Origin of the sequence: Curtobacterium flaccumfaciens, assembly GCF_004361695.1 — a bacterium.
GTDB lineage: Bacteria > Actinomycetota > Actinomycetes > Actinomycetales > Microbacteriaceae > Curtobacterium > Curtobacterium flaccumfaciens_B.
In genome coordinates this window covers 113,744-229,086 of sequence record NZ_SNVW01000004.1, presented here as the reverse complement: position 1 = coordinate 229,086, position 115,343 = coordinate 113,744, and the positions used below count along the sequence as shown (strand labels likewise).

At 71.4% G+C, this 115,343-nt stretch carries 98 protein-coding genes, 1 tRNA gene and 1 pseudogene (1 of these 100 cut by a window edge); 90 read left to right on the top strand and 10 right to left on the bottom strand.

The window, feature by feature from the left end:
* The 6 genes from EDF64_RS07915 to EDF64_RS18145 all read left to right on the top strand — a co-directional run.
* Positions 1–565, top strand: partial view of an Ig-like domain-containing protein gene (locus EDF64_RS07915; protein WP_133519475.1) — the 3' end only. It extends 5,252 nt beyond the left edge of the window; only the last 565 of its 5,817 coding nucleotides appear in the window; its start codon lies beyond the left edge, outside the window; it ends in the stop codon at positions 563–565.
* A 29-nt stretch (positions 566–594) separates the two neighbouring features.
* On the top strand, positions 595–1,566 hold the full coding sequence (locus tag EDF64_RS07910) for an AAA family ATPase (RefSeq protein WP_133519474.1): 972 nt from the start codon (positions 595–597) through the stop codon (positions 1,564–1,566).
* On the top strand, positions 1,563–2,978 hold the full coding sequence (locus EDF64_RS07905) for a DUF58 domain-containing protein (RefSeq protein WP_133519473.1): 1,416 nt from the start codon (positions 1,563–1,565) through the stop codon (positions 2,976–2,978). The genes EDF64_RS07910 and EDF64_RS07905 overlap by 4 nt, the downstream gene beginning before the upstream one ends.
* Complete coding sequence (locus EDF64_RS07900) at positions 2,975–5,473, top strand: DUF3488 domain-containing protein (RefSeq protein ID WP_133519472.1); 2,499 nt, start codon at positions 2,975–2,977, stop codon at positions 5,471–5,473. Before EDF64_RS07905 ends, EDF64_RS07900 begins: the two co-directional genes overlap by 4 nt.
* A complete protein-coding gene (locus tag EDF64_RS07895) occupies positions 5,470–7,431 on the top strand; it encodes a zinc-ribbon domain-containing protein (RefSeq protein WP_133519471.1) in 1,962 nt (653 codons plus the stop codon). Before EDF64_RS07900 ends, EDF64_RS07895 begins: the two co-directional genes overlap by 4 nt.
* A gap of 145 nt (positions 7,432–7,576) precedes the next feature.
* Positions 7,577–8,536 carry a hypothetical protein gene (locus EDF64_RS18145; RefSeq protein WP_166645646.1) on the top strand — a complete coding sequence of 320 codons (960 nt, stop codon included), beginning with the start codon at positions 7,577–7,579 and terminating at the stop codon, positions 8,534–8,536.
* On the opposite strand, the gene EDF64_RS07885 is transcribed toward EDF64_RS18145, so the two are convergent.
* The gene (locus EDF64_RS07885) at positions 8,457–9,449 is read right to left on the bottom strand and encodes an asparaginase (RefSeq protein WP_133519470.1); all 993 of its coding nucleotides are present in this window, start codon (positions 9,447–9,449) and stop codon (positions 8,457–8,459) included. The genes EDF64_RS18145 and EDF64_RS07885 overlap by 80 nt on opposite strands.
* 64 nt (positions 9,450–9,513) lie before the next feature.
* On the opposite strand from EDF64_RS07885, the gene EDF64_RS07880 reads away from it, so the two are divergent.
* The 12 genes from EDF64_RS07880 to rbfA all read left to right on the top strand — a co-directional run bounded on the left by EDF64_RS07880 (position 9,514) and on the right by rbfA (position 23,712).
* Positions 9,514–9,990: an OsmC family protein gene (locus tag EDF64_RS07880; protein WP_133519469.1), complete on the top strand. Its 477-nt coding sequence runs from the start codon at positions 9,514–9,516 to the stop codon at positions 9,988–9,990.
* Between the two features lie 6 nt (positions 9,991–9,996).
* The gene (locus tag EDF64_RS07875; protein WP_133519468.1) at positions 9,997–10,968 is read left to right on the top strand and encodes an FKBP-type peptidyl-prolyl cis-trans isomerase; all 972 of its coding nucleotides are present in this window, start codon (positions 9,997–9,999) and stop codon (positions 10,966–10,968) included.
* 2 nt (positions 10,969–10,970) lie between these two features.
* Positions 10,971–12,053 (top strand): 1-deoxy-D-xylulose-5-phosphate reductoisomerase, encoded by a 1,083-nt coding sequence (dxr, locus tag EDF64_RS07870; RefSeq protein WP_133519467.1) that lies wholly within the window; start codon positions 10,971–10,973, stop codon positions 12,051–12,053.
* 130 nt (positions 12,054–12,183) lie between these two features.
* Entirely contained in the window at positions 12,184–13,518 is a 1,335-nt protein-coding gene (locus EDF64_RS07865; protein ID WP_208108859.1) for a M50 family metallopeptidase, read from the top strand.
* A 24-nt stretch (positions 13,519–13,542) separates the two neighbouring features.
* On the top strand, positions 13,543–14,997 hold the full coding sequence (locus EDF64_RS07860) for a purine-cytosine permease family protein (RefSeq protein ID WP_133519465.1): 1,455 nt from the start codon (positions 13,543–13,545) through the stop codon (positions 14,995–14,997).
* Positions 14,994–15,587, top strand: a complete 594-nt coding sequence (locus tag EDF64_RS07855; protein ID WP_133519464.1) for a cysteine hydrolase family protein — start codon at positions 14,994–14,996, stop codon at positions 15,585–15,587. Before EDF64_RS07860 ends, EDF64_RS07855 begins: the two co-directional genes overlap by 4 nt.
* A 31-nt stretch (positions 15,588–15,618) precedes the next feature.
* Positions 15,619–16,752 carry a flavodoxin-dependent (E)-4-hydroxy-3-methylbut-2-enyl-diphosphate synthase gene (gene ispG / locus EDF64_RS07850; RefSeq protein WP_133519608.1) on the top strand — a complete coding sequence of 378 codons (1,134 nt, stop codon included), beginning with the start codon at positions 15,619–15,621 and terminating at the stop codon, positions 16,750–16,752.
* Positions 16,753–16,877: 125 nt separating this feature from the next.
* On the top strand, positions 16,878–18,629 hold the full coding sequence (locus tag EDF64_RS07845) for a proline--tRNA ligase (protein WP_133519463.1): 1,752 nt from the start codon (positions 16,878–16,880) through the stop codon (positions 18,627–18,629).
* Between the two features lie 157 nt (positions 18,630–18,786).
* Positions 18,787–19,782, top strand: a complete 996-nt coding sequence (nusA, locus tag EDF64_RS07840) for a transcription termination factor NusA (RefSeq protein ID WP_133519462.1) — start codon at positions 18,787–18,789, stop codon at positions 19,780–19,782.
* Between the two features lie 97 nt (positions 19,783–19,879).
* Complete coding sequence (locus EDF64_RS07835) at positions 19,880–20,194, top strand: YlxR family protein (protein WP_133519461.1); 315 nt, start codon at positions 19,880–19,882, stop codon at positions 20,192–20,194.
* Between the two features lie 74 nt (positions 20,195–20,268).
* Positions 20,269–23,160, top strand: a complete 2,892-nt coding sequence (gene infB / locus EDF64_RS07830; RefSeq protein ID WP_133519460.1) for a translation initiation factor IF-2 — start codon at positions 20,269–20,271, stop codon at positions 23,158–23,160.
* 93 nt (positions 23,161–23,253) lie between these two features.
* Positions 23,254–23,712 carry a 30S ribosome-binding factor RbfA gene (gene rbfA / locus EDF64_RS07825; protein WP_071291767.1) on the top strand — a complete coding sequence of 153 codons (459 nt, stop codon included), beginning with the start codon at positions 23,254–23,256 and terminating at the stop codon, positions 23,710–23,712.
* A gap of 3 nt (positions 23,713–23,715) precedes the next feature.
* Here the strand turns inward: rbfA and EDF64_RS07820 are convergent, their stop codons facing one another.
* Positions 23,716–24,582, bottom strand: a complete 867-nt coding sequence (locus EDF64_RS07820; protein ID WP_133519607.1) for an A/G-specific adenine glycosylase — start codon at positions 24,580–24,582, stop codon at positions 23,716–23,718.
* A 103-nt stretch (positions 24,583–24,685) separates the two neighbouring features.
* Here EDF64_RS07820 and EDF64_RS07815 point away from each other — a divergent pair, with 103 nt between their 5' ends.
* The 5 genes from EDF64_RS07815 to EDF64_RS07795 are packed head-to-tail and all read left to right on the top strand — an operon-like array spanning position 24,686 to position 27,931.
* Positions 24,686–25,132 (top strand): hypothetical protein, encoded by a 447-nt coding sequence (locus EDF64_RS07815; RefSeq protein ID WP_133519459.1) that lies wholly within the window; start codon positions 24,686–24,688, stop codon positions 25,130–25,132.
* A 28-nt stretch (positions 25,133–25,160) separates the two neighbouring features.
* Positions 25,161–26,111, top strand: coding sequence for a tRNA pseudouridine(55) synthase TruB (truB, locus tag EDF64_RS07810; protein WP_133519458.1), 951 nt, complete (start codon positions 25,161–25,163; stop codon positions 26,109–26,111).
* Positions 26,108–26,473 carry a hypothetical protein gene (locus EDF64_RS07805; RefSeq protein WP_133519457.1) on the top strand — a complete coding sequence of 122 codons (366 nt, stop codon included), beginning with the start codon at positions 26,108–26,110 and terminating at the stop codon, positions 26,471–26,473. Before truB ends, EDF64_RS07805 begins: the two co-directional genes overlap by 4 nt.
* Positions 26,474–26,518: 45 nt before the next feature.
* Entirely contained in the window at positions 26,519–26,959 is a 441-nt protein-coding gene (locus EDF64_RS07800; protein ID WP_133519456.1) for a hypothetical protein, read from the top strand.
* A gap of 9 nt (positions 26,960–26,968) precedes the next feature.
* A complete protein-coding gene (locus EDF64_RS07795) occupies positions 26,969–27,931 on the top strand; it encodes a bifunctional riboflavin kinase/FAD synthetase (protein WP_133519455.1) in 963 nt (320 codons plus the stop codon).
* A 99-nt stretch (positions 27,932–28,030) separates the two neighbouring features.
* Here EDF64_RS07795 and EDF64_RS07790 read toward each other — a convergent pair whose 3' ends face one another.
* Positions 28,031–29,263: a DUF349 domain-containing protein gene (locus EDF64_RS07790; RefSeq protein WP_208108858.1), complete on the bottom strand. Its 1,233-nt coding sequence runs from the start codon at positions 29,261–29,263 to the stop codon at positions 28,031–28,033.
* A gap of 113 nt (positions 29,264–29,376) precedes the next feature.
* The gene (locus EDF64_RS07785; RefSeq protein WP_166645644.1) at positions 29,377–30,195 is read right to left on the bottom strand and encodes a peptidylprolyl isomerase; all 819 of its coding nucleotides are present in this window, start codon (positions 30,193–30,195) and stop codon (positions 29,377–29,379) included.
* A 107-nt stretch (positions 30,196–30,302) separates the two neighbouring features.
* Between EDF64_RS07785 and EDF64_RS07780 the strand changes: the two genes are divergently transcribed.
* From EDF64_RS07780 to aroB, 9 genes are all read left to right on the top strand, one after another.
* Positions 30,303–31,697 carry a replication-associated recombination protein A gene (locus tag EDF64_RS07780; protein WP_432207021.1) on the top strand — a complete coding sequence of 465 codons (1,395 nt, stop codon included), beginning with the start codon at positions 30,303–30,305 and terminating at the stop codon, positions 31,695–31,697.
* Positions 31,698–31,934: 237 nt separating this feature from the next.
* Positions 31,935–32,564 carry a 30S ribosomal protein S4 gene (rpsD, locus tag EDF64_RS07775; RefSeq protein ID WP_133519453.1) on the top strand — a complete coding sequence of 210 codons (630 nt, stop codon included), beginning with the start codon at positions 31,935–31,937 and terminating at the stop codon, positions 32,562–32,564.
* Between the two features lie 129 nt (positions 32,565–32,693).
* A complete protein-coding gene (locus tag EDF64_RS07770) occupies positions 32,694–32,876 on the top strand; it encodes a hypothetical protein (RefSeq protein WP_133519452.1) in 183 nt (60 codons plus the stop codon).
* Between the two features lie 91 nt (positions 32,877–32,967).
* On the top strand, positions 32,968–35,625 hold the full coding sequence (alaS, locus tag EDF64_RS07765) for an alanine--tRNA ligase (RefSeq protein ID WP_133519451.1): 2,658 nt from the start codon (positions 32,968–32,970) through the stop codon (positions 35,623–35,625).
* Positions 35,626–35,633: 8 nt separating this feature from the next.
* A complete protein-coding gene (gene ruvX, locus EDF64_RS07760; RefSeq protein WP_166645658.1) occupies positions 35,634–36,077 on the top strand; it encodes a Holliday junction resolvase RuvX in 444 nt (147 codons plus the stop codon).
* Between the two features lie 70 nt (positions 36,078–36,147).
* A complete protein-coding gene (gene mltG / locus EDF64_RS18430; protein ID WP_243736291.1) occupies positions 36,148–37,818 on the top strand; it encodes an endolytic transglycosylase MltG in 1,671 nt (556 codons plus the stop codon).
* Between the two features lie 45 nt (positions 37,819–37,863).
* Positions 37,864–39,084 (top strand): chorismate synthase, encoded by a 1,221-nt coding sequence (gene aroC / locus EDF64_RS07750; RefSeq protein ID WP_133519449.1) that lies wholly within the window; start codon positions 37,864–37,866, stop codon positions 39,082–39,084.
* The gene (locus tag EDF64_RS07745; RefSeq protein ID WP_432207023.1) at positions 39,078–39,650 is read left to right on the top strand and encodes a shikimate kinase; all 573 of its coding nucleotides are present in this window, start codon (positions 39,078–39,080) and stop codon (positions 39,648–39,650) included. The genes aroC and EDF64_RS07745 overlap by 7 nt, the downstream gene beginning before the upstream one ends.
* Complete coding sequence (gene aroB / locus EDF64_RS07740; protein WP_432207020.1) at positions 39,647–40,753, top strand: 3-dehydroquinate synthase; 1,107 nt, start codon at positions 39,647–39,649, stop codon at positions 40,751–40,753. Before EDF64_RS07745 ends, aroB begins: the two co-directional genes overlap by 4 nt.
* A gap of 31 nt (positions 40,754–40,784) precedes the next feature.
* Here aroB and EDF64_RS07735 read toward each other — a convergent pair whose 3' ends face one another.
* Both EDF64_RS07735 and EDF64_RS07730 read right to left on the bottom strand, forming a co-directional pair.
* Positions 40,785–40,964 (bottom strand): hypothetical protein, encoded by a 180-nt coding sequence (locus tag EDF64_RS07735; protein WP_133519448.1) that lies wholly within the window; start codon positions 40,962–40,964, stop codon positions 40,785–40,787.
* On the bottom strand, positions 40,964–41,266 hold the full coding sequence (locus EDF64_RS07730) for a hypothetical protein (RefSeq protein ID WP_133519447.1): 303 nt from the start codon (positions 41,264–41,266) through the stop codon (positions 40,964–40,966). Before EDF64_RS07730 ends, EDF64_RS07735 begins: the two co-directional genes overlap by 1 nt.
* Positions 41,267–41,388: 122 nt before the next feature.
* On the opposite strand from EDF64_RS07730, the gene EDF64_RS07725 reads away from it, so the two are divergent.
* The 34 genes and pseudogenes from EDF64_RS07725 to EDF64_RS07560 all read left to right on the top strand — a co-directional run bounded on the left by EDF64_RS07725 (position 41,389) and on the right by EDF64_RS07560 (position 82,023).
* Positions 41,389–43,080, top strand: a complete 1,692-nt coding sequence (locus EDF64_RS07725) for an ABC1 kinase family protein (protein WP_133519446.1) — start codon at positions 41,389–41,391, stop codon at positions 43,078–43,080.
* A gap of 129 nt (positions 43,081–43,209) precedes the next feature.
* The gene (gene efp / locus EDF64_RS07720; protein ID WP_071291753.1) at positions 43,210–43,773 is read left to right on the top strand and encodes an elongation factor P; all 564 of its coding nucleotides are present in this window, start codon (positions 43,210–43,212) and stop codon (positions 43,771–43,773) included.
* 11 nt (positions 43,774–43,784) lie between these two features.
* Positions 43,785–44,270: a transcription antitermination factor NusB gene (gene nusB, locus EDF64_RS07715; RefSeq protein ID WP_133519445.1), complete on the top strand. Its 486-nt coding sequence runs from the start codon at positions 43,785–43,787 to the stop codon at positions 44,268–44,270.
* A 57-nt stretch (positions 44,271–44,327) separates the two neighbouring features.
* Positions 44,328–44,924 (top strand): bifunctional pyr operon transcriptional regulator/uracil phosphoribosyltransferase PyrR, encoded by a 597-nt coding sequence (gene pyrR, locus EDF64_RS07710; protein WP_133519444.1) that lies wholly within the window; start codon positions 44,328–44,330, stop codon positions 44,922–44,924.
* Positions 44,921–45,940 (top strand): aspartate carbamoyltransferase catalytic subunit, encoded by a 1,020-nt coding sequence (locus tag EDF64_RS07705; protein WP_133519443.1) that lies wholly within the window; start codon positions 44,921–44,923, stop codon positions 45,938–45,940. Before pyrR ends, EDF64_RS07705 begins: the two co-directional genes overlap by 4 nt.
* Positions 45,937–47,295 carry a dihydroorotase gene (locus EDF64_RS07700; protein ID WP_133519442.1) on the top strand — a complete coding sequence of 453 codons (1,359 nt, stop codon included), beginning with the start codon at positions 45,937–45,939 and terminating at the stop codon, positions 47,293–47,295. The genes EDF64_RS07705 and EDF64_RS07700 overlap by 4 nt, the downstream gene beginning before the upstream one ends.
* Entirely contained in the window at positions 47,292–47,834 is a 543-nt protein-coding gene (locus EDF64_RS07695) for a hypothetical protein (RefSeq protein ID WP_133519441.1), read from the top strand. The genes EDF64_RS07700 and EDF64_RS07695 overlap by 4 nt, the downstream gene beginning before the upstream one ends.
* Complete coding sequence (gene carA, locus EDF64_RS07690; protein WP_133519440.1) at positions 47,834–49,033, top strand: glutamine-hydrolyzing carbamoyl-phosphate synthase small subunit; 1,200 nt, start codon at positions 47,834–47,836, stop codon at positions 49,031–49,033. The genes EDF64_RS07695 and carA overlap by 1 nt, the downstream gene beginning before the upstream one ends.
* Positions 49,033–52,311, top strand: coding sequence for a carbamoyl-phosphate synthase large subunit (carB, locus tag EDF64_RS07685; RefSeq protein ID WP_133519439.1), 3,279 nt, complete (start codon positions 49,033–49,035; stop codon positions 52,309–52,311). The genes carA and carB overlap by 1 nt, the downstream gene beginning before the upstream one ends.
* An 11-nt stretch (positions 52,312–52,322) precedes the next feature.
* Positions 52,323–53,207, top strand: a complete 885-nt coding sequence (pyrF, locus tag EDF64_RS07680) for an orotidine-5'-phosphate decarboxylase (RefSeq protein ID WP_243736290.1) — start codon at positions 52,323–52,325, stop codon at positions 53,205–53,207.
* Positions 53,204–54,118: a guanylate kinase gene (gene gmk / locus EDF64_RS07675; protein WP_133519437.1), complete on the top strand. Its 915-nt coding sequence runs from the start codon at positions 53,204–53,206 to the stop codon at positions 54,116–54,118. The genes pyrF and gmk overlap by 4 nt, the downstream gene beginning before the upstream one ends.
* Positions 54,119–54,155: 37 nt before the next feature.
* Entirely contained in the window at positions 54,156–54,419 is a 264-nt protein-coding gene (rpoZ, locus tag EDF64_RS07670; protein WP_071249552.1) for a DNA-directed RNA polymerase subunit omega, read from the top strand.
* A 5-nt stretch (positions 54,420–54,424) separates the two neighbouring features.
* Positions 54,425–55,639, top strand: a complete 1,215-nt coding sequence (gene metK, locus EDF64_RS07665) for a methionine adenosyltransferase (protein ID WP_133519436.1) — start codon at positions 54,425–54,427, stop codon at positions 55,637–55,639.
* A gap of 8 nt (positions 55,640–55,647) precedes the next feature.
* Entirely contained in the window at positions 55,648–57,630 is a 1,983-nt protein-coding gene (locus EDF64_RS07660) for a primosomal protein N' (protein ID WP_133519435.1), read from the top strand.
* Positions 57,631–58,127: 497 nt separating this feature from the next.
* On the top strand, positions 58,128–59,183 hold the full coding sequence (gene tdh, locus EDF64_RS07655) for an L-threonine 3-dehydrogenase (RefSeq protein WP_133519601.1): 1,056 nt from the start codon (positions 58,128–58,130) through the stop codon (positions 59,181–59,183).
* Positions 59,183–60,370: a glycine C-acetyltransferase gene (locus EDF64_RS07650; RefSeq protein WP_133519434.1), complete on the top strand. Its 1,188-nt coding sequence runs from the start codon at positions 59,183–59,185 to the stop codon at positions 60,368–60,370. The genes tdh and EDF64_RS07650 overlap by 1 nt, the downstream gene beginning before the upstream one ends.
* 106 nt (positions 60,371–60,476) lie before the next feature.
* Positions 60,477–61,412, top strand: coding sequence for a methionyl-tRNA formyltransferase (gene fmt / locus EDF64_RS07645; RefSeq protein ID WP_133519433.1), 936 nt, complete (start codon positions 60,477–60,479; stop codon positions 61,410–61,412).
* Positions 61,409–62,977, top strand: coding sequence for an RsmB/NOP family class I SAM-dependent RNA methyltransferase (locus EDF64_RS07640; RefSeq protein WP_133519432.1), 1,569 nt, complete (start codon positions 61,409–61,411; stop codon positions 62,975–62,977). Before fmt ends, EDF64_RS07640 begins: the two co-directional genes overlap by 4 nt.
* Positions 62,978–63,014: 37 nt before the next feature.
* Positions 63,015–63,680: a ribulose-phosphate 3-epimerase gene (gene rpe, locus EDF64_RS07635; RefSeq protein ID WP_133519431.1), complete on the top strand. Its 666-nt coding sequence runs from the start codon at positions 63,015–63,017 to the stop codon at positions 63,678–63,680.
* 101 nt (positions 63,681–63,781) lie between these two features.
* A complete protein-coding gene (locus tag EDF64_RS07630; protein WP_079238914.1) occupies positions 63,782–64,045 on the top strand; it encodes a phosphoribosyl-ATP diphosphatase in 264 nt (87 codons plus the stop codon).
* Positions 64,046–64,108: 63 nt separating this feature from the next.
* Positions 64,109–64,948, top strand: coding sequence for an ATP phosphoribosyltransferase (gene hisG, locus EDF64_RS07625; protein ID WP_133519430.1), 840 nt, complete (start codon positions 64,109–64,111; stop codon positions 64,946–64,948).
* Positions 64,945–65,709, top strand: a complete 765-nt coding sequence (gene hisF, locus EDF64_RS07620; protein WP_133519429.1) for an imidazole glycerol phosphate synthase subunit HisF — start codon at positions 64,945–64,947, stop codon at positions 65,707–65,709. The genes hisG and hisF overlap by 4 nt, the downstream gene beginning before the upstream one ends.
* A 7-nt stretch (positions 65,710–65,716) precedes the next feature.
* Positions 65,717–66,088 (top strand): annotated as a pseudogene (hisI, locus tag EDF64_RS07615) (phosphoribosyl-AMP cyclohydrolase); the annotation flags it as partial.
* A 101-nt stretch (positions 66,089–66,189) separates the two neighbouring features.
* Complete coding sequence (locus EDF64_RS07610) at positions 66,190–67,734, top strand: anthranilate synthase component I (protein WP_133519427.1); 1,545 nt, start codon at positions 66,190–66,192, stop codon at positions 67,732–67,734.
* Positions 67,731–68,444, top strand: a complete 714-nt coding sequence (locus tag EDF64_RS07605) for a Trp biosynthesis-associated membrane protein (protein WP_133519426.1) — start codon at positions 67,731–67,733, stop codon at positions 68,442–68,444. Before EDF64_RS07610 ends, EDF64_RS07605 begins: the two co-directional genes overlap by 4 nt.
* Positions 68,441–68,680 carry an HGxxPAAW family protein gene (locus EDF64_RS07600; protein WP_133519425.1) on the top strand — a complete coding sequence of 80 codons (240 nt, stop codon included), beginning with the start codon at positions 68,441–68,443 and terminating at the stop codon, positions 68,678–68,680. The genes EDF64_RS07605 and EDF64_RS07600 overlap by 4 nt, the downstream gene beginning before the upstream one ends.
* A 17-nt stretch (positions 68,681–68,697) precedes the next feature.
* Positions 68,698–69,483: an indole-3-glycerol phosphate synthase TrpC gene (gene trpC, locus EDF64_RS07595; protein WP_133519600.1), complete on the top strand. Its 786-nt coding sequence runs from the start codon at positions 68,698–68,700 to the stop codon at positions 69,481–69,483.
* A gap of 102 nt (positions 69,484–69,585) precedes the next feature.
* Entirely contained in the window at positions 69,586–70,800 is a 1,215-nt protein-coding gene (gene trpB / locus EDF64_RS07590; protein ID WP_133519424.1) for a tryptophan synthase subunit beta, read from the top strand.
* Positions 70,797–71,621: a tryptophan synthase subunit alpha gene (gene trpA / locus EDF64_RS07585; RefSeq protein ID WP_133519423.1), complete on the top strand. Its 825-nt coding sequence runs from the start codon at positions 70,797–70,799 to the stop codon at positions 71,619–71,621. The genes trpB and trpA overlap by 4 nt, the downstream gene beginning before the upstream one ends.
* A gap of 287 nt (positions 71,622–71,908) precedes the next feature.
* Positions 71,909–72,907, top strand: coding sequence for a prolipoprotein diacylglyceryl transferase (lgt, locus tag EDF64_RS07580; RefSeq protein ID WP_133519422.1), 999 nt, complete (start codon positions 71,909–71,911; stop codon positions 72,905–72,907).
* A 208-nt stretch (positions 72,908–73,115) separates the two neighbouring features.
* On the top strand, positions 73,116–77,711 hold the full coding sequence (gene gltB / locus EDF64_RS07575; protein WP_432207019.1) for a glutamate synthase large subunit: 4,596 nt from the start codon (positions 73,116–73,118) through the stop codon (positions 77,709–77,711).
* Positions 77,704–79,161: a glutamate synthase subunit beta gene (locus EDF64_RS07570; RefSeq protein WP_133519421.1), complete on the top strand. Its 1,458-nt coding sequence runs from the start codon at positions 77,704–77,706 to the stop codon at positions 79,159–79,161. The genes gltB and EDF64_RS07570 overlap by 8 nt, the downstream gene beginning before the upstream one ends.
* A gap of 143 nt (positions 79,162–79,304) precedes the next feature.
* Positions 79,305–80,750 (top strand): pyruvate kinase, encoded by a 1,446-nt coding sequence (gene pyk / locus EDF64_RS07565; RefSeq protein WP_133519420.1) that lies wholly within the window; start codon positions 79,305–79,307, stop codon positions 80,748–80,750.
* A gap of 193 nt (positions 80,751–80,943) precedes the next feature.
* A complete protein-coding gene (locus EDF64_RS07560; RefSeq protein ID WP_133519419.1) occupies positions 80,944–82,023 on the top strand; it encodes a VIT1/CCC1 transporter family protein in 1,080 nt (359 codons plus the stop codon).
* 5 nt (positions 82,024–82,028) lie between these two features.
* On the opposite strand, the gene EDF64_RS07555 is transcribed toward EDF64_RS07560, so the two are convergent.
* Positions 82,029–82,568, bottom strand: a complete 540-nt coding sequence (locus EDF64_RS07555) for an HdeD family acid-resistance protein (RefSeq protein WP_166645643.1) — start codon at positions 82,566–82,568, stop codon at positions 82,029–82,031.
* A 127-nt stretch (positions 82,569–82,695) separates the two neighbouring features.
* On the opposite strand from EDF64_RS07555, the gene exaC reads away from it, so the two are divergent.
* From exaC to EDF64_RS07525, 6 genes are all read left to right on the top strand, one after another.
* A complete protein-coding gene (gene exaC, locus EDF64_RS07550) occupies positions 82,696–84,237 on the top strand; it encodes an acetaldehyde dehydrogenase ExaC (protein ID WP_133519417.1) in 1,542 nt (513 codons plus the stop codon).
* On the top strand, positions 84,237–84,632 hold the full coding sequence (locus EDF64_RS07545; protein WP_133519416.1) for a DUF779 domain-containing protein: 396 nt from the start codon (positions 84,237–84,239) through the stop codon (positions 84,630–84,632). Before exaC ends, EDF64_RS07545 begins: the two co-directional genes overlap by 1 nt.
* A gap of 77 nt (positions 84,633–84,709) precedes the next feature.
* Positions 84,710–85,891, top strand: a complete 1,182-nt coding sequence (locus EDF64_RS07540) for a helix-turn-helix domain-containing protein (protein WP_133519415.1) — start codon at positions 84,710–84,712, stop codon at positions 85,889–85,891.
* 54 nt (positions 85,892–85,945) lie between these two features.
* Positions 85,946–86,027, top strand: a tRNA-Leu gene (locus EDF64_RS07535).
* Between the two features lie 99 nt (positions 86,028–86,126).
* Positions 86,127–86,732, top strand: a complete 606-nt coding sequence (locus EDF64_RS07530) for an ANTAR domain-containing response regulator (protein WP_071291723.1) — start codon at positions 86,127–86,129, stop codon at positions 86,730–86,732.
* A gap of 115 nt (positions 86,733–86,847) precedes the next feature.
* Positions 86,848–87,318 (top strand): GNAT family N-acetyltransferase, encoded by a 471-nt coding sequence (locus EDF64_RS07525; protein WP_133519414.1) that lies wholly within the window; start codon positions 86,848–86,850, stop codon positions 87,316–87,318.
* 12 nt (positions 87,319–87,330) lie between these two features.
* Here EDF64_RS07525 and EDF64_RS07520 read toward each other — a convergent pair whose 3' ends face one another.
* Together EDF64_RS07520 and EDF64_RS07515 are read right to left on the bottom strand one after the other, a co-directional pair.
* Positions 87,331–87,714 carry a VOC family protein gene (locus EDF64_RS07520; RefSeq protein WP_133519413.1) on the bottom strand — a complete coding sequence of 128 codons (384 nt, stop codon included), beginning with the start codon at positions 87,712–87,714 and terminating at the stop codon, positions 87,331–87,333.
* Between the two features lie 58 nt (positions 87,715–87,772).
* A complete protein-coding gene (locus tag EDF64_RS07515) occupies positions 87,773–88,141 on the bottom strand; it encodes a hotdog fold thioesterase (RefSeq protein ID WP_111114758.1) in 369 nt (122 codons plus the stop codon).
* Between the two features lie 121 nt (positions 88,142–88,262).
* On the opposite strand from EDF64_RS07515, the gene polA reads away from it, so the two are divergent.
* From polA to EDF64_RS07480, 7 genes are all read left to right on the top strand, one after another.
* The gene (polA, locus tag EDF64_RS07510) at positions 88,263–90,935 is read left to right on the top strand and encodes a DNA polymerase I (RefSeq protein WP_133519412.1); all 2,673 of its coding nucleotides are present in this window, start codon (positions 88,263–88,265) and stop codon (positions 90,933–90,935) included.
* 77 nt (positions 90,936–91,012) lie between these two features.
* Entirely contained in the window at positions 91,013–92,692 is a 1,680-nt protein-coding gene (locus EDF64_RS07505; RefSeq protein ID WP_133519411.1) for a DUF885 domain-containing protein, read from the top strand.
* 184 nt (positions 92,693–92,876) lie between these two features.
* Positions 92,877–94,340, top strand: coding sequence for a 30S ribosomal protein S1 (rpsA, locus tag EDF64_RS07500; protein WP_133519410.1), 1,464 nt, complete (start codon positions 92,877–92,879; stop codon positions 94,338–94,340).
* A gap of 95 nt (positions 94,341–94,435) precedes the next feature.
* On the top strand, positions 94,436–95,038 hold the full coding sequence (coaE, locus tag EDF64_RS07495; protein ID WP_133519409.1) for a dephospho-CoA kinase: 603 nt from the start codon (positions 94,436–94,438) through the stop codon (positions 95,036–95,038).
* Entirely contained in the window at positions 95,035–96,099 is a 1,065-nt protein-coding gene (locus tag EDF64_RS07490; protein WP_133519408.1) for a BPSS1187 family protein, read from the top strand. The genes coaE and EDF64_RS07490 overlap by 4 nt, the downstream gene beginning before the upstream one ends.
* 44 nt (positions 96,100–96,143) lie before the next feature.
* The gene (locus EDF64_RS07485; RefSeq protein ID WP_133519407.1) at positions 96,144–97,652 is read left to right on the top strand and encodes a class I adenylate-forming enzyme family protein; all 1,509 of its coding nucleotides are present in this window, start codon (positions 96,144–96,146) and stop codon (positions 97,650–97,652) included.
* A complete protein-coding gene (locus EDF64_RS07480; RefSeq protein WP_133519406.1) occupies positions 97,649–98,944 on the top strand; it encodes an acyltransferase in 1,296 nt (431 codons plus the stop codon). The genes EDF64_RS07485 and EDF64_RS07480 overlap by 4 nt, the downstream gene beginning before the upstream one ends.
* Positions 98,945–99,223: 279 nt before the next feature.
* On the opposite strand, the gene EDF64_RS07475 is transcribed toward EDF64_RS07480, so the two are convergent.
* Entirely contained in the window at positions 99,224–100,552 is a 1,329-nt protein-coding gene (locus EDF64_RS07475; RefSeq protein ID WP_133519405.1) for an MFS transporter, read from the bottom strand.
* A gap of 168 nt (positions 100,553–100,720) precedes the next feature.
* Between EDF64_RS07475 and uvrB the strand changes: the two genes are divergently transcribed.
* From uvrB to EDF64_RS07420, 11 genes are all read left to right on the top strand, one after another.
* Positions 100,721–102,793 (top strand): excinuclease ABC subunit UvrB, encoded by a 2,073-nt coding sequence (uvrB, locus tag EDF64_RS07470; protein WP_071291842.1) that lies wholly within the window; start codon positions 100,721–100,723, stop codon positions 102,791–102,793.
* Between the two features lie 4 nt (positions 102,794–102,797).
* Complete coding sequence (locus EDF64_RS07465; protein ID WP_208108856.1) at positions 102,798–103,733, top strand: SDR family NAD(P)-dependent oxidoreductase; 936 nt, start codon at positions 102,798–102,800, stop codon at positions 103,731–103,733.
* 48 nt (positions 103,734–103,781) lie between these two features.
* Positions 103,782–106,826 carry an excinuclease ABC subunit UvrA gene (gene uvrA, locus EDF64_RS07460; RefSeq protein ID WP_133519403.1) on the top strand — a complete coding sequence of 1,015 codons (3,045 nt, stop codon included), beginning with the start codon at positions 103,782–103,784 and terminating at the stop codon, positions 106,824–106,826.
* Positions 106,827–108,962: an excinuclease ABC subunit UvrC gene (gene uvrC / locus EDF64_RS07455; RefSeq protein WP_133519402.1), complete on the top strand. Its 2,136-nt coding sequence runs from the start codon at positions 106,827–106,829 to the stop codon at positions 108,960–108,962. It begins immediately after the preceding gene.
* Positions 108,963–109,188: 226 nt separating this feature from the next.
* Entirely contained in the window at positions 109,189–110,091 is a 903-nt protein-coding gene (rapZ, locus tag EDF64_RS07450; RefSeq protein ID WP_133519401.1) for an RNase adapter RapZ, read from the top strand.
* A 75-nt stretch (positions 110,092–110,166) separates the two neighbouring features.
* Complete coding sequence (whiA, locus tag EDF64_RS07445) at positions 110,167–111,147, top strand: DNA-binding protein WhiA (RefSeq protein ID WP_133519400.1); 981 nt, start codon at positions 110,167–110,169, stop codon at positions 111,145–111,147.
* A 267-nt stretch (positions 111,148–111,414) separates the two neighbouring features.
* Positions 111,415–112,419 (top strand): type I glyceraldehyde-3-phosphate dehydrogenase, encoded by a 1,005-nt coding sequence (gene gap, locus EDF64_RS07440; protein ID WP_027465689.1) that lies wholly within the window; start codon positions 111,415–111,417, stop codon positions 112,417–112,419.
* A gap of 3 nt (positions 112,420–112,422) precedes the next feature.
* Positions 112,423–113,640 (top strand): phosphoglycerate kinase, encoded by a 1,218-nt coding sequence (locus EDF64_RS07435; protein WP_133519399.1) that lies wholly within the window; start codon positions 112,423–112,425, stop codon positions 113,638–113,640.
* A complete protein-coding gene (gene tpiA, locus EDF64_RS07430) occupies positions 113,637–114,416 on the top strand; it encodes a triose-phosphate isomerase (RefSeq protein WP_133519398.1) in 780 nt (259 codons plus the stop codon). Before EDF64_RS07435 ends, tpiA begins: the two co-directional genes overlap by 4 nt.
* Before the next feature lie 119 nt (positions 114,417–114,535).
* A complete protein-coding gene (gene secG / locus EDF64_RS07425) occupies positions 114,536–114,787 on the top strand; it encodes a preprotein translocase subunit SecG (protein ID WP_058727797.1) in 252 nt (83 codons plus the stop codon).
* A 3-nt stretch (positions 114,788–114,790) separates the two neighbouring features.
* Positions 114,791–115,153, top strand: coding sequence for an RNA polymerase-binding protein RbpA (locus tag EDF64_RS07420; RefSeq protein ID WP_092096288.1), 363 nt, complete (start codon positions 114,791–114,793; stop codon positions 115,151–115,153).
* Positions 115,154–115,343 lie beyond the last annotated feature (190 nt).

Genomic DNA, 115,343 nt, shown 5'->3' with positions numbered 1-115,343 from the left:
GGCGAGTGTCGATGGATACCAGACACCGGACGCACCAACTGGGACCGTCAGCGTCGACGTAGACCCGGGAAACCGATCGGACTTCGTGGTGAACCTCAACGCGAGCGGTTCGACGCGTTACCTGTACTACTCCGTGAACAACGGCACGCCGGTGCGTTTCGGCGGATCCGCATCGATCGGTGCAGGTGCTGGGTTCGGCATCGAAACCAGGGTGGTGTTCTCCTCGTGCGCTGTCGACGGCGACTACTGCGCATCGAGCGGTGAGTTCAAGGGGACCGCGTACACGACGCGGGCGAGCATCAGGAGCGCTGTGGTCGGCCAGGCGCCGATCATCAACGCGCCGGACAACAACGGTGCGTTCCAGCCGACTGCGTACAAGATCACCTATTGCACGGACGGTCTGTTCGGTTCGTGCACGGAGACGAACCCGACGACGTCCAACCCGTGGACGACGAGCGACCCGGTACCCGCCGGGTACGACACCATGAAGGTGCAGGCGACAGTGAATGGGCGCGAGGATCCCGACGGCGCAACGAGTCCCATCGATTCAGCCGACGGCAACTGACCATCCCCGAGAACGAGGAACGACACCGCATGAGCATGACCCCGGAGCAAGCCACCTGGTTCGCCGACGTCGCTGGCCGCATCGTGACCAACGTCGAGCAGGTGCTCCTCGGGAAGACGTTCGTGATCCGCCTCGCGGTCACGGCGATGCTCAGCGAGGGACACCTCCTGCTCGAGGACGTCCCCGGTACGGGCAAGACGAGCCTCGCGCGGGCGATGGCGCAGAGCGTGCAGGGCTCGACGAACCGCATCCAGTTCACCCCTGACCTGCTGCCCGGCGACATCACCGGCATCAGCGTCTACGACCAGAAGACGCAGGAGTTCGACTTCCACCGCGGCCCGGTCTTCTCGAACATCGTCCTCGCCGACGAGATCAACCGTGCGAGCCCGAAGACCCAGTCGGCGCTCCTCGAGGCGATGGAGGAGTCCGCCGTCACGGTCGACGGCGTGAACCACAAGCTCGCGGCGCCGTTCATGGTCATCGCGACCCAGAACCCGATCGAGCAGGCCGGCACGTACCGTCTGCCCGAAGCGCAGCTCGACCGCTTCCTCATGAAGGCCTCGATCGGCTACCCGGACCACGCGGCGACGGTGAAGATCCTCGAGACGGCGTCCGCGCCGTCGAGCTCGGTGCCGCTGGCGAGCGTCGTCCCGGCGGCGACGATCACCGAGATGGCGGCGATCGCGCGGACGGTGCACGTCGACCCGGTCATCGCGGACTACGTCGCGCGGCTCGTGGACGGCACGCGGTCGGCGAGCGAGGTCCGCCTCGGCGTCAGCGTCCGTGGCGCGATGGGCCTGATGCGCGCCTCGCGGGTGTTCGCTGCCCTGAACAACCGTCACTACGTCACGCCCGACGACGTGAAGGCCCTCGCGGTCCCGGTGCTCGCCCACCGCCTGGTGCTCGACGCCGAGGCCGAGTTCGACGGCGTCAGCGCCCCGAGCGTGATCGCCCAGCTGCTCGTCGAGACCCCGCCGCCCGCGGACCGGTCCGCCTCGTGACCGATCGCCGGCCCGTCTCCACGCGGTCGCGCCGCCCGTCCTCGACGCGGTCGCGTCGCGGGACGTCGGCGTACGAGCGCACGGGGACGGTCGCCGGCCTGACCAACGTCCGCACGCGCCTGGTCGGTGACCGTGAGGGCGTGGCAGCAGAGGCCGTCGTCGGTCTCGCCAGGGCCTGGGCGACGGCCTGGAGGCTCGTCAAGCGCGGGTGGGCCGAGGTCTCGTCCGTGGTCACCGGCCTGGGATGGACGGTCGCCGCGCTCACGCTCGTCGCGTTCGTGCTCGGGTACCGCTTCGGGCTGCGGGAGGTCATCGTGGTCGGCTTCGCGGGGGCGGTCCTCGTGGTCGTCGCCGCGATCGCCCTCATCGGCCGCTCGCGCCTGGTCATCCGGATGCGGCTGCCGCAGCACCGCGTCGCGGTCGGCGATGCCGCCGGCGTGGTGGTCACGGCGGAGAACCCTGCCCGGTTGCCGTCCGTCCCCACGACCGTGGAGGTCCCGGTGGGGTCCGGCCTGGTCGACGTGGCGATCCCGTCGATCGGCCCGCGGGGCACGTTCGAGCGCGAGGTCCCGGTACCGACGGTGCGACGCGGCGTGCTCGACGTGGGTCCCGTGACGGGCGTCCGTGCCGACCCCGTCGGTCTGGTCCGCCGGGAGGTCGTCTGGACCGCCCGCGAGCAGGTCATCGTGCACCCGCGGACGATCGCGATCCCGTCGACGAGCACCGGTCTCGTGCGCGACCTCGAGGGGCAGGCGACGACCGACCTGTCCCCGTCGGACATCGCCTTCCACGCCATCCGCGAGTACATGCCGGGCGACGACCCGCGCACGATCCACTGGAAGTCGACGGCGAAGTCCGGTGCCCTGATGGTCCGGCAGTTCGAGGACACCCGCCGGTCGCACCTCGTGATCGCGCTCGGGATCTCGCGCACCGAGTTCGCGGACGACGAGGAGTTCGAGCTCGCCGTCAGCGCCGCGGCCTCCCTCGGGGCCCGGGCGATCCGTGACGGGCGCGAGGTCACGGTCGTGGTGTCGGAGCGGACGCCGGAGTTCGCCAAGCGCGCCGTGTACGCCGTGCACCCGCTGCCGACGGTCACCCCGACGCGGCTGCTCGACGACTTCGCGTCGGTCGGCCTGGCGGACGCCTGCCTGCCGATCGCCGAGGTCTCCCGCATCGTCGGGAACGACACCGCGGGCATCTCGGTCGCCTTCCTCGTGGTCGGGTCCACCGTCGAACTGCCCGCACTCCGGCTCGCGGCGACACGCTTCCCCGTCGGGGTCGAGGTCGTCGCGGTGATCTGCGAGCCCGAGGCCCAGCCGCGGTTCCTCCGCGTCGCGGGCCTGACGGTGATGACGATCGGCTACCTCGACGACCTCCGCCACGCCCTGCACCGATCGGCGACGGCAGCGTGAGCGCCGCAGCGGAACCGGGCGCCCGCGCCCGCAAGACCGTGCGGAAGGACGCCCGACGCGAGGCCCGCCGGCTCACCCCGACACGGCTCGTCGGTGGCACGCTCGCGGTGTGGCTCCTGTTGGCGGTCGCCAGCACGGCGTGGTGGCCGGTGTACCGCGACGACGCGATGATCGTCGCCGCCGTGACCGCCGTGGTGTTCGGCACGCTCGTCGCCCTGATCGGGACGGTCTTCCGCCTGCCGACCGCCGTCGTCGCGGTCGCCACGGTCGCGGCGTTCGCACTGACGGGCGTGCCCGCGGCCGTGCCTGGTCAGGCGAGCGGGCTCCTGCCGACGGGCCAGGGGCTCATCGACCTGTTCGCTGGCGTCGCTCTCGGGTGGAAGCGCCTGGTGACCATCAGCCTGCCGGTCGGCTCCTACGAGTCGCTGCTCGTGCCGTACTTCGTGACGCTCCTGATCGCGACGGTGACGGCCGTGAGCGTGGCGACCCGCGCCTCCAGGCAGGAACTGGCCAGCATCCCGGCGCTCGTGCTCTTCGCGGCCGGTGTCGTGATCGGGCCGAGCCGGCTGGACACGTCGATCGTGACCGCCGTCGCGCTCACCGGGATCGCGCTCGTCTGGGCGCTCACGGTGCGCCATGCGCGACGGGCCGTCGCGGTGGCGACCACCATCGGATCCCGCGTGCCGATCGCCCGGTCGGTCCTGCGGCCGGCGCTCGTGGGCACCGGAACGATCGTGGCGGCCGCGGTCGTCGCGACCGGACTCGGGCTCGTGGCCCCGCCGTCGGTGGGGCGCACCGTGGCCCGGACCGACGTCGTGAAGCCGTTCGATCCTCGCGACTACGTCAGCCCGCTGAGTGGCTTCCGCGCGTACGAGGAGCAGACCGAGGCCGACACCACGCAGCTGCGCGTCACCGGTCTGCCCGCGAACGGCTTCGTGCGGATCGCGACCCTCGACACGTACGACGGCGTCGTCTACCGCGTCGGGGGAGCGGACGGGGCGACGGCGTCCGGCACCTTCGAGCGGGTCCCGACGTCGGTCGACGTGCGGGGTGTCCGCGGCACCACGGTGCGCGTCGGCGTGCGTGTGCAGGGGTACCGCGGCGTCTGGCTCCCGACGGTCGGCGACCTCGAGCGCGTCGAGTTCACCGGCACGGACGCGGAGCAGGAGCGCGGTGCGTTCTTCTACAACGGCTCGACCGGCACCGGTGCCGTCGTGGGCGGGATCGCGGACGGCACCCGCTACGACCTGACGGCCGTGCTCCCCGACCAGCCGACCGACGACGAGTTGGCGTCCGCACGTCCGGGGAACGCCTCGGTCCCGACTCCGCGCTCCGTCCCCGACGCCGTCCGGGACACCGTCGACGCGTACACCGGGAACGCCGAGACCGACGGCGCGAAGCTCGTCGCGATGGTCCAGGAGCTCAAGCGCAACGGCTACGTCAGCCACGGCGTGGGCGACGACCGGGCGAGCCGGTCCGGACACGGTGCCGACCGCATCCAGGAACTCCTCACGTCGCCGATCATGATCGGCGACCAGGAGCAGTACGCGGCGGCCGCAGCGCTGATGGCGGACCAGCTCGGGTTCCCGGCACGCGTGGTGATGGGCTTCGCGGCCGGCGGCGACGCCGGGGGCGGCGCCGGCACGGGCTCGACCACCGACGGCGCGACGACCTTCCGGGGGTCCGACGTCACCGCTCGTGTCGAGGTCGACACGGCGCAGTGGGGCTGGGTCATGATCGACCCGAACCCCGCGGTGCGCGAGATCCCCGACGAGCAGCAGCAGACCCCGCAGCCGGTCACCCGGCCGGAGACCGTCGTGCCGCCGCCCCCGGCCGAGCAGCAGGACCAGTCCCAGCAAGCGCCGCCGCAGAGCGACCGGAACACCCCGCCCGTGCAGCCCCTGTGGTTGCAGATCCTCCTCGCGGCGCTGCCGTGGGTGCTCGCCACGCTGGGCTTCGTCGCCCTCGTGCTCCTGCCGTTCGGCGTCATCGTGCTGCTCAAGCGGATCCGTCGGCGCCGTCGACGTCGGGCACCGACCCCCCGGGGCCGCATCGTGGGAGCGTGGGACGAGTACCGTGACGCGCTGGTGGACCGCGGACACGACGTGGAGCGCTCGGCGACCCGGCGGGAAGCCGTCGTCGGCGCGCCGGGCGACGGGGGCAGTGGCCTCGCCGCGCTCGCGGACCGGTCGGTGTTCGGCCCGAACGACGCCGACGTCACCACCGCCGACCGGATGTGGTCCGCGGCGGACGACGCGATCTCGAGCCTCCGCACGGGGCGCACCCGCAAGGAGCGCATCCGCGCCGCGGTCTCCCTCCGGTCGCTGCGGATCGCCGACGGCGCGCAGTCCGCCGGTTCCTCGATCGCCGCGGCCGTCGGTGGGCGCGGCCGTCGCTCCTCCCGTGGCCAGGGTCCGGCCGGGGCTCGTGACTACGATGGCCTGCAGGCCGGCGAGCGTCGTGGACGGCCGAGTGAGGACAGAGGACACCCGTGATCAGATGCGAACACTGCGGATCGATGCTCCCGGACGGAGCGATCTTCTGCGGTGAGTGCGGGCGAGCGGTGACCGCTGCGGCGAACCGTCGACCGGTCGCGCCGACGCCCGTCGAACAAGCACCCCCGCCGCCCCTGCAGCAGCCCGACGTGCACGGCCGCCGGCTCGACCCGGCCGCCGACGCCTGGCTGCCCGAGGCGACGCTCGACCCTGCCACCCGGGCCTGGCTCACCGGAGCGGACCGTCGTGACGAGCAGCCGCCGGCGCCCGTGCCCGTGCAGCGCCCCGACGACCACGCTCCTCGATCCGCACCGACGCACGTGCACGGTGCCGGTTCCGGTCTGGGCGACTGGACCGCGCAGCAGCCCTCCGCGCAGCAGTCCTCCGCGCAGCAGTCCTCCGCGCAGCCCGACGCCGTGCCGGCGGAGCCACCGCTCGACCCGAACGCGTACCCGTCCGAGGCCGAGGACCCGGAGGTCACCCGGCTCGCGGAGCGTTCGGCCGGCCCCGACACCGCCGCCGATCGACGCCAGCCGGACGCAGCTCCGTCCGCCGCCGAGCCGGTCGCACCGGTCTGGAGTCCGCCGCAGGACCAGGCGCCCGCCGCACCGCCCGCCGGGCCGTCGTGGTGGGTGGGTCGCTCGAACGCCTCCACTGCGGATGCTTCGACCACGGACGCCTCCGCCACGGGCACCTCCGCCACAGACCTCTCCAGCACGGACGCCTCCAGCACGGACACCTCCGCATCGGGCACTGACGCGGCGACTCGGGACGGATCCGCTACCGATGCGTCGACCTCGGCGCATGATGCTCCGGCCGCTGGCGAACCCGCCAGCGCCACGGGTGCTGCGCGTGCCGTGGTCTCCCCGCCGCAGCCGGGGGACACCGCCGTGGTCGAACCGGTCGTCGATCGTCGTCCGCCGCGCCCGGCTCCGCTCGTGACCCCGGGATCGCAGGCGACGACGTGCCACGTGTGCGGCCACCAACTCGAGCCGGACGACATCTTCTGCGGCGAGTGCGGCGCGGTGCGACCCGCCGTGACCGCGGCGTTCACGGGGCAGATCGTGCCCCTGCCGATGGACCGACCCGACTGGGCCGCCGACGACTCCGTGCAGGCCGTCGTCGACGAGGTGGTCGACGCCGACACCGACACCGACTCCGACGCCGCCACCGACTCCGACGACGCCGACGTGCCGGCACGAGCGACGGACGACGCCGGCCGCCCCGCTGCCGACGTCGACACCGCGGCTGACGGCGAAGTCGGCACGTCGACGAACGGCGACGCCGGCGCGACCGGAGCGCCCGCGCCCGATGACGGCACCGTGGAGGACGACACCCCGCGCGCACCGCTGCGTCCCCGTGGCGTCCACGCCGCGCCCGTGACCGAGGAGCCGTCGGCCGCGGAGCCCCGTGCTCCGCACGCTCCGACCTCCGTGACCCATCCGTCCTCGGCACCCGTCGCCGAGGACACCGCGGCGGTCTCGGTGCCCACGGCCGCACCGCTGCCACCGCTGCCAGGTGTCACCGGGCCCGTGCTGCCCCTGCCGACGGCGGACAGCTCGCCGACCAGCGCCGACGGCGACCTCGACGACGACGTCGAGGAGACCCGGATCGTCTCGAAGACCCCGACCCACGCGCCGTTCGTGCTGCACTTCAGCACCGGCGAACGGTTCGGTGTGCACGGGACCGGGCTCGTCGGCCGTCTGCCGCGCCCGCAGCCGGGCGAACGGTTCGACGACCTGCTCACCGTGCACGATCCGGGCAAGTCGGTGTCGAAGACGCACCTCGAGCTCGGGCGTGACGGGAACGACCTCTGGGTCTCGGACCGGTTCTCCGGCAACGGCACGGTCGTCCGGCACATCGACGGGTCGATCCGTCGCTGCGAGCCCGGTCGCCGCTACCGGGTCGAGCGGGGTGCTCGGGTCGACATCGGGGAGCAGTTCTTCCTGGTCCAGTGACCACGGCGGACGACGAGCGCCGTCGTCCGGTCCGCACCAGCCCGCGATGCGCCGGTTCCTCAACAGGAGCCGGCGCATCGCCGTTCGTCCACAGGACGAACGACCTGGCCGGCCGATCCGGACGACCCGTGGTGCGCTGTCCGGTATGCAGCCGTTCGTCGCCCGATGCTTCCTGGTCGGCGCGTCGGTCGTGCTCGTCGCCGTCGGGGCCCTCGTTCCACTGAGCGGGGCGGCACGCGCGGTCGTCCTGGTGGCGGCCGGGTGCTGTGCCGTGCTCGACGTCCTGCTCGTGCGTGGAGGCCGCGCGATGGATGCCTCGACGGCGACGGCCGTCCTCGGCCCGCCGCCGACCCCGACCCCGCCGCAGACGCAGACCCCGACGCAGACGCAGGCTCCGACCCCGACGCAGGCACCGACTGCGACGCCGACCCCGCCGCCGGTCTCGTCGCAGACCCGGCGCTCGCGAACGGTCACGCTCGGCACGGGACCGGACGGTCACGCCGTCGAGCTGGTCGTCGACGGGGCCCGAGCGCACATCGTCGTCGTCGGCACCGGAGCGCTCGCCCACGCGGTGTTCCGAGCCCTCGCGATCCAGGTGCGCGCGGTCGTCGACCAGGACTCGGCCGTCGTCCGATCCGCGGCGGCACCGGACCTCGTCGACATCGACATCGACGTCGACGTCGACAACGACGCCCGCAAAGACGTCGACGTCGTCCACGGCGTCCAAGGCACCCGCCACCACTCCGCCGCAGCGGCACCGCAGACGAGCGTGTGGGCGCCGGAGTCATCCACGACGCCGCCCCGCCCGCGGCTGCCCGCCGGCACGGCCGTCCTCGCCGTGGACCCGCACGGCCCCACCCCGACGACCCTGGTGCTGGTCCCCGGCCTCGGCCAGCTCCCTCGCCGGTTCGACCTGGTGGTCGAGGTCACCCGCTACGGGTGCACGGCGCGAGGACACGACAAGTCCCGCGGCGTGCCGATCGCTCCGGCCCTGCCGCAGATCGTCCCGCCTGGGTCGGACGCGGTCAGCGCAGTCCCGCGCCGACCCGCACCGCGCCCACCGGGACGCCGCCGCCGAGCACCTGCTCGCCCGTCGCCGCCATGACGTCCGCCACGCCGGCCGCGTCGACCAGGCCGTTCCGCTCGAGCAGGGTCAGCGCCGCGAGGGTCCCCGCCCGCTGCGCACCGTCGAGCGTCTTCACGGCGACCGCCGCCCCGCCCGGCAGCCCCATCACCATGACGCCCTCGGCGCCGAGCTTCGCGAGCACGCGCAGCCGTTCGATCGTGACCGTGTTCGCTCGGCCGATGCCGTCGAGCGCCCACGGGTGGTCGAGCACCGCGTCGGTCAGCGCCGCCGTGTCGGACTCCGCACGGGCGACGACGCCCGCGAAGCCGCGCGCGAGCCCGACCAGGGTCAGCGGGAACACCGGGGCACCGCACCCGTCGGTGCCCACGACGTCGACGGTCTCGTGGGTGAACTCCTCGACGGTCGACCGGACGCGCTGCTGCAGCGGGTGCGTGATGTCGAGGTAGGTGGCTTCGTCCCAGCCGTTCACCCGGCAGGCGGCGAGCATGCCGGCGTGCTTGCCGGAGCAGTTCATCGCGAGACGACGCGGACCGTCCATCGTGCGTGCGGTGGCGCGGTCGAAGGGCAGGTCCGGCGGGCAGCCGAGATCGGCCTCGACGTGGTCGAAGGACTCGAGCATGTGCAGGGCGATGGCCTGGTGCGCGGCGGTGCCGGCGTGGCTCGCGGTGGTGAGCACGAGTTCCTCGTCGGAGAACACCGCTCCGGCACGGCGGATCGCGAGTGCCTGGAACGGCTTCATCGTCGAGCGCGGGTAGACGCTGGCCTGCACGTCGCCGACGGCGTCGAGGACGGTGCCGTCGGGGGAGACGAGCACGCCGGCGCCGACGTGCCGGCTCTCGTCGAAGCCGTTGCGGTCGAGGACCGCCAGCTCGACCGACCCGTCGGCGGTGAGAGGATGGCGATCAGTGCGGACATCGGGGCTCACCGTCATGCCGCAACCCTACCGACGCCGCCGACCGCACCCGCGACGGCCACTCCGAACGAAGGACCCGACCGTGACCGACCACTCCTACGAGGTCTCCGTCCGCTGGACCGGCGACCGCGGTTCCGGCACGAGCGGCTACCGCGACTACGGCCGCGAGCACGACGTCACGGCCACCGGCAAGCACGACATCGCGGGCTCGGCCGACCCGACCTTCCGCGGCGACCGCGACCGGTGGAACCCGGAGGAGATGGTCGTGGCCTCGCTCGCGCAGTGCCACATGCTGAGCTACCTGCACGTCGCGGTGACGCAGGGCTTCACCGTCGTGGAGTACGAGGACCGGGCGACCGCGAGCCTCAACCTCAACCGCGACGGCTCCGGCGAGCTCACCGAGGCGACGCTGCACCCCGTCGTCACGATCCTCGAGGCGGACCGCGTGGCCGACGCCGAGGCCGCGCACGTCACGGCGAACAGCCTCTGCTTCATCGCCCGCTCGGTGGCCTTTCCTGTGCACCACGCCCCGCACACCAAGGTCCGTGCGGCACACTAGGTCCTCGTGAAGCGTCTGCGTCTCCTCCCGATCGCCCTCGTCCCCGCCGTCGTGCTGGGCCTCGCCGCATGCTCCGGCTCCGGATCGGGCGGCGCGTCGGCCAGCCCGACGCCGTCCGGCAGCGCGACCGCCTCGGCGATCACGTCCTGCCCGAAGCCGGGCGCCTCGTCGAAGGCGATCACGGTCAGCGGCGCGTTCGGCGGGACGACCGCGCCGACCGTGAAGTTCGACAAGGGCCTCTCGGCGAAGAAGCCACAGGCCAGCACCGTCACGCAGGGCAAGGGTGCCGCCCTCAAGGACGGCGAGTACGCGCAGGTCTCCTACAGCGTCTACCAGGCGTCCGACGCCAAGAAGCTCGGCACGGTCGGCTTCGACCAGGGCAACCCGCAGGTCCTCTCGGTCGGCGGTACCGGTTTCGGCGCGCTCCTGGCCTGCGCGAACGTGGGTGACCGCGTCGCCGCGGTCGGCCAGTCGTCGGCGCTCGGCTTCAACACCGGCGGTGAGATCGTCGTGGTCGCCGACGTCGTGGCCCAGACGCCGACGAAGGCGACCGGCGCCCCGCAGACGCAGGACCCGAAGCTCCCCTCGGTGAAGGACAAGGCCGACGGCGAGCCCGAGATCACGATCCCCTCAGGCGTCGCCGCACCGTCGAAGACCGAGGTCGAGGTCCTGAAGCAGGGGACCGGCGCCGCGATCGCCGACGGTGACACCGCCCTCGTGCAGTACAAGGGCGTCCTGTACGACGGCGGCAAGGAGTTCGACTCCTCGTGGTCGAAGGGCGCCCCGACGACGTTCACGATCTCCGAGGGCTCGCTCATCAAGGGCTTCGTGACCGGGCTCGTCGGCCAGAAGGTCGGCTCGCAGGTCCTCATCGTGGCGACGCCGGAGGACGCGTACGGCGCGACGCCGCGCGAGGGCTCGGGCATCCCGAAGAACGCCACCCTCGTCTTCGTCGTCGACATCCTCGCCAAGGGCTGACCGTGGCCAGGCGCCGCGTCGTCATCCTCGGCAGCACCGGCTCGATCGGCACGCAGGCGCTCGACGTCGTCGACCGCAACCCGGACCGCTTCGAGGTCGTCGGCCTCACCGCCGGCCGGAACCGCGAGCTCGTCGCCGAGCAGGCGGCCCGGTTCGGCGTCCGTGACACCGCGTTCGGCGCCGAGGACTCCGAGCGACTCGTCCGGAGCGTCCAGGCCGACGTGGTCCTCAACGGCATCACCGGGTCGGTCGGGCTCGGTCCGACCCTGGCGGTGCTCGAGTCCGGTGCGACCCTGGCACTGGCGAACAAGGAGAGCCTCATCGTCGGCGGCCCGCTGGTGCAGGCCGCCGCGGCGCCGGGGCAGATCGTGCCCGTCGACAGCGAGCACTCCGCGATCGCGCAGGCGCTGCGGTCCGGCACCACCGACGAGGTCCGTCGGCTGGTCCTCACCGCCAGCGGCGGTCCGTTCCGCGGCCGCTCGCGCGAGGAACTGCGCGACGTGACGCCGGCGCAGGCGCTGGCCCACCCGACGTGGGACATGGGCCTCGTGGTGACGACGAACTCCGCGACGCTCGTCAACAAGGGCCTCGAGGTGATCGAGGCGCACCTGCTCTTCGACGTCCCCTACGACCGCATCGACGTCACCGTGCACGCGCAGTCGATCGTGCACTCGATGGTCGAGTTCACCGATGGCTCGACGATCGCCCAGGCGTCGCCGCCCGACATGCGCCTGCCGATCGCGCTCGGCCTCGCCTGGCCGGAGCGTGTGCCGGCGGTCGGGGTGCCGCTGGACTGGACGACCGCGAGCACCTGGACGTTCGAGCCCCTCGACGACGCCGCGTTCGGTGCGGTCGCCCTCGCGAAGCGCGTCGGGCAGCTCGGGGCGACGTTCCCGGCCGTCTTCAACGCGGCGAACGAGCAGGCCGTCGCCGCGTTCCACGCCGGCGCGATCGGCTTCCTCGACATCGTCGAGACGGTCGAGCGCGTCGTCGACGAGCACACCGCGGGGGAGCCCTCCCTCGAGGGCGTGCTGGCAGCGGAGCGCTGGGCGCGCACCGCGGCGGACCGCACGCTGTCCCGCTGACGCGGGTCGCGCCTCCAGGCGGGGGAGCAGGCGGCAGACCGCGGGTGGTGACGGTCCGGGCCTGGAGGCGCGGATCACCTCCCAGACGGCGCTCGGCTCCGTCATGGGAACCGTCCCGTACCCTTTCCCGGTGACCGTCGAATCCGTCCTGCTCTTCGTCCTCGGCGTGGTCGTCTTCATCATCGGCCTGCTGGTCTCGATCGGACTCCACGAGCTGGGGCACCTGTCCTTCGCGAAGCTGTTCAACGTCAAGGTGACGCAGTACTCGCTGGGCTTCGGCAAGGCGATGTGGTCCTTCACGCGGGGTGAGACCGAGTACGGCATCCGTCCGATCCTGCTCGGCGGGTACATCTCGATGGTCGGCATGCTCAAGCCCCGAGCGTCGGGCCGGGCGAACGCGATCACGAACACCGGCATGTACGGCGCGTTCGTGCAGGACGCCCGGCAGGCGAGCGCCGAGCAGATCGCCGACTCGGGCGGGGACGACTCGCGGGCGTTCTACCGGTTGACGCCGTGGAAGCGGATCATCGTGATGGTCGCCGGGCCCGCCATGAACCTCGTGATCGGCGTCTTCCTGTTCGGGGTGCTCCTCGTCGGCTTCGGTGCACCCACCACCACGTTCACCTCGAGCGTCGACTGCGTGCTGCCGACCAGCCAGGCGACGACGTGCACCTCGGGTGACGCCGAGTCCCCGGCGAAGCAGGCGGGCATCCGCTCCGGCGACGTCGTGCTGTCGGTCGCGGGCAAGCAGGACCCGACGATCGCCGAGGTGTCCGAGGTCTTCCAGAAGTCGGCGGGCGACGACGTCACCGTCGTCGTCGAGCGTGACGGTGCCCAGAAGACGCTGCACATCACGCCCACCACGGCCACCCGCGACGTCTCCACCGCGGACGGCACCGTCGCGAAGAACGACGACGGCACGACGAAGACCCAGCAGGTCGGCGTGGTCGGCGTCAGCATCGGCCAGTCGCTCGTCCGGCAGTCGCCCGCCGCCGTCCTGCCCGCGACCGGCGCGCAGATCTCGGCGTCGGCGCACCTCATCATCGACCTGCCGCAGCGGCTCGTCGCCGTGTGGAACGCCGCGTTCGGCGCGCAGGAGCGGTCCCAGGACAGCCCGGTGTCGGTCGTCGGCGTGGGGCGTGCCATCGGCGAGGTCTCGTCGATGAGCGGCGTCCCCGTCATCGACAAGGCGTACACGATCCTCGGACTGCTGGCGTCGCTCAACATCGGGCTGTTCGTCCTGAACATGGTGCCGCTCCTGCCGCTCGACGGTGGGCACATCGCCGGCGCCCTGTGGGAGGCCGTGAAGCGCCGCGCGTTCCGGCTCGTCGGCAAGGCCGACCCGGGGCCGATCGACCTGGCGAAGACGATGCCGCTGACGATGGTCGTCGTGGTCCTGCTCGCGGGCATGAGCGCGCTGCTCATCTACGCCGACATCGTGCGACCCGTCAACCTGTTCGGGTAGTCGCGCCGGCGCTACGCTCAGCGGATGAGCACAGCGCCCACGAACCCGTCCGAGGTTCGCACCGTCGAGCGCCAGGGCCTCGACGTCATCGCCGAGTCCGACCGGAAGGGCACGCCCCGGGGCTTGTTCTGGCCGTGGTTCGCGGCGAACATCTCGGTCCTCGGCATCGCCTACGGTTCGTTCGTCGTCGGGTTCGGCATCTCGTTCTGGCAGGCCACGGTCGTCTCGGTGATCGGTGTGGCGTTCTCGTTCCTGCTCTGCGGCGTCGTCGCGATCGCGGGCAAGCGCGGATCGGCCCCGACGATGGTGCTGAGCCGCGCGGCGTTCGGCGTGCGGGGCAACCGCGTGCCCTCGTTCCTCAGCTGGATCCTCACCGTCGGGTGGGAGACGGCCCTCGCCGCGCTGGCCGTCCTGGCGACGTCGACGGTGTTCGAGGAACTCGGCTGGGACGGCGGGGTCCTGACGAAGGTCGTCGCCCTCGTGGTGGTCGCCGCGCTCGTGGTCGGAGCCGGCGTGGCGGGCTTCGACGTGATCATGCGCCTGCAGACGTGGATCACGGTGATCACCGGCGTGCTCACGGTCGTCTACGTGGTGCTCGCGGCACCGTCGATCGACTTCGGGGCGATCGCCGCGATGCCCTCCGGCAGCGCCCAGCAGGTCATCGGGGCGCTCGTGCTCGTGATGACCGGCTTCGGCCTCGGCTGGGTCAACGCCGCCGCCGACTACTCGCGCTACCTGCCGCGGTCCGCCTCGACGGGCGGCGTGGTCTGGTGGACGACGTTCGGCGGAGCGCTGGCACCGGCCGTCCTGGTGGTCTTCGGCGTCCTGCTCGCCGGCTCGTCACCGGACCTCAGCGCCGCGATCGGCGCCGACCCGATCGGCGCCCTCACGACGATCCTGCCGGTCTGGTTCCTCATCCCGTTCGCCCTCGTCGCCATCCTCGGCCTGGTCGGCGGTGCGGTGCTCGACATCTACTCGTCCGGGTTGGCGCTCCTCAGCGTCGGCGTGAAGATCCCGCGGCCGGTCGCCGCCGGGGTCGACGGGGTGTTCATGGTCGCCGGAGCCGTCTACATCGCGTTCTTCGCGAAGGACTTCATCGGGCCGTTCCAGGCGTTCCTCATCACCCTCGGTGTCCCTATCGCCGCCTGGGCCGGCGTCTTCGTGGCCGACGTGGTGCTCCGCCGCTCGGCGTACGCCGAGGGCGAGCTCGACGATCGTCGCGGTCGCTACGGCGACGTCCGCTGGGGAGCCATCGCGCTCGTCGCCCTCGGTACCGCGCTCGGCTGGGGACTGGTGACGCTGGCGTCGCCCGCCTGGTTGTCCTGGCAGGGGTATCTGCTCGAGCCGTTCGGTCTCGGCGGTCGCGACGGGGCGTGGGCGTACGCGAACCTCGGCGTCCTCGTGGCGCTCGTCGTCGGGTTCCTTGGCACCCTGCTGACCGCTCGCGGATCCGTCCGTCGGCAGGAGGCTCAGCGGTGACCGGGGCCGTCCCCGACGACGCCTGGCTCGTCGTGATCGACATGCAGCAGGTCTTCACGGGGGAGAGCCCCTGGGCCACGCCACGCTTCGACCACGCCACCGCCGGCATCGAACGGCTGCTGCCGCGCTTCACCGGCCGCACGGTCTTCACGCGCTTCGTCGCCCCCGAACGGCCGCAGGGCGCGTGGGTGCCGTACTACCGCGACTGGCCCTTCGCCCTCCGACCCGAGGGCGACCCCCTCTGGGACCTGACCGAACCCTTCGCGTCGGCCGCGGCGGACCGACGCGACCCCGTCGTCACGGCGACGACCTTCGGCAAGTGGGGGACGGGCCTCCAGGCAGTCGTCGGCGACCACCCGCACCTGGTCCTCACGGGGGTCTCGACGGACTGCTGCGTCCTGTCGACGGCGCTGGCTGCGGCGGACGCCGGGGCCACCGTGACCGTCGTCGCCGAGGCGTGCGCCGGCGCGAGCGAAGACGACCACGAGCGTGCCCTGGCGGCCATGCGCCTGTACGCCCCGCTCATCACGGTCGTCGACTCGGCGGCGGACCTGTCAGCGCGCACCGAGCCGGTCATCCCGAGCGCGTAGAGTGCACCACGTGCCAGCAGTGAACCTCGGTCTGCCGAAAGTCCCCGAAACCCTCGCCCCGCGCCGCAAGTCCCGGCAGATCCGGGTCGGCAAGGTCCTCGTGGGCGGCGATGCGCCGGTGTCCGTCCAGTCGATGACCACGACGCAGACGACGAACATCAACGCCACGCTCCAGCAGATCGCCGAGCTCACCGCCTCGGGCTGCGACATCGTGCGTGTGGCCGTGCCCACGCAGGACGACGCCGACGCGCTGCCGATCATCGCGAAGAAGTCGCAGATCCCCGTGATCGCCGACATCCACTTCCAGCCGAAGTACGTGTTCCAGGCGATCGACGCCGGATGTGCCGCGGTCCGCGTGAACCCGGGCAACATCCGCAAGTTCGACGACCAGGTCGGCGCCATCGCGAAGGCCGCGAAGGACGCCGGCGTCTCGCTCCGCATCGGCGTGAACGCGGGGTCGCTCGAGCCGAGCCTGCTGCAGAAGTACGGCAAGGCCACGCCGGAGGCCCTGGTCGAGTCCGCCGTCTGGGAAGCCTCGCTGTTCGAGGAGCACGACTTCCACGACTTCAAGATCTCGGTCAAGCACAACGACCCCATCGTGATGGTGAAGGCCTACCGGCAGCTCGCCGCGGCCGGTGACTGGCCCCTGCACCTCGGCGTGACCGAGGCCGGCCCGGAGTTCCAGGGCACGATCAAGAGCGCCACGGCGTTCGGCATCCTGCTCGCCGAGGGCATCGGCGACACCATCCGCGTGTCCCTCTCCGCGCCGCCCGCGCAAGAGGTGAAGGTCGGCCTGCAGATCCTGCAGTCGCTCAACCTCCGCGAGCGCAAGCTCGAGATCGTCTCCTGCCCGAGCTGCGGCCGCGCCCAGGTCGACGTCTACCAGCTGGCCAACGACGTGACGAAGGGGCTCGAGGGCATGACCGTCCCGCTCCGCGTCGCCGTGATGGGCTGCGTCGTGAACGGTCCGGGCGAGGCGCGCGAGGCCGACCTCGGTGTCGCCTCCGGCAACGGCAAGGGGCAGATCTTCGTGAAGGGCACCGTCGTGAAGACCGTGCCCGAGGCCGAGATCGTCCAGACGCTCATCGCCGAGGCGAACCGCATCGCCGACGAGATGGGCCCGGCGGCGGCGACCGGCAAGCCCGAGGTCGTCACGACCGTCTAGGCACGACGCGGTTCGCGCGCGCGCCGCGGTTCGCGCGCGCCACGGTTCGCGCGCGCGCGGCGGTTCGCGCGCACGGTGCGAGGGGCCGCACGCGCCGGGCCCGGCACCGCCGCTAGGCTTGCCCCGTGGTCACACGGCTTTCGCATCTGTTCCTCCGTACGCTCCGCGACGACCCCTCCGACGCCGAGGTGACGAGCGCGAAGCTGCTCGTCCGCGCCGGCTACGTCCGTCGCCAGGCCCCGGGCGTCTTCGCCTGGCTGCCGCTCGGGCTCCGGGTCCGCTCCCGCATCGAGGGGATCATCCGTGACGAGATGGTGGCCGCCGGTGCGCAGGAGGTCCTGCTCCCGGCCCTCCTGCCGCGCGAGCCGTACGAGGCGACGAACCGCTGGACCGAGTACGGCGACGGCATGTTCCGCCTGCAGGACCGCAAGGGCGCCGACTACCTCCTCGCGCCCACGCACGAGGAGATGTTCGCGCTCCTCGTGAAGGACCTGTACTCGTCGTACAAGGACCTGCCGGTCACGCTGTTCCAGATCCAGGACAAGTACCGCGACGAGGCACGGCCCCGCGCCGGACTCCTGCGCGGCCGCGAGTTCACCATGAAGGACGCGTACTCGTTCGACCTCACCGACGAGGGCCTCGAGCGCAGCTACCAGGTCATGCGCGACGCGTACGAGAAGATCTTCGCCCGCCTCGGCCTCGAGTACGTCATCGTCAAGGCCGACGCCGGCGCGATGGGCGGCTCGAAGTCCGAGGAGTTCCTGCACCCGATCGGCGTCGGCGAGGACACCTTCGTCCGCAGCGCCGGCGGCTACGCGGCCAACGTCGAGGCGTACGTCACGCCGGTCCCCGAGTCGCTGCCGATCGACGGCCAGCCCGAGCCGGTGCTGCTGCCGTCGTCCGACACGCCCACGATCGACACGCTCGTCGCCCACGCGAACGAGGTCGCCCCGCGCGACGGCGCGCCGTGGACCGCCGCCGACACGCTGAAGAACGTCGTGCTCGCCCTCACCCACCTGGACGGCACGCGCGAGGTCGTGGTCGTCGGGCTCCCCGGTGACCGCGACGTCGACCTCAAGCGCGCCGAGGTGGCCTTCGCCCCGGCCGAGGTCGACGCCGCTGGCGACGACGACTTCCGGAAGCACAAGGGCCTCGTGAAGGGCTACATCGGCCCGCAGGTGCTCGGTGCCGACAGCGCCACCGGCATCCGCTACTTCGTCGACCCCCGCGTGGTCGACGGCACGACCTGGATCACCGGGGCGAACGAGCGCGGCGTGCACGTGTCCGGCCTCGTCGCCGGTCGTGACTTCGTCGCGGACGGCGTCGCCGAGGTGTCCGACGTCCGTGCCGGCGACCCGGCACCGGACGGCTCGGGCCCGCTCGAGACCGCTCGCGGCATGGAGATCGGGCACGTGTTCCAGCTCGGCCGCAAGTACGCCGAGGCCCTGGGGCTCAAGGTGCAGGACGAGAACGGCAAGCTCGTCACCGTGACGATGGGCTCGTACGGCATCGGCGTGACGCGCATCCTCGCGATCCTCGCCGAGGCCCACAACGACGAGAAGGGCCTGGTCTGGCCGAAGAACGTCGCGCCGTTCGACGTCCACGTGGTCGCGACCGGCCGCGACGAACTCGCCTACGACCTGGCGACGGACGTCGTCGCGCAGCTCGAGGGCGAGCGCTTCGAGGTCGTCTACGACGACCGTCCGAAGGTCTCGCCGGGTGTGAAGCTCCGCGACGCGGAGCTCCTCGGCATGCCGATCGTCGTCGTCGCCGGCCGCGGCGCCGCCGACGGCGTCGTCGAGCTGTGGGACCGCGCGAGCGGCGAGCGACGCGACGTGCCGGTCGCCGACCTGCTCGAGGCGGTCCGCGCGATCTAGACGGGTTCCGGTCCTGACAAGAGGCGCGGTGCCAGCTGGCACCGCGCCTCCTGTCCGTCGTCCGGCCGGGTCCGCGAGCCGCAGTGCGGTAGTCTGGTCGCCGACTTCCGCGCGGTTCCATCCGCGGGAGCGACTCATCTGAATACGGAGGCCCTCGGTGAAGATCGATCTCGCAGTCCTGCGACTCATGGAGCGTGAGCGGGAGATCCCGTTCGACGAACTCGTCCAGATCATCGAACAGGCCATCCTGACGGCGTACCAGAAGCACCGCACCGAGAACGAGGAGCCGGTCGACGCGGACGTCCGCGTCGAGCTCGACCGCAAGTCCGGTGAGGTCTCCGTCTTCGTGCCGGAGCGCGACGACGAGGGCACCGTCATCGGCGAGGCCGTCGACCAGCCGAGCGACTTCGGCCGCATCGCTGCGTTCGCCGCCAAGCAGGTCATCAACCAGCGCCTGCGCGACATCGGCGACGACAAGATCCTCGGCGAGTTCCGCGGCAAGGAAGGCGACATCGTCGCCGGCATCGTGCAGCAGGGCCCGAACCCGAAGATGGTGCACGTCGACCTCGGCACGGTCGAGGCGATCCTGCCGCCGGAGGAGCAGGTGCCGGGCGAGGACTACAAGCACGGTTCCCGGCTGCGCGTCTACGTGACGAGCGTCGGCCGCGGTGCCAAGGGTCCGCAGATCACGGTGTCGCGCACGCACCCGGGCCTGGTCCGGAAGCTCTTCGCGCTCGAGGTCCCGGAGATCGCGTCCGGCGTCGTGGAGATCATCTCGCTCGCCCGCGAGGCCGGGCACCGCACGAAGATCGCGGTGAAGGCGAACGAGCCCGGCGTGAACGCCAAGGGTGCGTGCATCGGTGAACTCGGTGCCCGCGTGCGCGCGGTGACGACGGAGCTCGGCGCCGAGAAGATCGACATCGTCGACTACTCGTCCGACCTGGCGTCGTTCGTCGCGAGCGCCCTGTCGCCGGCGAAGGTGACGAGCGCGTTCGTGCTCGACGCCTCGACGAAGGCCGTCCGCGCCCTCGTGCCGGACTACCAGCTGTCGCTCGCGATCGGCAAGGAGGGGCAGAACGCCCGTCTCGCCGCGAAGCTCACGGGCGCTCGGATCGACATCCAGCCGGACTCGATCCTGGACGGCGAGGACTAGCAGACGGTGACGCCGAGCGTGCCGGCACCGCCGGTTTCGCTGGCGGCATGTCCGGTCCGGGCGTGCCGGATCGCGGTCGTCGGAGGGGAGGAGTAAGGTGGTTCCAGTCAGAACATGCATCGGCAGTCGCCGTCGTGCACCCCGGTCCTCCCTCCTCCGTGTCGTCGCCCTGAGCGACGGTCGCGTCGTGGCGGACCCGAAGGCAGTCATGCCGGGTCGGGGAGCATGGCTCACACCGACGGTCGAAGCACATGATCAGGCCGCCAAGCGACGGGCTTTCCGCCGGGCGCTGCGGCTCGATCATGAACCGGACACGTCCGCGGTGCGTGACTACCTCGAAGCGCTCCAGCGCTCCGAGCAGGCGCGTCACCAGGACACGACAGAACAGGCTGAACGGCTTATGGACAACTGATGAGCGGCTCGAAATGAGACCCGTCATCCATTGAGTCCTGCCCCTTCACGGGGTGGGACCCGTGAAGGAGAACAGTGGCAAAACCACGCGTACACGAGATCGCATCCGAACTCGGTGTCGACAGCAAGACCGCAATGGAGAAGCTCAAGGAACTCGGCGAATTCGTCAAGGGCCCGAGCTCCAGCGTCGAACCCCCCGTCGCACGCAAGCTCCGCGCTGCGCTGCAGGCTGATGGCGCCCCGGCGTCGAAGCCCGCCGCAGCACCAGCCCCCGCGACCGGTTCGGCATCCCCGAAGCCCGGCGGAGCCGCTCCCAGCAGCCCCGCTCCGGCCAAGACCGGCCCGAAGCCCGGCGGCGTGAAGCCCGGCCCGGCACGTCCCGCACCCGCTCCGGCGGCGCCCGAGGCGACGCCGGCCGAGGACACCTCCGCCGAGGCACCCGTGCAGCCCGCACCGAAGTCCGTCGCCCAGCGACAGGCCGAGGCCGAGGCAGCGCAGAAGGCCGCCGCAGCTGAGAAGGCCGCAGCCGAGAAGGCCGCGGCCGACAAGGGCGACGGCAAGCAGACCGAGCCGAAGGGCGACGCCGTCAAGCCCGGCGGTTCCCCGAAGCCGGGCGCAGCCGCCGGCCCCAAGCCGGGTGGCCCGAAGCCGGGCGCTCGTCCCGGCAACAACCCGTACGCGTCGAGCCAGGGCATGGGCTCGCGCCCGCCGCGCCCGGGCAACAACCCGTACTCCTCGAACCAGGGCATGGGCCAGCGCCCCGCCGGCGGCGCCGGTGGCGGCAACGGCATCCCGCGTCCCGCCCCGCCGCGTCCGGGCGTTCCCCGTCCGGGTGCTCCGCGTCCCGGTGGGCCCGGTCAGGGCAACCGTCCGAACGGCTTCGGGCAGCGCCCGGGCCAGGGTGGCGGCGGTCGTGGCGGCCCCGGTGGTCGTCCGGGTGGTGCCGGTGGTGCCGGTGGCGGTTTCCCGCGTCCGGCCTTCAGCGGCCCGCGTCCCGCCGGTGGCGGTGGCCGTGGTCGTGGCCCCGGTGGCGGTACCGCTGGTGCGTTCGGTCGCGGTGGCGGCAAGAGCCGTGCCCGCAAGTCGAAGCGGACGAAGCGCGCCGAGTACGAGATGCGGCAGGCGCCGTCGCTCGGTGGTGTGCAGGTCCCTCGCGGTGACGGCAACACGATCGTCCGACTCCGTCGTGGTGCGAGCATCTCGGACTTCGCGGACAAGATCGACGCCATGCCCGGCAACCTGGTGACGGTGCTGTTCCACCTCGGTGAGATGGCAACCGCGACCGAGTCGCTGGACGAGGCCACGTTCGAGGTCCTCGGCGAGGAACTGGGCTACAAGATCCAGATCGTCTCGCCCGAGGACGAGGACAAGGAGCTCCTCGAGGGCTTCGACATCGACCTCGAAGCAGAACTCGAGGACGAAGACGACGACGTGCTGCAGCAGCGGCCGCCGGTGGTCACCGTCATGGGTCACGTCGACCACGGCAAGACCCGCCTCCTCGACGCGATCCGCAACTCGAAGGTCGTCGAGGGCGAGGCCGGTGGCATCACCCAGCACATCGGTGCCTACCAGATCGTCGCGCAGCACGAGGGCATCGACCGCCCGATCACCTTCATCGACACCCCGGGTCACGAGGCCTTCACGGCCATGCGTGCCCGTGGTGCCCAGGTGACGGACATCGCGATCCTCGTGGTCGCGGCGGACGACGGCATCATGCCCCAGACGATCGAGGCGTTGAACCACGCGCAGTCGGCCGGTGTGCCGATCGTCGTCGCGGTGAACAAGATCGACAAGGAAGGCGCGAACCCGGCTAAGGTCCGCCAGCAGCTCACCGAGTACAACCTGGTGGCCGAGGAGTACGGCGGCGACGTCATGTTCGTCGACGTGTCGGCGCGGCAGAACATCGGTATCCAGGAGCTCCTGGACGCCGTGCTGCTCACCGCGGACGCCGGTCTCGACCTGCGTGCGAACCCCGACAAGGACGCCCGTGGTGTGGCGATCGAAGCCCGGCTCGACAAGGGTCGCGGTGCAGTCGCCACGGTCCTCATCCAGTCCGGAACGCTGCACGTCGGCGACGCGATCGTCGCGGGGACGGCCTACGGCCGTGTCCGTGCGATGACGGACGAGAACGGGGTCGCGGTCAAGGCCGCGACGCCGAGCCGTCCGGTCCAGGTGCAGGGTCTGTCCTCGGTGCCCCGCGCCGGTGACACCTTCCTCGTCACGGAAGAGGACCGCACGGCTCGTCAGATCGCTGAGAAGCGTGAAGCGGCCGAGCGCAACGCCCTGCTGGCGAAGTCGCGCAAGCGCATCTCGCTCGAGGACTTCACCCGTGCACTCGAAGAGGGCAAGGTCGAGTCGCTCAACCTCATCATCAAGGGTGACGTCTCCGGTGCCGTCGAGGCACTCGAGCAGTCGCTCCTGGACATCGAGGTCGACGACAGCGTCCAGCTCCGCATCCTCCACCGCGGTGTCGGTGCGATCACGGAGTCGGACATCGACCTCGCCACGATCGACAACGCCATCGTCATCGGCTTCAACGTCCGTCCGGACGTCAAGGCCCGTGAGCGTGCGGCGCGCGAAGGCATCGACGTGCGCTTCTACTCGGTCATCTACAACGCACTCGACGACATCGAGCAGTCCCTCAAGGGCATGCTCAAGCCCGAGTACGAAGAGGTCCAGTCGGGTGTCGCCGAGATCCGCGAGGTGTTCCGTTCCTCCAAGTTCGGCAACATCGCCGGTGTCATCGTCCGGTCCGGCACGATCACGCGCAACGCCAAGGCGCGCGTCATCCGCGAAGGCGTGGTGGTCGCCGATGGTCTCGCCATCGAGTCGCTGCGTCGCTTCAAGGACGACGTCACCGAGGTCCGCACGGACTTCGAAGCCGGTATCGGTCTGGGCAAGTTCAACGACATCCAGATCGGCGACGAGGTCGAGACGACCGAACTCGTCGAGAAGCCGCGCGACTAGTCACGTGAGTACCCTGGGCCCCGGTCTCCCCGTGTGGGAGGCCGGGGCCCGTCCCCGTTCCACTGCTTTCTCTCTGCCCCCAGGAGGCACCCCATGGCCGATCCGCAGCGCGCACGCAAGATGGCGGACCGCATCAAGGAAGTCGTCGCACGACGACTCGACAAGGGCCTGCGGGACCCGCGACTCGGGTTCGTCACGATCACCGACGTCCGTGTGACCGGTGACCTGCAGCACGCGTCGATCTTCTACACGGTGTACGGCACCGACGAGGAGCGCGCCGACTCCGCAGCGGCGCTCAAGGCCGCGACCGGCATGCTCCGGACCGAGGTCGGCAAGAACATCACCGCGCGGCTCACCCCGTCGATCGAGTTCATCGCCGACGCCCTGCCGGAGACCTCGGCGCACATGGAGGACCTGCTCGTGCAGGCCCAGGTGCGCGACGAGCAGGTCCGCGCAGCCGCCGTCGGTGCGACGTACGCCGGCGACGCCGACCCGTACAAGCGCGACGAGGACGACGACGACCAGGACGCCGACACCGAGCAGCGGGCGTAGGGCCTAGCCCTCCGGCAGCCGGTAGCCGCTCGCGTCGTCCCCGACGGCCAGTCCGTCGCGCAGGAGCGACGCGAGCGCCCGGTCCCGCTGCTCGGCATCTGGCCACACCGGCTCGATCTCGTCACGGGTCACCGGGACGTCGCTGGCGCGCAGTTCGGCCATGATCAGGCCGCGAACCTGGCGGTCGCTCCCGGCGAACTTCGCCTGCTTCGGCGCCCGCGGTCCGTCGTGCTCGGGGTACCCGGCGGCACGCCACGCGCAGCGGTCGGCGATCGGGCACGCGTCGCACGCGGGGGAGCGGGCCACGCAGACGAGCGCGCCGAGCTCCATCACGGCCGCGTTGGTCGCTGCGGCGTCGTCGCGGTCCGCCGGCAGCACGGACTCCATCAGCGGGAGGTCCTGCTTCGCCTTGGCCGGGCCCGGTTCGCCCTGCCCGAGCAGGGCGCGTGCGAGGACGCGGCGCACGTTGACGTCGACGACCGGGTGCCGGTCCCCGTACGCGAAGACCGCGACCGCTCGTGCGGTGTAGTCGCCGATCCCGGGCAGCGCGAGCAGGGCGTCGACGTCGCGGGGCACCTCGTTGCCGTGCCGGTCGGCGATGGCCGACGCGGCCGCGTGCAGCGCGAGCGCCCGTCTCGGGTAGCCGAGCCGGTCCCAGGCGCGCACCGCGTCCGCCGGGGGTGAGGCCGCGAGGTCCGCAGGGGTCGGCCAGCGGGTGAGCCACGCCTCCAGTCGGGGGATGACGCGCGCGACCTGTGTCTGCTGCAGCATGATCTCGCTGACCAGCGTTCCCCACGCGGGGAAGCCGGGGCGTCGCCAGGGCAGGTCCCGCGCCTCGGCGCGGAACCAGGTGACGAGCGGGGTCGCGATGTCCGGGCGGGCCGGCTCCTCGACAGCGGGTCGCGTGGCCGAGTTGTCCACATTCTGCCTGGAGGCACGACGCGCGTTCACCACGACAGCCTACGGTGGGTCCATGGCACGTTGGGCACCCCAGGAGACGGACACGATGGCCGCGATCGCGGCCGAGGTGATCGCGCAGGTCGGCACGAACCGCACCGTCATCGGCGTCGACGGGCAGGACGGCACCGACCTCGAGCGTGTCGCGGCCGGGCTCGTCGCCGGCTTCGAACAGCACGGGGTCTCGGCGATGGCGGCGGCCGCCCCGTCGTCCGACGTCGACGCACTCCGCTCCGGTCTCGTCGCGCCCTTCCGGTCGACCGGTGCCGGCGACGGCGTCCTCGTCGTGCACGGCCACGGGGTCCTCGGACACGGGGCCCGGGGGCTGTGGCGCTGGTCGCTGTGGGTGGAGCAGGAAGCCGGCCGGCTCGAACGCCGCGCCGACGTCAAGATCGCGGCGTCCGCGGTGCTCGACGTCACGGATCCGGAGCACCCCCGCCGCGAGTGGAACGACGCCTGCTGAGGCTCGGCGCCGCTGGTAATCTCCTACGGTGCTCGAAACCGCGCCCGACGGCATCCTCCTCGTCGACAAACCGCAGGGGATCTCCAGCCACCGGGTGGTCTCGATCGCCCGGCGTCGCCTGGGGCTGAAGAAGGTCGGTCACGCCGGCACGCTCGACCCGATGGCGACCGGCCTGCTGCTCCTCGGCATCGGCCCCTCGACACGGCTCCTCACGCACCTCGTCGGCCTCGACAAGACGTACACGGCGACGATCCGACTGGGCGTCGCCACGGACTCCGACGACGCCGACGGATCGCCCACGGCAGCCGTCGGCACCGCCTCGGCCGACGTGTCGGACGTCGCCGTCGAGGCTGCGGTCGCGGCGCAGCGGGGCGAGATCGCCCAGGTCCCGTCGACGGTGAGCGCGATCAAGGTGGACGGCCGGCGTGCCTACGACCTCGCGCGGAAGGGCGAGGAGGTCGTCCTCAAGTCACGCACGGTGACCGTGTCGCAGTTCGACGTGACCGGACGCGGCGACCGCGTCGTGACGGTGGACGGCATAGACGTCGCCGTGGTCGACCTCGACGTCGTGGTCACCTGTTCGTCGGGCACCTACGTGCGTGCCCTCGCTCGTGACGTCGGCGCCGCGCTCGGCACCGGCGCCCACCTCACGGCACTCCGCCGGACCCGCGTCGGGCCGTTCGAGGTCGACGACGCCATCGACCTCGAGGACGACGCCGTCGACGTCCGGTCGGCGCTCCAGCGGCCGGCCGACATCGCCCGGCGGCTGTTCCCGGCCGTCCCGCTCGACGCCGCGGCCGCGAAGGACCTCTCCGACGGCAAGCGCGTCGCCGCCGAGCACCCGGACACCGACGGTCCCGTCGCCGCCGTCGCCACCGACGGGGACCGCCTCGTCGGGCTCGTGTCCGTCCGACGCGGACTGCTCCGCGTCATCACCAACTTCCCGACGACGTCGACCGGACCAGGAGCGAACGCGTGATCGAGTGGTTCATGTGGGTGCAGCTCGTGGTCGCGGTGGTCGCGGGGCTCTTCGCCGTGGTCGTCGGCTTCATCGGGTGGAAGCCGAACGACTACACGGTCGGATCGCTCGTGCTGGTCGAGCTGCTGCTCCTCGCGCAGGGCGTCATCGCGCTCGTGCTCCCCGCCGTCGGCAGCCCGCCGAAGGGCAACGCGCTCGAGTTCGGCGTGTACGCCGTGTCGGTGCTGCTCGTGCCGCCGGCCACCATCGTCTGGGCGCTCATCGACCGGACGAAGTGGAGCACCGTCGTCCTCGGCGCCGGTGCGTTCACCGTCGCCGTGATGGTCTACCGGATGTACCAGATCTGGTTCGCGCTGAACTGACGCGCTGCGTCATCGGGTGCGCACGGCGTCGGTAGAATCGGTGCAATGGCGACCAGATCCTCACTCGCGACCGGCATCGGCCGAGTCCTCATCGCCGTCTACGGCGTCCTCGCGTTGGCGGCGACCGGTCGGAGCGTCGTCCAGATCATCGAGAAGTTCGACTTCGCGCCCTTCGCGTACACGCTGAGCGCCATCGCCGCGGTCGTCTACATCGTCGCGATGATCGCGCTCATCGCGCCGGGTCGCTTCTGGTACCGCGTCGCCTGCGTCACCATCGTGTTCGAGATGACCGGTGTGCTCGTCATCGGGACGCTCTCGCTCTTCGACCGGGCGCTGTTCCCCGACGACACGATCTGGTCGTACTACGGCCTCGGCTACGCGTTCGCACCGCTCGTGCTGCCGGCGGCCGGACTCTGGTGGCTCCGCAAGCACCACCGCACCGCCGTCGACGCGTCGCCCGCCACCACCGTGCCGGCCGGCGAGTAGGGGAGCGACGTGCAGTACTACGACGACATCGCCGACGTGGCCCAGGGCTTCGGGCCGAGCGCGGTCACGATCGGCAAGTTCGACGGGGTCCACGTCGGGCACCGCGCGGTCATCGCGCACCTCGAACGTGCCGCGCAGGAACACGGACTGGTCTCGACCGTGGTCACGTTCGACCGGCACCCGCTCAACGTCATCGACCCCGTGAAGGTCCCGCCGGCGCTGACGAGCACCGCGCAGCGGCGTGAGCTCCTCGACGAGGTCGGGGTCGACGCGACCCTGCTGCTCCGGTTCGACCAGGACCTGCAGTCCAAGGCGCCCGAGGCGTTCGTGTCCGAGATCCTCGTGGGCACCCTGCACGCGCGCCTGGTCTTCGTCGGCAGCGACTTCCGCTTCGGCGCGAAGGGCGCCGGTGACGTCACGCTCCTCCGCGAACTCGGCGAGCAGCTGGGCTTCACGGTCGAGCTCATCGACGACGTCGACCTGGTGGACGACGTCCGGCCGGACGGCGAACGCCGGGTCTCGTCGACGTGGATCCGTGAGCTCCTCGGCGACGGCCGCGTCGCCGAGGCCGCACGGTTGCTCGGTCGCGAGCACGCGGTCCGGAGCGTCGTGGTGCACGGCAACCAGCGCGGTCGTGCCATGGGGTACCCGACGGCGAACCTCGACCCGGCGTGCGAGGGCTTCGTGCCCGCCGACGGCGTCTACGCCGCACGGGTCCTGCACGACGGCACGGTGTACCCGGCGGCGGTGTCGGTCGGCAACAACCCGACGTTCGAGGGTGTCCCCGCGAAGCAGATCGAGGCGCACCTGCTCGACGTCGACATCGACCTCTACGGCGAGACGATCTCGGTGCTGTTCGTCTCGTACGTCCGCGGCATGGTGAAGTTCTCGTCGATGGACGAGCTCGCCGAGCAGATGCGGCAGGACGACCGCGACATCCGGCTCCTGCTCGGGTTGCCCACGCCGGTCTGACGCCGCGCTGCGCGCCCGCGCGTGAGCGCGCGCGGCAGCGCACACGACGGAGCCCCCGCAACCGGAAGGTCGCGGGGGCTCCGTCGTGTGCGGGGTGTGTCAGCCGCCGAGTGCGTCGAGCCAGATCTTGCGGGCGTCGAGCGCTTCCTGCGCGTCCTTGATCTTGCGGGCGTCACCGGTCGCCTGCGCCTGGGCGAGCTCCGACTCGAGCTTGCCGATGGCGTCCTCGAGCTGGCTCGCGAGACCGTTCTGGCGGGCCTTGCGCTCCGGGTCGGAGGCCTTCCAGTGCTGGTCCTCGAGGCTGCGCACGTGGTCCTCCACGGCACGGAGCCGGTCCTCGACGCGACGGACGTCCGCGCGGGGCACCTTGCCGATCTCGTCCCAGCGCCGCTGGATGCCCGTGAGGGTCCGGCGCGCCGCGACCCGGTCGGTCGCCTGCAGGAGCGGTTCGGCCTCGGTCAGGAGCGCCTGCTTCGCGACGAGGTTCTCGGAGTACTCCTCGTTCTCAGCGGCGACCTCGGCGTGTCGCTGTTCGAACAGCACGTCACCGGCGGCCTTGAAGCGGGCCCAGAGCGCGTCGTCGTGGCGCTTGCCCGCACGACCCGCGGCCTTCCAGTCGTCGAGCAGGTCGCGGTACGCACCGATCGCGTCGGCGCCGCGCGGCGCGAGTGCCTCGGCCTGCTGCACGAGTTCCTGCTTGCGGTTGCGGGCGTCGCGGTGCTGGGCGTCGAGCTCCGAGTAGAACGCGCGACGGTGCTGGTCGACCGTCGAGCGAGCCGCCCGGAAGCGCTTCCAGAGCTCGTTCGCCTCGTTCTTGGGGATGCGCGGCCCGTCGTGCTGGTGCTGCTGCCAGCGCGCGAACACGTCGTCGAGCTGCGCGGTGATCTGCTTCCACTGCGCCCGGGCGGGGTCGACGGCGGCCAGCGCCTCGGCTTCCTCGACCAGGGCGGTGCGGTGCGCGAGCGCGTCGGCGAGGGCCTGCTGCGCCTGCTCCGCCTGCTCCTTGGTGAGCGAGCCGAGCTGCTCCGTCAGTGCGCCGACGCGGGTCTCGAGCGCCTTGAGGTCACCGACGACGCGGGCCTCGGCCACCAGGGCCTGCAGGTGCTCGACCGTGCGGGCGACGTCGTTCGCCGAGGCACCACGCTGGACGCGCTGCTCGGCGATCTTCACCTGCCCCTCGAGGTCGGCGTACTTCCGCGCGAAGTACGCGAGGGCTTCGTCGGGCGTCGCGTCCGGGTACTCACCGACGGCTTTCTCGGTGTCCTCGTACCGGACGTACACCGTCCCGTTCTCGTCGACCCGGCCCCAGGTCGTTGCTTCGTCAGGTCCCACAGGTCTCGCCTCGATCGTGGTCGTGCATCACCGACGTCGCCGTCGGCACGGTCAGGTCGTCAGCCTATTGCACGGACGGCCTCCGCGACCCGGCGGGACGGCGCGCCTGTGGACTACTTCTCGCGCTCGATCGTCGCGCCGGTGATCTTCGTGGCGACCTTCGGCGCTCCGCTGCCGTCGTCGCCGGCCGAGGAGACCCCCTTCGACGTGATCTTCGAGACGAGGTCGTCGAGGCCACTCGTGACCTTGCCCACCACCGTGTACCCGCCGGTCGAGCCGTCGAGCGTCGTGTCGCCGAAGACGATGAAGAACTGCGTGGACTGCGAGTACGCCGTGGCGCCGCGGGCGATCGCGAGGGTGCCCTTCTCGTAGACCCCGTCGCTCGGCACGTTCTCGAGCGGGCCGTACTCGAAGCCGGCGTCCCCGGTGCCGTCGCCGTTCGCCGAGCCGCACTGCAGGAAGGCGAAGCCCTTGCTGTCGGCGAGCCGGTGGCAGGTCGTGCCGTTGTAGAACTGGTCCTGGATGAGCTTGACCTCGACGCTCGTGGCCTGCGGGGCCTTCTTGCCGTCGAGCTCGATGCCGAGCCGCACGTCCTTGTTGAGCGTGAGGGAGCCGGTCCAGGTGGAGTCCTTCGCGATCGACTTGCTCGGGACTTCGCCCGTGTTCGCGGCGGTTGCGCTGGCCGACGGCGTCGGGGTGGCGGTGGACGTGGCGGTCGCGCTGGCGTCGGCCTTCCCGCCGTCCTGCGACCCGGCGAAAGCGAGCTGCGACCCGGTCGCCAGGGCGGCGACGAGCACGAGGACCGCCGGTGCGACGAGGTTGTCCCGCAGACGACGGCGCCGCTGCCGGTCGTGCAGGCCCTGTCGTGCCTTGTAGAGGCGGAGGCGCTCGCGCGCCTCCTTGCTGTCACGCGCCTGGTTCTTCGGTGCCACGGTGCTCGTCTGACCTCTCGTCGAGTGTGCGACGAGCGTAGCGGAACCGACCCTTCCACCCACCTGGAGGCGCGCCCCTGTCAGTGGGTCGGCCTACGATTGGGTGCATGGCAGCGGACCGTTCGGGCATGCGTGCGCCCACGACGGGCGGTCACGCCGGACTCGCGCAGGGTTCCGTCCCGCTCGCGGTCCGGATGCGCCCCACCAGCCTCGACGAGGTCGCCGGCCAGCAGCACCTGCTGGGTCGCGGCAGTCCGCTGGTGCAGCTCGCGACCGGCACGCGTGAGAACCCCGGCGGCGTCTCCGTGATCCTCTGGGGCCCGCCCGGCACCGGCAAGACCACCCTCGCGCAGGCGATCGCCCGGCAGTCCGGGCGCGAGTTCGTCGAACTCTCCGCCGTCACCGCCGGCGTGAAGGACGTGCGCGAGGTGATGGAGAAGGCCCTCACGCACCGTGACCTCTACGGCGCCACGACCGTGCTGTTCCTCGACGAGATCCACCGCTTCAGCAAGGCCCAGCAGGACGCTCTGCTGCCCGGGGTCGAGAACGGGTGGGTCATCCTCATCGCGGCCACCACCGAGAACCCCTCGTTCTCGGTCATCTCCCCGCTGCTGTCCCGCTCCCTGCTCCTCACGCTGAAGCCCCTCACCGACGAGGACCTCGGCATGCTCGTCGACCGCGCGGTGGAGGACCCGCGTGGCCTCGGCGGGTCGGTCGTCCTCGGGGACGAGGCCCGGAGCGCCATCGTCCGGCTGTCCTCCGGCGACGCCCGCCGCGCCCTGACCGCGCTCGAGGCGGCGGCGTCCTCGGCGGTCGCCGGACAGGACGACGACGATGACGGCGCCCTCGACGGGGTCGAGACGGTCCCGGTGATCGACGCCGACACCGTCGCCGCGGCCGTCGACCGTGCCCTGCTCCGCTACGACCGGCAGGGTGACGAGCACTACGACGTCATCAGTGCCTTCATCAAGTCGGTGCGGGGGAGCGACGTCGACGCGGCGCTCCACTACCTGGCGCGCATGATCGAAGCGGGCGAGGACCCGCGGTTCATCGCACGCCGCATCATCATCTCCGCGTCCGAGGACATCGGCATGGCCGACCCGCAGGCGCTGCCGATCGCGGTCGCCGCGGCGCAGGCGGTGCAGCTCATCGGCATGCCCGAGGGGCGGATCCCGCTGGCCGAGGCCGTGGTCTACCTGGCCACCGCCCCGAAGTCGAACGCCGCGTACAACGGGGTGAACGCCGCGGTCGCCGACGTGAAGGCCGGTCGGCTCGGGGTCGTCCCGATGCACCTCCGCGACGCGCACTACCCCGGTGCGAAGCGGCTCGGCCACGGCAAGGGCTACGTGTACTCGCACGACGCCGAGCACGGGGTCGCCGAGCAGCAGTACCTGCCGGACGCGCTCGAGGGCACCGAGTACTACACGCCGACCGCCAACGGCTACGAGCGCGAGGTCGGCCCGCGTCTCGAACGGCTCCGCAAGATCACCCGCGGCGAGTAGCGCACGCCGGTTCACCCGACGGCCGGATGCTGCTATCGTTGACGGGCCTACGTCCTGGTCCTCGCGTGCGGCTGCGTCGAGGACACAGTGCCACAGCAGTGGCACGGGGACAGAGGTTCGGACTGTAGCCGTCCGATCCCACAGGCTCATCCCTCTGGATCCCTTCGTCGGGTTCGACCGCTCGTGCGCGTGCGGTGACCGACGTTCAGTTCAGTTCAGTACAGAGAAAAGGACCCTGTGTCTACCAAGTCACGCACCCGCAGCAAGACCCGCCTGTCTCGCGCGCTCGGCATCCCGCTGACGCCGAAGGCGGCCCGTTACCTCGAGAAGCGCCCCTACGGCCCCGGTGAGCACGGCCGCACCCGCCGTCGTGCGGACAGCGACTACGCCGTCCGCCTCCGTGAGAAGCAGCGTCTGCGCGCCCAGTACGGCATCCGCGAGAAGCAGCTCCGCATCGTCTTCGAAGAGGCCCGCAAGACGAAGGGCCTGACCGGTGAGAACCTGGTCGAGCTCCTCGAGCAGCGCCTCGACGCCCTCGTGCTCCGTGCCGGCTTCGCCCGCACGACCGCGCAGGCCCGTCAGTTGATCGTGCACCGCCACATCCTCGTGGACGGCAAGCTCGTCGACCGCCCCTCCTTCCGCGTCAAGGAGGGCCAGCTCATCCACGTGAAGCAGCGCTCCGAGTCGCTCGAGCCCTTCCAGGTCGCCGCTGCCGGTGGCCACCAGGAAGTCCTCCCGAAGATCCCGGGCTACCTCGAGGTCGAGATCGACAAGCTCCAGGCCCGCCTGGTCCGTCGTCCGAAGCGCGCCGAGGTCCCCGTGACCTGTGAAGTGCAGCTCGTCGTCGAGTACTACGCAGCTCGCTGATCTCCTGATCACACCCGAACGGCGGGTCGCCCTCTCCACAGGGCGGCCCGCCGTTCGGCGTTCCCGTCCGGCACCATCAGTAAGATCGTCTGGGCACGCACCGCTCGCGCGTGCAGAGGGAGAGGCACCGTGAAGCAGCTGTTCTTCGTCGTCGTCGGCGTCGCCATCGGGTTCGCCGTCGCGCACCGCGTCGCGAACACTCCCGGTGGCGCGCGGTTCTTCGCCGACGTGGACGCCCGCACGAAGGCCTTCACGGGGGCCGTCGCCGACGGCTACCGCTCCCGCGAGGCCGAGCTCCGCACCGACGCCTGACGTCGCGCACCCCCGCCGCCGCACCATCCCCGCCGCACCACACGCGTCGCCGTCCTCGCACCTCCCCGCCGAACCTGAATCAGGAAGCACCATGCAGACCGCAGAGATCCGCCGCCGTTGGCTCCAGTTCTTCGGTGACCGCGGCCACACCGTCGTCCCGTCCGCCTCGCTCGTGTCGGACGACCCGTCGCTCCTGTTCACGGTCGCCGGCATGGTGCCGTTCATCCCGTACCTGACCGGGCTGATCCCCGCGCCGTACCCGCGCGCCACCAGCGTGCAGAAGTGCATCCGGACGAACGACATCGAAGAGGTCGGCAAGACCCCGCGGCACGGCACGTTCTTCCAGATGAACGGCAACTTCTCGTTCGGGGACTACTTCAAGGAGCAGGCGATCCAGTACGCCTGGGAGTTCCTGACGCAGCCCGAGTCCGACGGCGGCCTGGGCTTCTCGCCCGACGACCTCTGGGTGACGGTCTACGAAGAGGACGACGAGGCGATCGCGTTCTGGAAGCAGCACTCGTCCCTGCCCGAGGAGCGCATCCAGCGGCTCGGCAAGGACACCAACTACTGGTCGACCGGGCAGCCCGGCCCGGCGGGTCCCTGCTCGGAGATCTTCTTCGACCGCGGCCCCGCGTACGGCATCGACGGCGGCCCGGCCACCGACGACGACCGCTACGTCGAGATCTGGAACCTCGTCTTCATGCAGTACCAGATCGCCGACGTGCGGTCGAAGTACGACTTCGAGATCACCGGCGAGCTGCCGAACAAGAACATCGACACCGGCATGGGCCTCGAGCGCGTCGCGTTCATCAAGCAGGGCGTCGACAACATGTACGAGATCGACCAGGTCCGTCCGGTCCTCGACCGTGCGGCAGCGGTGTCCGGCCGTCGGTACGGTGCCGTGCACGAGGACGACGTCCGCATGCGCGTCATCGCGGACCACGTCCGGTCCGCGCTCATGCTCATCGCCGACGGCGTCAGCCCGTCGAACGAGGGCCGGGGCTACATCCTCCGTCGCCTGCTCCGTCGCACGGTCCGCGCGATGCGCCTGCTGGGCGTCGAGGGCGCGACCTTCCCGGAGCTCTTCCCCGCGTCCCGCGACGCCATGCGCGACGCCTACCCCGAGGTCGGCACGGACTACGACCGCATCGCGCGCATCGCCTACGCGGAAGAGGAGACCTTCCTCCGGACGCTGGCGCAGGGGACCACCATCCTCGACGTCGCGGTCGAGCGTGCCAAGCAGGACGGCGCTCCCTCGATCGGCGGCGACACCGCGTTCCTGCTCCACGACACGTTTGGCTTCCCGATCGATCTGACGATGGAGATGGCCGAGGAAGCCGGCGTCCACGTCGACCGCTCCGCCTTCGAGACCCTGATGTCCGAGCAGCGGGCCCGGGCCAAGGCGGACGCCAAGAGCAAGAAGACCGCCCTCGCCGACCTCAGCGTCTACAGCGCCTTCCGCGCGAAGGGCGAGACCGTCTTCCTCGGCTACGACGCGCTCGAGGCGGAGACGAACGTGCTCGGCATCATCGTCGGCGGCGTCAGCGTTGACCGTGCGGTCGCGGGCGACATCGCCGAGGTCATCCTCGGTGAGACGTCCCTGTACGCCGAATCCGGCGGCCAGGACGCCGACCAGGGCTCGATCGTGGGCAACGGCTTCGACCTCGAGGTGCTCGACGTGCAGCGCCCGGTCGCCGGTCTCTGGAGCCACACCGTGCAGGTCCGGTCCGGCGAGGTCGGTGTCGGTGCGCCGGCGACGACCGTCGTCGACTCCGAGTACCGCCGTGGCGCCACCCAGGCCCACTCCGCGACGCACCTCGTGAACGCCGCGCTCCGGGACATCCTCGGGCCGGAGGCACTGCAGGCCGGTTCGTACAACAAGTCCGGGTACATGCGCCTCGACTTCTCGTGGTCGCAGCCGGTGTCGCTCGAGACCCGCTCCGAGATCGAGGAAGTGGTGAACAACGCGATCCGCACCGACCTCGAGGTCTCGACCCGCGTGCTCCCGCTCGACGAGGCCAAGTCCCTCGGCGCGCAGGCGCTCTTCGGTGAGAAGTACGGCTCCGAGGTCCGCATGGTCGACATCGGCGGCCCGTGGTCCCGCGAGCTCTGCGGCGGCACCCACGTCGCGTCGAGCGCACAGGTCGGGCTCGTCAACCTGGTGGGGGAGTCGAGCGTCGGTTCGACGAACCGCCGCGTCGAGGCCCTGGTCGGGCTCGAGGGCTTCCGCGACCTCGCGGTCGAGCGGACCATCGTGTCGCAGCTGTCGAGCGCACTGAAGGCCCCGCGGGAGGACCTGCCGACGCGCGTGCAGTCCCTGATGGAGGACCTGCGGAGCGCACAGAAGCGGATCGCCGAGTTCGAGTCGGCGAACCTGCAGCAGCGCGTGCCCGCCCTCGCCCGCCAGGCGACGACGGTCGGTTCCACGACCGTGGTGGCGGAGTCGGTCCAGGGCCTGCAGTCCGGCGACGACCTCCGTGCCCTCGCGACCGGCGTGCGCGCACTGCTCGGTGACGGTGCCGTCGTCGTCGTGCTCGGCGCCGTCGTCAACGACAAGCCCGTCGTCATCGTGGCCACCAACGACGCGGCCCGTGCGGCCGGGGTCCAGGCGGGTCCGCTCGCGAAGGAGGCCGCGGGCGTGCTCGGCGGCGGCGGTGGCGGCAAGCCGGACCTCGCGCAGGGTGGTGGCACGGACGCGTCCGCGCTCCCGGCCGCGCTGCGTGCGGTGACCGACCGGCTCGCGGCCTGACCGTGGCGATCCGTTCCGGGCGGCGACTCGGCGTCGACGTCGGTCGCGCCCGGATCGGGGTCGCGGTGTGCGACCGTGACGGTCTCCTCGCGACGCCGGTCGAGACCGTCCCCCGCGACGACGCGACGGACGTACGTCGGATCGCCGACATCGCGGACGAGTACGACGTGCTCGAGATCGTCGTCGGGCTGCCGTTGTCGATGTCCGGTGGGGACACCTCGTCCACGGCGGACGCGCGGGAGTTCGCCGCTCGTCTCGCGGAACACCGGCCGGTCCGGCTGGTGGACGAACGCCTGTCGACGGTGACCGCCCAGCGGGGGTTGCACCAGGCCGGCCGGAACACGAAGAAGTCTCGTGCCGTGATCGACCAAGCGGCCGCTGTTATCATTCTGCAACACGCGCTCGACCACGAGCGTGCGTCCAGTGCCCCACCGGGGGCCACGCTCCCCTGAACCGGGCTCCCTGCCGTCGACCGAGACGACGATGCCCAGGCGGAGTTCCCGACCGAGAGACCGAGGACCGTTGGCAGACGACCTGGACTGGAACGCGATCATCGCGCCCGGCAACGACGCCGAGCGGCGGAAGAGCACTTCCGACCGTCCGGCCACCCCCGATGAGCGCGGCGACGCGGTCGACCCCACCGCCGGCACCCCGGCGGAGCCCACGCGACACCTGTCACGACGCGAAGCCCGTGCAGCCGAGGCCGCTCGTGCGGCCGAGGCGGAGCACCGCGCCGCGGACGCCGATCGCGCAGCCGCGGCCGCGCGCGCGACCGAGACCGCCCGCGCAGCAGAGGCGGCCCGCTCGGCCGAGCCGGCAGGCACCTCCGGAACGGCTCGGTCCTCCGAGCCGGCACGCTCATCCGAGACGACCCGGGCCGACCGCCCGGCCTCTCCCGCCGACGCCCCGGTCGCGCGCAGCGCGGCCGAGCTGCACCCCGAGGTCCACGCCCTGCTCACGGGTGAGGTGCACGTCGACGACGCCGACCGCGCGGCCGCATCCGCGGGCGCGAGCGGTCCTGCCCAGGGTGACGACGGCCCTGGAGGCGCGGGAGACGACGGACGCGGCGGTCGCGGTGGACGCGGGGGAGCCTCCAGGGCGCCACGCGAGCCGCGTGAGCCGCGCCGGAAGCGACGTCGTGGCCCGCTCATCGCGGGGATCGTCATCGTCGCGGTCGTCCTCGCCGGCGGGGTGTCGGCGTACACGTTCGCCGCGCCGAAGATCCAGCAGGTCATCGCCGCCGTGAGCGGGAACGACGAGCCGGACGACTACTCGGGCAGCGGCACCAGCAAGGTGACCATCACGATCAAGCAGGGCGACATCGGCGAGAACGTCGCGAAGACCCTGCAGCGCAGCGGCGTCGTGAAGTCCTCGAAGGTGTTCTACAAGCTGCTGCTGGCCTCGCCGGACGTGCAGTTCCAGCCCGGGTCGTACGCGCTCAAGAAGGAGATGAGCTCGAAGACGGCCCTCGCGGCGCTGCAGGACCCGAAGAACCGGGTGCAGGCGTCGATCGTCATCCCCGAGGGCACGGCACTCAAGGACATCGAGGCCGGGATGGTCTCGAAGGCCGGGCTGTCCGACGCCGAGGTGTCCGCGGCAGCGAAGGACCTCGCCGCCTACGATCTGCCCGCGAACGTCACGACGCTCGAGGGCTGGTTGTTCCCGGCCACCTACCCGATCAACCCGGGGTGGACGGCGACGCAGTACTTCAAGTCGATGGTCGACACGATGAAGGAGCACCTCGCCGCAGCCGGTGTCGCCGAGGCGGACCAGGAGCACGTGATCGTCTTCGCGTCGCTGGTGCAGAAGGAAGCCGGCCTCGCCGCCGACTACCCGAAGGTGGCCCGGGTGTTCCAGAACCGCCTCGACAAGGGCATGAAGCTGCAGTCCGACGCCACCGTGGCCTACGGCACGGGCAACACGCACACCGTGACCACGACCGACGCCGAGCGAGCCGACGCGGGGAACAAGTACAACACCTACGTGCACGACGGGCTGCCGCCGGCGCCGATCTCGAACCCTGGCGACATCGCCATCAACGCGGTGACGAAGATGGCGACCGGCAACTGGGAGTACTTCGTGACGGTGAACCTCGAGACCGGCGAGACGGTGTTCTCGGACACGTACGACCAGCACCTCGTGGCCGTGAAGCAGTTCCAGGCCTGGCTCCGCGCGCACCCCGACTACCAGTAACCGGGGTCGCGTCGCACGGGTGCGCGCTGTGGGATGATGGGCACCATGCTTCGTTGGTTGACCGCTGGTGAGTCCCACGGACCCGAACTGATCGCGATGCTCGAGGGCCTGCCCGCGGGTGTCCCGGTGTCGTTCGAGTCCATCCGTACCGACCTCGCGCGTCGCAAGCTCGGCTACGGCCGCGGATCCCGCATGAAGTTCGAGCAGGACGAGCTGCACGTGTCCGGCGGCGTCCGGCACGGGTACTCCCTGGGCAGCCCCATCGCGATCCGCATCGGCAACACCGAGTGGCCGAAGTGGGTCGAGGTCATGAACCCCGAGCCCGTCGAGCAGACCGAGCTCTCCCGCGGGCGCAGCGCACCGCTGACCCGTCCCCGTCCGGGCCACGCCGACCTGGTCGGCATGCAGAAGTACGGCTTCGACGAGGCCCGTCCGATCCTCGAGCGCGCCTCCGCTCGCGAGACCGCAGCCCGGGTCGCGCTCGGCGCCGTGGCGAAGTCGTTCCTGGCGGAGCTCGGCATCCGCTCCGTCGCGCACACCCTGCAGGTCGGGACGGTCCGCGTGCCGGACGGCACCGCGCTGCCCCTGCCGGACGACGTCGACCGGCTCGACGAGGACCAGCTGCGCTGCTTCGACGCGGAGACCTCCGCGCGGATGGTGACCGAGGTCGAGGCCGCGAAGAAGGACGGCGACACCCTGGGCGGCGTCGTCGAGGTGCTGTTCTACGGCGTCCCGCCGGGGCTCGGCTCGCACGTGCAGTGGGACCGTCGACTCGACGCCCGGCTCGCCGCCGCGATCATGGGCATCCAGGCGATCAAGGGCGTCGAGGTCGGCGACGGTTTCGCCACCGCTGGCCGCCGTGGCTCCGAGGCGCACGACGAGCTCTACCGCGAGGACGGCGAGATCATCCGCACCTCCGACCGCGCCGGCGGCACCGAGGGCGGCATGTCGACCGGTACCGTCCTGCGCGTCCGGGCCGGCATGAAGCCGATCGCGACCATCCCGCACGCGCTGCACACCATCGACGTGACCACGGGCGAGGACGCCTCGGCGCACCACCAGCGCTCCGACGTCTGCGCCGTGCCCGCCGCCGGTGTGGTGGCCGAGGCCATGGTCGCGCTCGTCCTCGCCGACGCCGTGCTCGAGAAGTTCGGCGGCGACAACGTCGTCGAGACGAAGCGGAACCTCGACGCCTACCTCGCGTCGATCCCGGAGACGCTCCGCAGCCGTCGCACCGAGGCCGCCGAGCACTCCACCGCCTGGTGAGCGCGTTCGCGTCCGCTCCCGTCGTCGTCATCGGGCCGATGGGGGCCGGCAAGTCGAGCGTCGGCAAGCGCGTCGCGAAGGCGCTCGGCGTGCCGTTCACCGACACCGACCGGGTGATCGCCCGGCAGCACGGGCCGATCCCGGGGATCTTCGCCGATCGGGGCGAGCCGGCGTTCCGCGAGCTCGAGGCCGCGGCGGTGCGGGATGCCCTGGCCACCGGCGGGGTGATCGCGGTCGGCGGCGGTGCCGTCACGCACGCCGCCACGCGGGACGCCATGGCCGGTGCCCGGGTGGTCCTGCTCACCGTGTCGCCCGAGGCCGTCGCCGACCGGATCGCCGGCAGTGACCGACCGCTCCTGGCGAACGGTGGCATCGACGCCTGGCAGACGATCCTGGACGAGCGGGCGGCGACCTACGCCGAACTCGCGCACGCCGTGTTCGACACCTCCCGTCGGCCGATGTCCCACGTCGTCGACGACGTCGTCAGGTGGCTGCGTGCCGACGCGGAAGCGACGCCTGACGACGCACCAACGCCCGACGCCACCACGAACGAAGGAACCCCGTGAGCGAGTCCACCGAGTCGATCCTGCCGGAGGGCACCACCGAGATCCGTGTCGGCGGTGACGACGGCTACGTCGTGGCGGTCGGCAACGACCTGCTCGGCTCGGTGGCGGCGCTCCTCGGCCCACGGGTCGCCAAGGTCCTCATCGTGCACGCGCCGACGCTCGGCGCCCGTGCGAACGGCCTGCGCGACCTGCTCGTCGACGCCGGGCTCGACGCCCTCATCGCCGAGGTCCCCGACGCCGAGGGCGCCAAGCGCGTCGAGGTCGCCGCGTTCTGCTGGCAGATCATGGGCCAGTCGGACTTCACCCGCACCGACGCCGTCATCGGTCTCGGTGGCGGCGCCGTGACCGACCTCGCCGGCTTCGTCGCCGCGACCTGGCTGCGGGGCGTGCCCTACGTCGCGATCCCGACGAGCGTGCTCGGCATGGTGGACGCGAGCGTCGGCGGCAAGACCGGGATCAACACGAACGAGGGCAAGAACCTCGTCGGCGCGTTCTACCCACCCCGCGCCGTCGTCGCGGACCTCGACCTCGTGCGCACCCTGCCGCGGAACGAGATCCTCACCGGCTTCGCGGAGATCGTGAAGGCCGGGTTCATCGCCGTGCCGGAGATCCTCGACATCGTCGAGGCGGACGTCGCGCGCGTCACCGACCCCACCACGCCGGAGTTCCGCCGGGTGGTCGAGCTCGCGATCCAGCTCAAGGCCGACGTCGTCTCGGACGACTTCACCGAGCAGGGCCGGCGGGAGATCCTCAACTACGGGCACACCCTCGGTCACGCGATCGAGCACGCGGAGCGCTACCAGTGGCGGCACGGTGCGGCGGTGTCCGTCGGCATGGTCTTCGCCGCCGAGCTCGCGCGCCTGACCGGGCACCTGGACGACGCCACGGTGGACCGGCACCGCTCGATCCTCGAGTCGCTCGAGCTCCCGACGACCTACGGGGTCGGCCGGTGGGAAGGGCTGCTCGCCACCATGCGCCGCGACAAGAAGGCGCGCGCCGGCATGCTGCGGTTCATCATCCTCGACGGGGTCGGCAAGCCGGTCACGCTCGAGGGCCCCGAGGACCACCTGCTCTTCACCGCCTATCAGGAGGTCGGCGTCTAGCGCGTCGTCCGCGCAGGACTGAGCGCAGGACTCAGCGCAGGACCCGCCGGGTGCGCCGCCACCACCACTTCACCCGCATCGACACGGTCAGCACGTCGGTGCGCTTCCACTCGTGGAACTCGGCGAGCGTCGCACCGTTCTCCCACGCCCAGTAGTCGTCGGAGTCGCACTCCGGATCGAACGCATCCGGCAGCGGTTTGAAGATCGGCATCAGTCGGATTCCTTCGTCGCAGGGCCAGGTGGCAGTCGCGCAGCGCGCCGCCTGAGTGCGCGGTCAGCGAGCCGCCGGTCCGCCTTGGACCACCACGCTACGTCGGCGAGCCCGCGGAGCACAGTGATTGAAATGTCGTGTACCGGATCGTGGTCCGGTTGCGCGACGGCCCAGGTGAACCGTTGCCAGGCGTGGTCACGGTCGGTGGCGCGGCGCGACTGGAACGCACCGAACCAGCTGACCACGGCGGCCACGATCGCCGCTCCGGCGGCGATGACCGCCCCGATGAGTGCTGTCTCCATGACGGCAGCCTGCGGCAGTGGACCCGGCGCGACGCCGGGCTCGGGTCGACCTGTGGAGCGCGCGCCGCGCCTCCAGGCTGTGGAGGAACCGACCACGCAGGCCGGGGGAGCAGACTGGGCCGGTGCCCACCCCGCCCCGCCTGAGCGACCTCGGTAGCGCCCCGGACGTCGAGACCGGGACCCTCCGGTCCCGCGGCCGGCGCTTCGCCGAGCTCCTCGCGATCGCCCGCCGCCACGAGCTCCTGCCGTTCCGTCGACTCGACTTCTCGCACGACCCCGACAAGTCCGCGCTCCGTGCCCGGCAGGCGGACCACCTGCGCCGCGCGCTCGAAGAGGCGGGCGGCGGCTTCGTGAAGATGGGCCAGCTGCTCTCCACCCGCGACGACCTGCTGCCGGAGGAGTGGACCGAGGGGCTCGCGCACCTGCAGCGGAGTGTGACGCCGGCCGATCCGGACGAGGTGGCGGCCCTCCTCGAACGGGAACTCGGCGCCCCCGTCGACGAGGTCTTCGCGGCCTTCGACCCCGTTCCCGTCGCCGCGGCGTCCATCGCGCAGGTCCACCGCGCGCGACTGACCGACGGCACGAGCGTCGCCGTGAAGGTCCAACGGCCCGGCATCGACACCGCCGTGCGGCGAGACGTGGACATCGCGCTCCGGGTGGTGCGGTTCATGGCCCGGCTCTCGACCGAGGCCCGGCAGGTCGGCGTGCAGGACGTCGCCGCGCAGTACGCCGACGACCTGATCCGCCAGGTGGACTTCACGTCGGAGCTCCGGAACCTCACGGCGCTCCGTGCGGCGCAGGCCCGGAGCGCGCGTCCGGACGAGGTGCGCTTCCCCGACCCGTACCCGGAGCTCTCCGGGCGGCGGGTGCTCGTGATGGAGTTCCTGGAGGGGGACACGCTCAGCGCGATCCGGGCCGAGCGCTCGGACCGTGACCTCGACGAGCCGATGCGGGCGATCCTCCGGGCGTTCCTGCGGCAGGTCGTCTTCGACGGGGTCTACCACGCGGACATGCACCCCGGGAACGTCCTGCTGCAGCCGGACGGCCGCCCCGCGCTCATCGACTTCGGCTCCGTCGGGCGGCTCGATCCCGGTCTGCGGGACACGGTGCAACAGCTCCTCGCCGCGTACATCCAGGACGACACCGAGGCCATCGCCGACGCCGTGCTCCGGATGGCGCCGGTCCGGGACGCCGAGGACGAACCGGACTTCCGACGCGCCATCGCCCGGTTCGTCGCCGACGAACTCGGCCCCGGCGCCCGCATCGGGGTCGAGACGGTGGACGACGCCGTCGAGGTGTTCGGACGCTACCGGTTGAAGCCGCCGCCGGACTTCGTCGCCGCGGCCCGTGCGCTCGCGATCTTCGAGGGGACCCTCCGCACCCTCACCCCGTCGTTCGACCTGCTTGAGGAGTCCCGCTCGCTGGCCGGCGAGCAGATCCGCGACCAGCTGCGGCCGGGGCGGATCCGGGACGTCGCCGTCCGCGAGCTGTTCGGCGCGGTGTCGGCCGCACGGCGGCTCCCGCGTCGCGTGGACCGGATCGGCGAGGCGATCGAGACCGGCAAGCTGTCCGTGAACATCCGGCTGTTCTCGGACCGGCGGGATCGCCGGACCCTGAACGGTGTCATCCGCCGTGTGCTGCTGGTGCTGCTCGGCGCCGGGGCCGGCGTGCTGTCCATCGTGTACCTGGCGCTGCCCGCGCGTCCGACGGCGGTGCTGTCGACCGGAGTCGCCGGGGGGCTGCTCGGTGGCGCGGCGGTGGTCCTGCTGGTGTGGGCGGCCATCGATGCCGCGCTCGCCCGGAAGCGGGAGTGACCCCCGGCCCGTCCGCTACACTCGTCCGTGGCCCGAGCGGCCCGCAGACCGGGCCCGAGCGGCTCCGGACAGGGCCCGATCGGCCCGCAGACCTTCACAACACACGACCGAACGGGACACCGAAGACTCATGGCCAGTACCACTGACATCAAGAACGGCGCCGTTCTCATCATCGACGGGCAGCTCTGGTCGGTCGTCGAGTTCCAGCACGTCAAGCCGGGCAAGGGCGGCGCGTTCGTCCGCACCAAGCTCAAGAACGTCGTGTCGGGCAAGGTCGTCGACCGCACCTTCAACGCCGGTGCGAAGATCGAGACCGCGACCGTCGACCGCCGCGACTACCAGTACCTCTACGAGGACGGCGACTCGTACGTGTTCATGGACACCGACACCTACGACCAGATCCCGGTCCCCGCGACGGTCGTCGGCGACGCGAAGAACTTCCTCCTCGAGTCCGCGATGGTGACCATCGCGATCAACGAGGGCACCCCGCTCTACATCGAGCTCCCGACCTCGATCACCACCGAGATCGAGACCGAGCCGGGCCTGCAGGGCGACCGCTCGTCGGGTGGCACGAAGCCGGCCACGATCAAGGCGACCGGGTACCAGATCCAGGTGCCGCTGTACCTCGAGACCGACACGCTGGTGAAGATCGACACGCGCGACGGCAACTTCCTCGGCCGCGTCAACTCCTAGGCGCTGACCGTATGAGCGCTCGTTCGAAGGCCCGCAAGCGCGCCCTCGACATGCTGTACGTCGCCGAGGTGCGGGAGCTCCCCATCTCGGACGTCCTCGCCACCGAGACGGTCCGCCACCTGGACCAGCCGGAGCGCGCCTCCAGCTGGGACTACGCACGGCAGATCGTCACGGGTGTCGACGACGACCGCCACGAGATCGACAAGGTCATCGTGGAGCACGCACAGGGCTGGTCCATCGCCCGCATGCCCGTGCTCGACCGGTGCATCCTGCGCATGGGTGTCTGGGAGCTCCGGTTCAACCCGGAGGTGCCCGACGCCGTCGCGATCGCCGAGGCCGTCGAGCTCGCCCAGTCCCTGTCGACGGAGGAGTCCGCCGGGTTCGTCAACGGCGTGCTCGGCGCGGTCGCCGGCGGCCGTGGCCCGGGTGAGAAGGACGACCAGGCCGAGCACGCACCGTCCGGTCGGACGGTCGCAGGGGACCAGGAGTCCCGGTAGGGTTGACCACGTCAGCATCCTTTAAGTCCGTCCGGTGAGGCGGGGAAGGAGGTCGGCGTGGGTACCAGAACGGTCCTGCAGCACTCCGACATCACGCGTGCTCTGACACGCATCGCGCACGAGATCCTCGAGGCCAACCACGGTGCCTCGGACCTGGTGCTCCTGGGCATCCCGACACGGGGTGCCGTCCTGGCCGAGCGGCTCGACCGCATCCTGGCGGAGATCGAGCCCGACTGGACGGCCGGCAGCTCCCGCGTCGGCACGCTCGACGTCACGATGCACCGCGACGACCTCGGGCACGGCATCGGCCGGGCACCGCAGCGCACGACGATCCCCGCGAGCGGCATCGACGGCAAGGTCGTCGTGCTCGTCGACGACGTGCTCTACTCCGGCCGGACGGTCCGGGCAGCGCTCGACGCGCTGCAGGGCATCGGCCGGCCGCGCGCGGTCCGGCTCGCCGTCCTCGTCGACCGCGGGCACCGCGAGCTCCCGATCCGCGCGGACCACGTCGGCAAGAACCTGCCGACGGCGTCCGACGAGCGGGTCACCCTCCGTCTCACCGAGACCGACGGCACCGACGAGGTCGTGATCGAGCAAGCCGAGTCGCCCAGCGCCTCGACCGCTCCGGACCGGACGCAGGGGGTCACCTCGTGAAGCACCTGCTCTCCACCGCCGACCTCTCCCGCGCCGAGGCGATCCACATCCTCGACGTCGCCGAGGAGATGGCCGAGGTCAACACGCGCGAGGTCCGGAAGCTCCCGGCCCTCCGCGGCAAGACGGTCGTGAACCTCTTCTTCGAGGACTCCACCCGCACCCGCATCTCGTTCGAGGCCGCCGCGAAGCGCCTGTCGGCAGACGTCCTCAACTTCGCCGCGAAGGGCTCGAGCGTCTCGAAGGGGGAATCGCTCAAGGACACCGTGCAGACGCTCGGGGCGATGGGCATCGACGGCATCGTGCTGCGGCACGGCGCGTCCGGTGCACCCCGGGTCCTCGCCGACGCCGACTGGATCGACGTGCCCGTCGTGAACGCCGGCGACGGCACGCACGAGCACCCCACCCAGGCGCTGCTCGACGCGTTCACGATGCGCCGGCGGCTGCACGGCTCCGGGAGCCGCGGGCAGGCGCTCGACGGCGTCCGCGTGCTCATCGTCGGCGACGTCCTGCACAGCCGGGTCGCCCGCAGCAACGCGTGGCTCCTCCGCACCCTCGGCGCGAGTGTCACGTTCGCCGCGCCGCCCACGCTGCTCCCCGCCACGAGCACGCCGTTCGGTGCCGCGGTGCACCACGACCTCGACGTCGCGCTGGCCGAGGACCCGGACGTCGTGATGACCCTCCGGATCCAGCAGGAGCGGATGAACGACGCGTTCTTCCCGAACCCGCGCGAGTACACCCGGCACTGGGGCCTCACCGCGAGCCGGTTCGCCCGGCTGTCGGAACGGACCCTGATCATGCACCCCGGCCCGATGAACCGCGGGCTCGAGATCGCCGGCGTCGCCGCCGACGACCCCCGCTCGACCGTCGTCGAGCAGGTCGAGAACGGCGTGTCGGTCCGGATGGCCGTCCTCTACCTGGCCCTGACCGGGACCGACACGACGAGCCGCGACACGACGAGCCGCGAGACGACGAGCACGCACACGAACGCAGCAGCACCGAAGGAGACCGTCGCATGACCGCCCACCTCATCCGCGGCGCGCAGCTGGTCGACGGCTCGCGTGCCGACATCCGCCTGGAGGGACGGCGCGTCTCCGCGGTCGGGTCCGGTCTCGACGCGGCCGGCGCCACGATCGTCGATGCGGACGGGCTCATCGCCCTCCCCGGCCTCGTGGACCTCCACACCCACCTGCGCGAGCCCGGTCACGAGGAATCCGAGACGGTCCTCACCGGCTCGCGTGCCGCGGCCGCCGGCGGCTTCACCGCGGTGAACGCGATGGCGAACTCGAGCCCGGTCGCGGACACCGCCGGTGTGGTCGAGCAGGTGCAGGCGCTCGGTGACGACGCCGGCTACGTGACGGTCCGCCCGATCGGCGCCGTCTCGCAGGGGCTGCAGGGCACGCACCTGTCCGAGATCGGGGCGATGGCGACCTCCCGCGCGAAGGTCCGGGTGTTCTCGGACGACGGTTCGTGCGTGGCGGACCCGCTCCTGATGCGCCGCGCGCTCGAGTACATCAAGGGCTTCGGCGGGGTGCTCGCGCAGCACGCGCAGGAGCCGCGGCTGACGATCGGCGCCCAGATGAACGAGGGCCGGCTGTCGTCGGAGCTCGGGCTCGCGGGCTGGCCCGCCGTCGCCGAAGAGGCGATCATCGCCCGCGACGTCCTGCTCGCCGACCACGTCGGGGCACGGCTGCACGTCTGCCACGTCTCCACCGCCGGCAGCGTCGAGGTGATCCGCTGGGCGAAGTCCCGCGGCATCGACGTCACGGCCGAGGTCACGCCGCACCACCTGATCCTCACCGAGGACCTCATCGCCGGTCGCGACGGCGCCGCGGGCTACGACGCGCGGTACAAGGTCAACCCGCCGCTGCGCTCCCGCGAGGACGTCGACGCGCTCCGGGGTGCCCTGGCCGACGGCACGATCGACATCGTCGCCACCGACCACGCCCCGCACACCGCCGAGGCGAAGTGCTGCGAGTGGCCGGCCGCGGCGAACGGCATGGTCGGCCTCGAGTCGGCGCTCAGCGTCGTGCAGGCCGCCGTCGTCGAGCAGGGACTCCTCGACTGGGCCGACATCGCCCGGGTGCTGTCCGAGGCGCCGGCCCGGATCGGGCAGGTCGAGGGCCACGGTCAGCGGATCGCCGAGGGTGCCCCCGCCGAGATCACGCTGTACGACCCGTCGGCGGTCCGCGAGTTCGCGGTCACCGACCTCGCCGGGCAGTCGCAGAACTCCCCGTACCTCGGCATGCGGCTCCCCGGTCGCGTCGTCGCGACGTTCCACCACGGGTACGCCACGGTGCTCGACGGCCAGGTCGTCGACGCCGAGACGATCGCCGGCCACGCCCGTGCCACGCGGACGGCGGCGACGGCATGAGCGGTGACGGCTTGCGCTGGCTCGAGGGCGGGATCATCCTCGCCCTCGTCGCCCTGCTGTTCGTCGCCATGGTGCGCACCTGGCGGACGCGGGCCAGGAAGCAGGCGGAAGCCGTGCCTCCCGTCCCCGTGCCGACCACGCTCGGTCCGGCAGCCGGGTCGTGGGACGGGTTCACCGTCGCGACGACCCGCGCCGACCAGCCCCTCGAACGGATCACGGCGGGCGGTCTCGGGTTCCGGGGCCGCGGCGGCGTGACCGTCCACGAGACCGGCGTGGTCCTGCACCACGCCGGCACCCCCGACCGGTGGATCGCAGCCGACGCCGTCCGCGGCGCCGACCGCGCCACGTGGGCCATCGACCGCGTGGTCGAGCCCGGGGGACTGGTCCGTCTGCGATGGACGGCGACCGGCGCCGCAGGAGCGACGGACCTCGACACCTACTTCCGGTTCCCGGAGGACGACGCAGCAGCGCTCGTCGCCCTGCAGGGACTGTCGACGAAGCACGAACACCCGCACACCGCGGGCGAAGGGACGAACTGATGACACGCGAACGGGCCGTACTGGTCCTCGAAGACGGCACCCGGTACGACGGCTGGGCCTACGGCGCCCGCGGGCGCACGCTCGGCGAGGTGGTCTTCGCGACCGGCATGACCGGGTACCAGGAGACGCTGACCGACCCGTCCTACGCCGGGCAGATCGTGGTGCAGACCGCGCCGCACATCGGCAACACCGGGGTGAACGACGAGGACCCCGAGTCCCGGCGCATCTGGGTCGCCGGCTACGTCGTGCGCGACCCCAGCCGCGTGGTGTCGAACCACCGCGCGAACGCCTCGCTCGACGAGCACCTGGTGCGCGACGGCATCGTCGGGATCTCCGGCATCGACACCCGTGCGCTCACCCGCCGGATCCGCGACGCCGGGGCGATGAAGGGCGGCGTGTTCAGCGGCGCGGACGCGGCGCTGCCGGCGGCGTCGCAGCTCGACGCTGTCCGGTCGCAGGCGACGATGGCCGGCGCGAGTTTCTCGTCGATCGTCTCGACGCCGGAGACCTACGTGATCCCCGCCGTCGGCGAGCAGATCGGCCGGCTGGCCGTGCTCGACCTCGGCGTGAAGGCGTCGACCACCCGCTACCTCGCGCAGCGCGGGTTCGAGGTGCACGTCGTGCCGCAGGACATCACCGCGGCGGAGCTGGAAGCGCTGGCTCCGGACGCGCTCTTCTACTCGAACGGCCCCGGCGACCCCGCCGCCTCGGACGCGCAGGTCGAACTGCTGCAGGACAGCCTGCGCACGGGCCGCCCGTTCTTCGGCATCTGCTTCGGCAACCAGCTGCTCGGCCGGGCGCTCGGCTTCGGCACCTACAAGCTGCCGTTCGGGCACCGCGGCATCAACCAGCCGGTGCTCGACACCGTCACCGGCAAGGTCGAGATCACGAGCCAGAACCACGGCTTCGCGGTCGACGCCCCGCTCGGCGAGGTCCTTGAGTCCCCGGCGGGCTTCGGTCGCGTCGAGGTCTCGCACTACTCGCTCAACGACAACGTGGTCGAGGGCCTCCGCGCCCTCGACGTGCCCGCGTTCAGCGTGCAGTACCACCCCGAGGCGGCTGCCGGCCCGCACGACAGCATGTACCTCTTCGACCGGTTCGCCGACCTCGTGCGCGAGCGCCGCGACGGACAGCCGCTCGACCCGGCCACCGCCGACGCCACCACCCCGGCAGCAGACATCACCAAGGAAGCGAACTGATGCCCAAGCGCGCAGACATCAACTCCGTCCTCGTCATCGGATCCGGCCCCATCGTCATCGGGCAGGCCGCCGAGTTCGACTACTCCGGCACCCAGGCGTGCCGCGTCCTCCGCGCCGAGGGCGTCCGCGTGATCCTCGTCAACCCGAACCCGGCGACGATCATGACCGACCCGGACTTCGCCGACGCGACCTACATCGAGCCCATCACGAGCCCGTCGCTCGAGGAGATCATCAAGATCGAGCGCCCGGACGCCGTGTTGCCGACGCTCGGTGGCCAGACCGCCCTGAACGCCGCCATCAAGCTCGACGCCGAGGGCATCCTCGACAAGTACGGCGTGGAGCTCATCGGCGCCAAGGTCGACGCGATCCAGCGCGGCGAGGACCGGCAGCTCTTCAAGGAGCTCGTGCTCGAGTCCGGCGCGGACGTCGCACGGAGCCACATCGCACACACGCTCGACGAGGCGATCGAGTTCGCGAAGGACCTCGGCTACCCGCTCGTCGTCCGCCCGTCCTTCACCATGGGCGGTCTCGGCTCCGGCTTCGCCTACAACGAGGAAGAGCTCATCCGCTTCGTCGGGGACGGACTGCAGTCCAGCCCGACGACGGAGGTCCTGCTCGAGGAGTCCATCCTCGGGTGGAAGGAGTACGAGCTCGAGCTGATGCGGGACAACTACGACAACACCGTCGTGATCTGCTCGATCGAGAACGTCGACCCGGTCGGCGTGCACACCGGCGACTCGATCACCGTCGCCCCGGCGCTGACGCTGACCGACCGCGAGTACCAGAACATGCGGAACATCGGCATCGACATCATCCGTCGCGTCGGTGTCGACACCGGCGGCTGCAACATCCAGTTCGCCGTCGACCCGTCGAACGGCCGCGTCATCGTCATCGAGATGAACCCGCGCGTGTCCCGCTCGTCGGCCCTCGCGTCGAAGGCGACGGGCTTCCCGATCGCCAAGATCGCCGCGAAGCTCGCCATCGGGTACCGCCTCGACGAGATCGAGAACGACATCACCCGCGTCACCCCGGCGAGCTTCGAGCCGACCCTCGACTACGTGGTCGTGAAGACCCCGCGGTTCGCGTTCGAGAAGTTCCCCGCCGCCGACGCCACCCTGACCACCACGATGAAGAGCGTCGGCGAGGCGATGGCGATCGGCCGCAACTACGCGACCGCGCTGCAGAAGTCCCTCCGGAGCCTCGAGAAGCGCGGTTCGAGCTTCCACTGGGACGTCCCGGCGGCCGAGCTCGACAAGACCGCTCTGCTCGAGAAGTCCGCGATCCCGATGGACGGCCGCATCGTCACGGTGCAGCAGGCGCTCGTCGCCGGTGCCACCGCGGAAGAGGTGTTCGAGGCGACGAAGATCGACCCGTGGTTCATCGACCAGATCGTCCTCATCAACGAGGTCGCGGCCGAGGTGCGGGACGCCGAGACCCTCGACGCCGACACCCTGCGCTGGGCGAAGGAGCACGGCTTCAGCGACATCCAGATCGCGTCGCTGCGGGGCATCACCGAACAGGCCGCGCGCGACGCCCGGCACGCCGCGGGCATCCGTCCGGTGTTCAAGACCGTCGACACCTGCGCCGGCGAGTTCCCGGCCCTGACGCCGTACCACTACTCGTCGTACGACACCGAGACCGAGGTCGTCCCGAGCGACCGCAAGAAGGTCGTCATCCTCGGCTCCGGCCCGAACCGCATCGGGCAGGGCGTCGAGTTCGACTACTCCTGCGTGCACGCCTCCTTCGCGCTGAGTGCCGCCGGGTTCGAGACGATCATGATCAACTGCAACCCGGAGACCGTCTCCACCGACTACGACACCTCGGACCGCCTGTACTTCGAGCCGCTCACCACCGAGGACGTCCTCGAGGTCATCGAGGCCGAGGCCGCGTCCGGCGAGCTCGTCGGCGTCGTCGTGCAGCTCGGCGGCCAGACCGCCCTCGGGCTCGCGAAGCCGCTCGAGGCCGCCGGCATCCCGATCCTGGGCACCTCGCCAGCTGCGATCGACTCCGCCGAGGAGCGCGGGCAGTTCTCCGCCATCCTCGACCAGGCCGGCCTGCTCGCGCCCCGGAACGGCACCGCCCACGACCTCGCCAGCGCGACCGCGGTGGCCGAGGAGATCGGCTACCCGGTCCTCGTCCGCCCGTCGTTCGTGCTCGGCGGCCGCGGCATGGAGATCGTCTACGACACCGCGACCCTCGCCGACTACTTCGACCGGATGGCCGATCAGGCGATCATCGGCCCGGAGCTCCCGCTGCTGGTCGACCGCTTCCTCGACGACGCGGTGGAGATCGACGTCGACGCGCTCTTCGACGGTGAGCGGCTCTACATCGGCGGCATCATGGAGCACCTCGAAGAGGCGGGCATCCACTCCGGCGACTCCGCCTGCACCCTGCCCCCGGTCGGCCTCGGGCGCGCCGAGATCCAGGGCGTCGTCGACGCGACCGAGAAGATCGCCCGCGGCATCGGCGTCCAGGGGCTGCTCAACGTGCAGTTCGCGATCGGCGCGGGCGTGCTCTACGTCCTCGAGGCGAACCCCCGCGCCAGCCGCACCGTGCCGTTCGTCTCGAAGGCACTCGGCATCCCGCTGGCGAAGGCCGCGTCCCGCATCATGACCGGCACGACCATCGCCGCGCTCGTCGACGAGGGACTCCTGCCCGCACGCGACGGCGCCTTCGTGCCGATGCAGTCGCCGATCGCGGTCAAGGAAGCCGTGCTGCCCTTCCGGCGCTTCCGCACCCGCGAGGGCCAGGTCGTCGACTCGGTGCTCAGCCCCGAGATGCGCTCCACCGGTGAGGTCATGGGCATCGACCGCGACTTCCCGCGGGCGTTCCTCAAGTCGCAGGAAGCCGCGTACGGGGGCCTGCCGACGAGCGGCACCGTGTTCGTGAGCGTCGCCGACACCGACAAGCGCCAGGTCGTGCTGCCGGTGCACCGCCTGCAGCAGCTCGGGTTCACGATCACCGCGACCGAGGGCACCGCCGAGGTGCTCCAGCGCAACGGCATCGCGGTCACGCTGGTCGGCAAGTACAGCGAGGGCGGCGAGAGCGTCGTCGACCTGCTGGCCCGCAACGAGGTCGACATCGTCATCAACACGCCGTCGGGTGCCGCCGGTCGTGCGGACGGGTACGAGATCCGTGCGGCGACGGTCGCGGCGGACAAGCCGCTGTTCACGACGATCGCGCAGCTCGGGGCCGCCGTCGCGGCGATCGAGACGATCGGTTCGCCGCACAGTGTGCGGAGCCTGCAGGACTACGCGCTCGAGCGCGCGACCTGGTGACGGCTGCCGACGTGGACACGGTCCAGCCAGGAGGCACGGCCTCCTTCGGTGTCCGGCTCGCCGCCGCCATCGGGTCGCGTTCCGCCCTCTGCGTCGGCATCGACCCCCACGCCGCCACCCTGGCGGCGTGGGGGCTCGGACGCGACGAGGCCGGCCTGACGGCCTTCGGCGCGACCCTCGTGGACGCGGCCGCCGGCCGCGCCGCGATCGTCAAGCCGCAGGTCGCCTTCTTCGAGGCGGCGGGGGTCGCGGGCTACCGTGCGCTCGACGCGACGATCCGTCGGGCACGTGATGCGGGCCTCCTGGTCGTCGCCGACGTCAAACGCGGCGACATCGGGACGACGGGGGACGACTACGCGCTCGCGTGGCTGGACCGTGACGGGCCGTTCGGGGCCGACGCGATGACGGTCTCGCCGTACCTCGGCTACGGGTCGCTCGCCGGCACGGTGGCGGTCGCGCGCCGGAACGGTGCGGGCGTGTTCGTGCTGGCGGCCACCAGCAACCCGGAGGCCCGGGTGCTGCAGACCGCGGTCCTCGCCGAGGGGCCGTGGGCGGGACACAGCGTGGCTGCCGGTATCGTCTTGAGTGTGGCAGACGACAACCGGGCCGGCGGCGACCAGCCCCTCGGCGACGTCGGGCTCGTGCTCGGCGCGACCCTCGACCTCGACGACTTCGGCATCGACGCGGCGGCGATCGGCACCGCGCCGGTCCTCGCCCCGGGCTTCGGTGCCCAGGGCGCCCGCATCGAGGACCTCCGTGCGCTGTACGGCGCCCGTGCCGAGCAGGTGCTCGTCAGCGAGTCCCGCGGGCTCCTCACCGACGGCCCCGACGGGGTCGCGGCGCTCGTCGCCGACCGTGCCGAGCGCATCCGCGCCGCGCTGGGGGCCGCCGCATGACGTCGGACCGCGAGGGCCTGCCCGCCCACCGCAACCCGCCCGAGGTCGACCGGGTCGCCGCAGCCCAGGCCGCGGTGGCCGCCCGTCGTGCCCGCGCGGCGGTCAAGGCCGCGATCGCGTCGGGGGAGCGGTCCGCGCTCGAGGTCGCCCGCCTGGCGTGGTCCGATGCCGAGGCGCCCGCCGAGAAGTCCCTGCGGGTCCGTGACCTGTTGACGAGCCTGCCCGGCATCGGACCGGCCCGCGCCGAGACGATCATGGGCGGACTGCGCATCGCACCGTCGAAGCGCCTGGGCGGCCTCGGCACGCGGCAGCGCTCGGAGCTGGCGGACTGGCTCGCCGCGCGCGGCCGGAAGCGCGGGACGTCGAAGCTCGTCGTCCTGGCCGGACCCACCGCGGTCGGCAAGGGCACGGTCAGCGCGTACATCCGCGAGCAGTACCCGGACGTGAACCTCAGCGTGTCGGCGACGACCCGGAAGCCCCGCCCCGGCGAGGTCGACGGCGTGCACTACTACTTCGTCGACGACGACGAGTTCGACCGGATGATCCGCGACCGCGAGCTCCTCGAGTGGGCGACCGTGCACAACTCGTACCGGTACGGCACCCCGCGTCCGCCGATCGACCGCGCGCTCGACGCCGGCGACAAGGTGATGCTCGAGATCGACCTGCAGGGTGCCCGCCAGGTGCGTGACGCCATGCCCGAGGCGGTCCTGGTGTTCCTGCTGCCGCCCTCGTGGGAGGAACTCGTCCGCCGGCTCATCGGCCGCGGCACCGAGTCCGCCGAGGAACAGGCCCGCCGACTCGACACCGCGAAGGTCGAACTGGCCGCCCAGGACGAGTTCGACGTGCGCATCGTGAACTCCGATGTCGGCACCGCGGCACGCGAGGTCGTAGACTTGTTCTCTGCGCCCTGACGGGCGTCCGTTCTTCCCCCTGTCGACAGGAGACACCATGGCCAACCCCCAGGGCATCATCGACCCGCCCATCGACGACCTGCTCGCCAAGGTGGAGTCGAAGTACGCGCTCGTCATCTTCGCCTCGAAGCGTGCGCGCCAGATCAACGACTACTACGCCGACCTGCACGAGGGCTCGCTCTTCGACAACGTCGGGCCGCTCGTCGACTCGACGATTGACGACAAGCCGCTGTCCGTGGCGCTGCACGAGATCAACGAGGACAAGCTCACCGTCACCAAGCAGCAGCAGCCCGCCGACTGACCGCGGTGACTGCAGCTGCTCTGCGCCTCTTCACGTCCGAGTCGGTGACGGAGGGGCACCCCGACAAGATCTGCGACCAGATCTCGGACACGATCCTCGACGCACTGCTGACGGTCGACCCGCACGCGCGCGTCGCCGTCGAGACCATGGTCACCACCGGGCTCGTGCACGTCGCCGGCGAGGTCACCACCTCCGGCTACGTCGAGATCCCGAAGCTCGTCCGTGACGTCATCACGGGCATCGGCTACAACTCGTCCGAGGTCTCCTTCGACGGTCACACCTGTGGCGTCGAGGTCTCCATCGGGGCGCAGTCGCCGGACATCGCCCAGGGCGTGGACGAGTCGCTCGACGCGCGCTCCGGCGCCGGCGTCGACCCCCTCGACCGCCAGGGCGCCGGTGACCAGGGCATCATGTTCGGCTTCGCGACGAACGAGACCCCGGAGTACATGCCGGTCGCGATCTGGCTGGCGCACCGCCTGGCCGAGCGCCTGTCCGAGGTCCGCAAGTCCGGGTTGCTGACGTTCCTGCGTCCCGACGGCAAGACCCAGGTCACCGTCGGCTACGACGGCGTCGTGCCGAAGACCGTCGAGACCGTCGTGCTCTCCACGCAGCACTCGCCCGCCGTCACGCTCGACGAGCTCACCGCAGCCGTCACCGAGCACGTGATCCGTCCGGTCCTCGACCTGGTCGACCTCGACTCGTCGCACGTCGACGTCATCGTGAACCCGACCGGCCGCTTCGAGATCGGCGGCCCGCAGGGCGACGCCGGCCTCACCGGCCGCAAGGTCATCGTCGACACCTACGGCGGGGCCTCCCGCCACGGTGGTGGCGCGTTCAGCGGCAAGGACCCGTCGAAGGTGGACCGTTCGGCGGCGTACGCGCTCCGGTGGGTCGCGAAGAACGCCGTCGCCGCGGGCCTCGCCGACCGGCTCGAAGTACAGGTCGCCTACGCGATCGGCCGCGCCGCCCCCGTCGGGCTGTACGTCGAGTCGTTCGGCACCGGGCACGTCGACGACGCCACGATCGAAGCGGCGATCCGCCAGGTGTTCGACCTGCGTCCGGCCGCGATCATCCGCGACCTCGACCTGCTCCGCCCGATCTACGCGAAGACCGCGACCTACGGGCACTTCGGCCGTGAGCTCCCCGGGTTCACCTGGGAGCAGCTCGACCGCGTCGAGGAACTCCGCGCCGCCGCAGGACTCGTCGCCGCCGCCGTCTGAGGCACTGCGTGACCACCGTCGCGCGCGTCGTCCTCGACTCGCCGCTCCCGCAGTTGGACCGTCTGTTCGACTACCGGGTGCCGGCCGAGCTCGAGGACGACTGCGTGCCGGGGGTCCGCGTCAAGGTCCCGCTCCGCACCGGCGCACGGATGTCGGACGCCTACGTCGTCGAGCTCGTCACCGAGGGTTCCTACCCCGGGGAGCTCAGCGCGATCGAGACCCTGGTGTCGCCCGTCCCGGTGCTCGCGCCGGAGATCTGGACGCTCGCGCGGGCCGTCGCCGACCGCGCGGCCGGCGTCGCGTCCGACGTGCTCCGGCTCGCGGTCCCGACGCGGCAGGTCCGCGCCGAGAAGGCGTGGCTCGCGCGTGACACCGCGTGGTCGCCCCCGCCGGTGATCGCTCCGCCCGTCACCGGCTACGCCGAGGGCGTCCTGGAGGCACTGGTCGCCGACCACGGGCGGGCTGCGGTCGCCGCCGTTCCCCACCCCGTCGCGCTCGGTGACGGGGACGACGCCGTCTGGGTCCCCGGATGGGCCGCCACGATCGCGCAGGCGGCGGCGAACACCCTGGCGGCCGAGCAGTCAGCGGTCGTCGCCGTCCCCGACTTCCGCGACGTGACCGACCTCGAGCGGGCGCTCCTCGCGCTGGTGCCGCCGGAGCGGGTGGTCCGGTTCGACGCCAAGCAGACGAACGGGCAGCGGGCGAAGGCGCTCCTGCAGGCCCGCACGCACGCGGTCGTCGCGATCGGGAACCGCACGGCGGCGTACGCGCCGGCGACCGAGCTCGGACTCATCGCGATGTGGGACGACGGCGACGCCTCGTTCATCGAGCCCCGCGCGCCGTACGTGCACACGCGCGACGTCGCCCTCGTCCGTGCCGCGCAGTCCGGGGCGGCGCTGCTGTTCGTCTCGCACGCGCGGAGCACCGACGTGCAGCGGCTCGTCGAGCTGCACTGGCTGCAGGAGGTCACCCCGTACCGGGCGAAGACGCCGAAGGTCATCCCGACGGTCCAGCAGACCGGCGCGGAGGGCTACGCCGCGCAGGCCCGGATCCCGAGCTCGGCCTGGCGTGCCGCGAGGGAGGCGAGCCAGCACGGCGCCGTGCTCGTGCAGGTCGCGAGCCCCGGATTCGGCACCGGGTTGGTCTGTGCCGAGTGCGGCGAACGCGCGCACTGCCGGGTCTGCGGCGGACCGCTCGGCAGCCCGCACCGTGGTGCGACCCCGCAGTGCCGGTTCTGCGGCGCGCTGGCGGTCGGGTTCCGCTGCCCGACGTGCGGCAACGGCACCGTCAAGCCGGTCGGCCAGGGGGCGCAGCGCACCGCGGACGAGCTCGGTCGTGCGTTCCCCGGGACCCGGATCGTGGTCGCCGACGGCTCCCGGCCGCTCGACGAGGTGCCCGCGCGGCCGTCCGTCGTCGTCGCGACGCGAGGCGCGGAACCGTCGGTCCCCGGCGGGTACGCGTGCGTGCTGCTCCTCGACGGGGAGCGGATGCTCGCCCGCGAGGGGCTCCGCGTGCAGGAGGACGTCCTGCGCTTCTGGACGAACGCCGCGGCCAAGGGTGCCCCGGGGGCCGAGACGTACCTCGTCGGCATCGGCGGGAAGCTCGCGACGGCGATGGCGCTGTGGCGGCTCGACGGCCCCGCGCACGACGAACTCACCGACCGGCGCGAGCTGCACTTCCCACCGGCGGTCCGGGTGGCGACGCTGACCGGCACGGACGAGGCCGTCACCGCTGCGGTCGAGGCGCTCGAGGGTGCCACGGCGGGGCCGGTGCTCGGACCGGTGCCGGTCGAGGACGACGCGCTCCCGGGGACGGTCCGCGCGATCGTGCGGTTCCCGTACGCGCACGGGGCCGAGGTCGCGGCGACGCTCAAGGCCGAGGTGATCCGGCGGTCCTCGACGCGGCGGGTGCTCCCCGGTGGGAACCGTCGTCGGGCGGCGCCGGCGCTCCGGGTGCGCCTCGACGACGCCGAGCCCTTCAGCGAGGTCTGACCCGGTCGGCGCACCCGGTCGGCGCACCCAGGCCGCGGGTCGGCTGACCCGGTCGGCTCCGCGCTGCGGGTCGTCGGTCGGCGTGGCGGGCGCGCACCGTGCCTCCAGGCCGTCGCCGGGCGCGCGCCGTGCCGGACGTGCGCGTGCCGGGCGTGCGCGTGCCGGCCGTGCGACGACAACGTTGTCGTCGTACGACAGCGCCGGTGTCGCTCCCGAGCTGCTGCAACTGTGCGCGTCTGCAACGGACGACAACGTTGTCGTCGTGCGACATCGCGCGTGTCGTTCCCGCGCATCTGCAACGGACGACAACGTTGTCGTCGTGCGACATCGACGGTGTCGTTCCTGCGCGCCCGCAACGGACGCCCGAACCGCGCCGAACCGCGCCGTGCACGTGACATGTACGGGCGGTGGGCGCGACGTGTGCCAGGCTGGTCGACGGCGGTCACGAGCCGCCACGGACACACATCACGCACGACGAGGTGACGCGGATGACGCCGATGAGGGCGCTGTACAAGCCGGACGCTGCTCCGGGACTGACCATGACGGAACGGCCGGTGCCGGTCCCCACCGAGGACGAGGTCCTCATCCGGGTGCTCCGCACCGGGATCTGCGGGACGGACCTGCACATCCGGCGGTGGGACGACTGGGCGGCCTCGGCGGTGACGACGCCGCTCGTCCCGGGGCACGAGTTCTTCGGCGAAGTGGTCGAGGTCGGCGCTGCCGTCCGCGACGTCGCCGTGGGGGACCAGGTCTCCGGCGAGGGGCACATCGTGTGCGGCACCTGCCGGAACTGTCGGGCCGGGCGCCGGCAGATGTGCATCCGGACGAAGGGCCTCGGCGTGCAGCGCGACGGCGCGTTCGCGGAGTACCTCACGCTGCCCGGGGCGAACGTGTGGGTGCACCACACCGACGTCGACCCGGACGTCGGCGCGCTGTTCGACCCGCTCGGCAACGCGGTGCACACGGCGCTGGCGTTCCCGCTGGTCGGCGAGGACGTCCTCGTCACCGGGTGCGGCCCGATCGGCCTGATGGCGATCGCCGTCGCCCGGCACGCCGGCGCGCGCTTCGTGGTCGGGACGGACGTCAGCGCCGCTCGACTCGCGATGGCGACCGCGATGGGCGCGGACCTCGGCGTCGACGTGAGCGGCGGGGACGGCACGGCCGTGCTCCGTGCGGCGCAGGAACGGCTCGGCATGCGCGAGGGCTTCGACGTCGGGTTCGAGATGTCCGGAGCCCCGAGCGCCCTGCCCTCGATGGTCGAGACCATGAACCACGGCGGGCACATCGCGATGCTCGGGCTGCCGACCGGCTCGATCGCGGTCGACTGGGGCAAGGTCGTCACGCACATGCTCACCGTGAAGGGCATCTACGGCCGCGAGATGTTCGAGACCTGGCAGACGATGAGCTCGATGCTGCAGACCAGCGCGGTGCTGCGCGAGCGCATCGGCTCGATCGTCTCCCAACGGTTCGCGGCGCGCGACTGGGAAGCAGCGTTCGCCGCGGCGGCGAGCGCGGACGGCGGCAAGGTCGTCATCGACTGGACGGAGATCTGATGTACGGCGCGATCAAGGACCACCTGACGGCGGAGCTCACCGGCATCGAGGCGGCCGGTCTGACGAAGCGGGAGCGCGGCATCGCCGGACCGCAGCGCGCAGCGATCGAGGCGGACGGCCTCGACCTGCTCAACTTCTGCGCGAACAACTACCTCGGCCTCGCCGACTCGCCGGACCTCGTCGACGCGGCGAAGGACGCCCTCGATCGCTGGGGCTACGGCATGGCGAGCGTGCGGTTCATCTGCGGCACGCAGGACCTGCACCTCGACCTCGAGCGCCGGGTCTCGGCCTTCCTCGGCACCGAGGCGACGATCCTGTACTCGTCGTGCTTCGACGCGAACGGCGGCCTGTTCGAGGTCCTGCTCGGCGCAGAGGACGCGATCATCTCCGACGAGCTCAACCACGCCTCGATCATCGACGGCGTGCGGCTCTCGAAGGCGCAGCGGTTCCGCTACCGGAACCGTGACGTCGCCGACCTCGAGGCACAGCTCATCGCCGCGAAGGACGCCAGGTTCCGAGCCGTGGTCACCGACGGCGTCTTCTCGATGGACGGCTCGATCGCTCCGCTCGCCGAGATCTGCGACCTCGCCGACCGGTACGACGCCCTCGTGATCGTGGACGACTCGCACGCGGTCGGCTTCGTCGGCGAGCACGGCCGGGGGACGCCGGAGCTCTGCGGGGTGGCCGACCGGGTCGACGTGTACACGGGCACGTTCGGCAAGGCGCTCGGCGGGGCGTCGGGCGGGTACGTGGCCTCACGCCGCGAGATCGTCGACCTGCTGCGGCAGCGGTCGCGGCCGTACCTGTTCTCGAACTCGCTCGCCCCGGTGATCGCGGCGGGGACGGTGGCGGCGCTCGACCTGATCGAACGCTCCGACGACGCCCGTGCTCGCCTGCGTGCGAACGCCGAACGCTTCCGCACGCTGATGACCGAGGCCGGGTTCGAGCTGCTGCCGGGGGAGCACCCGATCGTCCCCGTGATGTTCCACGACGCCGCCCTGACCGCCCGGATCGCCGACGAGATGCAGGCGCGCGGCATCTACGTCACGGCGTTCAGCTACCCGGTGGTCCCGAAGGGGAAGGCGCGGATCCGGGTGCAGCTGTCCGCCGCGCACACGGACGAGCGGGTCGTGCGGTGCGTCGAGGCGTTCCGGGAGGCCCGCGAGGCGGCGGCCCGCGCGAGCTGATCGCGCCGCGTTCGCGGGGCCCGGCGCGGGCGGGCCCCGGCGCGCGGGCCCCGGCGTCCGCCGACACGAACCGTGCGAGACCCCGGGACGTGGGAGGATCGAACCCATGCGTCTCGTCGTCGCCGGCAGCCCCGCTGCGGCCGTCCCCACCCTCCGCCGGCTGGCGGCGTCCGACCACGAGATCGCCGCGGTGCTCACCCGTCCCGCGACCCCGCAGGGCCGGAAGCGCGTCCTCACCCCGACCCCGGTGGCGCAGGTCGCCGCGGAGCTCGGGCTCCCCGTCATCGAGGCGTCCCGCGTCGACGACGAGGTCACCGCCCGCATCGCCGAGCTCGACGTCGACCTCGGCGTGATCGTCGCGTACGGCGCCCTGCTGCGTCGCCCGGCCCTCGATGCCCCGCGGCTCGGCTGGGTGAACCTGCACTTCTCCGACCTGCCGGCGTACCGCGGCGCCGCGCCCGTGCAGCGTGCCGTGATGGCCGGTGACACCCGCACCGCCGCGACGGTGTTCCAGCTCGTCGAGGCGCTCGACGCCGGCCCGGTCCACGCCAGCGAACCGTTCGACATCGACCCCGAGGCCACCTCCGGCGAGGTCCTCGCCGCCATGGCCGACACGGGTGCCGAGGTCGTCGCGCGGGTCGTCGACGACATCGCGGCCGGCACCGCCGTCGCCACCGATCAGTCCGGCGAGCCGACGCTCGCCCCGAAGCTCACGATCGAGGACGGCCGGATCGACTTCGCCGCGCCCGCCGCCGCCGTGCACGCCCGCCTCCGCGGGGTCACACCAGAGCCCGGCGCGTACGCCCACCTCGGCGAGACGCGCGTGAAGCTGCTCCGCAGCGCTCGACTGCCTGGAGGCACGGCGGACCCCGCCCCGTCGCTCGCCCCCGGTGCGCTGACCGTCCAGGGCGGTCGGCTGCTCGTCGGGACCGCCGACGACCCGCTCGTGCTCACCGAGGTGCAGCCCGCGGGCAAGAAGGCGATGGACGCCGCAGCCTGGGCGCGCGGCCTCGGCACGCTGGACGGGAAGGTCCTCGCATGAGCAGCTCGAACACCGCACAGCGCCGGCACCACGGACCCCGGCAGACGAGCGCGCGCCGCGTCGCCTTCGACGTGCTCCGCGCCGTCCAGGTCGACGACGCCTACGCGAACCTCCTGCTGCCGACGCGCATCCGTCGCGCCGGGCTCACCGCTCGCGACGCCGCGTTCGCGACCGAGCTGACGTACGGCACGATCCGGATGCTCGGCCGCTACGACGCGATCGTCGCGCTCGCGTCCGGGCGCCGCATCGACAACATCGAGTCCGACGTGCTCGACGTGATGCGCCTCGGTGCGCACCAGCTCCTCGGCATGCGCACGCCGACCCACGCCGCGGTCTCGGCCACGGTCGAGCTCGCCCGCGAGGTCGGTGCGCACCGGGCCACCGGCTTCGTGAACGCCGTCCTGCGGAAGGTCGGCGCCCGCACCGACGACGAGTGGGACGCCCTCATCACCGAGGGCCGCGGTGGCGACGCTCTGCTCGCGGCGCGCTGGTCGCACCCGGTGTGGGTGGTGTCTGCGCTCCGGGACGCCCTCGCCGCCGAACGGTCCCGCGACGAGCTCGCCGCACTGCTGGCCGCCGACAACGTGGCGCCGCGGGTGCAGCTCGCCGCGCTCCCCGGCATCGCCACCGACGAGGACGTCTCGGACGCCACCACGCGTGCAGCAGCCCCGACGGACCACGACCTGCCCGCCGCCGAGGCGGACGCGACCGATGGGGCGGACGCCGCGCCCGCCGAGTCGGCACCGGCCGACCCCGGAGCGGAGGTCGACGTCGACACGGAGGCCGCGCCTCCCGGCCGCGACGACGACCGCGTGCCGGACCTGCCCGTCTCGCCCGTCGGGATCCGCGGGATCTCCGGCGACCCGGCCCGTGTGCCGGGTGTCGCGGCCGGACGGCTGCGCGTGCAGGACGAGGGGTCGCAACTGGCGGCCCTCGCGCTGAGCCGGTCGTCCGAGGTGCGCGCGGGGGAGCGGTGGCTCGACCTGTGCGCCGGACCGGGTGGCAAGGCGGCGCTGCTCGCTGCCGAGGCGGCGCGGACCGGAGCAACCCTCGTCGCCAACGAGCTCGTGCCGGCGCGAGCCGGACTCGTCCGGAAGGCCCTCGCCGGCTTCGACGAGACCGTCACCGTCGTGCAGGGCGACGGCCGTCGGTACGGCCGCGACGGGGCCGGCGTCACCTTCGACCGGATCCTCCTCGACGCGCCGTGCACCGGTCTCGGCGCACTCCGGCGTCGCCCGGAGGCGCGCTGGCGGAAGCAGCCGGAGGACGTCCCCGAGCTCGCCGCGCTGCAGACCGAGCTGCTCGACGCGGCGGTGCGGGTGCTCGCGGTGGGCGGGACCCTGGCGTACGTGACGTGCTCGCCGCACCTCGCCGAGACGCGGGGGCAGGTGGACGCGCTCATGGCGCGACACGGCGGGGTCCTCGAGCAGGTCGACACCGCAGGTGTCGTGCGCTCGATCGCGGCGCGCGACCCGCAGGTGGCGGACGGCGACACGGCGCAGCTCTGGCCGCACCGGATCGGGACGGACGCGATGTTCATCGCGTTGTTCCGTCGCGTCGCCTGACCCCGTCGACCCAGCGGTGCGCCGGTAGGCTTGCGCGGTGACGATCCGTATCTCGCCGAGCATCCTGTCCGCCGACTTCGCGAACCTCGAGCGCGAGCTCCACCGCATCGAGACCGCCGACCTGGTGCACGTCGACGTGATGGACAACCACTTCGTGCCGAACCTCACGCTCGGCCTGCCGATCGTGCAGCGGCTGCAGCAGGTCTCGCCGGTGCCGCTCGACGTGCACCTGATGATCACGAACGCCGACACCGAGGCGCCGAAGTACGCCGAGACCGGCGCGTCGAGCGTGACCTTCCACTTCGAGGCGGCGGACGACCCGGTGGCGACGGCCGCGGCGATCCGCTCGAACGGCGCCCGTGCAGCCGTCGCGGTGAAGCCCGGCACCCCGATCACGCAGGTCCTGCACCACCTCGACTCCTACGACATGATCCTGCTGATGACCGTCGAGCCGGGGTTCGGCGGGCAGGCGTTCATGTCGTCCGTCATGCCGAAGCTCGCCGACGCGCGCGCGGCCGTGGACGCCTCCGGGCTCGACGTGTGGCTCGAGGTCGACGGCGGCATCGCGGTCGACACCGTGCCGGAGGCCGTGCGGAGCGGTGCGGACACGCTCGTCGCGGGATCGGCCGTGTACGGCGGCGAGCCGGCGTCGCGGATCGCGGACCTGCGTGCGGCGGCGGCAGCAGCCGTCGCGGGCTCGTGACGGCCGACGCGGTCGACGTGACCGGCGTCGCGGACCCGAGCCGCGCCTCCCGTCCGGACGGTACGTCCGCAGTGCCGGCGCAGGACGGTAGCCTGGTCGGCGTGAAGACGTTCGACGACCTGTTCCAGGAGCTCACCGAGAAGGCGCGCACGCGCCCCGAGGGCTCCGGCACCGTCGCCGAACTGGACGCCGGCGTGCACCAGATCGGCAAGAAGATCGTGGAAGAGGCAGCCGAGGTCTGGATGGCGGCCGAGTACGAGGGCGACGAGCGCACCTCGGAGGAGATCTCGCAGCTCGTGTACCACCTGCAGGTCCTGATGATCGCGAAGGGCCTGACCCCGGCGGACGTCTGGCGACATCTGTAGGACGGCGCGTCCTGCGCCGGCCCCGACCGTCCCGGACTCCTCCCACAGAAAGCAGACCACCTGATGCTCCGCATCGCCGTGCCCAACAAGGGCTCCCTCTCCGAGACCGCTTCCGAGATGCTGCGTGAGGCCGGGTACGCCGGTCGCCGCGACCCGAAGGCCCTCCACCTGCTCGACGAGCGCAACGGGGTGGAGTTCTTCTTCCTCCGTCCGCGCGACATCGCCACGTACGTCGGCTCCGGCGCGCTCGACGTCGGCATCACCGGCCGCGACCTCCTGCTCGACTCCGGGTCCGCGGCGCACGAGGTCGACGCGCTCGGCTTCGCCGACTCGACGTTCCGCTTCGCCGGCACCCCCGGTCGCTACGCCTCGCTGCAGGACCTCGACGGCGTGCGGGTCGCGACGAGCTACCCGGGCCTCGTCGGGGACTTCCTCGCGAAGCACGGCGTGACCGCGACGCTCGTGAAGCTCGACGGCGCGGTGGAGAGCGCGGTGCGCCTCGGGGTCGCCGACGCCGTGGCCGACGTCGTCTCGACCGGCAGCACGCTCCGCGCCGCTGGCCTCGAGATCTTCGGCCCGGTGATCCTCGAGTCGACCGCGCTCCTCATCTCGACCGACGAGTCGATCCCGGGCATCGACGTGCTCCGGCGTCGGCTGCAGGGCGTCCTGGTCGCGCGCGGCTACGTGATGCTCGACTACGACATCCCGACGGCGCTCCTCGAGCAGGCCACCGCGGTGGCGTCCGGCATCGAGTCCCCGACGGTGTCCCCGCTGCACGGCCGCGACTGGTCGGCGGTCCGGGTGATGATCCCGCGCGAGGACGCCAACCTCATCATGGACGCGCTCTACGACCTCGGCGCGCGTGCCATCCTCGTCAGCCCGATCCACGCCGCACGGCTGTGAGCGGGGTCTCCGTCCGGGTCATCCCGTGCCTCGACGTGCAGGGCGGCCGGGTCGTCAAGGGCGTGAACTTCCTCGACCTGCAGGACGCCGGTGACCCGGTCGAGCTCGCCGCGCGGTACTACGAGCAGGGTGCCGACGAGCTGACCTTCCTCGACGTCGGTGCCACGGTCGAGAACCGCTCGACGATGTACGACACGGTGACCCGGACGGCCGAGCAGGTCTTCATCCCGCTCACGGTCGGCGGTGGCGTGCGGAGCGTCGACGACGTCTCGCGCCTGCAGCAGTGCGGGGCGGACAAGATCGGCGTGAACAGCGCCGCGATCGCCCGCCCGGAGCTGGTGGGCGAGATCGCGGACCGGTTCGGCGCACAGGCCGTCGTGCTGTCCCTCGACGTCAAGCGCTCGGACCGGATGCCGTCCGGTTTCGTGGTGACGACGCACGGCGGCCGGACCGAGTCCGACCTCGACGCGGTCGCCTGGGCGCGTGAGGCCGTCGAGCGCGGTGCGGGGGAGCTGCTGGTCAACTCCATCGACGCGGACGGCACGAAGAACGGGTTCGACCTCGAGCTCGTGGCCGCGGTCCGTGCGGTCTCCTCGGTGCCGGTCATCGCCTCTGGAGGCGCGGGTCGGCTCGAGCACTTCGCCCCAGCCGTCGAGGCGGGTGCGGATGCCCTCCTCGCCGCGTCCGTCTTCCACCGTGGCGAGATGACGGTGGGCGACGTCAAGGACGCGCTGCGCGCGTCCGGCCACGCCGTACGCTAGGAGTCTCATGACCGACAGCACCAGCACCAGCACGGACGCGGTCCTCGACCGCGCGCGGTTCGGTGCGGACGGGCTGCTCCCCGCCATCGTGCAGGAGGAATCGTCGAAGGACGTCCTCATGCTCGGGTACATGGACCGGGAAGCCCTCCGCCGCACCCTCACCGAGGGGCGGGTGACCTTCTGGTCCCGCTCGCGGAACGAGTACTGGCGCAAGGGCGACACCTCGGGCCACGCGCAGTACGTGCGCGGCGCGGCGCTCGACTGCGACGCGGACACGCTGCTCGTCACCGTGCACCAGGTCGGCGCGGCCTGCCACACCGGTGCCCACCGGTGCTTCGACGTCGACCCGCTCGACCCCGTGACGGCGTCGGCGCCCGCGGTCACGTCGGCGTTGGCGTCGGCGCCCGCGGACGCCACGGTGTCGGCCCCGACGGACGCGACCGTGTCCGCCCAGGCCGCTCCGGCAGTGGAGGTGACCCGATGACGACCGCGACGCTCTCCGACCAGCCGCACACGACCTCCAGGCCGGAGTTCGACAGCCTGCTCGACGACCACCGCGTCGTCCCCGTGGTCCGCGCGCTCTACGCGGACAGCGAGACGCCGGTCGGTGTCTACCGCAAGCTGGCCGACGGCCGTCCCGGTTCGTTCCTGCTCGAGTCGGCGGGACAGGGCGGCCTCTGGTCGCGCTGGTCCTTCGTCGGCGTGCGCAGCTTCGGCGTGCTCACGCAGGACGGCGACCGTGCGGCGTGGATCGACACCGGGATCCCGGCGTCGCGCGCCGTCGACTCGCTCGACGGTGAGCCGCTCGAGGTCCTCGCACGCCTGCACGAGCGCTGGGCGACCCCGCGCATCCCGGGCAGTCCGCCGCTCGTCGGCGGCACCGTCGGGTTCATCGGCTGGGAGGCCGTCCGGCAGCTCGAACACCTGCCGAACGTGCCCGCCGCGGACTTCGACGTCCCCGGCCAGTCGCTCGCCTTCGTGTCCGAGCTCGCCGCGCTCGACCACCGCACCGGCCTCGTGCTGCTCGTCGCGAGCGTGCTCAACGACGGCACGGACGCGGCGGACGTCCTCTGGGCGGACGCGCAGGCGCGGCTCGACCGGATGCAGGGCGACCTGGTCGTCCCGAGCGTCGCGACCGTGGCGGAGGCGTTCGACATCGCGGATCCGACCCCGACGCACCGCTCGACCCCGGCCGAGTACATGGCCGCCGTCGAGCGCTCGAAGGACTTCATCCGTGACGGCGACGTGTTCCAAGTCGTCATCTCGCAGCGGTTCGACCACGAGGTGACGGCCGACCCGCTCGACGTCTACCGGGTGCTGCGGACGCTCAACCCGAGCCCGTACATGTACTTCCTGTCGCTGGCCGACACCGCCGACGAGCGCTTCTGGATCGTCGGCGCCTCGCCGGAGGCCCTGGTGAAGGTGCAGTCCGGCCGGGCGATCACGCACCCGATCGCCGGCTCCCGGCCGCGTGGGGCGACTCCGGAAGAGGACGTCCGCCTCGGCGAGGAGCTGCTCGAGGACCCGAAGGAGCGTGCCGAGCACCTCATGCTCGTCGACCTCGCGCGCAACGACCTGCAGAAGGTCTGCGAACCGGGCACCGTCGCGGTCACCGAGTTCATGACGGTCGAGCGCTTCAGCCACATCATGCACCTGGTGTCGAGCGTCGAGGGGGCGGTCCGTCCGGACGCCTCGGCGATCGACGTGTTCCGGGCGACGTTCCCCGCGGGCACGCTGTCCGGTGCGCCGAAGCCGCGCGCACTCCAGATCATCGACGAGCTCGAACCTGCCAAGCGCGGGGCCTACGCCGGGGTCGTCGGCTACTTCGACTTCGCCGGTGACGCCGACCTGGCGATCGCGATCCGCACGGCCCTGATCAAGGACGGCGTCGCGCGCGTGCAGGCCGGCGCCGGGCTCGTCGCCGACTCCGACCCGCAGACCGAGCACGAGGAAGCCGTCAACAAGGCCGCGGCACCGCTCCGCGCCGTGGCGACGGCGAACCGGATGCGCGAGGTGCGGTCGTGAACGCCCGGCGCTCCCGTCCGCTCGTCGTCGTCGCAGGCCTCGCGGTCGCCGGCATCATCATGCTCGCGTGGACGCAGACCTGGTTCACCGTGCACCTGCACGCCGGTGCGGCCGTGACCGCCCGGGTGGACGCCGACGGCGCGGCCGTGGTGCCGCAGTACACCGCGCTGGCGATCGCGAGCCTCGCGCTGTTCCTGGCGATGACCATCGCCGGCCGCGTGGTCCGGATCGTCCTGGCGGCGGTCGAGGTCCTGCTCGGACTCGGCGTCGTCTGGTCGGGCATCTCGGCCCTCGCCGACCCGGTCGCCGCGGCGAAGGGTGCGGTCGGCACGGTCGCGGGCGTGAGCGACCTCACCGCGGTCCGACGTGTCGTCGACTCCGTCGAGGTGTCCGCGTGGCCCGCCGTCGGCATCGTCGGCGGCGTGCTCGCCGTGCTCCTCGGGATCGTCGTGCTCGTCGTCCAGCGCTCGTGGCCGGGCCCGAGCCGGAAGTACGGCGCGGCCACCGCCGGTGCCGCCGCGCAGGCCCGGGCGGCCGCACCCGTCGAGCGCGACGCGGTCGTCGACTGGGACGACCTGAGCGCCGGGGTCGACCCGACGGAGCAGTCCACCGACGGCGGCGGGGTCGCCTCGGCACCCGGGGATGAACCGGTAGGATCGGAGGGGCGCCGGTCGAACGACGGCGCCGAAGCAGAACGAGGAGCACCGTGAGCAACACTGAGCCCGCAGAACTCGGCGAAGGCCACTCGCCGGCAGCCTGGACCGCCGTCGTGATCATGTTGATCGGATTCGCGGCCGGCACGCTGTTCTTCTGGTTCGACCAGCCGTGGGGCGTCTGGGTCTCCGCCGGCGTGGTGCTCATCGGCCTCATCGCCGGTGGCGTCATGAAGAAGGCGGGCTACGGCGTCGACGGTCCGAAGTTCGTCCCCAAGCACCACTCCGAGTAGGTCCGGCCATGCCGAACGTGCTCGAGACCCTCGTCGCGGGCGCGCTCGAGGACGCCGCAGCCCGTCGCGTCGACCGTCCGTACTCCGACGTCGAACGCGACCTCGACCGGGTGGCGTCCCCGCTCGACGCCCTCGAGTTCCTCGCGCCGGGTGACCGCGTGAAGATCCTCGCCGAGGTCAAGCGCGCCAGCCCGTCCCGCGGGTCGATGGCGACGATCGAGGACCCGGCGTCCCTCGCGGCCGACTACGAGCGCGGTGGGGCGTCCACGATCAGCGTCCTGACCGAGGGCCGGAAGTTCCTCGGCAGCCTCGCCGACCTCGAAGCCGTCAAGGCCCGTGTCGGCGTCCCGGTGCTCCGCAAGGACTTCATCGCCGATCCCTACCAGGTGATCGAGGCGCGCGCGTCGGGTGCCGACGTCGTGCTCCTCATCGTGGCGGCGCTCGAGCAGCAGCAGCTGGTCGAGCTCCACACCCTCGCTGAAGAGCTCGGCATGCGGGTCCTGGTCGAGGCGCACTCCGGGGACGAGGTCGCCCGCGGCCTCGACGCCGGCGCGCGGATCCTCGGCGTCAACGCCCGTGACCTCACCGACTTCTCGCTCGACCGCGACCTGTTCGGGTCCCTCGCCGACCGCATCCCCGACGGGGTCGTGCGGGTCGCCGAGTCCGCCGTCGCCGGTCCCGCCGACGTCGCGCACTACCGCTCCGCGGGTGCCGACGTCGTCCTGGTGGGTGAGGCGCTCGTGACGGGCGACGACCCCGCCGCCACGCTCGCGTCCTTCATCGCAGCCGCCGACCGCGGCTGAACGACCGACGCCCTCCACCGCCCGGTCCGCCGGGCGCACCACAGCCCGGTTCGCCGGGTTCGTCCCAGCCCGGTCCGCCGGGCTCGTCCCGGGAGACCCATCGTGACTTCACTCCGTGACCTGCACGGGCCGTACTTCGGCGACTTCGGCGGGCGTTTCGTCCCCGAGTCGCTGGTGCTCGCACTCGACGAACTCGAGGCGGCCTTCCGCGAAGCCTGGGCCGACCCGGCGTTCCGCGACGAGCTGGACACGCTCCAGCGCGACTACACCGGTCGCCCGTCGATCATCACCGAGGCGCCGCGGTTCGCGAAGCACGCCGGCGGTGCCCGGATCATCCTCAAGCGCGAGGACCTGAACCACACCGGCTCGCACAAGATCAACAACGTGCTCGGCCAGGCGCTCGTCGCACGGCGGCTCGGCAAGACCCGCCTCATCGCCGAGACCGGCGCCGGCCAGCACGGCGTCGCCACCGCGACCGCCGCGGCCCTGTTCGGCATGGACTGCGTCGTGTACATGGGCGCGGTCGACACCGAGCGGCAGGCGCTCAACGTCGCACGGATGCGCCTGCTCGGCGCCGAGGTGATCCCGGTCGAGACCGGTTCCCGCACCCTCAAGGACGCCATCAACGACGCACTGCGCGACTGGGTCGCCAACGTCGACTCGACGCACTACCTGCTCGGCACGGTCGCCGGCCCGCACCCGTTCCCCGAGATGGTGCGTGAGTTCCACAAGGTGATCGGTGAAGAGGCCCGCCAGCAGGTGCTCGACAAGGTCGGCCGACTGCCCGACGCCGTCGCCGCGTGCGTCGGTGGTGGATCGAACGCGATGGGCATCTTCGAGGCCTTCCTCGACGACGAGTCGGTCGCGCTGCACGGGTTCGAGGCGGGCGGCGACGGCGTCGAGACCGGCCGTCACGCCGCGAGCATCACGCTCGGGCGCGAGGGCGTCCTGCAGGGCACGAAGTCCTACCTCATGCAGGACGAGGACGGCCAGACGATCGAGAGCCACAGCATCTCCGCCGGGCTCGACTACCCGAGCGTCGGCCCCGAGCACGCGTACCTCGCGTCGATCGGTCGCGCGAAGTACACGCCGATCACCGACAGCGAGGCGATGGAGGCGTTCCGCCTGCTGAGCCGCACCGAGGGCATCCTGCCCGCGATCGAGTCCGCGCACGCCCTCGCCGGCGCGATGCAGCTCGGCCAGGAGCTCGGCCCCGAGGGCGTCATCCTGGTCTCCCTGTCCGGCCGCGGCGACAAGGACGTCGCGTCCGCCAGTCGCTACTTCGGCATCCTCGACGAGAACGCGGTGCAGCTGTGACCACCTCCCAGACGGACTCCACGCCGACGAACGCGCACCGGACGGTCGCGGACACCATCGACACCGCCAGCGCCGAGCGCGCCGGTGCCGTCGTCGGCTACCTGCCCGCCGGCTACCCGGACGTGCAGACCAGCATCGACGCCGCGGTCGCCCTCGCCGAGAACGGCGTGGACGTCATCGAGCTCGGGCTGCCGTACTCCGACCCGGTCATGGACGGCCCAGTCATCCAGCGCGCGGCCGAGGAGAGCCTGGCGAACGGCTTCCGGGTCGCGCAGGTCTTCGACGCCGTGCACCAGATCACCGAGCGGGCGAACGTCCCGGTGCTCGTGATGACGTACTGGAACCCGGTGCTCCGCTACGGGGTGGACCGGTTCGCCGACGACCTCGTCGCCGCCGGCGCCGCCGGGCTCATCACGCCGGACCTGGTGCCGGACGAGGGCGCCGAGTGGATCGCCGCGTCCGAGCGCACCGGCCTCGACCGGGTGTTCCTCGCCGCGCCGTCGTCGACGGACGCGCGGATGCAGCAGGCCGTGTCGGCGAGCCGCGGGTTCGTGTACGCCGTGTCGACGATGGGCGTCACCGGCGCCCGGGTCGGCGTCGACGTCGCCGCCCGCACCGTCGTGTCGCGCCTCCGTGACGCCGGGGTCGCGCGCACGTGCGTCGGGCTCGGCATCTCGACCGCCGACCAGGTGGGCGAGGTCCTCGAGTACGCCGACGGCGCGATCGTCGGTTCCGCCTTCGTGCGCGCGCTGGCCGACCTGGGCGTCCAGGGCGTCGCCGACCGCGCTGCCGACCTGACGACGGGCGCGAAGCGCCGCTGAGAGCCCGAGCCGCGCAGCGCCGCTGACAGTCCGGCCGCCGTCGACCGCGGCCGGTCGTCCGTCCGTCACCGACGAGCGGTCGGACTGGAGGCGCGGTGCGGGTGACCGACGTCGGTCACCCGCACCGCGCCTCCAGTCCGTCACCGGCGTCGGTCACAGTTTCCACAGGACCGGGCCCCCGGTTCCTGACCCGCCCCCGTCCCGCGCTACAGTGAGCGGGTCCGGCGACACGTCGGCACAGCCAGCCAGCACCGCGGCAGCCAGCACCGAAAGGCGACAGCACCTCCATGCCCCTCCTGAGCATCCCGAGCCCGAGCACCGCCTGGCAGTACTTCGACCTCACCGCCTGGCTGCGTGACGTGTTCGGCTGGTCGCTGCCGCTCGACTTCCGCATCCACGCGTACGCGATCTGCATCCTCCTCGGGATCGTCGCCGCCGTCGTGCTCGCCAACCGTCGCCTCAACGCGCGCGGGGTCGAGCGCTGGATCATCATCGACATCGCGATCTGGGCGGTGCCCGCAGGCATCATCGGTGGCCGCCTCTTCCACGTGTTCACGCACGTCAGCGACTACTTCGGGCCGGGCCGCGACCCGCTCTCCTTCCTCTACATCTGGGAAGGCGGCCTCGCGATCTTCGGCGCGCTCATCCTGGGCTCCGTCGGCGCGTGGATCGGCTGCCGCCAGGTCGGCCTGCGGTTCAGCGCGTTCATCGACGCCGTCGCACCGGGCGTCCTGCTCGCCCAGGCCTTCGGCCGCCTCGGCAACTACTTCAACCACGAGCTCTTCGGCATGCCGACCAGCCTGCCGTGGGGCCTGCAGATCGAGTCCTCGAACGCCGCGTACCCGAAGGGCCTGCCCGAGGGCACGCTGTTCCACCCGACGTTCCTCTACGAGATCATCTGGAACGTCGTCGGCGTCGTGGTGATCCTGCTGCTCGACCGCAAGTTCCAGCTGCAGTGGGGCCGCGTCATGGCGCTGTACCTCGTCTGGTACGGCACCGGCCGCTCCGTCCTCGAGTCGATCCGCGTCGACACGAGCGAGACCTTCTTCGGCATCCGCACCAACGTCTGGGTGGCCTTCGCCGCGATCCTGCTCGGCATCATCATCTTCCTCGTGCAGACCAAGCGGCACGTCGGCAAGGAGCCGAGTCCCTACCTGCCCGGTCGCGAGCCGCGCTCGAAGTCCGATGTAGACTCGGACGACACCTGGTCGGAGAACGACGACGACGCTCCGGCGGCGGTCACCGAGTCCGATCCGGTCGCCACTCCCGCGACTGGCCGCGGCTAGGAAGCACCCCTCCTGCGTGACCGATCCCGGATCGGTCACGATCGCCAGCCGCACCCCACTGGACCTGCCACAAGCGCGTCCGACACCTCGCACGCCGACAGGGCAACTCACTGTCGGCGGGCACGGGCACCAGTCCCGCCCGCTCGGGCGGAACGCACCACCGGGCCACCGCTGTCCCTGTTCCACTTCCTCGTGAGGACGGTTCCCCATGGCGCTCCAGCCACCCCAGTCCGCAGGCCTCGTGCCGCCGCACCGGCGGTTCTCCGCGATCCCGGACGCCGCCGGCATGTACGACCCGGCGAACGAGAAGGACGCGTGCGGCCTCGCGATGGTCGCGACCCTCCGCGGGACGGCGGGGCACGACATCGTCGACGCCGCGCTCGGCGCCCTGCGCAACCTCGAGCACCGCGGTGCCGTCGGTTCGGACGCCGGTACCGGTGACGGCGCCGGCATCCTCTGCCAGGTGCCGGACGCCTTCTTCCGTTCCGAGGTCGCGTTTGACCTGCCGGCAGCGGGGGAGTACGCCGTCGGCACGGCGTACCTGCCCCTCGACGAGGACGAGCGGCACGCGGTGAAGGGCGCCGTCGAGCGCCTCGCTCGCGAAGAGGGCCTGCGGGTCCTCGGCTGGCGCGAGGTCCCGGTGCGTCCGGAGGTCCTCGGCACGCTGGCCCGCGCGGCGATGCCGGCGTTCGAGCAGCTGTTCGTCGCGTCGATCCGGCACGACGTGCACGGTGCGTCGTGGAGCGGCATCGCCCTCGACCGTCAGGCCTTCCGCCTGCGGAAGCGTGCCGAGCACGACACCGAGGTCTACTTCATGTCGCTGTCGAGCCGGACCATGGTCTACAAGGGCATGGTCACGACGCTCCAGCTCGAGCCCTTCTACCCGGACCTCAGCGACGAGCGCTTCGCGTCGAAGCTCGCGATCGTCCACTCGCGGTACTCCACGAACACGTTCCCGTCGTGGCCGCTCGCGCAGCCGTTCCGCACGCTGGCGCACAACGGTGAGATCAACACCGTCCGCGGCAACCGCAACTGGATGCGCGCGCGGCAGTCGCAGCTGCAGAGCGAACTGCTCGGCGACATGGCTCCGCTCCTGCCGATCGTCAGCCCGGGCGCGAGCGACTCGGCGTCCTTCGACGAGGTCCTCGAGCTCCTCACGCTCACCGGTCGCTCGCTGCCGCACGCGGTGTCGATGATGGTGCCGGAGGCCTGGGAGAACCAGGTCGGGATGGACCCCGAGCTCCGGGCGTTCTACGAGTACCACTCGATGCTCATGGAGCCGTGGGACGGCCCGGCGGCGATCACCTTCACGGACGGCTCCGTGGTGGGCGCGACGCTCGACCGCAACGGGCTCCGCCCCGGGCGCTTCCTCGTCACCGACGACGGCCTCATCGTGATGGGCTCCGAGACCGGTGTCATCGACGTGCCCGCGGGCAAGGTCGTCCGCAAGGGCCGCCTGCGCCCCGGCCGGATGTTCCTGGTCGACACCGAAGCCGGTCGCATCATCGAGGACGACGAGGTCAAGCGCGAGCTCGCCACGTCGGGCCCGTGGGGCGAGTGGCTCGAGCAGGGCCGCATCAACCTCTCCGACCTGCCCGACCGTGAGCACATCGTGCACACCCCGGCCTCCGTGACCCGGCGCCAGCGCGCGTTCGGCTACACCGAGGAAGAGGTCCGCATCCTGCTGCGTCCGATGGCCCAGACCGGCGCGGAGCCCCTCGGCGCCATGGGTTCGGACACGCCGATCGCCGTGCTGTCCCAGCGTCCGCGGCTGCTGTTCGACTACTTCACACAGCAGTTCGCCCAGGTCACGAACCCGCCGCTCGACTCGATCCGCGAGCAGGTCATCACCTCGATGGGGATGGGGCTCGGTCCGGAGCGCAACCTCCTCACCGCCGGGCCGGAGCACGCGAAGCAGATCACGCTCGACTTCCCGGTCATCGACAACGACGAGCTCGCGAAGATCCAGCACTTCGAGACCGGGACCGGTCGGCACCTGACGGTCACGATCAAGGGCCTGTACCGCGTCGACGCGGGCAAGAAGGCGATGCAGAAGCGGATCGCGGCGGTGTGCGACGAGGTCGACGCCGCCATCGAGTCGGGCAAGCAGTTCATCGTGCTGTCCGACCGCGACGGCAACGCCGAGCAGGCGCCGGTCCCGAGCCTCCTGCTGCTCGCGGCGGTGCACCACCACCTGATCCGCACCGAGCAGCGCATGAAGGTCGGTCTGATCGTTGAGGCCGGCGACGTGCGCGAGGTCCACCACGTGGCGACCCTCATCGGGTACGGCGCGTCGGCGATCAACCCGTACCTCGCCATGGAGACGTGCGAGATCCTCGTGCGTCAGGGCATGATCACCGGCATCACGCCGGAGCAGGCCGTCAAGAACGTGATCAAGGCGCTCGGCAAGGGCGTCCTGAAGATCATGTCGAAGATGGGCATCTCCACGGTGTCGAGCTACGCGGGCGCCCAGGCGTTCGAGGCCGTCGGGCTCAGCCAGGAGTTCGTCGACCGCTACTTCACCGGCACCTCGTCGATCCTCGGCGGCGTCGGCATCGAGGTCATCGCGAAGGAGAACGCCGAGCGGCACGCCCAGGCGTACCCGCAGGACGGCGCGGTGCTCTCGCACGAGCGCCTCCAGACCGGCGGCGAGTACCAGTGGCGCCGCGAGGGGCCGCCGCACCTGTTCAACCCGGACACGGTGTTCCGGCTCCAGCACGCGACCCGTTCGCGCCGGTACGACATCTTCCGCGAGTACTCGAAGGCCGTCGACGACCAGTCCGAGCAGCTGATGACCCTCCGCGGGCTGTTCCGGTTCAAGACGGACGCCCGGAAGCCGGTCCCGCTCGACGAGGTCGAGTCGATCGAGTCGATCGTCAAGCGGTTCAACACCGGTGCGATGTCCTACGGGTCCATCTCGAAGGAAGCCCACGAGACACTCGCCATCGCGATGAACCGTCTCGGTGGCCGGTCGAACACGGGTGAGGGCGGCGAGGACGTCGACCGTCTGCTCGACCCCGAGCGTCGCAGCGCGATCAAGCAGGTGGCATCCGGGCGCTTCGGCGTCACGAGCATGTACCTGACCCACGCGACGGACATCCAGCTGAAGATGGCGCAGGGTGCGAAGCCCGGCGAGGGCGGGCAGCTGCCCCCGACGAAGGTGTACCCGTGGGTCGCCCGGACCCGCCACGCGACCGCGGGCGTCGGCCTCATCTCGCCGCCGCCGCACCACGACATCTACTCGATCGAGGACCTCAAGCAGCTGATCTTCGACGTGAAGCGGGCCAACCCGTCCGCTCGCGTGCACGTGAAGCTCGTCAGCCAGTCGGGCATCGGGGCCGTGGCCGCGGGTGTCACGAAGGCCCTCGCCGACGTCGTGCTCGTCTCCGGGCACGACGGCGGGACGGGTGCGTCGCCGCTCAACTCGCTCAAGCACGCGGGCACCCCGTGGGAGATCGGGCTGGCGGAGACGCAGCAGACCCTCATGCTGAACGGCATGCGCGACCGGGTGGTCGTGCAGGTCGACGGGCAGATGAAGACCGGCCGTGACGTCGTCGTGGCCGCGTTGCTCGGCGCCGAGGAGTACGGCTTCGCGACCGCGCCGCTCGTCGTCGAGGGGTGCATCCTGATGCGGGTGTGCCACCTGGACACCTGCCCGGTCGGCGTCGCGACGCAGAACCCGGAGCTCCGGAAGCGCTTCACCGGCAAGCCCGAGTTCGTCGTGAACTTCTTCGAGTTCATCGCGCAAGAGGTCCGCGAGCTCCTCGCCGAGCTCGGCTTCCGCACCCTCGAAGAGGCGATCGGCCAGGCCGACGCCCTCGACGTGGACCGCGCCGTGCAGCACTGGAAGGCGTCGGGTCTCGACCTCGAGCCCGTCCTCAACGGTCCGCACTTCGAGGCCGACGAGCCGCGCCGGCACCACCGCGACCAGGACCACGAGCTCGAGCAGCACTTCGACGTGCAGCTCATCCAGCAGACGTCGGACGTGCTCGAGCACGGCGGCACGATCTCGCTGGACCTGCCGATCCGGAACACCGAGCGCGCCGTCGGCACGATGCTCGGCCACGAGGTCACCCTGCGCCACGGCGAGAACGGGCTGCCCTCCGGGTCGATCGACGTGACCCTGCGCGGTTCGGCGGGCCAGTCGCTCGGCGCGTTCCTGCCGGCCGGCATCACGCTGCGGCTCATCGGCGACAGCAACGACTACGTCGGCAAGGGCCTGTCCGGCGGCGAGATCATCGTGCGACCGGACGCCGGCTCCGGGTTCGACCCGGCGCAGAACGTCATCGCGGGCAACGTCATCGGCTACGGCGCCACCCAGGGCAGCATGTTCATCCGCGGCATCGTGGGCGAGCGCTTCCTGGTGCGCAACTCCGGTGCCACCGCGGTGGTCGAGGGCGTGGGGGACCACGCGCTCGAGTACATGACGGGTGGCCTCGCGCTCATCCTCGGCGAGACCGGGCGGAACCTCGGCGCCGGCATGTCCGGCGGCACGGCCTACGTCCGTGGTCTCCGAGAGGAGCACGTGAACACCGACTCGCTCGCGTCGGGCGAACTCCGGCTCGAGCCGCTCGACAGCGCCGACGTCGAGATCGTCACCGACCTGCTCGCCCGCCACGCGGCGGAGACCGGGTCGGCGCTGGCGACCGAACTGCTCGAGTCCGGCGACCTGAGCGACTTCGTCAAGGTGCTGCCGCGCGACTACGCGGCCGTGCTCGAAACCCGACAGCAGGCCGTGAACGAGGGCCTCGACCCGGACGGCGACGTCGTCTGGAACCGGATCCTGGAGGTAACTGGTGGCTGACCCCAAGGGCTTCCTGAAGGTGCAGGAGCGCGAGCTCCCGCCCCGTCGTCCCGTCCCCGTGCGGCTCATGGACTGGAAAGAGGTCTACGAGCAGCAGGAGTCCGGCGCGCTCAAGCGCCAGGCCGGTCGCTGCATGGACTGCGGCGTCCCGTTCTGCCACCAGGGGTGCCCGCTCGGCAACCTCATCCCGGAGTGGAACGACCTCACGTGGCGCGGCGAGGGCCGTCAGGCGATCGAGCGACTCCACGCGACGAACAACTTCCCGGAGTTCACCGGTCGGCTCTGCCCGGCACCGTGCGAGTCATCGTGCGTGCTCGGCATCAACCAGCCCCCGGTGACGATCAAGCAGGTCGAGGTCTCGATCATCGACGAGGCGTTCCAGAACGGGTGGGTCACCCCGCACCCGCCGGAGCGCCTGACCGGCAAGACCGTCGCCGTCGTCGGTTCCGGCCCGGCCGGACTCGCCGCCGCGCAGCAGCTCACCCGCGCCGGGCACACCGTCGCCGTCTACGAGCGTGACGACCGCATCGGCGGGCTCCTCCGCTACGGCATCCCGGACTTCAAGATGGAGAAGCGCCAGATCGACGCGCGTCTCGCCCAGATGCAGGCCGAGGGCACCCGCTTCCGCGCAGGCGTCGAGATCGGCCGCGACATCACCTGGGACGACCTGAAGTCGCGTTACGACGCGGTCGTCGTCGCGACCGGTGCCACGGTGCCCCGCGACCTGCCCATCCCCGGGCGCGACCTCGAGGGCGTCCACTTCGCGATGGACTACCTGGTCCAGCAGAACAAGGCGAACGCGGGCACGAAGGTCGACAACCAGCTGACGGCCGAGGGCAAGCACGTCATCGTCATTGGCGGTGGCGACACCGGTGCGGACTGCATCGGCACCGCGCACCGGCAGGGCGCACTGAGCGTGACGAACCTGGCGATCGGCAAGCAGCCGCCGCTGGAGCGTCCGTCCGAGCAGCCGTGGCCGATGTTCCCGACCGTGTTCGAGGTCACCAGCGCGCACGAGGAGGGCGGCGAGCGGCACTACCTGGCGTCGACCGTCGAGTTCCTGTCGAACGAGGCCGGCGAGGTCCGGGCGCTCCGTGTCGCCGAGACCGAGTACCTCGACGGCCGTCGGGTCCCGAAGGCCGGCACCGAGCGCGAGATCCCCGCGGACCTCGTCCTCGTCGCGATGGGCTTCACCGGTCCGGAGACCGACACGCTCGAGCCGCAGCTCGGCCTGCCGACCACCGTCTCCGGCGCCGTCTCCCGCCAGGCCGACTACACGACCAACGAGCCGGGTGTGTTCGTCGCCGGTGACGCCGGCCGCGGGCAGTCGCTCATCGTCTGGGCGATCGCCGAGGGCCGCGCGGCGGCGGCGAAGGTCGACGAGTACCTCGAGGGCTCGACGATCCTGCCGGCGCCGGTGAAGGCGACCGACCGGGCGATCTCGATCTGATGTCCGTTCACCACCACCAGATGCTCACCCTCCCGTGAGCGTGAGGCCACCAGCACTCGATAGGGTGCTGGTGGCCTCGCTTCGTTCCGCGCGGCCCCACAGCGCGGAAACCCAAGCACCATCCACCACCACGAAGGAATCCATTGAGACGCGCAAAGATCGTTTCGACGCTCGGACCGGCAACGTCGGAGTACGAGACCGTCAAGGAGATCATCGAAGCGGGCGTCGACGTCGCCCGCCTCAACCTCAGCCACGGTGACTACAGCGTCCACGAGGCCAACTACGTGAACGTCCGTCGCGCCGCGGAGGAGCTCGGCAAGCCCGTCGCGATCCTCGTCGACCTGCAGGGTCCGAAGATCCGCCTCGCGAAGTTCGCCGACGGCCCGCACGAGCTCGCGGTCGGTGACGTCTTCACGATCACGACCGAGGACGTGCCCGGCTCGAAGGAGATCTGCGGCACCACGTTCAAGGGCCTCCCGCAGGACGTCAAGCCCGGCGACCCGCTGCTCATCGACGACGGCCGTGTCCGCCTCCGCGTGCTCGACACCGACGGCGTCCGTGTCCGCACCGAGGTCGTCGTCGGCGGCACCGTGTCGAACAACAAGGGCATCAACCTGCCCGGCGTCGCCGTGAACGTCCCCGCGCTGAGCGAGAAGGACGAGGCCGACCTCCGCTGGGGCATCCGCCAGGGCGCCGACCTCATCGCGCTCTCGTTCGTCCGCAACGCCTCGGACGTCGTCCGCGCGCACGAGATCATGGACGAAGAGGGCAAGCGCCTCCCCGTCATCGCGAAGATCGAGAAGCCGCAGGCCGTCGACGCGCTCGAGGAGATCATCGACGCCTTCGACAGCATCATGGTCGCCCGCGGTGACCTCGGCGTCGAGCTCCCGCTCGAGGCCGTCCCGATCGTGCAGAAGCGCGCCGTCGAGCTCGCCCGCCGGATGGCGAAGCCGGTCATCGTCGCGACCCAGATGCTCGAGTCGATGATCTCGTCGCCGATCCCGACCCGCGCCGAGACCTCCGACGTCGCGAACGCCGTCCTCGACGGTGCCGACGCGGTCATGCTGTCCGGTGAGACGAGCGTCGGCGAGTACCCGGTGCAGACCGTCCGCACGATGGCCCGCATCGTCGAGTCGACGGAGGACCACGGCCTCGAGCGCATCGCGCCCCTCGGCACGAAGCCGCGCACCCTCGGTGGTGCGATCACGCTCGCCGCGGTCGAGATCGCGGAGTTCACCGAGGCCTCGTACCTCTGCGTGTTCACCGAGTCCGGCGACTCCGCTCGCCGCATGTCGCGCCTCCGCCACGGACTGCCGATCATCGCCTTCACCCCGAACGAGGCCACCCGCCGCCGCATGGCGCTGACGTGGGGTGTCCGCTCGTTCCTGGTGGAGCGGAAGACCCACACCGACGAGCTCTTCTCGCAGGTGGACGACGTCCTGCTCGAGAACGGCCTCGCCTCGCCCGGCGACCGTGTCATCGTGACGGCCGGGTCGCCTCCCGGCATCGAGGGCTCGACGAACGACCTCCGGGTGCACCGCGTCGGTGACGCGCACGCCGAGGCCGCGCCGGCCTACGTGCGCGACTGACAGCAGCGTCCGACGTCCGACGGGGCGCGGACTGGAGGCACGGCGCGGCACGCGCGCGTCGCCTCCGGTCCGCGCCCCGTCGCGTTCTCCCTCCACCATCTCGCCTCACGCGCGTCCCTCCACAACCGTCAGCCGACGTCGGGAGTCCACAGGGCGCCCTGGTGGCGAGCTCCTGTCGTCAGGACCGGGCAGGATGAGTGGTGTGAGCCTCCAGACCGGATCCACGGCGCAACGCGCCGACGTGCGCCGTTGGCGCCGCTACCTCGCCGACGAACGCGCCGAGGCGGCCGTGTACCGGAACCTCGCCGCGCGGCGTGACGGCGAGGAACGCGAGATCCTGTCGGCGCTGGCCGAGGCCGAGGGGCGGCACGAGCAGCACTGGCTCGAGCTCCTCGGCGAAGACGTCGGGCGGCCGCAGCGGGGGAGCCTGCGCACGCGCGTGCTCGCCGCGCTGGCGAAGCGGTTCGGGTCGGTCTTCGTGCTGGCGCTCATGCAGCGCGCCGAGGACCGCTCGCCCTACGCGGACGACGACGACGCGACCGCGCAGATGGCGGCCGACGAACGCATCCACGGCGAGGTGGTCCGCGGGTTGGCCAACCGGGGACGCATGCGGTTGTCGGGCACGTTCCGCGCGGCGGTGTTCGGCGCGAACGACGGACTCGTGTCGAACCTCGCGCTCATCATCGGCATCAGCGCGTCCGGGGCCGACCGGCACTTCGTCCTCCTGAGCGGCATCGCGGGGCTGCTCGCCGGCGCCCTCTCGATGGGGGCGGGGGAGTACGTCTCGGTGCGGTCGCAGCGCGAGCTCCTCACGGCCTCGGCCCCGCACCCTGAAGCCGGTCGCGCCGTGGCCGACCTCGACGTCGACGCGAACGAACTCGCCCTCGTCTACCGGGCGCGCGGGATGACCGAGCCCGAGGCGCAGGCGCACGCCGCCGAGGTCCTGCGCGGCACGGCGACGACCAGCACCGCGCCGACCGACGACCACGAGGCGATCGGCAACGGGATGAGCGCGGCGGTCTCGAGCTTCTGCTTCTTCGCCTCCGGCGCGATCATCCCGGTGCTGCCGTACCTGATCGGGCTCGAGGGCTGGCCGGCCATCGCGGTCGCCGCGGTCCTGGTCGGCATCGCGCTCCTCGGCACCGGAGCCGTCGTGGGCGTGCTGAGCGGTGCGTCGCCGCTGCGTCGCGCACTGCGGCAGCTCGCCATCGGCTTCGGCGCCGCGGCGGTCACGTACGCCCTCGGGCTGCTCTTCGGCACCGGCAGCGCGTAGCGGGACTAGCGCCGCACCGCAGCTCGGGGCGGCAGGAGCAGGAGCGCCGCGGCCCCGACGACGATGAGCGCGATGCCCGAGAACACCATGAACACCGTCAGCGCGAGCCCCGGGGCGACGAGCACCACCACGCCACCGAGGATCGACAGCACCGCGCTGACGATCGTCGGGACGCGGGACGAGCCCGGGTGGCCGACGAACCCGCCGACGAGCGAGGCGATGCCCTCGACGATGAACCCGATGCCCGCGAGGACGGCGTAGACCACGAGCGGCACGGCCGGGTCGAGCAGCGTCACGAGTCCGGCCACACCGACCAGGGCTCCGACCACGCCGGAGGTCCACCGCCACGCCGGCGGGGTGCCGTGCCCACGGACGGCGGCGAACACGCGGAGCGCCCCGGCGACGACGAGGTACACGCCGAACAGCAGCGCGACCACGACCAGCGACGGGCGCGGCCAGACGATCGCGACGACCCCGAGGGCGATTGCCACGACGGCGGTGACGACGACGAACACCCGGAAGGTCCGGACGGCACGAGAATCCACGAGCACTCCTCCCTGTCAGAACTGCTCGTCTCGACGCTACCGCGCAACCGGATGCAACGTGCGGCGACGTAGCGTGCGGACAGGCGCGGATCCAGCGCCCCGACAGAGTCGTCGAAAGGTGTCCACCATGACCATCGCACCGTCGCCCACCAGCTACGCCGCACCCGGCGAGGAGGGCTCCCTCGTCTCGTTCCGCTCCCGGTACGACCACTTCATCGGGGGTGAGTACGTGCCGCCGACCGGCGGGCAGTACTTCGAGAACCCGACCCCCGTCACGGGGAAGACCTTCACCGAGGTCGCTCGCGGTGACTCCACCGACGTGGACCGCGCCGTCGCGGCGGCGTGGAAGGCGTTCCCGGCCTGGGGCCGGACGAGCGTCGCCGAACGTGCCGGCATCCTCAACAAGATCGCCGACCGGATGGAGGCGAACCTCGAGATGCTCGCCGTCGCCGAGACGTGGGAGAACGGCAAGCCGATCCGCGAGACCATCGGCGCCGACATCCCGCTCGCGATCGACCACTTCCGGTACTTCGCCGGCGCGATCCGTGCGCAGGAGGGGTCGACGGGGGAGATCGACCACGACACGGTGGCGTACCACTTCCACGAGCCGCTCGGCGTCGTCGCGCAGATCATCCCGTGGAACTTCCCGATCCTGATGGCGGTGTGGAAGCTCGCGCCGGCCCTGGCCGCGGGCAACTGCGTCGTGCTCAAGCCCGCGGAGCAGACCCCGGCGTCGATCCACGTGCTCATCGAACTCATCCAGGACCTCATCCCGGCGGGGGTGCTCAACGTCGTCAACGGCTTCGGGTTCGAGGTCGGGGCGCCGCTCGCGCAGCACCCCGAGGTCCGGAAGGTCGCCTTCACGGGGGAGACCACCACGGGCCGGCTCATCATGCAGTACGCGTCGCAGAACCTCATCCCGGTGACGCTCGAACTCGGCGGCAAGAGCCCGAACCTCTTCTTCGCGGACGTCGCGCAGGAGAAGGACGCCTTCTACGACAAGGCACTCGAGGGCTTCGCGTTCTTCAACCTCAACCAGGGCGAGGTGTGCACGTGCCCGTCCCGCGCACTCGTGGCGAAGGAGATCTACGACGGGTTCGTCGCGGACGGCCTCGACCGGGTGCGCGCGGTGAAGCAGGGCCACCCGCTCGACCTGTCGACGATGATCGGCGCGCAGGCGTCGAACGACCAGCTCGAGAAGATCCTGAGCTACATCGACATCGGCAAGCAGGAGGGCGCGAAGCTCCTCACCGGCGGCGAGCGAGCGGACCTCGGCGGCGACCTGTCGGGTGGCTACTACGTCATGCCGACGGTGTTCGAGGGCGACAACTCGATGCGGATCTTCCAGGAGGAGATCTTCGGACCGGTGCTCGCCCTGACGTCCTTCAGTGGCTACGACGACGCGATCTCGATCGCGAACGACACCCTGTACGGCCTCGGTGCCGGGGTGTGGAGCCGCGAGGCCACGACGCTGTACCGCGCCGGCCGCGACATCCAGGCCGGTCGCGTGTGGGAGAACACCTACCACCAGTACCCCGCCGGGGCGGCGTTCGGTGGGTACAAGCAGTCCGGTGTCGGTCGTGAGAACCACAAGATGATGCTCGACCACTACCAGCAGACCAAGAACCTGCTCGTGTCCTACGCCGAGGGCCCGATGGGCTTCTTCTGATGACGACCGACCGGGTCACCGTCACGCCGGCGGCGGGGGAGCTCCTCCGCTCCCTCGCCGCACGGCACGGGCCGCTCATGTTCCACCAGTCCGGTGGCTGCTGCGACGGCTCGAGTCCGATGTGCTACCCCGTCGGCATGTTCCTGACCGGCCCCGGTGACGTGCTCCTCGGCGCGCTCGAGGTCGACGGGATCGCCCCCGTCGAGGTCTACATGTCGAAGTCCCAGTTCGAGTACTGGAAGTACACCGCGCTCACCATCGACGTCGTCGACGGCCGGGGCGGCGGCTTCTCCCTCGAGGTCCCGGAGGGCAAGCGGTTCCTCACCCGCTCGCGGATGTTCGACGACGCCGAGCTCGTCGATCTCGGCCTGGTCCCGGTGGCGCGCCGGACGTAGGCTGACCGCGACGGCTGCGACGACGCGGCCGACCACCCCGGCGTGACGGTGCGGCGGGCGACCCGGACGGAGGACGCATGCGCGCTCCCGGGTCGCTCCGCCCGCTGGTCGCCGCCTCGTGGCAGCGGTCGGCCCGCGTCGACCCGGACGGTTCGCCGACGCTCGCCCTCGACCACGACCAGCTCGACGCCGCCCGCCGCGACGGCCCGCTCGCGGTCCTGCTGCCGGTCGTCCGGCGGCTCCTCCTCGACGAGACCCGCTCCGCGGACTGCGTGGTGGCCGTCGGGGACGCCGACGGTCGGCTCGTGTGGGTCGACGGCGCCCGCGGAGCCCGCCGTGCCGCCGAGGACATGGGGTTCGTGCCCGGCGCCGACTGGGCCGAGGAGCACGTCGGCACGAGCGCTCCCGGCACGGCGCTCCGCATCGACCGGCCGGTGCAGATCCGGTCCGAGGAGCACTACGCGAACGCGGTGAAGCCGTGGTCGTGCAGCGCCGTCCCCGTCCACGACCGTGCGGGCACCGTCGTCGGCGTGCTCGACGTCACGGGCGACGACCGCGCGGTGGATCGGCACACCCTGCCGCTCCTCACCGCCACGGTCGCCGCCGCCGAGGCGGAGATCGCCCTCGCCGACCTGCGACCGCTGCGAACCGACCCGCCCTCCTCGACCCGGCCCGAGGTCGCCGAGCTGCGGCTGCTCGGCACCGACGTCGCCACCCTCCGCACCGAGCACCGGACCGTCCACCTGTCGGCTCGCCACTCCGAGGTGCTCGCGATCCTCGCGGCGCACCCGGACGGCCTCGCCGCCGAGGACCTGGCGCTGGCGGTGTGGGGTGACCCCGGCGCCCTGGTCACGCTCCGCGCGGAGCTCGTCCGCCTCCGTCGCGTCCTCGCCGCGGCCGCGCCGGGCGTGACCCTGACGTCGCGGCCGTACCGCCTGTCCGGTCTCCGCACCGACGTCGACGGCGTGCTGTCCGCGCTCGACCGCGGGGCGCGCCTCCAGGCCGTCGACCGGTACGACGGACCGGTGCTCCCGGGGTCGGCCGCACCGGGGGTCGACGCCCTCCGCGACCGGGTGCGCGGCCGGTTCCGCGAGGCGGTCGTCGCCGACGGCAGCGTCGACGCGCTCCTCGCGTGGTCCCGCACGCCGGACGGATCCGCGGACGCCCGGGTGCTCCGCGCCCTGCTCGCGGCGTTGCCGCGGCGGTCGCCACGGCGGGCTGGTCTCGTGGCGACGATCGAGGCGCTCGAGGGTCGCTGAGCGGGTCGGGGACGGCCTGGAGGCGCGGGTCGGGCTGGTACTGTTGGCCTCCTCGCGAGTGTGGTGGAATCGGCAGACACGGGGCACTCAAAATGCTCTGCCTCACGGCGTGCGGGTTCAAGTCCCGCCACTCGTACAAGGGCGGCTCACGGCGTGCGGGGCAGTTCCCGTACCGCGCGTACGAAACTGCCTGGACTGACGTGCTCGACGTCCGTCGTCTAGTAGGCTGCATCCTGTGAGTGACACAGAAGCAACTGCAACAGCACCCCGTCGCGTCGTCGTCGCCGAGGACGAGTCGCTCATCCGCCTCGACATCGTGGAGATCCTCCGCGACAACGGGTTCGACGTGGTCGGCGAAGCCGGTGACGGCGAGACGGCCGTGCAGCTCGCCACCGACCTCCGTCCCGACCTCGTCGTGATGGACGTCAAGATGCCGCAGCTCGACGGGATCTCCGCGGCCGAGAAGCTCTCCAAGAACCACATCGCTCCGGTGGTCCTCCTCACGGCGTTCAGCCAGAAGGACCTCGTCGAGCGTGCGACCGAGGCCGGCGCGCTCGCCTACGTCGTCAAGCCCTTCACGCCGAACGACCTGCTCCCCGCGATCGAGATCGCCCTCTCGCGGTACCAGCAGATCATCACGCTCGAGGCCGAGGTCGCCGACCTCGTCGAGCGCTTCGAGACCCGCAAGCTCGTCGACCGGGCCAAGGGCCTGCTCAACGAGAAGATGGGCCTCACCGAGCCCGAGGCGTTCCGCTGGATCCAGAAGGCCTCGATGGACCGCCGGCTCACCATGCACGACGTCGCGAAGGCGATCATCGAGCAGCTCAGCGCCAAGAAGTAGTCGCTCACCGACGCTCCGCCGGACGCCGCCTCCCCACCCGGGAGGCGGCGTTCCTGCGTTCCGGGCGCCGCGGGACGGCCCCGCCGCGGGGCCGGCCACCTGGCAAGCTGGGGCGATGGACGACGTGGTGATCCGTGCCTCCAGGCCGGACGACATGGCAGCGGTGGCCGACCTGCGGTGGCGGTGGAGCGTGGACGAGGGCGGGGCGACCGCCGGCGTGACGGCGGCCGCGTACCGCGACGCGATGACGGCCTTCGCGGCCGAGCACCCGGACACCCACCGGTGCGTCGTCGCCGAACGCGACGGGCGGGTGCTCGGGATGGCGTGGCTCGGGCTGGTCGCACGGCCGCCCACGCCGGACCGACCTGGGCGACGGCTGACGGCCGACGTGCAGACCGTCTACGTCCACCCCGAGCTGCGCGGCCACGGTGTCGCGAAGCGGCTCGTCACCGCCCTGCTCGACGTGGCCGACGCGCTCGGGGTCGAGCGGGCCTCGGTGCACTCGAGCGTCGACGGCGAGACCCTGTACCGGCGGCTCGGGTTCGGGGACGCCCGACTGCTCCTCCAGCGGCCGCCGGAGGACTGAGCCGGACGCGGCTCAGCCGCGCGCCGGCAGCTCCTGCAGGGTCCAGGCGTTCCGGTCGGGGTCGGTGAAGAAGACGAACCGGCCCCAGGCGAGTTCGTCGACCCCGACCGCGTCCACGCCGAGCCCCTGCAGGTGTGCGAGGGCCGCATCGGCGTCCGGCACGACGACCTGGATCGACTTCAGCGAGCCGGGCAGGACGTCGGGGGACATGATGCCCTCGCCGAACGCGATCGAGCAGGCGGAGCCGGGCGGGGTCGCCTGGACGAACCGGAGCTCGTCGGAGACGCGCTGGTCGTGGTCGATCGAGAAGCCGATGCGCTCGTAGAACTCGCGGGCGCGGTCGACGTCGCTGACCGGGACCATGATGAGTTCGATCTTCCAGTCGGTGATGGGCATGGTCACTCCTTCGTGACGGCCCGGTGCGCGGTCGGCGCGGTGCTGCGGTGCGACCGCGTCAGCGGGCTTCGCGGATCATGTTGGTGATGCGCACGGTGGAGCAGCGCCGCCCCTGGTCGTCGGTGAGGACGATCTCGTGCGTGGTGAGCGTGTTGCCGAGGTGCAGCGCGGTGCAGGTGCCGGTCACCAGGCCGCTCGTGGCGCTCCGGGAGTGCGAGGCGTTCAGCTCGATGCCGACGGCGTAGCGGCCGGGACCGGCGTGGACGGTGGCCGCCATCGAACCGAGGCTCTCGGCGAGGACGACGAACGCGCCGCCGTGCAGGAGGCCGACCGGCTGGCGGTTGCCCTCGACCGGGATGGTGCCGACCGCGCGCTCCGCGGAGAGCTCGGTGATGACCATGCCCATCTTCTCGGCGAGTTCACCCATGCCGCGCTCGGCGAGCTTCGCGATGCCCTCGGGCGAGCCCGTCGCGCCGGTGCCGGTGGTGGTCGCTTGGTCGGTCACGCTGGCGGACTCCCGTGTCGGATGGCGTCGGTAGGCTGTCCGGGTGTCGGACTCCGCAAAGCCTACCCTCATGGTCATCGACGGCCACTCGCTCGCCTTCCGCGCCTTCTACGCGCTGCCGGTCGACAGCTTCGTGAACCGCGAGGGGCAGCACACGAACGCCATCCACGGCTTCATCTCGATGCTGCTCATGCTCCTGCAGCGCGAGAAGCCGACGCACCTGGCGGTCGCGTTCGACATCTCCCGCTTCTCGTTCCGCACCCGTGAGTACGAGGACTACAAGGGCACCCGCTCCGAGACCCCGGCCGAGTTCAAGGGGCAGATCCCGCTCCTCCAGCAGGCACTCGAGGCGATGGGCATCACGACGGTGACGAAGGAGGACTACGAGGCCGACGACATCCTCGCCACCTTCGCCCGACAGGGGTCCGAGCAGGGGTTCCAGGTCTACGTCGTCTCGGGTGACCGCGACTCGATCCAGCTCGTCAACGACGACGTCACGCTGCTCTACCCATCGGTCCGCGGCGTCTCCGAGCTCACCCGCTACGACCGCGACAAGGTGTACGAGCGGTACGGCATCGAGCCGCACCAGTACCCCGACATCGCGGCCCTCGTCGGTGAGACGAGCGACAACCTGATCGGCATCGACAAGGTCGGCGAGAAGACGGCGGTGAAGTGGATCACCCAGTTCGGCTCGCTCGACGCCGTCCTCGAGCACGCCGACGAGATCAAGGGCGTCGTCGGCAACAACCTGCGCGAGCAGAAGGACCGGGCGATCCGGAACCGCAAGCTGAACCGCCTCGTGAACGACGTCGAGCTGCCCGTCGGCCCGGCGGACGTCGCACTCCGTCCCCTCGACGAGGACGCGGTGCGCGAGCTCTTCGCCAAGCTGCAGTTCCGCACGCTGCTCGACCGGGTCTTCAAGGTCGCGGGCTCCGGCGAGCCCTCCGAGTCGAGCGCGTCCGAGGGCACGATCGACAGCGGTGCGCCGACCCCGCCGCCGGTGAAGACCCTGATCGACGAGGAACTCGGCTACTGGCTCGAGCGCCGCAACGCGTCCGAGGCGGCCAACGGCTACGGCGTCGCGGTCGAGGTCATCGACGGTCGGCTGAGTGCGATCGGCATCGCCACCCACGACGACGCCGTGATGGTGCCGGGGGGCAGCGGCGCGAAGGACTACGAGCAGCTGGCGGCGTGGTTCGCCTCCGACGCCCCGAAGCACTTCCACGACGCCAAGGCCGCGATCAAGGCGCTCGCCACCGTCGGGTTCCAGGTGAACGGCATCGCCGGTGACGCCCGGATCATGGGCTGGCTCGCCCAGCCCGGCAAGCAGGGACAGCCGCTGGGCGACCTCGTCTACCAGGAGCTCGGCGAGGAACTGCCCACGGGCGACCCGAACCAGCTCGTGCCCGAGACCGACCCGGTGAACGTCGGGGTGCACGCGTGGTTCGTGCTCCGTGTGACGACGGCCCTGCGCGCCCGCATGGACGAGTCGTCCCTGCGGGTCCTCGACGACATCGAGCTGCCGATCGTGCCGGTCCTCGCCGGCATGGAGACGATCGGCGTCGGCATCGACCGGCCGGTGCTCACCGGGCTGTCGCACGACCTGGGGGAGCGCGCCGCGGAACTCGCGCAGCAGGCCTTCGCCGAGATCGGACACGAGGTGAACCTCGGCTCGCCGAAGCAGCTGCAGGAAGTCCTGTTCACCGAACTCGCGATGCCGAAGACCCGCAAGACGAAGACGGGCTTCTCGACCGACGCCGCGAGCCTCGCCGACCTGCAGGACCAGCACCCGCACCCGTTCCTCGGCCTGCTCCTGCAGCACCGTGACGCCACGAAGCTGCGCCAGATCGTCGACACCCTCGACGCCTCGGTCGTCGACGGCCGGATCCACACGCGCTACGAGCAGACCGGCACGAGCACCGGCCGGATCTCGTCGACGGACCCGAACCTGCAGAACATCCCGGTGAAGACCGCCGAGGGACGACGGATCCGGTCGGCCTTCGCCGTGGCCGAGCCGTACACGACGCTGGTCACCGCCGACTACTCGCAGATCGAGATGCGGATCATGGCGCACCTGTCCGGCGACCCCGGGCTCATCCAGGCCTTCAACGAGGGCGAGGACCTGCACCGCTTCGTCGGTGCCCGGGTGTTCTCGGTCGCGCCGGCCGACGTCACGCCGGAGATGCGTACCAAGGTCAAGGCGATGTCGTACGGCCTCGCGTACGGTCTCAGCCCGTTCGGGCTCTCGAAGCAGCTCCGGATCGAGCAGTCCGAGGCCCGGACGCTCATGAACGAGTACTTCGCCCGCTTCGGCGCGGTCCGCGACTACCTCCGCGGCGTGGTCGAGCAGGCGCGGGAGGACGGCTACACCGAGACGATCTTCGGTCGCCGTCGCCCCTTCCCGGACCTGAAGAGCCCGAACCGCGTCCTGCGTGAGAACGCCGAGCGTGCCGCGCTCAACGCGCCGATCCAGGGGTCGGCGGCCGACATCATGAAGATCGCGATGCTCGGCGTCGCCGAGGACCTGCGCGAGGGCGACCTCGCGTCGCACCTGCTCCTGCAGGTCCACGACGAGCTCATCCTCGAGGTCGCGCCCGGCGAGCAGGAGCGGGTCGAGGACATCCTCCGCACCCGCATGGGCGCCGCCGCCGAGCTGAGCGTGCCGCTCGACGTGTCCGTCGGGGTCGGTGCGAACTGGGAAGTCGCCGCCCACTGACGGTCGCCACGGGGCGAGTTTCGCCACGGCGCGAGTGGGGCTCGGTCGGGCGGTCGAGGCTCGGTAGGGTCGAGAGCATGACCGAAGACCGTCCCGTCCGCCAGCCGTCCGCCGTCGACCGCGTCGCCGAGGACTGGGTGTCCACCCTCGTCGACCTCGACCCCACCGTCGCCACGTACATCGGCGTGCCGGGGCGCACGGGCGAGTACGGCGACACGTCGCCTGCCGGTGCCGCCGCGATGGCCGACGCCGCGCGGGCCACGAAGCGTGCGCTCGACGCCGCCGAGCCGGTGGACGCCGTCGACCGCGTGACGAAGACCGACCTCGGTGCCGAGCTCGACCTCGTGCAGGAGAGCTACGACCGGAAGCTCCACCTGCGCGACCTCAACGTCATCGCGAGCCCCGCGCAGGCCGTCCGCGAGGTCCTCGACCTCATGCCCACCGCGGGGGAGTCCGACTGGCACGACATCGCGAGCCGGCTCCACGCCCTGCCCGACGCGCTCGAGGGCATCCGCGAGACCCTGCTCGAGGGCACGCGCGAGGACGTCACGCCGGCGAAGCGCCAGGTCGAGCTCATCGCCGAGCAGGCCGCCCGCAACGGCGCCGAGGACGGCGTCTTCCGCCAGCTCGTCGACGGTGCCGCGTTCGACGACGGCGGCACGGTGCCGGACGCGCTCCGTGCCGAACTCGCCCGTGGGGCCGAGGTCGCCGCGGCCGCGTACCGGTCGTTCGGCCAGTTCCTCGAGCACGAGCTGCTGCCCCTCGCCACCCCGGTCGACGCCGTCGGTCGCGACGCCTACGAGCTGCACTCCCGCCGGTTCCTCGGCGCCGTCGTCGACCTCGACGAGACGTACGAGTGGGGCATCGAGGAACTCGCCCGGATGCGTGCGGAGCAGGAGCGCATCGCGGACCGCATCGAGTCCGGCGCGAGCGTCGCCCGCGCGATCGAGGTGCTCGACACCGACCCGGCCCGCGTCCTGCACGGCACCGACGCGCTGCAGCGGTGGATGCAGGAGACCAGCGACGAGTCGATCCGCGAGATGGACGGCAAGTACTTCGACATCGCGGACCCGATCAAGCGCCTCGAATGCCGGATCGCCCCCACGCAGGAGGGCGGCATCTACTACACCGGCCCCTCCGACGACTTCTCGCGCGCCGGCCGCATGTGGTGGTCCGTGCCGCAGGGCGTCACCGAGTTCGGCACCTGGCGCGAGAAGACGACGGTCTACCACGAGGGCGTCCCCGGACACCACCTGCAGATCAGCCAGGGCGTCTACAACCGTGGGGAGCTGAACACGTGGCGGCGCCAGCTGTCCGGGTCCTCCGGCCACGTCGAGGGCTGGGCGCTCTACGCCGAGCGGCTGATGGAGCAGCTCGGGTTCCTCGACGACGACGGCGACCGGCTCGGGATGCTCGACGGACAGCGCATGCGTGCCGCCCGCGTGGTGCTCGACATCGGCGTGCACCTGCAGAAGACCAACCCGGACGGCGGCGGGTGGACGTGGGAGTACGCGCTCGACTTCATGCGCCAGAACGTGAACATGTCCGACGCCTTCGTCCGGTTCGAGGTCGCCCGGTACTTCGGGTGGCCGGGGCAGGCGCCGTCGTACAAGGTCGGACAGCGCGTCTGGGAGTCCATCCGCGACGAGGTCGCCGCGCGCGAGGGATCGGCGTTCGACCTCAAGGCGTTCCACCACCGTGCCCTGGCCCTCGGCAGCATCGGCCTCGACACCCTGCGGACGGCGCTGCTCGACTGACCGGACGTGGCGGGGCCGTCGGGTCCCGCCACGCCCGACACGCCGGTTGTGGGGGCTCGCCCACTCCGGTTAGACTTGTGCGGCGCAATCCGCGTCACACACTCAACCGCCACGGCGGCGATCACGGGGGCTCGAACCTCCTGCCGCCACGGCCCGACTCATGTCCGTTCGGAGCAATCTCTACATGACAACCACTACGACCAAGGCTCCTAAGCAGGTCGCCATCAACGACATCGGTTCGGCTGATGACTTCCTGGCCGAGGTCGAGAAGACCCTGAAGTTCTTCAACGACGGTGATCTCATCTCCGGCACCGTCGTGAAGATCGACCGCGACGAGGTCCTCCTCGACGTCGGTTACAAGACCGAGGGTGTCATCCCCTCGCGCGAGCTCTCGATCAAGCACGACGTCGACCCCAACGAGGTCGTCGAGGTCGGCGACGAGGTCGAGGCCCTGGTTCTCCAGAAGGAGGACAAGGAAGGCCGCCTCATCCTGTCGAAGAAGCGCGCGCAGTACGAGCGTGCGTGGGGCGACGTCGAGAAGATCAAGGAGTCCGACGGCGTCGTGACCGGCACGGTCATCGAGGTCGTCAAGGGCGGGCTCATCGTCGACATCGGCCTCCGTGGGTTCCTCCCGGCCTCGCTCATCGAGCTGCGCCGCGTCCGCGACCTCACGCCGTACCTCGGCCAGGAACTCGAGGCGAAGATCCTCGAGCTCGACAAGAACCGCAACAACGTGGTCCTGTCGCGTCGCGCCCTGCTCGAGCAGACGCAGTCCGAGTCGCGCACCACCTTCCTCAACAACCTCCACAAGGGCCAGGTCCGCAAGGGCATCGTGTCGTCGATCGTCAACTTCGGTGCGTTCGTCGACCTGGGTGGCGTCGACGGTCTCGTCCACGTCTCCGAGCTCAGCTGGAAGCACATTGAGCACGCCAGCGAGGTCGTCGAGGTCGGTCAGGAAGTCACCGTCGAGATCCTCGAGGTGGACCTGGACCGCGAGCGCGTGTCTCTCTCGCTCAAGGCCACGCAGGAAGACCCGTGGCAGGTCTTCGCCCGCACCCACGCGATCGGCCAGATCGCACCGGGCAAGGTCACGAAGCTCGTGCCGTTCGGTGCGTTCGTCCGTGTCGCCGACGGCATCGAGGGCCTCGTGCACATCTCGGAGCTCTCGAACAAGCACGTCGAGCTCGCCGAGCAGGTCGTCTCGGTCAACGACGAGGTCTTCGTCAAGATCATCGACATCGACCTCGACCGTCGTCGCATCTCGCTCAGCCTCAAGCAGGCGAACGAGGGCGTCGACCCGGAGAGCACCGAGTTCGACCCGGCGCTCTACGGCATGCCGACCGAGTACGACGACAAGGGTGACTACAAGTACCCCGAGGGCTTCGACCCGGAGACGAACGAGTGGCTCGAGGGCTACGACACCCAGCGCACCGAGTGGGAGGGCCAGTACGCGGCCGCCCAGGCGCGTTGGGAAGCCCACAAGGCGCAGGTCGCGAAGACCATCGCCGACGAGGCGCAGGGTGGCTTCGACCTCCCGGCCAGCGCTTCCACCTCGGCGTCGTTCACGAGCGAAGCGAGCGGCCCGGGCACCCTGGCCGACGACGCGTCGCTCGCGGCACTCCGCGAGAAGCTCAGCTCGACCAACTGATCGAGCGGCTCGTCCGTTCCGGAAGCCCGGCATCCCTGAGAAGGGGTGCCGGGCTTCCGGCCGTTCCGGCAGGCGCGCTCGCTACGCTGGAGACCGTGCGCATCATCGGTCTCACAGGCGGCATCGCCGCGGGCAAGTCGACGGTCTCCGCTCGGTGGGCGGAGCACGGGGCCGTCGTCGTGGACGCGGACCGGCTCGCCCGTGACGCCGTCGCTCCGGGCAGCCGGGGGCTCGCGCAGGTGGCCGAGCGGTTCGGCCCCGGCGTGATCGCGGCGGACGGTTCGCTCGACCGGCCGGCCCTCGGCGCGATCGTGTTCGCCGACGCGGCCGCCCGCAAGGACCTCGAGGCGATCACCCACCCGGAGGTCTGGCGGCTCGCCCAGCAGGCGTTCGACGCCGCCGAGGCTGCCGACCCCGAGGCCGTCGTCGTCTACGACGTCCCGCTCCTCGCCGAGGCTCGCGGGAGCCGCCCGCTGCACTTCGATGCCGTCGTGGTCGTGGACGCTCCGGCGGCGCAGCGGATCGAGCGGCTCGTGGCGCACCGCGGCATGCCCCGTGACGAGGCCGAGCGCCGCGTCTCCGCCCAGGCGACCGACGCCGAACGCCTCGCCCTGGCCGACCACGTCGTCGACGCCACCGGCACGCTCGACGACACGATCCGATCGGCCGACGCCGTGTGGGAGCGCCTCACCCGATGAAGCACCGGGTGCTCCTCGTCCTCGCGGCCGTCCTGCTGATCGCGATCGGCGGTGCGAGCCTCGTCGCCGCAAACGTGCTCGGCGGGCAGCGCGTCGAACAGCACGGTCGGGTGGCCGCCGCCGACCGGCCGCACGGCGACGAGCACGGACCGGAGGGCGAGTTCCACCGGTTCCGTCTCGGCACGATCAACGGGCAGCGGCTCGAACCGAACCGCGACGACTTCGCCGCCCGCACGGACGCCCAGGGGCCGTTGCTGCTGTTCCTGCCCGCGACCCGTGCGAAGCCCGCCGACTACCAACTGTTCCTCAGCACCGCGCTGCAGGACGGCTACCACGTGCTCGGACTCGACTACTGGAACCTCGGCAAGACCCTCTCCGGCACGTGCGAGGCCGACCCGCAGTGCTACGGCCAGGTCCAGCGCAACCGGTTCGACGGCAGCCGACCGTCGTCGTTCAGCTCGGTGCGGCCCTCGGGATCGATCGTGTCCCGGTTCCGCGACGCCGTCGCGTACCTCGAGGACCACGACCCCGACGGCGGCTGGGGTCGCTTCGTGCGCGACGACCGCGACATCGCGTGGAACGACATCGTCGTCGCCGGCCACTCGCAGGGCGGGGGTGAGGCCGCGTACATCTCCCACATCCGCTCGGTGCGCGGGGCGCTGATGTTCTCATCGCCGGTGGAGTCGCTCGGTGCGGAGCACGCCGCGTGGATGGACCGGCCCGGCAGGACACCCGTCGACCGGATGTACGCCGTCGACGACGTCCGCGACGTCTTCGGGCCGCGGATCCGGGGGTCGTGGACCGTGCTCGGCCTCGACGGCGAGAACGGCCCCTTCCGCACCGACACCGCGCCACCGGGCACCGGCGGTGACCCCCACGCGATCCTGACGGACATCCGGGTGGGGACACCGTCGGAGTCGCACTCGCGGATCATCAAGGACTCGACGCCGCTCGGACAGGACGGCACGCCCCGGATGCTCCCGCTCTGGCAGTGGCTCCTCAGCCGGTTCCCGGCCGAACCGACGCCGGCAGCGACCACCGGGGCGACGACCGCGCCCTGAGTCCTGCTCGGAACGGACATAGGAACGAGCAATACCCTGAGACCGTGCAGCGAGCCGGCGAAGAACGACCCGACCTGCGCTCGGTCATCAGCGTCCGTGCGGCGCAGGACGGCGGGCGCACCTACCTCGAGGACGCGCGCAGCGACCGCGTCCTGACCTACCGCGCCCTCGACGACGCCGTCACCGCGTGGTCCGCCACGTTCGACGCGATCGGCGTCGCCCCGTCCGGCGCGGTCCTCGTCGACCTCGGTGACCCGCTCGCGTTCGCCGTCGTGCACCTCGCCGCCGTCGCCTCCGGGCGCCGAGCGGTCCCCGTGGACACCGGCCAGCCGACCACCGAACCCGGCCGTCTCGCCGACCTGATCGGCGGTGCCTCGATCGTGGTGTCGGACCGTGCCGTGGACGCGACCGTCTCCGGGGCGCCCGCCAGCGGGATCGACGCGGCCACGTTCCTCCCGGCCGGCGTCCGCGACGGCGACCTGCCGTCGGAGGGTCCGGACGCACCGGGCGAGGGGTCCGTCGTGCTCTTCACCTCCGGGTCGACCGGCACGCCGAAGGGTGTCGAGCTGCCGGAGTCGCAGCTGCTGTTCGTGGCGCGCGCCGTCGCACGCCACAACGCGCTCACGCCCGAGGACCGCGGGTTCAACTCGCTGCCCCTCTTCCACGTCAACGCCGAGGTGGTCGGCCTGCTGGCGACGCTCGTCGCCGGCGCGACGCTCGTGCTCGACCGCCGGTTCAGCCGGACCGGGTTCTGGGAGCTGCTGGCCGAGCGCCGGATCACGTGGCTCAACGCGGTGCCGGCGATCCTCGCCGTCCTCGCGAAGACCGGGCCGCTCGCGTTCCCGCCCGGGCTGCGCTTCGTGCGCAGCGCCTCGGCACCGCTGCCGGACCCGGTCCGCGTGGCGCTCGGGGACGTGCCGCTCGTGGTCAGCTGGGGGATGACCGAGGGAGCCTCGCAGATCACCGCCACACCACTCGGAGCTCCGGCCCGGGTCGGGACGGTCGGCGTGCCCGTCGGCTCCGAGGTGCAGGTCCGGGGCGAGGACGGCACCGTCCTGCCCGCGGGCGAGGTCGGCGCGCTGTGGGTCCGGGGCGAGGGCATCGTGCACCGGTACCTGTTCGGCCGCGCCGCCGAGCGCTTCGACGCCGACGGGTGGCTCAGCACGGGCGACGTCGGTTCCGTCTCGGAGGACGGCTGGGTCTCGCTCGCCGGCCGCTCCGACGACGTGATCAACCGCGGCGGCGAGAAGGTCTACCCGTCCGAGGTCGAGGACGTGCTGCTCGGGGACGACCGGGTGCTCGAGGCCGTCGTCGTCGGACGCCCGCACGACGTCCTCGGCGCGGTGCCGATCGCGTACGTGATCCCGCAGCCCACCGAACCCGGCGAGTCGATCGACGCGGACGCGCTCGTCGCCGACCTCACCGCGCGTGCCGAGGCCCGGCTCACGCGCTTCCGTCGTCCGGTCGAGATCGTCGTCGTGCCGGACCTGCCACGTGCGCCGACCGGGAAGGTCCAGCGGGCGAAGGTGCGCACCATGGCGGAGCACGCGTGAGCGAGCAGACCCCGACCCGCACCGCCGAGGGGAAGCCCCGGCACCTCTACGAGGTCGACGTCCTCCGCATCCTGACCTTCGCGTGCGTGATCGGCGTCCACACCACGAGCCACACCGTGGCGAGCGACGACGTGCCGTTGAACGCCCTGCTCGGCCTGCTGCACTTCACGCGCCTGGTGTTCTTCTCGCTCACCGCGTTCGTCCTCGTCTACAGCTACACGCTCCGCCCGCGCCCGATGGCGCAGTTCTGGCCGAAGCGGTTCCTGCTCGTCGGTGTGCCGTACCTGGCGTGGTCGTTCGTCTACGTCGGGTCGTCCTGGCTCCTCGACGCCACCCGCCGCGGCGACGTCCCCGACCTCGTCCGCACCCTCGCCGAGGGGATCGTCACCGGCACCTCGTGGTACCACCTGTACTTCCTGCTCGTGACGATGCAGGTGTACCTGCTGCTGCCCGTGATCGCCTGGCTCGTCCGGACGACCCGCGGTCACCACGTCACCGTCCTCGTCGTGTCGCTCGTGCTGCAGCTCGTCGTCTTCGCCGGGTACAAGTACTTCCCCGCGAGCGACGCCTGGATGCAGGGGTACCAGAAGCAGTTCTTCTTCTCGTACGTGTTCTTCATCGTGTCCGGTGCGATCGCCGCCGACCACGCCGACGGGTTCCTCCGGTTCATCCGGGTGCACCGGGCCGCCGTCCTCTGGGGCTTCGCCGGCACCGGCGTGCTCACGCTCGGCGTCTGGGCACTGCAGGTCGGCCTCGGGCAGTCGCTCTACGCCGCCGGCACCCCGCTCCAGCCGGTCCAGGTGGTCTGGAGCACCGCCGTGTTCGTCGGCTTCCTCGCGATCGGTGCGCGGTGGGCCGACCGACGTCGCCCCGGGAGCCCCCTCGCCCGCGTCGTCGGCTACGGCTCGGACCGGTCGTTCGGCATCTTCCTGAGCCACCCGTTCATGATCTGGATCCTGCTCTCCGGCGACAGCTGGCTCGAGCGGGTCGTGCCGAAGCCGTGGCTCACGCTCGTGACCTACCTGCTCGTGCTCGTGCTGTCCGTCGCGGTGACGGAGCTGTTCCGCTGGACGCCGCTGTCCGTGCCGCTCACGGGGCGGCCGTCGCTCGCGTCGCGCGGGCAGCGGGAGGCTCGTGCGCGGAAGCGCGGTGCGGTCGCGGGCGGTGCGGGATCGGCTGCGGTCGCGCCTGCGCCTGCGCCAGGGCCTGCGCCGCGGTCGCCGGAGCCGGTGGAGCCGGACGACGCGCTGGTCGGCGAGACCGACGACGTGGGGCGGCGCGCAGCGCGCTGAGCGCGGCGTGCGTGCGCGCGGGCGCGGGCGTGCATCGCACGGTGCGAGGGGCGCGGCCCGGGTTCGCACGGTGCGCGGGCGAGTGGTGACGGCCTGGAGGCGCGTGGCGGGCTGGCACCGCGCCTCCAGGCCGTCAGCGTGGTGCGTTCCCGCCCATCGCAACCGACGTGGAAAGCGGGATCGCGCATAGGGAGACCGATCTTCGGTCTCCCTATGCGCGATGCTGCCTCCTGTGCGCGGAACGGGCACCTTCGCGCGGAACGGGCACCGGGCTACCGGTCAGGCGGAGGGCTGCTCCGCCGTCGGCGTGCCGATCTCGAGGACGCCGTCCGTCGACGTGAGGCGCTGCGGCTTCATGAACCAGGCGACCACCGCGGCGGCCCCGAGCAGGACGCACGAGAGTGCGAAGGGGATCTGCCAGCCGGTCGTGTCGATGAGGACGCCGAAGACGATCGGGGACACGACGCCGGCGACGCCGAAGCCCGTGTTCATGAAGCCGGACGCGGTGCCGGACCACTGCGGGGCGACGTCCATCGGGATCGCCCAGAGGTTCGCGTTGCAGAGCTCCAGGAAGAAGAACGACAGCGCGAGCGAGATCGTCGCGACGACCAGCCCCTGTCCGATGACGAGCGGGATGAGGCAGACGAGCGAGCCGCCCAGCCCGATGACGAGGATCACGCGGCGGGCGTTGCGGGTGTTGCCCCCGCGGTGGATGATCCGGTCGCTGAGCATGCCACCCACGGTGTCGCCGACGACCCCGGCGAGCAGCACGAGCGTCGTGAAGAGGGCGAACTGGCTGATCGGCAGGCCGAAGGTCGAGCTGAGGAAGGTCGGGATCCAGGTGAGGAACACCCAGAGGACCCAGCCGTAGCCGAAGTCGACGAAGGTCACCGGCAGGATCTGCCGGGCGAGGGTGCGCCACGGCACCGGCGGCCGGGTCGCACGGGTCTCGACGGGCGGGAGCTCGTCGAGCTCGACCTGCTGGATGCCGGCGGTGTCCTCCGGCTTGTCCCGGAACCAGACGAACCAGACGATCGCCCACGCGATCGACAGGACGGCGGTCGCGAAGAACGCCCAGCGCCAGCTGCCGGTCGCGCCGATCACCCAGGCGACCAGGAGCGGGGCCAGTGCGTTGCCGAGCCGTGCGGCGGAGTGCACCACGCCCTGCGCGAAGCCGTTCCGGTCGCGGGGGATCCAGCGGCTCATCGCCTGCGTCGCGGCCGGGAACGCCGCCGCCTCGCTGAGACCGAGGAGCGCGCGTGCGGCGAACAGGGTCCAGAAGCCGACCGAGAAACCCGTCCAGAGGGTGGCGACGCCCCAGACGACCGTGATGACGAAGAGCGCCTTCCTCGGACCGAACTTCTCGGCGATGGTGCCGCCGAACACCTGCAGCAGCGCGTAGGGGAGGGCGAAGGCCGAGACGATGAGCCCCGCCGTCGTCTCGTTGAAGCCGAAGTCCTCGGTGATGTGGGGAAGCGCGGTCGAGATGTTGGTGCGGTCGATGTACGAGATCGCGTACATGAAGCACAGCAGGACGAGCACTCGCCCGCGGATGCGTCCGCGGAACGGGGTGCCCTTCGTCGGTGCGGCGGGGGTCGCCGTCGTCATGGGGCCTCTTCGGGAGTGAGAACGATTCGGGGAGCTGAACGGATCGGAGGCTATTCCGCGTCACTATCAGCCGACTCGGAAGCAGCTTGCCGTGGACGATACGCCGAGGGCGAGCACGCGGCTCCGGTGTCGGCGGTCCCGACTACCGTGGTGGACATGGCAGTGTCAATCGAGCCCACCCGCGCGGTCCGTCCGTTCGAGGTCATCAGCGAGTACACGCCGAGCGGTGACCAGCCCGCGGCGATCGCCGAGCTCGCGGGCCGGATCAACGCGGGTGAGACCGACGTCGTGCTGCTCGGCGCCACCGGTACGGGCAAGTCCGCGACCACGGCGTGGCTCATCGAGCAGGTCCAGCGCCCGACGCTCGTGCTCGCGCACAACAAGACCCTGGCGGCCCAGCTCGCGAACGAGTTCCGCAGCCTGCTGCCGAACAACGCCGTCGAGTACTTCGTCTCGTACTACGACTACTACCAGCCCGAGGCGTACGTCCCGCAGACGGACACCTTCATCGAGAAGGACTCCTCGGTCAACGCCGAGGTCGAGCGGCTCCGGCACTCGACGACGAACTCGCTGCTCAGCCGGCGCGACGTCATCGTGGTCTCGACGGTGTCCTGCATCTACGGCCTCGGGACGCCGGAGCAGTACATGAACGCCTCGGTGGCGCTGCACGTCGGCCAGACCATCACGCGCGACCAGCTCGTCCGCAAGTTCGTGGCGATGCAGTACCAGCGCAACGACGTCGACTTCGCGCGCGGCACCTTCCGGGTCCGTGGAGACACCCTCGAGATCATCCCCATGTACGAGGAGCACGCGATCCGCATCGAGATGTTCGGTGACGAGGTCGAGGCGCTGTCGTCGCTGCACCCGCTCACCGGCAACGTCATCGACGACCTGCCCGCGGTGTCGATCTTCCCCGCGTCGCACTACGTGGCCGACACCGACGTGATGCACCGGGCGATCGCGGACATCAAGGTCGAACTGGCCGAGCGGCTCGCCGAGCTCGAGGGGCAGGGCAAGCTGCTCGAGGCCCAGCGCCTCCGGATGCGCACCACGTTCGACATCGAGATGATGGAGCAGATCGGCTTCTGCTCGGGCATCGAGAACTACTCGCGGCACATGGACGGCCGTGCCGCGGGCGAGGCCCCGCACTGCCTCATCGACTACTTCCCGGACGACTTCCTCATCGTCATCGACGAGTCGCACGTCACCGTGCCGCAGATCGGCGCGATGTACGAAGGCGACGCGTCCCGCAAGCGGACCCTCGTCGAGCACGGGTTCCGCCTGCCGAGCGCGCTCGACAACCGCCCGCTGACGTGGGAGGAGTTCCTCGACCGCGTCGGGCAGAAGGTGTACCTGTCGGCCACGCCGGGCAAGTACGAGCTCGGCGTCACCGACAGCGTGGTCGAGCAGATCATCCGCCCGACCGGTCTGGTCGACCCGGAGATCGTCGTCAAGCCGAGCGACGGCCAGATCGACGACCTGCTCGAGGAGATCAAACAGCGCGTCGAGAAGGACGAGCGTGTCCTCGTGACGACGCTGACGAAGCGCATGGCCGAGGAACTCACCGACTTCCTCGGGAACGCCGGTGTCCGGGTGCGGTACCTGCACTCCGACGTCGACACCCTGAAGCGCGTCGAACTGCTCACCGAGCTGCGCCAGGGCGTCTACGACGTGCTGGTCGGCATCAACCTGCTGCGCGAGGGCCTCGACCTGCCGGAGGTCTCGCTCGTGGCCATCCTCGACGCCGACAAGGAGGGCTTCCTCCGCTCGTCGACGTCGCTGATCCAGACGATCGGTCGTGCCGCCCGCAACGTGTCGGGCCAGGTGCTCATGTACGCCGACAAGATGACGGACTCGATGAAGTTCGCGATCGAGGAGACGGACCGCCGCCGCGAGAAGCAGGTGGCGTACAACACCGAGCGCGGCATCGACCCGCAGCCGCTGCGCAAGAAGATCGCCGACATCACCGAGATCCTCGCGCGGGAGAACGACGACACCAAGGCACTGCTCGAAGGGCGTCCGGGTGCCGACGGCCGTCGCTCCCCGACGCCGAACCTCAAGCGCGGTGGCATCGCGGGCGAGGGCGCGACCCAGCTCGAGGCGACGATCGGCGACCTGAACGACCAGATGCTGCAGGCTGCGGCCGAGCTCAAGTTCGAACTGGCCGCGCGGCTCCGCGACGAGGTGCAGGACCTCAAGAAGGCACTGCGGCAGATGGAGTCCGCCGGACATGTCCAGTAGGGCCGTGCGCCGCACCGTCGTCGTCACGGGCGCCAGCGCCGGTCTCGGCTACCACGCCGCCGAACAGCTCGCGGCGGCCGGCCACCGCGTGGTGCTCGCCACCCGTGACGCCGGCCGCGCGGCTGCTGCGGAACGGAGCATCCGTCGCCACGTGGACGGTGCCGACCTCGCGCACCTGCACCTCGACCTGGCAGACCTGGACAGCGTGCGTGCGGCTGCGGACGAGCTCGCTCGACTCGAGCCGGACGGTGTCGACGCGATCGTGAACAACGCCGGCGTCGTGGGTGCGGCGGAACGGCAGGCGACCGCGCAGGGGACCGAGCTGCAGATCGGCACGAACCACCTCGGGCACTTCGCGTGGACCGCACGGACCCTGCCGTTGCTCGAGCAGCGCGGCGGCCGCGTCGTGCACCTCGGGTCGATCGCGCACCGGTGGGCCCGTCTCGACCGGCGCGACCCGCTCGGCGCCGGGCGCTACTCGAGCCACCGGCAGTACGGCCGGAGCAAGCTCGCCGTGATGCTGTTCGGCTTCGAGCTCGCCGAACGCCTCGCCGACGCCGGGTCGCCGGTGTCGAGTGTCGTCGCCCATCCGGGGCTCTCGCTCGACCTGCTCGCACCCGACCGTCCGGAGATCGCGCCGTCGCGCTCCGAGCCGGCGTGGATCCGCCCGGTCCGGTCGCCGGCCGCCCAGCGATTGTCCGTGCAGCGCCTGTTCGTGCAGGGGAAGGACGCCGGCGCCGAGCCACTCGTGCACGCAGCGGTCGCTCCCGGTGTGCGGTCGGGGGAGTACTGGGGGCCAGCCGGGTGGATGCAGCTGCGCGGTCGCGCGACCGTGGTCCGCGCCGAACCACGGGCGCACGACCGCACCGAGGCAGCCCGACTCTGGACCGCCAGCGAGCGCGCCTCGGGCGTCGCGTTCGCTCTCGACGCACTCGTCTGATCCTCCATCACGGCCGAATGTCGGTCCCGCTTCGTAGAATCGACGACGATGACCATCACCTCTGACCGCGGTACCTCGACGTCGGCCCGGAACGCCTTCGGTGAGCCCGCAGACCTCCACATCCCCGGCGGCACGGCACCCCACAGCACCTCCACGCTCAGCGTGCGCGGCGCCCGCGTGCACAACCTGCGGGACGTCGACCTCGAGATCCCGCGCGACTCCCTCGTCGTGTTCACCGGTCTGTCCGGTTCGGGTAAGTCCTCGCTGGCGTTCGACACGATCTTCGCCGAGGGGCAGCGCCGCTACGTCGAGTCGCTGTCCGCGTACGCGCGCCAGTTCCTCGGGCAGGTCGACCGTCCGGACGTCGACTTCATCGAGGGGCTCTCGCCCGCGGTGTCGATCGACCAGAAGTCGACGAACCGGAACCCGCGCTCGACGGTCGGCACCATCACCGAGGTCTACGACTACATGCGCCTGCTCTGGGCGCGCATCGGTGTGCCGCACTGCCCCGTCTGCGGCGAGGTGATCAGCAAGCAGAGCGTGCAGCAGATCGCCGACCAGCTCATGGAGTTCGAGTCGGGGACCCGCTTCCAGGTGCTCGCGCCGGTGATCTCGAAGAAGAAGGGCGAGTTCGTCGACCTCTTCCAGGAGCTCGCAGCGTCCGGGTACGCCCGGGCGATCGTGGACGGCGAGCGGATCCAGCTCAGTGACCCGCCCAAGCTCAAGAAGCAGGTCAAGCACGACATCTCGGTGATCGTCGACCGTCTGGTCGCGAACGAGGACATCCTCGGACGCCTCACCGACTCGCTCGAGACGGCGCTGCGCCTGACCGACGGCACGGTGGCGATCGACCTCGTCGACGCCGAGGGGCCCGGTGCCGTCCGGACCTACTCCGAGAACCTGTCCTGCCCGAACAACCACCCGCTCGCGCTGACCGAGATCGAGCCCCGCACGTTCTCGTTCAACGCGCCGTTCGGTGCCTGCCCGGAGTGCTCGGGTCTCGGTACCCGCATGTCGGTCGACCCCGACCTCGTGCTCGGTGACCCGGAGGCCTCGCTGCGTGACGGCGTGCTGCTGCCGTGGACCGGCACGAGCGGCCTGTACTCGTACTTCGAGAAGCTGCTCGACGGGCTCGGCAAGGAGCTCGGGTTCGACCTCGACACCCCGTGGAGCCGCCTCGACCCGTCGGTGCAGGCAGCGATCCTCACCGGCAAGGACTTCCAGGTGTCGGTGTCCTGGCGCAACCGGTTCGGTCGCGAGATGCGCTACACCAGCGGGTTCGAGGGCGTCATGCCCTACATCGAGCGCAAGTTCGCCGAGGCCGAGTCGGACTCGCAGCGGCAGCGCTTCCAGGGCTACCTGCGCGAGGTCCCCTGCCCGGTGTGCGACGGCACGCGCCTCAAGCCCGAGGTGCTGGCGGTCACGGTCGCCGACCGCAGCATCGCCGACGTCACGAACCTCTCCCTCGACGACGCGTACGCGTTCATGGACGGCCTCGCGCTGTCCGACCGCGAAGCGCACATCGCCGCAGCGGTCCTCCGCGAGATCCGGGCACGGCTCGAGTTCCTGCTCGAGGTCGGCCTCAACTACCTGACGCTCGCGCGCGGTGCCGGTGGCCTCTCCGGTGGCGAGGCGCAGCGCATCCGTCTGGCGACCCAGATCGGTTCGGGTCTGACCGGCGTGCTCTACGTCCTCGACGAGCCGAGCATCGGCCTGCACCAGCGGGACAACCGCCGGCTCATCGACACCCTGGTGAAGCTCAAGGACCTCGGCAACACCCTCATCGTCGTCGAGCACGACGAGGACACCATCCGCACGGCCGACTGGGTCGTCGACATCGGCCCGGGCGCCGGCGTGAACGGCGGCAACGTCGTGCACTCCGGTTCGTACGAGGGGATCATCGAGAACCGCGAGTCGATCACGGGGGACTACCTCGCCGGCCGTCGCGCGATCGAGGTGCCCGCCGAGCGCCGCAAGGTGAACCTCAAGCGCACGATCAGCGTGCAGGGTGCCCGCGCGAACAACCTCAAGTCGATCGACGCCGACTTCCCGCTCGGCGTCTTCACCGCGGTGACCGGCGTGAGCGGCTCGGGCAAGTCGACGCTGGTCAACGACATCCTGTACAAGGTGCTCGCCAACCAGCTCAACGGCGCACGGCACATCGCCGGCAAGCACACCCGCGTGAAGGGCCTCGACCAGCTCGACAAGGTCGTGCACGTCGACCAGGCGCCGATCGGCCGCACGCCGCGGTCGAACCCGGCGACCTACACCGGCGTCTTCGACCGGATCCGCCAGCTGTTCGCCGAGACGACCGAGGCGAAGGCGCGCGGCTACCAGCCCGGCCGCTTCAGCTTCAACGTCAAGGGCGGCCGCTGCGAGAACTGCTCCGGCGACGGCACGATCAAGATCGAGATGAACTTCCTGCCCGACGTCTACGTCGCGTGCGAGGTCTGCGGCGGTGCGCGGTACAACCGCGAGACCCTGCAGGTGCACTACAAGGGCAAGAACATCTCCGAGGTCCTCGACATGCCGATCAGCGAGGCGGCCGAGTTCTTCGAGCCGATCTCCGCGATCCACCGCTACATGGCGACCCTGGTCGACGTGGGCCTCGGCTACGTCCGGCTCGGGCAGAGCGCGACGACGCTCTCCGGTGGTGAGGCGCAGCGCGTGAAGCTCGCGACCGAGCTGCAGCGCCGGTCGAACGGCCGGACGGTCTACGTGCTCGACGAGCCGACGACGGGCCTGCACTTCGAGGACGTCCGGAAGCTGCTCCTCGTCCTGCAGAGCCTGGTCGACAAGGGCAACACCGTCATCACGATCGAGCACAACCTCGACGTCATCAAGTCGGCCGACTGGCTCATCGACATGGGCCCCGAGGGTGGCTCGGGTGGTGGCACGATCCTGGCGACTGGCACCCCGGAGCACGTGGCGAACGTGCCCGAGAGCCACACCGGCGTCTTCCTGAAGGAGATCTTCGACGCGCAGGACGCCCGGGTCGGCAAGGAGCAGGCCGTCGGCGCCCGCCAGGTCACCTCGAAGCGGCAGGACAGCAAGCAGCGGCAGGACGGCAAGCAGAAGGCGGGTGCTCGGTAGGTGGCGAACACCGTCTCGTGGCGTCCGAAGGCGGGGGACATCCCGACCGACCCGGGCGTCTACCGGTGGCGTGACGAAGCCGGCCGGGTGCTCTACGTCGGCAAGGCGAAGAACCTCCGCGCCCGGCTGAGCAACTACTTCGCACCGCTACCGACGCTGCACGAACGCACCCGGCGGATGGTCCTGACGGCACGCAGCGTCGAGTGGACCACCGTCGGCTCCGAGATCGAGGCGCTGCAGCTCGAGTACACGTGGATCAAGGAGTTCGATCCGCCGTTCAACGTCAAGTTCCGCGACGACAAGTCGTACCCGTACATGGCGATCACCCTGGGCGAGGAGAGCCCGCGGGTGATGGTCACGCGGAACCGGAAGATCAAGGGCGCGAAGTACTTCGGTCCGTACCCGAAGATCTGGGCGGTGCACGACACCATCGACCTGATGATCAAGGTGTTCCCGATCCGCACCTGTTCGGACTCGTCGTACAAGAAGGCGATGCAGACGGGCAAGCCGTGCTTCCCGGGGCAGATCGGCAAGTGCGGTGGTCCGTGTTCGCAGAAGGTCACGATCGCCGAGCACCGGGTGCTGGTCGAGGAGTTCGTCCGCTTCATGGCGAGCTACGACCGCCGCGTGATCACGCAGCTGCGGCAGCGGATGGCCGCCTCGGCCGACGCGATGCAGTACGAGCAGGCAGCGAAGTTCCGCGACCAGGTCGGCGCGCTCGAGGCCGTGCTCGAGAAGTCGGCCGTCGTCCTCCGCGACTCCGTGGACCTCGACCTGTTCGGCATCGCCGAGGACGAGCTGGCGGCGGCCGTGCAGCTGTTCTCGGTGCGGGGCGGCCGCATCCGTGGTGTCCGCGGCTGGGTCGTCGACAAGGAGCTCGACATCTCGACGGGCGACCTCGTCGAGCAGATCGTCCAGGGGCAGTACGCCACCACGGAAGAGCCCCCGCGCGAGGTCGTGGTGCCCGAGCTCCCCGAGGACGCCGAAGCGCTCCAGCAGTGGCTCAGCGAGCGCCGCGGCGGACGCGGCACGAAGCTCAGCACCGCCCAGCGCGGCGACCGCGCCGGGCTCGCCCGCACGGCAGCCCAGAACGCGGCGCAGGCGCTCATGCTCTACAAGACCAAGCGCTCCGCCGACTACACGACGCGGTCCGCCGCCCTGGCCGACATCCAGGACGCCCTCGGCATGACCGAGGCGCCGCTCCGGATGGAGTGCTACGACATCTCGCACCTGCAGGGTACGAACGTCGTCGCGTCGATGGTGGTGTTCGAGGACGGACTGCCCCGCAAGGACCAGTACCGCCGCTACACGATCGCCGAGACCACCGACGACACCGACAGCATGTACCAGGTGCTCTCGCGACGCCTGGCCCGTCTCGACGAGGACGCCACCGTGCCGGACGTCCCCGACGTCACGAGCGACGAGGTCGTCGAGGGGTCGAAGCCGACGAAGCGGTTCGCGTACCGCCCGCAGCTGCTCATCGTCGACGGCGGCCAGCCGCAGGTGCAGGCGGCGAAGCGGGCCATGGACGAGGCCGGGGTGCACGACATCGCCCTCGTCGGCATCGCCAAGCGCCTCGAGGAACTCTGGCTGCCGGACGACGACTTCCCGGTCATCCTGCCCCGCAACTCCGAGGCGCTGTTCCTCATCCAGCGCATCCGCGACGAGGCACACCGGTTCGCGATCACCCACCAGCGGACCCGTCGGAAGCGCGACGTCCGCTCGCAGTTGTCCGAGATCCCCGGACTCGGCCCGAGTCGCGTGAACGCGCTCCTGAAGCACTTCGGTTCGGTCGCGCGGCTGCGCGAGGCGACGGCGGACGAGATCGGCGAGGTCCCCGGCGTCGGTCCCGCCACCGCCGCGGCGGTCGTCACGAAGCTGCAGCAGACCCCCACGAGCGCACCCGTCGGCCCGACCCCGACGAGCGCGCCCGACGCCGCCAGCAGCGCGCCCGACGCTGCCACCAGCGCACCCGGCAGCACGTCCGACGCCGCCACCAGCGCGCCCGACAGCGCGCTCGACGCCACCACCAGCGCGCCTGGAGCGGTGTCGGCCCCGCAGGGTGCCGAGACCCTCCCCGGAGACCCAGCGCGGCTGCCACAGGTGACCGCCGGTGGTCCGGAGCTCCCGTCGTGACGGAATCCGCGCCTCCCGTCCGCCGCCGGGGGATACCCTTGACCGCAGCCGAGACCTCCCCCGGGCGACGCGCCCGGGCCGCCACGACGGAGCCCACTCCCAGATGACCGCCACCGCCAGAGCCCGCACCGCATGACGGACAGCGCCGATGACCGACAGCGCCGATGGCCGACTGTGACCGATGAGCGACCGATGAGCGGCAGCGACCGATGAGTGGGAGCGCCCGATGAGCGACAGCGACCAGGCATCGACCCGATCGCCGCAGCAGCACGACATCCTCATCGTCACCGGCATGTCCGGGGCCGGGCGGTCGACCGTCGGCAAGGCGCTCGAGGACCTCGGCTGGTACGTGGTCGACAACCTGCCGACCCAGATGCTCGCACCGCTGACCGAGCTCGCCGACCGCGCGGGTGAGAAGATCCCCAAGATCGCCACGGTGGTCGACGTCCGCGGTGGCCGGTTCTTCACGGACCCCGAGCAGGCGGTCGAGCAGGTCCGGTCCACGACCTCGGCGCGGGTCCGCGTGCTCTTCCTCGAGGCCACCGACGCCGTCCTCGTGCGGCGGTTCGAGCAGGTTCGGCGACCGCACCCGCTGCAGGCCGAGGGCACGCTGCTCGACGGCATCGCCCGTGAGCGCGCCCGGCTCTCCGCGCTGCGCGAGGCGTCCGACCTCGTCATCGACACCTCGGACCTCAACATCCACCAGCTCGCGAACGCCGTCACCGAGCGCTTCGCCGACGACCACTTCGTCGGCGTCCAGGTGACGCTCATGAGCTTCGGGTTCAAGTACGGACTCCCCGCCGACGCCGACATGGTCGCCGACGTGCGGTTCCTGCCGAACCCGTACTGGGTGCCGGAACTGCGCCCGCACACCGGCCTCGACAAGCCCGTCTCGGACTACGTGCTCGCCCAGCCCGGAGCCCGTCCGTTCGTGGACCGCTACGCCTCCGTGCTCGAGCCGGTCTTCGAGGGGTACCAGCGCGAGAACAAAAGACACGCTACGATCGCCATCGGCTGTACCGGCGGGAAGCACCGCTCGGTCGCCATCGTCGCCGAGTTGGCGAACATCCTCCGCGGGATGCCTGGCGTCGCCGTGCGTGTGAAGAACCGAGATCTCGGCCGGGAGTGACCGTCCCTCCGGCCGCTCCACACGACGTGCGCCGGGCACGCGGACCCCACCAGAAGAAACGTTAGGAATGATGCTGTGCCGTTGACTGCCGAGGTCAAGGACGAACTGGCCCGGGTCGTCGTGAACCGCAACACGGTCCGCGCCGCCGAACTGGCGACCATCCTGCGGTTCGCGGGCGGCCTGCACGTCATCTCGGGCAGGATCGCCGTCGAGGTCGAGCTCGACACCCGGATCATCGTCCACCGCGTGCGGAAGGACCTCGCCGAGCTGTACGGCGTGCGGAGCGAGGCGTCGGTGGGGTCGTCCGCGTCCGCCCGTCGTGGCACCCGGTACCTGGTGCGCGTGCTCGAGGCGGGGGAGACCCTCGCCCGGCAGACCGGTCTGATGGACGCCCGTCGTCGCCCGGTCCGGGGCCTCCCGAACCGGCTCACGACCGGCAACCGCGAGGACCTCGCCGCGATCTGGCGCGGTGCGTTCCTCGCCGCCGGCACCCTGACCGACCCCGGTCGTGCCGCCGCGCTCGAGGTCACCTGCCCCGGCAACGAGGCCGCCATGGCCCTCGTCGGGGCCGCCTCCCGGCTCGGGATCGCCGCGAAGGGCCGCGAGGTCCGTGGCGTGCACCGCGTGGTCATCCGCGACGGCGAGGCCATCGGGCAGATGCTCACCGTGATGGGTGCCGCCCGCACCACCGCCGAGTGGGAGGAGATGCGCCAGCGCCGCGAGGTCCGCGCCACCGCCAACCGCCTGGTCAACTTCGACGACGCGAACCTCCGCCGCTCCGCGCAGGCTGCCGTCGCCGCGTGCGCACGGGTCGAGCGTGCGCTCGAGATCCTCGGCGACGAGGTCCCGGACCACCTCCAGTACGCCGGCTCGCTCCGCCTGCAGCACCGTGACGCGTCGCTCGACGAGCTCGGTCAGCACGCCGATCCGCCCATGACGAAGGACGCCATCGCGGGGCGCATCCGCCGTCTGCTCGCAATGGCCGACAAGCGCGCGTCCGACCTCGGCATCCCGGGTACCGAGGCGAGCGTCCCCGAGGAGCTCGAGGGCGCCTGATCGCGGTCGTCCGACCGGTCTGACGGGAGGCGCGGTGCCAGCTGGCACCGCGCCTCCCGTCCGTCTGTCGTCACCTTCTCGGGCCCGTTCCCGGCCTGGTCGGCGACCGTCCGGACGGACCGTCACACCGCGCGGGCGCGCAGTGTCCGACTGCTAGGGTCGTTACGGCGACGTTACGGGGCGTATCGTCCACCACACGTGGGCCCGCAGGGCCTGCGCCTCCGAAAGCAGCGCCCCCTGGGCGCTCCACACCCACCAGGAGATCCATTGACCGTCAAGATCGGTATCAACGGCTTCGGCCGCATCGGCCGTAACTTCTTCCGGGCCGCACTGGCCAAGGGCAGCGACCTCGAGATCGTGGCGGTGAACGACCTCACCGACAACGCGTCGCTCGCGAACCTGCTGAAGTTCGACTCCATCACCGGCAAGCTCCCGGCAACGGTCGAGCTCGACGGCGACAACATCGTCGTCGACGGCAAGGCGATCAAGGTCCTCGCGGAGCGCGACCCCGCCAACCTCCCGTGGGGCGAGCTGGGCGTCGACATCGTCATCGAGTCGACCGGGTTCTTCACGAAGGCCGCCGACGCGCAGAAGCACATCGACGCCGGTGCCAAGAAGGTCATCATCTCCGCCCCGGCCTCGGGTGACGACGTCACCATCGTGCTCGGTGTGAACGAGGGCCAGTACGACCCCGCCAACCACCACATCATCTCGAACGCGTCCTGCACCACGAACAGCCTCGCGCCGCTCGCCAAGGTGTTCCACGACAAGTTCGGCATCGAGCGTGGCCTCATGACGACGGTGCACGCCTACACCGCCGACCAGAACCTCCAGGACGGCCCGCACAAGGACCCGCGTCGTGCCCGCGCCGCCGCCCTCAACATCGTCCCGACCTCCACCGGTGCGGCGAAGGCCATCGGCCTCGTCCTCCCGGAGCTCGCCGGCAAGCTCGACGGCTTCGCGCTCCGCGTGCCGGTCCCGACCGGGTCGATCACCGACCTCACGCTCGAGACCAAGTCCGAGGTCACGGTCGACGAGATCAACGCCGCCTACAAGGAGGCAGCCGAGGGGCCGCTCAAGGGCATCCTGCTCTACAGCGAGGACCCGCTGGTGTCGACCGACATCACCACGGACCCGCACTCCTCGATCTACGACTCCGGCCTGACCAAGGTCATCGGCGGCCTCGTGAAGATCACCTCGTGGTACGACAACGAGTGGGGCTACTCGAACCGCCTCGTCGACCTCACCGAGTACGTGGGCGAGCGGCTCTAACACATGGCCCTCCGTACCCTCGAGGACCTCGGCGACCTCGCCGGCAAGCGCGTCGTCGTCCGATGTGACCTGAACGTCCCGCTCAAGGACGGCACGATCACCGACGACGGCCGCGTCCGCGCCTCGCTGACGACGCTCAACACCCTCATCACCGCCGGCGCACGCGTCATCGTGATCTCCCACCTGGGCCGCCCCGACGGCGAGCCCAAGCCGGAGTACTCGCTCGCACCGGTGGGACAGCGGCTCTCCGAGCTGCTCGGCAAAGAGGTCACGTTCGTCGGCGAGACCGTCGGCGACGAGGCGACCGCTGCCGCCGAGGCCCTCGAGGACGGCGACGTCCTGCTGCTCGAGAACCTCCGCTTCAACCCGGAGGAGACCTCGAAGGACGCTGCCGTGCGCAGCGGCTTCGCGGACCGGATCGCAGCCCTCGGAGACGCCTTCGTGTCCGACGGCTTCGGTGTCGTGCACCGCAAGCAGGCCTCGGTCTACGAGCTCGCCTCGGCGCTGCCGAGCGCGGCCGGCTCGCTCATCGAGACCGAGCTCCGCGTGCTGGAGCGGCTGACGAAGGACCCGGAGCGCCCCTACACGGTGGTGCTCGGCGGTTCGAAGGTCAGCGACAAGCTCGGCGTCATCGCCCACATCCTGCCCAAGGTCGACACCCTGTGCATCGGCGGCGGCATGCTCTTCACGTTCCTCGCGGCCCAGGGCCACGGCGTCGCGAAGTCGCTGCTCGAAGCCGACCAGCTCGACGTCGTCCGCGAGTACCTCTCGCGGGCGAAGGAGCTCGGCGTGACGATCGACCTGCCGACCGACGTCGTCGTGGCGTCCGCCTTCGCGGCGGACGCCGACCACGAGACCGTGGCGGCGGACGCGATCGAGTCGTCGTCGTTCGGTGCCGACGGCATCGGGCTCGACATCGGCCCCGAGACGGCGGCGCGGTTCGCGTCCGCGGTGTCCGGGTCGAAGACGGTGTTCTGGAACGGCCCGATGGGGGTCTTCGAGTTCCCGGCGTTCGCCGCCGGCACGAAGACCGTCGCGCAGGCGCTCACCGAGGTCGACGGCCTCGGTGTCGTCGGCGGTGGCGACTCCGCAGCGGCCGTTCGATCGCTCGGCTTCTCGGACGACCAGTTCGGGCACATCTCGACCGGTGGCGGTGCGAGCCTCGAGTTCCTCGAGGGCAAGTCGCTCCCCGGTCTCGAGGCACTGGGGTGGACCGCATGAGCCGCACGCCCCTCATCGCCGGCAACTGGAAGATGAATCTCGACCACCTGCAGGCGATCGCCACGGTGCAGAAGCTCGCGTGGACCCTGAAGGACGCCCGCCACGACTTCGACGACGTCGAGGTCGCGGTGTTCCCGCCCTTCACGGACCTCCGCAGCGTGCAGACGCTCATCTCGGCCGACAAGCTGCCGATCCGCTTCGGCGCGCAGGACCTCTCCCAGTACGACTCCGGTGCTTACACCGGCGACGTCTCCGGAGCGTTCCTCGCGGCACTCGACGCGCAGTACGTCATCGTCGGGCACTCCGAGCGGCGCACGCTGCACGGCGAGACCGACGAGGTCGTCGCCGCGAAGACCGCCGCAGCCGTCAAGCACGGCCTCGTGCCGGTGGTCTGCGTCGGCGAGACCGGTGCGCAGCGCGAGGAGCGCGGCGCCGGCGTCGTGCCCGTCGAGCAGCTGCAGGTCGTGCTCGACACGGTGAAGCCGTCCGAGATCGTCGTCGCGTACGAGCCCGTCTGGGCCATCGGCTCCGGCCAGGCTGCCACGGCCGAGCAGGCCCAGGACGAGTGCGCGGCACTGCGTCGCGGGATCGCCGCGGCATGGGGCGACGAAGCGGCTGCGGCGACCCGGGTGCTCTACGGCGGCTCGGTCAAGTCCGGCAACATCGCGGGCTTCCTCCGCGAGCCCGACATCGACGGCGCGCTCGTCGGTGGCGCCTCGCTCGACGTGCAGGAGTTCGCGGCCATCGCGCGCTTCCGGCAGCACGTCGGACTCTGATCCACCGGTCACAGGCCGGTCGCTCCGTGCGGCCGGCCTGTGCCACGCCCAGCCCGGGGAACCTCGGCCGACCACCTGGCCGGTATACTCGGATGGCTGACTGACACGAAAGGTACGTCGTGGCGATTCTCTCCGTCGTGCTGCAGGTCCTGCTCGCAATCACGAGCCTCCTGCTCACGCTCCTCATCCTGCTGCACAAGGGCCGCGGTGGCGGCCTCTCCGACATGTTCGGCGGCGGCGTGACGAGCAACCTCGGGGCGTCCGGCGTCGCCGAGCGAAACCTCAACCGCATCACGGTGATCCTCGGTCTGGTCTGGATCGTGTCCATCATCGTGCTCGGTCTCATCAACAAGTTCACGGCGGGGAGCTGATCCATGGCAAGCGGAGGCAGTGCAATCCGGGGTTCGCGCGTCGGCGCGGGCCCGATGGGGGAGCAGGACCGAGGGGTCCAGGCCGAGCGGGTGGCGATCTCCTACTGGGACGCCCTCGGTAACGAGGTCGTGCGGTACTTCGCCGCCGGTCTTCCTGACGAAGAGATCCCGGAGACGGTGGACTCGCCGTCGACCGGCCTCCCGGCTGGTCGTGACAAGGAGAACCCGCCCGTGGTCTCCAAGACCGAGCCCTACAAGACGCACCTCGCGTACGTGAAGGAGCGTCGCACCGAGGAAGAAGCGGCACAGCTCCTCGAGGACGCGCTCCAGCAGCTCCGGCAGCGTCGCGGGACCGCAGCGAAGTAGGCTCGCGCACCGAACGTCACGAAGGCCCCCGCACCCTCAGGTGCGGGGGCCTTCGTCGTGCGTGCGTTCGGTCAGTCCGGTCGGTGCGTGCGTCCGGTCGCACGAGGTGGCACAACACGCCGCATGCGTTCCGCCGAGGTCGCACGATCTGCCGCCCGAAGGCGGTGCCGGCGGCAGATCGTGCGACCTC

Bases quoted from the DNA above. Each gene is read 5' to 3' on its own strand.
- EDF64_RS07910 (WP_133519474.1), top strand. From the start codon at position 595: ATGAGCATGACCCCGGAGCAAGCCACCTGGTTCGCCGACGTCGCTGGC.
- EDF64_RS18145 (WP_166645646.1), top strand. From the start codon at position 7,577: ATGCAGCCGTTCGTCGCCCGATGCTTCCTGGTCGGCGCGTCGGTCGTG.
- EDF64_RS07885 (WP_133519470.1), bottom strand. From the start codon at position 9,449: ATGACGGTGAGCCCCGATGTCCGCACTGATCGCCATCCTCTCACCGCC.
- EDF64_RS07860 (WP_133519465.1), top strand. From the start codon at position 13,543: ATGAGCACAGCGCCCACGAACCCGTCCGAGGTTCGCACCGTCGAGCGC.
- rbfA (WP_071291767.1), top strand. From the start codon at position 23,254: ATGGCCGATCCGCAGCGCGCACGCAAGATGGCGGACCGCATCAAGGAA.
- EDF64_RS07815 (WP_133519459.1), top strand. From the start codon at position 24,686: ATGGCACGTTGGGCACCCCAGGAGACGGACACGATGGCCGCGATCGCG.
- EDF64_RS07800 (WP_133519456.1), top strand. From the start codon at position 26,519: ATGGCGACCAGATCCTCACTCGCGACCGGCATCGGCCGAGTCCTCATC.
- EDF64_RS07780 (WP_432207021.1), top strand. From the start codon at position 30,303: ATGGCAGCGGACCGTTCGGGCATGCGTGCGCCCACGACGGGCGGTCAC.
- alaS (WP_133519451.1), top strand. From the start codon at position 32,968: ATGCAGACCGCAGAGATCCGCCGCCGTTGGCTCCAGTTCTTCGGTGAC.
- aroC (WP_133519449.1), top strand. From the start codon at position 37,864: ATGCTTCGTTGGTTGACCGCTGGTGAGTCCCACGGACCCGAACTGATC.
- EDF64_RS07735 (WP_133519448.1), bottom strand. From the start codon at position 40,964: ATGCCGATCTTCAAACCGCTGCCGGATGCGTTCGATCCGGAGTGCGAC.
- EDF64_RS07730 (WP_133519447.1), bottom strand. From the start codon at position 41,266: ATGGAGACAGCACTCATCGGGGCGGTCATCGCCGCCGGAGCGGCGATC.
- efp (WP_071291753.1), top strand. From the start codon at position 43,210: ATGGCCAGTACCACTGACATCAAGAACGGCGCCGTTCTCATCATCGAC.
- nusB (WP_133519445.1), top strand. From the start codon at position 43,785: ATGAGCGCTCGTTCGAAGGCCCGCAAGCGCGCCCTCGACATGCTGTAC.
- EDF64_RS07700 (WP_133519442.1), top strand. From the start codon at position 45,937: ATGACCGCCCACCTCATCCGCGGCGCGCAGCTGGTCGACGGCTCGCGT.
- EDF64_RS07695 (WP_133519441.1), top strand. From the start codon at position 47,292: ATGAGCGGTGACGGCTTGCGCTGGCTCGAGGGCGGGATCATCCTCGCC.
- carA (WP_133519440.1), top strand. From the start codon at position 47,834: ATGACACGCGAACGGGCCGTACTGGTCCTCGAAGACGGCACCCGGTAC.
- carB (WP_133519439.1), top strand. From the start codon at position 49,033: ATGCCCAAGCGCGCAGACATCAACTCCGTCCTCGTCATCGGATCCGGC.
- gmk (WP_133519437.1), top strand. From the start codon at position 53,204: ATGACGTCGGACCGCGAGGGCCTGCCCGCCCACCGCAACCCGCCCGAG.
- rpoZ (WP_071249552.1), top strand. From the start codon at position 54,156: ATGGCCAACCCCCAGGGCATCATCGACCCGCCCATCGACGACCTGCTC.
- tdh (WP_133519601.1), top strand. From the start codon at position 58,128: ATGAGGGCGCTGTACAAGCCGGACGCTGCTCCGGGACTGACCATGACG.
- EDF64_RS07650 (WP_133519434.1), top strand. From the start codon at position 59,183: ATGTACGGCGCGATCAAGGACCACCTGACGGCGGAGCTCACCGGCATC.
- fmt (WP_133519433.1), top strand. From the start codon at position 60,477: ATGCGTCTCGTCGTCGCCGGCAGCCCCGCTGCGGCCGTCCCCACCCTC.
- EDF64_RS07640 (WP_133519432.1), top strand. From the start codon at position 61,409: ATGAGCAGCTCGAACACCGCACAGCGCCGGCACCACGGACCCCGGCAG.
- hisG (WP_133519430.1), top strand. From the start codon at position 64,109: ATGCTCCGCATCGCCGTGCCCAACAAGGGCTCCCTCTCCGAGACCGCT.
- EDF64_RS07610 (WP_133519427.1), top strand. From the start codon at position 66,190: ATGACGACCGCGACGCTCTCCGACCAGCCGCACACGACCTCCAGGCCG.
- lgt (WP_133519422.1), top strand. From the start codon at position 71,909: ATGCCCCTCCTGAGCATCCCGAGCCCGAGCACCGCCTGGCAGTACTTC.
- gltB (WP_432207019.1), top strand. From the start codon at position 73,116: ATGGCGCTCCAGCCACCCCAGTCCGCAGGCCTCGTGCCGCCGCACCGG.
- EDF64_RS07560 (WP_133519419.1), top strand. From the start codon at position 80,944: ATGAGTGGTGTGAGCCTCCAGACCGGATCCACGGCGCAACGCGCCGAC.
- exaC (WP_133519417.1), top strand. From the start codon at position 82,696: ATGACCATCGCACCGTCGCCCACCAGCTACGCCGCACCCGGCGAGGAG.
- EDF64_RS07545 (WP_133519416.1), top strand. From the start codon at position 84,237: ATGACGACCGACCGGGTCACCGTCACGCCGGCGGCGGGGGAGCTCCTC.
- EDF64_RS07540 (WP_133519415.1), top strand. From the start codon at position 84,710: ATGCGCGCTCCCGGGTCGCTCCGCCCGCTGGTCGCCGCCTCGTGGCAG.
- EDF64_RS07525 (WP_133519414.1), top strand. From the start codon at position 86,848: ATGGACGACGTGGTGATCCGTGCCTCCAGGCCGGACGACATGGCAGCG.
- EDF64_RS07520 (WP_133519413.1), bottom strand. From the start codon at position 87,714: ATGCCCATCACCGACTGGAAGATCGAACTCATCATGGTCCCGGTCAGC.
- EDF64_RS07515 (WP_111114758.1), bottom strand. From the start codon at position 88,141: ATGGGTGAACTCGCCGAGAAGATGGGCATGGTCATCACCGAGCTCTCC.
- EDF64_RS07505 (WP_133519411.1), top strand. From the start codon at position 91,013: ATGACCGAAGACCGTCCCGTCCGCCAGCCGTCCGCCGTCGACCGCGTC.
- rpsA (WP_133519410.1), top strand. From the start codon at position 92,877: ATGACAACCACTACGACCAAGGCTCCTAAGCAGGTCGCCATCAACGAC.
- EDF64_RS07490 (WP_133519408.1), top strand. From the start codon at position 95,035: ATGAAGCACCGGGTGCTCCTCGTCCTCGCGGCCGTCCTGCTGATCGCG.
- EDF64_RS07475 (WP_133519405.1), bottom strand. From the start codon at position 100,552: ATGACGACGGCGACCCCCGCCGCACCGACGAAGGGCACCCCGTTCCGC.
- uvrA (WP_133519403.1), top strand. From the start codon at position 103,782: ATGACCATCACCTCTGACCGCGGTACCTCGACGTCGGCCCGGAACGCC.
- rapZ (WP_133519401.1), top strand. From the start codon at position 109,189: ATGAGCGACAGCGACCAGGCATCGACCCGATCGCCGCAGCAGCACGAC.
- EDF64_RS07435 (WP_133519399.1), top strand. From the start codon at position 112,423: ATGGCCCTCCGTACCCTCGAGGACCTCGGCGACCTCGCCGGCAAGCGC.
- tpiA (WP_133519398.1), top strand. From the start codon at position 113,637: ATGAGCCGCACGCCCCTCATCGCCGGCAACTGGAAGATGAATCTCGAC.
- EDF64_RS07420 (WP_092096288.1), top strand. From the start codon at position 114,791: ATGGCAAGCGGAGGCAGTGCAATCCGGGGTTCGCGCGTCGGCGCGGGC.